The 115,343-nt window shown below is 34.7% G+C and carries 110 protein-coding genes and 1 tRNA gene (2 of these 111 cut by a window edge); 70 read left to right on the plus strand and 41 right to left on the minus strand.

Annotation, left to right across the window (positions count from 1 at the left end):
• Positions 1-425 carry the 5' end (the start) of an LTA synthase family protein gene (locus ACR1PN_RS09000; RefSeq protein ID WP_433979763.1) on the minus strand. 1,504 nt of this gene lie to the left of the window's left edge, so 425 of the gene's 1,929 nt are visible here — the first part of the coding sequence; it begins with the start codon at positions 423-425; the stop codon falls past the left edge of the window.
• A gap of 256 nt (positions 426-681) precedes the next feature.
• Between ACR1PN_RS09000 and ACR1PN_RS09005 the strand changes: the two genes are divergently transcribed.
• The 5 genes from ACR1PN_RS09005 to ACR1PN_RS09025 all read left to right on the plus strand — a co-directional run bounded on the left by ACR1PN_RS09005 (position 682) and on the right by ACR1PN_RS09025 (position 4,194).
• Entirely contained in the window at positions 682-1,422 is a 741-nt protein-coding gene (locus tag ACR1PN_RS09005) for a CDP-alcohol phosphatidyltransferase family protein (RefSeq protein WP_433979764.1), read from the plus strand.
• An 83-nt stretch (positions 1,423-1,505) separates the two neighbouring features.
• Entirely contained in the window at positions 1,506-2,270 is a 765-nt protein-coding gene (locus ACR1PN_RS09010) for an exonuclease domain-containing protein (protein ID WP_378182155.1), read from the plus strand.
• A gap of 157 nt (positions 2,271-2,427) precedes the next feature.
• Positions 2,428-2,829: a DUF2007 domain-containing protein gene (locus ACR1PN_RS09015; protein WP_433979765.1), complete on the plus strand. Its 402-nt coding sequence runs from the start codon at positions 2,428-2,430 to the stop codon at positions 2,827-2,829.
• Positions 2,830-3,090: 261 nt separating this feature from the next.
• Positions 3,091-3,696, plus strand: coding sequence for a fumarylacetoacetate hydrolase family protein (locus ACR1PN_RS09020; RefSeq protein ID WP_433979766.1), 606 nt, complete (start codon positions 3,091-3,093; stop codon positions 3,694-3,696).
• Between the two features lie 60 nt (positions 3,697-3,756).
• Positions 3,757-4,194 carry a universal stress protein gene (locus ACR1PN_RS09025; RefSeq protein ID WP_433979767.1) on the plus strand — a complete coding sequence of 146 codons (438 nt, stop codon included), beginning with the start codon at positions 3,757-3,759 and terminating at the stop codon, positions 4,192-4,194.
• A gap of 70 nt (positions 4,195-4,264) precedes the next feature.
• Here ACR1PN_RS09025 and ACR1PN_RS09030 read toward each other — a convergent pair whose 3' ends face one another.
• Complete coding sequence (locus tag ACR1PN_RS09030; RefSeq protein WP_378182167.1) at positions 4,265-4,498, minus strand: DUF6341 family protein; 234 nt, start codon at positions 4,496-4,498, stop codon at positions 4,265-4,267.
• A gap of 41 nt (positions 4,499-4,539) precedes the next feature.
• On the opposite strand from ACR1PN_RS09030, the gene ACR1PN_RS09035 reads away from it, so the two are divergent.
• Both ACR1PN_RS09035 and ACR1PN_RS09040 read left to right on the plus strand, forming a co-directional pair.
• A complete protein-coding gene (locus ACR1PN_RS09035; protein ID WP_433979768.1) occupies positions 4,540-5,445 on the plus strand; it encodes a DUF6427 family protein in 906 nt (301 codons plus the stop codon).
• 11 nt (positions 5,446-5,456) lie between these two features.
• Positions 5,457-6,041 (plus strand): DUF3109 family protein, encoded by a 585-nt coding sequence (locus ACR1PN_RS09040; RefSeq protein WP_433979769.1) that lies wholly within the window; start codon positions 5,457-5,459, stop codon positions 6,039-6,041.
• 221 nt (positions 6,042-6,262) lie between these two features.
• Here the strand turns inward: ACR1PN_RS09040 and ACR1PN_RS09045 are convergent, their stop codons facing one another.
• The 13 genes from ACR1PN_RS09045 to ACR1PN_RS09105 form a co-directional block, all read right to left on the minus strand.
• Positions 6,263-9,106, minus strand: a complete 2,844-nt coding sequence (locus tag ACR1PN_RS09045; RefSeq protein WP_433979770.1) for a M16 family metallopeptidase — start codon at positions 9,104-9,106, stop codon at positions 6,263-6,265.
• 156 nt (positions 9,107-9,262) lie between these two features.
• A complete protein-coding gene (locus ACR1PN_RS09050) occupies positions 9,263-9,943 on the minus strand; it encodes a hypothetical protein (protein WP_378182179.1) in 681 nt (226 codons plus the stop codon).
• A gap of 180 nt (positions 9,944-10,123) precedes the next feature.
• A complete protein-coding gene (locus ACR1PN_RS09055) occupies positions 10,124-11,095 on the minus strand; it encodes a T9SS type A sorting domain-containing protein (RefSeq protein WP_433979771.1) in 972 nt (323 codons plus the stop codon).
• A gap of 255 nt (positions 11,096-11,350) precedes the next feature.
• Positions 11,351-12,682, minus strand: a complete 1,332-nt coding sequence (locus ACR1PN_RS09060; RefSeq protein WP_433979772.1) for a trigger factor — start codon at positions 12,680-12,682, stop codon at positions 11,351-11,353.
• Between the two features lie 141 nt (positions 12,683-12,823).
• Positions 12,824-13,384 carry a hypothetical protein gene (locus tag ACR1PN_RS09065; RefSeq protein WP_433979773.1) on the minus strand — a complete coding sequence of 187 codons (561 nt, stop codon included), beginning with the start codon at positions 13,382-13,384 and terminating at the stop codon, positions 12,824-12,826.
• Positions 13,385-13,412: 28 nt separating this feature from the next.
• Positions 13,413-15,797 (minus strand): TonB-dependent receptor, encoded by a 2,385-nt coding sequence (locus ACR1PN_RS09070; protein ID WP_433979774.1) that lies wholly within the window; start codon positions 15,795-15,797, stop codon positions 13,413-13,415.
• Between the two features lie 340 nt (positions 15,798-16,137).
• Positions 16,138-16,494 carry a hypothetical protein gene (locus ACR1PN_RS09075; RefSeq protein ID WP_433979775.1) on the minus strand — a complete coding sequence of 119 codons (357 nt, stop codon included), beginning with the start codon at positions 16,492-16,494 and terminating at the stop codon, positions 16,138-16,140.
• Between the two features lie 389 nt (positions 16,495-16,883).
• Positions 16,884-18,821: an ATP-binding cassette domain-containing protein gene (locus ACR1PN_RS09080; protein WP_433979776.1), complete on the minus strand. Its 1,938-nt coding sequence runs from the start codon at positions 18,819-18,821 to the stop codon at positions 16,884-16,886.
• Positions 18,822-19,109: 288 nt separating this feature from the next.
• Entirely contained in the window at positions 19,110-19,781 is a 672-nt protein-coding gene (locus tag ACR1PN_RS09085) for a response regulator transcription factor (RefSeq protein WP_433979777.1), read from the minus strand.
• A complete protein-coding gene (locus tag ACR1PN_RS09090; RefSeq protein WP_433979778.1) occupies positions 19,778-20,488 on the minus strand; it encodes a sensor histidine kinase in 711 nt (236 codons plus the stop codon). Before ACR1PN_RS09090 ends, ACR1PN_RS09085 begins: the two co-directional genes overlap by 4 nt.
• A 35-nt stretch (positions 20,489-20,523) precedes the next feature.
• The gene (locus ACR1PN_RS09095) at positions 20,524-21,147 is read right to left on the minus strand and encodes a hypothetical protein (protein WP_433979779.1); all 624 of its coding nucleotides are present in this window, start codon (positions 21,145-21,147) and stop codon (positions 20,524-20,526) included.
• A 9-nt stretch (positions 21,148-21,156) separates the two neighbouring features.
• Complete coding sequence (locus tag ACR1PN_RS09100; protein ID WP_433979780.1) at positions 21,157-21,897, minus strand: hypothetical protein; 741 nt, start codon at positions 21,895-21,897, stop codon at positions 21,157-21,159.
• An 84-nt stretch (positions 21,898-21,981) separates the two neighbouring features.
• Positions 21,982-22,599, minus strand: a complete 618-nt coding sequence (locus ACR1PN_RS09105) for a DUF5715 family protein (protein WP_378183379.1) — start codon at positions 22,597-22,599, stop codon at positions 21,982-21,984.
• A gap of 220 nt (positions 22,600-22,819) precedes the next feature.
• Between ACR1PN_RS09105 and aqpZ the strand changes: the two genes are divergently transcribed.
• Complete coding sequence (gene aqpZ / locus ACR1PN_RS09110) at positions 22,820-23,551, plus strand: aquaporin Z (protein ID WP_433979869.1); 732 nt, start codon at positions 22,820-22,822, stop codon at positions 23,549-23,551.
• A 50-nt stretch (positions 23,552-23,601) separates the two neighbouring features.
• Here aqpZ and ACR1PN_RS09115 read toward each other — a convergent pair whose 3' ends face one another.
• From ACR1PN_RS09115 to ACR1PN_RS09130, 4 genes are all read right to left on the minus strand, one after another.
• Complete coding sequence (locus ACR1PN_RS09115; protein ID WP_433979781.1) at positions 23,602-24,147, minus strand: hypothetical protein; 546 nt, start codon at positions 24,145-24,147, stop codon at positions 23,602-23,604.
• A gap of 121 nt (positions 24,148-24,268) precedes the next feature.
• Positions 24,269-25,249: an acyl transferase gene (locus tag ACR1PN_RS09120; RefSeq protein ID WP_433979782.1), complete on the minus strand. Its 981-nt coding sequence runs from the start codon at positions 25,247-25,249 to the stop codon at positions 24,269-24,271.
• Positions 25,250-25,452: 203 nt separating this feature from the next.
• A complete protein-coding gene (locus ACR1PN_RS09125; RefSeq protein ID WP_433979783.1) occupies positions 25,453-26,223 on the minus strand; it encodes a UDP-2,3-diacylglucosamine diphosphatase in 771 nt (256 codons plus the stop codon).
• A 23-nt stretch (positions 26,224-26,246) separates the two neighbouring features.
• On the minus strand, positions 26,247-26,693 hold the full coding sequence (locus tag ACR1PN_RS09130) for a 6-pyruvoyl trahydropterin synthase family protein (RefSeq protein WP_378183367.1): 447 nt from the start codon (positions 26,691-26,693) through the stop codon (positions 26,247-26,249).
• Between the two features lie 91 nt (positions 26,694-26,784).
• Here ACR1PN_RS09130 and ACR1PN_RS09135 point away from each other — a divergent pair, with 91 nt between their 5' ends.
• The gene (locus ACR1PN_RS09135; protein WP_433979784.1) at positions 26,785-27,282 is read left to right on the plus strand and encodes a TlpA disulfide reductase family protein; all 498 of its coding nucleotides are present in this window, start codon (positions 26,785-26,787) and stop codon (positions 27,280-27,282) included.
• On the opposite strand, the gene ACR1PN_RS09140 is transcribed toward ACR1PN_RS09135, so the two are convergent.
• A complete protein-coding gene (locus ACR1PN_RS09140; protein WP_433979785.1) occupies positions 27,283-27,666 on the minus strand; it encodes an acyl-CoA thioesterase in 384 nt (127 codons plus the stop codon).
• A 76-nt stretch (positions 27,667-27,742) separates the two neighbouring features.
• Here ACR1PN_RS09140 and ACR1PN_RS09145 point away from each other — a divergent pair, with 76 nt between their 5' ends.
• Positions 27,743-28,396, plus strand: coding sequence for a ComF family protein (locus ACR1PN_RS09145; RefSeq protein ID WP_433979786.1), 654 nt, complete (start codon positions 27,743-27,745; stop codon positions 28,394-28,396).
• 123 nt (positions 28,397-28,519) lie between these two features.
• The gene (locus ACR1PN_RS09150) at positions 28,520-29,083 is read left to right on the plus strand and encodes a DUF3267 domain-containing protein (RefSeq protein WP_433979787.1); all 564 of its coding nucleotides are present in this window, start codon (positions 28,520-28,522) and stop codon (positions 29,081-29,083) included.
• A gap of 4 nt (positions 29,084-29,087) precedes the next feature.
• On the opposite strand, the gene upp is transcribed toward ACR1PN_RS09150, so the two are convergent.
• Positions 29,088-29,738: a uracil phosphoribosyltransferase gene (gene upp, locus ACR1PN_RS09155; protein ID WP_433979788.1), complete on the minus strand. Its 651-nt coding sequence runs from the start codon at positions 29,736-29,738 to the stop codon at positions 29,088-29,090.
• A 109-nt stretch (positions 29,739-29,847) separates the two neighbouring features.
• Positions 29,848-31,158: a ribosome biogenesis GTPase Der gene (gene der / locus ACR1PN_RS09160; protein WP_378183348.1), complete on the minus strand. Its 1,311-nt coding sequence runs from the start codon at positions 31,156-31,158 to the stop codon at positions 29,848-29,850.
• Between the two features lie 205 nt (positions 31,159-31,363).
• On the opposite strand from der, the gene ACR1PN_RS09165 reads away from it, so the two are divergent.
• The 4 genes from ACR1PN_RS09165 to murA all read left to right on the plus strand — a co-directional run bounded on the left by ACR1PN_RS09165 (position 31,364) and on the right by murA (position 34,323).
• On the plus strand, positions 31,364-31,822 hold the full coding sequence (locus ACR1PN_RS09165; RefSeq protein ID WP_433979789.1) for a heme-binding domain-containing protein: 459 nt from the start codon (positions 31,364-31,366) through the stop codon (positions 31,820-31,822).
• Between the two features lie 14 nt (positions 31,823-31,836).
• Entirely contained in the window at positions 31,837-32,250 is a 414-nt protein-coding gene (locus ACR1PN_RS09170; RefSeq protein WP_433979790.1) for a thiol-disulfide oxidoreductase DCC family protein, read from the plus strand.
• 115 nt (positions 32,251-32,365) lie between these two features.
• Positions 32,366-33,016 carry a DUF4290 domain-containing protein gene (locus tag ACR1PN_RS09175; RefSeq protein WP_378183339.1) on the plus strand — a complete coding sequence of 217 codons (651 nt, stop codon included), beginning with the start codon at positions 32,366-32,368 and terminating at the stop codon, positions 33,014-33,016.
• Positions 33,016-34,323 (plus strand): UDP-N-acetylglucosamine 1-carboxyvinyltransferase, encoded by a 1,308-nt coding sequence (gene murA, locus ACR1PN_RS09180; protein WP_433979791.1) that lies wholly within the window; start codon positions 33,016-33,018, stop codon positions 34,321-34,323. Before ACR1PN_RS09175 ends, murA begins: the two co-directional genes overlap by 1 nt.
• A gap of 139 nt (positions 34,324-34,462) precedes the next feature.
• Here the strand turns inward: murA and ACR1PN_RS09185 are convergent, their stop codons facing one another.
• From ACR1PN_RS09185 to ACR1PN_RS09215, 7 genes are all read right to left on the minus strand, one after another.
• Entirely contained in the window at positions 34,463-36,484 is a 2,022-nt protein-coding gene (locus ACR1PN_RS09185; protein ID WP_433979792.1) for a DUF2207 domain-containing protein, read from the minus strand.
• A gap of 10 nt (positions 36,485-36,494) precedes the next feature.
• On the minus strand, positions 36,495-38,450 hold the full coding sequence (locus ACR1PN_RS09190; protein ID WP_433979793.1) for a DUF2207 domain-containing protein: 1,956 nt from the start codon (positions 38,448-38,450) through the stop codon (positions 36,495-36,497).
• Between the two features lie 3 nt (positions 38,451-38,453).
• Positions 38,454-39,005: a LemA family protein gene (locus ACR1PN_RS09195; protein ID WP_433979794.1), complete on the minus strand. Its 552-nt coding sequence runs from the start codon at positions 39,003-39,005 to the stop codon at positions 38,454-38,456.
• 105 nt (positions 39,006-39,110) lie between these two features.
• Positions 39,111-39,416 (minus strand): cysteine methyltransferase, encoded by a 306-nt coding sequence (locus ACR1PN_RS09200; RefSeq protein WP_433979795.1) that lies wholly within the window; start codon positions 39,414-39,416, stop codon positions 39,111-39,113.
• 276 nt (positions 39,417-39,692) lie between these two features.
• Positions 39,693-40,364, minus strand: a complete 672-nt coding sequence (locus ACR1PN_RS09205; RefSeq protein ID WP_433979796.1) for a YiiX/YebB-like N1pC/P60 family cysteine hydrolase — start codon at positions 40,362-40,364, stop codon at positions 39,693-39,695.
• Positions 40,321-40,779 carry a DUF1801 domain-containing protein gene (locus tag ACR1PN_RS09210; protein WP_433979797.1) on the minus strand — a complete coding sequence of 153 codons (459 nt, stop codon included), beginning with the start codon at positions 40,777-40,779 and terminating at the stop codon, positions 40,321-40,323. Before ACR1PN_RS09210 ends, ACR1PN_RS09205 begins: the two co-directional genes overlap by 44 nt.
• Positions 40,780-40,861: 82 nt before the next feature.
• Entirely contained in the window at positions 40,862-43,423 is a 2,562-nt protein-coding gene (locus ACR1PN_RS09215; protein ID WP_433979798.1) for a fibronectin type III domain-containing protein, read from the minus strand.
• A gap of 262 nt (positions 43,424-43,685) precedes the next feature.
• Between ACR1PN_RS09215 and ACR1PN_RS09220 the strand changes: the two genes are divergently transcribed.
• The 9 genes from ACR1PN_RS09220 to ACR1PN_RS09260 all read left to right on the plus strand — a co-directional run bounded on the left by ACR1PN_RS09220 (position 43,686) and on the right by ACR1PN_RS09260 (position 54,444).
• Positions 43,686-44,891, plus strand: coding sequence for a pyridoxal phosphate-dependent aminotransferase (locus ACR1PN_RS09220; RefSeq protein WP_378183312.1), 1,206 nt, complete (start codon positions 43,686-43,688; stop codon positions 44,889-44,891).
• Between the two features lie 49 nt (positions 44,892-44,940).
• On the plus strand, positions 44,941-45,378 hold the full coding sequence (locus ACR1PN_RS09225; protein ID WP_433979799.1) for a hypothetical protein: 438 nt from the start codon (positions 44,941-44,943) through the stop codon (positions 45,376-45,378).
• Between the two features lie 41 nt (positions 45,379-45,419).
• Positions 45,420-46,433 (plus strand): UDP-N-acetylmuramate dehydrogenase, encoded by a 1,014-nt coding sequence (murB, locus tag ACR1PN_RS09230; RefSeq protein ID WP_433979800.1) that lies wholly within the window; start codon positions 45,420-45,422, stop codon positions 46,431-46,433.
• Positions 46,434-46,555: 122 nt separating this feature from the next.
• On the plus strand, positions 46,556-49,312 hold the full coding sequence (locus ACR1PN_RS09235) for a TonB-dependent receptor (protein ID WP_433979801.1): 2,757 nt from the start codon (positions 46,556-46,558) through the stop codon (positions 49,310-49,312).
• Between the two features lie 26 nt (positions 49,313-49,338).
• A complete protein-coding gene (locus ACR1PN_RS09240; protein WP_433979802.1) occupies positions 49,339-50,571 on the plus strand; it encodes a DUF4876 domain-containing protein in 1,233 nt (410 codons plus the stop codon).
• A 27-nt stretch (positions 50,572-50,598) separates the two neighbouring features.
• Positions 50,599-52,131: a DUF6850 family outer membrane beta-barrel protein gene (locus tag ACR1PN_RS09245; RefSeq protein WP_433979803.1), complete on the plus strand. Its 1,533-nt coding sequence runs from the start codon at positions 50,599-50,601 to the stop codon at positions 52,129-52,131.
• A 124-nt stretch (positions 52,132-52,255) separates the two neighbouring features.
• Complete coding sequence (locus ACR1PN_RS09250; RefSeq protein WP_433979804.1) at positions 52,256-53,404, plus strand: cytochrome-c peroxidase; 1,149 nt, start codon at positions 52,256-52,258, stop codon at positions 53,402-53,404.
• 237 nt (positions 53,405-53,641) lie between these two features.
• The gene (locus ACR1PN_RS09255; protein WP_433979805.1) at positions 53,642-54,304 is read left to right on the plus strand and encodes a pyrroline-5-carboxylate reductase family protein; all 663 of its coding nucleotides are present in this window, start codon (positions 53,642-53,644) and stop codon (positions 54,302-54,304) included.
• Positions 54,305-54,354: 50 nt separating this feature from the next.
• A complete protein-coding gene (locus ACR1PN_RS09260) occupies positions 54,355-54,444 on the plus strand; it encodes a hypothetical protein (RefSeq protein ID WP_433979870.1) in 90 nt (29 codons plus the stop codon).
• A gap of 126 nt (positions 54,445-54,570) precedes the next feature.
• Here the strand turns inward: ACR1PN_RS09260 and ACR1PN_RS09265 are convergent, their stop codons facing one another.
• Positions 54,571-54,996: a VanZ family protein gene (locus ACR1PN_RS09265; RefSeq protein WP_433979806.1), complete on the minus strand. Its 426-nt coding sequence runs from the start codon at positions 54,994-54,996 to the stop codon at positions 54,571-54,573.
• Between the two features lie 55 nt (positions 54,997-55,051).
• On the opposite strand from ACR1PN_RS09265, the gene lnt reads away from it, so the two are divergent.
• The 6 genes from lnt (at position 55,052) to ACR1PN_RS09295 (ending at position 58,852) form a co-directional block, all read left to right on the plus strand.
• Positions 55,052-56,692, plus strand: a complete 1,641-nt coding sequence (lnt, locus tag ACR1PN_RS09270; protein ID WP_433979807.1) for an apolipoprotein N-acyltransferase — start codon at positions 55,052-55,054, stop codon at positions 56,690-56,692.
• 122 nt (positions 56,693-56,814) lie between these two features.
• Positions 56,815-57,057 carry a 50S ribosomal protein L28 gene (gene rpmB, locus ACR1PN_RS09275; RefSeq protein ID WP_002976757.1) on the plus strand — a complete coding sequence of 81 codons (243 nt, stop codon included), beginning with the start codon at positions 56,815-56,817 and terminating at the stop codon, positions 57,055-57,057.
• 3 nt (positions 57,058-57,060) lie between these two features.
• Positions 57,061-57,243 carry a 50S ribosomal protein L33 gene (gene rpmG / locus ACR1PN_RS09280; protein ID WP_027379950.1) on the plus strand — a complete coding sequence of 61 codons (183 nt, stop codon included), beginning with the start codon at positions 57,061-57,063 and terminating at the stop codon, positions 57,241-57,243.
• Positions 57,244-57,263: 20 nt separating this feature from the next.
• A complete protein-coding gene (locus ACR1PN_RS09285; protein WP_065722020.1) occupies positions 57,264-57,413 on the plus strand; it encodes a DUF4295 family protein in 150 nt (49 codons plus the stop codon).
• A 176-nt stretch (positions 57,414-57,589) separates the two neighbouring features.
• A complete protein-coding gene (gene ftsY / locus ACR1PN_RS09290; RefSeq protein ID WP_378183278.1) occupies positions 57,590-58,543 on the plus strand; it encodes a signal recognition particle-docking protein FtsY in 954 nt (317 codons plus the stop codon).
• 51 nt (positions 58,544-58,594) lie between these two features.
• Positions 58,595-58,852, plus strand: coding sequence for a GlsB/YeaQ/YmgE family stress response membrane protein (locus tag ACR1PN_RS09295; RefSeq protein WP_378183275.1), 258 nt, complete (start codon positions 58,595-58,597; stop codon positions 58,850-58,852).
• 67 nt (positions 58,853-58,919) lie between these two features.
• On the opposite strand, the gene sppA is transcribed toward ACR1PN_RS09295, so the two are convergent.
• A complete protein-coding gene (sppA, locus tag ACR1PN_RS09300; protein WP_433979808.1) occupies positions 58,920-60,674 on the minus strand; it encodes a signal peptide peptidase SppA in 1,755 nt (584 codons plus the stop codon).
• 18 nt (positions 60,675-60,692) lie between these two features.
• On the opposite strand from sppA, the gene folK reads away from it, so the two are divergent.
• The 5 genes from folK to fmt all read left to right on the plus strand — a co-directional run bounded on the left by folK (position 60,693) and on the right by fmt (position 66,778).
• Positions 60,693-61,118, plus strand: coding sequence for a 2-amino-4-hydroxy-6-hydroxymethyldihydropteridine diphosphokinase (folK, locus tag ACR1PN_RS09305; RefSeq protein ID WP_378183268.1), 426 nt, complete (start codon positions 60,693-60,695; stop codon positions 61,116-61,118).
• 10 nt (positions 61,119-61,128) lie between these two features.
• Positions 61,129-62,238, plus strand: a complete 1,110-nt coding sequence (locus ACR1PN_RS09310) for an OmpA family protein (protein ID WP_433979809.1) — start codon at positions 61,129-61,131, stop codon at positions 62,236-62,238.
• 48 nt (positions 62,239-62,286) lie between these two features.
• On the plus strand, positions 62,287-63,738 hold the full coding sequence (locus ACR1PN_RS09315; RefSeq protein ID WP_433979810.1) for an OmpA family protein: 1,452 nt from the start codon (positions 62,287-62,289) through the stop codon (positions 63,736-63,738).
• 79 nt (positions 63,739-63,817) lie between these two features.
• On the plus strand, positions 63,818-65,719 hold the full coding sequence (locus tag ACR1PN_RS09320) for a RecQ family ATP-dependent DNA helicase (RefSeq protein WP_433979811.1): 1,902 nt from the start codon (positions 63,818-63,820) through the stop codon (positions 65,717-65,719).
• Between the two features lie 111 nt (positions 65,720-65,830).
• Positions 65,831-66,778, plus strand: a complete 948-nt coding sequence (gene fmt / locus ACR1PN_RS09325) for a methionyl-tRNA formyltransferase (RefSeq protein ID WP_433979812.1) — start codon at positions 65,831-65,833, stop codon at positions 66,776-66,778.
• 116 nt (positions 66,779-66,894) lie between these two features.
• Here the strand turns inward: fmt and ribB are convergent, their stop codons facing one another.
• Both ribB and ACR1PN_RS09335 read right to left on the minus strand, forming a co-directional pair.
• Complete coding sequence (ribB, locus tag ACR1PN_RS09330; RefSeq protein WP_433979813.1) at positions 66,895-68,016, minus strand: 3,4-dihydroxy-2-butanone-4-phosphate synthase; 1,122 nt, start codon at positions 68,014-68,016, stop codon at positions 66,895-66,897.
• A gap of 336 nt (positions 68,017-68,352) precedes the next feature.
• Entirely contained in the window at positions 68,353-69,354 is a 1,002-nt protein-coding gene (locus ACR1PN_RS09335) for an LLM class flavin-dependent oxidoreductase (protein WP_433979814.1), read from the minus strand.
• Positions 69,355-69,544: 190 nt separating this feature from the next.
• On the opposite strand from ACR1PN_RS09335, the gene ACR1PN_RS09340 reads away from it, so the two are divergent.
• On the plus strand, positions 69,545-69,991 hold the full coding sequence (locus ACR1PN_RS09340) for a hypothetical protein (RefSeq protein ID WP_433979815.1): 447 nt from the start codon (positions 69,545-69,547) through the stop codon (positions 69,989-69,991).
• 25 nt (positions 69,992-70,016) lie between these two features.
• On the opposite strand, the gene ACR1PN_RS09345 is transcribed toward ACR1PN_RS09340, so the two are convergent.
• On the minus strand, positions 70,017-72,143 hold the full coding sequence (locus ACR1PN_RS09345) for a helix-turn-helix domain-containing protein (RefSeq protein WP_433979816.1): 2,127 nt from the start codon (positions 72,141-72,143) through the stop codon (positions 70,017-70,019).
• A 66-nt stretch (positions 72,144-72,209) separates the two neighbouring features.
• Between ACR1PN_RS09345 and ACR1PN_RS09350 the strand changes: the two genes are divergently transcribed.
• Positions 72,210-72,653, plus strand: a complete 444-nt coding sequence (locus tag ACR1PN_RS09350) for a hypothetical protein (protein WP_378183240.1) — start codon at positions 72,210-72,212, stop codon at positions 72,651-72,653.
• Between the two features lie 239 nt (positions 72,654-72,892).
• Here the strand turns inward: ACR1PN_RS09350 and ACR1PN_RS09355 are convergent, their stop codons facing one another.
• Complete coding sequence (locus ACR1PN_RS09355; RefSeq protein ID WP_433979817.1) at positions 72,893-73,408, minus strand: gamma carbonic anhydrase family protein; 516 nt, start codon at positions 73,406-73,408, stop codon at positions 72,893-72,895.
• A gap of 155 nt (positions 73,409-73,563) precedes the next feature.
• Between ACR1PN_RS09355 and ACR1PN_RS09360 the strand changes: the two genes are divergently transcribed.
• From ACR1PN_RS09360 to ACR1PN_RS09375, 4 genes are all read left to right on the plus strand, one after another.
• A complete protein-coding gene (locus ACR1PN_RS09360; protein WP_433979818.1) occupies positions 73,564-74,442 on the plus strand; it encodes a NifU family protein in 879 nt (292 codons plus the stop codon).
• 56 nt (positions 74,443-74,498) lie between these two features.
• Entirely contained in the window at positions 74,499-75,527 is a 1,029-nt protein-coding gene (gene hemH / locus ACR1PN_RS09365) for a ferrochelatase (RefSeq protein ID WP_433979871.1), read from the plus strand.
• 208 nt (positions 75,528-75,735) lie between these two features.
• Positions 75,736-75,966, plus strand: a complete 231-nt coding sequence (locus ACR1PN_RS09370; RefSeq protein ID WP_433979819.1) for a hypothetical protein — start codon at positions 75,736-75,738, stop codon at positions 75,964-75,966.
• The gene (locus ACR1PN_RS09375; RefSeq protein ID WP_378183053.1) at positions 75,966-76,232 is read left to right on the plus strand and encodes a hypothetical protein; all 267 of its coding nucleotides are present in this window, start codon (positions 75,966-75,968) and stop codon (positions 76,230-76,232) included. Before ACR1PN_RS09370 ends, ACR1PN_RS09375 begins: the two co-directional genes overlap by 1 nt.
• A 129-nt stretch (positions 76,233-76,361) precedes the next feature.
• On the opposite strand, the gene ACR1PN_RS09380 is transcribed toward ACR1PN_RS09375, so the two are convergent.
• On the minus strand, positions 76,362-77,573 hold the full coding sequence (locus tag ACR1PN_RS09380; RefSeq protein WP_433979820.1) for a DUF5103 domain-containing protein: 1,212 nt from the start codon (positions 77,571-77,573) through the stop codon (positions 76,362-76,364).
• Positions 77,574-77,634: 61 nt separating this feature from the next.
• On the opposite strand from ACR1PN_RS09380, the gene ACR1PN_RS09385 reads away from it, so the two are divergent.
• On the plus strand, positions 77,635-78,273 hold the full coding sequence (locus ACR1PN_RS09385) for an MBL fold metallo-hydrolase (protein ID WP_433979821.1): 639 nt from the start codon (positions 77,635-77,637) through the stop codon (positions 78,271-78,273).
• Between the two features lie 18 nt (positions 78,274-78,291).
• On the plus strand, positions 78,292-78,855 hold the full coding sequence (locus ACR1PN_RS09390) for a leucine-rich repeat domain-containing protein (protein WP_433979822.1): 564 nt from the start codon (positions 78,292-78,294) through the stop codon (positions 78,853-78,855).
• 265 nt (positions 78,856-79,120) lie between these two features.
• On the opposite strand, the gene ACR1PN_RS09395 is transcribed toward ACR1PN_RS09390, so the two are convergent.
• The gene (locus ACR1PN_RS09395) at positions 79,121-79,675 is read right to left on the minus strand and encodes a thioredoxin family protein (RefSeq protein WP_433979823.1); all 555 of its coding nucleotides are present in this window, start codon (positions 79,673-79,675) and stop codon (positions 79,121-79,123) included.
• A 289-nt stretch (positions 79,676-79,964) separates the two neighbouring features.
• On the opposite strand from ACR1PN_RS09395, the gene ACR1PN_RS09400 reads away from it, so the two are divergent.
• The 4 genes from ACR1PN_RS09400 to ACR1PN_RS09415 all read left to right on the plus strand — a co-directional run bounded on the left by ACR1PN_RS09400 (position 79,965) and on the right by ACR1PN_RS09415 (position 87,297).
• Positions 79,965-80,561 carry a TetR/AcrR family transcriptional regulator gene (locus ACR1PN_RS09400; RefSeq protein WP_378183072.1) on the plus strand — a complete coding sequence of 199 codons (597 nt, stop codon included), beginning with the start codon at positions 79,965-79,967 and terminating at the stop codon, positions 80,559-80,561.
• Between the two features lie 476 nt (positions 80,562-81,037).
• Positions 81,038-82,198 carry an efflux RND transporter periplasmic adaptor subunit gene (locus tag ACR1PN_RS09405; RefSeq protein WP_433979824.1) on the plus strand — a complete coding sequence of 387 codons (1,161 nt, stop codon included), beginning with the start codon at positions 81,038-81,040 and terminating at the stop codon, positions 82,196-82,198.
• A 249-nt stretch (positions 82,199-82,447) separates the two neighbouring features.
• Positions 82,448-85,630, plus strand: coding sequence for an efflux RND transporter permease subunit (locus ACR1PN_RS09410; RefSeq protein ID WP_433979825.1), 3,183 nt, complete (start codon positions 82,448-82,450; stop codon positions 85,628-85,630).
• Positions 85,631-85,884: 254 nt separating this feature from the next.
• The gene (locus ACR1PN_RS09415; RefSeq protein ID WP_433979826.1) at positions 85,885-87,297 is read left to right on the plus strand and encodes an efflux transporter outer membrane subunit; all 1,413 of its coding nucleotides are present in this window, start codon (positions 85,885-85,887) and stop codon (positions 87,295-87,297) included.
• A 246-nt stretch (positions 87,298-87,543) separates the two neighbouring features.
• Here the strand turns inward: ACR1PN_RS09415 and miaA are convergent, their stop codons facing one another.
• Positions 87,544-88,458, minus strand: coding sequence for a tRNA (adenosine(37)-N6)-dimethylallyltransferase MiaA (gene miaA, locus ACR1PN_RS09420; protein ID WP_433979827.1), 915 nt, complete (start codon positions 88,456-88,458; stop codon positions 87,544-87,546).
• Positions 88,459-88,685: 227 nt separating this feature from the next.
• On the opposite strand from miaA, the gene ACR1PN_RS09425 reads away from it, so the two are divergent.
• The 20 genes from ACR1PN_RS09425 to ACR1PN_RS09520 all read left to right on the plus strand — a co-directional run bounded on the left by ACR1PN_RS09425 (position 88,686) and on the right by ACR1PN_RS09520 (position 106,126).
• Positions 88,686-89,543, plus strand: a complete 858-nt coding sequence (locus tag ACR1PN_RS09425; protein ID WP_433979828.1) for a YicC/YloC family endoribonuclease — start codon at positions 88,686-88,688, stop codon at positions 89,541-89,543.
• Between the two features lie 71 nt (positions 89,544-89,614).
• Positions 89,615-90,187, plus strand: coding sequence for a guanylate kinase (gene gmk, locus ACR1PN_RS09430; RefSeq protein WP_433979829.1), 573 nt, complete (start codon positions 89,615-89,617; stop codon positions 90,185-90,187).
• Positions 90,188-90,278: 91 nt separating this feature from the next.
• Positions 90,279-91,298, plus strand: coding sequence for a quinolinate synthase NadA (gene nadA, locus ACR1PN_RS09435; RefSeq protein WP_433979830.1), 1,020 nt, complete (start codon positions 90,279-90,281; stop codon positions 91,296-91,298).
• 296 nt (positions 91,299-91,594) lie between these two features.
• Positions 91,595-94,045, plus strand: a complete 2,451-nt coding sequence (gene thrA / locus ACR1PN_RS09440; protein ID WP_433979831.1) for a bifunctional aspartate kinase/homoserine dehydrogenase I — start codon at positions 91,595-91,597, stop codon at positions 94,043-94,045.
• Positions 94,046-94,055: 10 nt separating this feature from the next.
• Entirely contained in the window at positions 94,056-94,979 is a 924-nt protein-coding gene (locus tag ACR1PN_RS09445; protein WP_433979832.1) for a homoserine kinase, read from the plus strand.
• Positions 94,980-94,990: 11 nt separating this feature from the next.
• The gene (gene thrC, locus ACR1PN_RS09450; protein WP_433979833.1) at positions 94,991-96,304 is read left to right on the plus strand and encodes a threonine synthase; all 1,314 of its coding nucleotides are present in this window, start codon (positions 94,991-94,993) and stop codon (positions 96,302-96,304) included.
• Positions 96,298-96,684 carry a dihydroneopterin aldolase gene (gene folB / locus ACR1PN_RS09455; RefSeq protein ID WP_433979872.1) on the plus strand — a complete coding sequence of 129 codons (387 nt, stop codon included), beginning with the start codon at positions 96,298-96,300 and terminating at the stop codon, positions 96,682-96,684. The genes thrC and folB overlap by 7 nt, the downstream gene beginning before the upstream one ends.
• A 25-nt stretch (positions 96,685-96,709) precedes the next feature.
• The gene (locus ACR1PN_RS09460) at positions 96,710-98,068 is read left to right on the plus strand and encodes a DUF4403 family protein (RefSeq protein WP_433979834.1); all 1,359 of its coding nucleotides are present in this window, start codon (positions 96,710-96,712) and stop codon (positions 98,066-98,068) included.
• A 21-nt stretch (positions 98,069-98,089) separates the two neighbouring features.
• Positions 98,090-98,587: an RDD family protein gene (locus ACR1PN_RS09465; protein WP_433979835.1), complete on the plus strand. Its 498-nt coding sequence runs from the start codon at positions 98,090-98,092 to the stop codon at positions 98,585-98,587.
• A gap of 48 nt (positions 98,588-98,635) precedes the next feature.
• A tRNA-Cys gene (locus tag ACR1PN_RS09470) sits at positions 98,636-98,709 on the plus strand.
• Between the two features lie 66 nt (positions 98,710-98,775).
• Complete coding sequence (locus ACR1PN_RS09475; protein WP_433979836.1) at positions 98,776-99,081, plus strand: Crp/Fnr family transcriptional regulator; 306 nt, start codon at positions 98,776-98,778, stop codon at positions 99,079-99,081.
• Positions 99,057-99,347 carry a Crp/Fnr family transcriptional regulator gene (locus ACR1PN_RS09480; protein WP_433979837.1) on the plus strand — a complete coding sequence of 97 codons (291 nt, stop codon included), beginning with the start codon at positions 99,057-99,059 and terminating at the stop codon, positions 99,345-99,347. The genes ACR1PN_RS09475 and ACR1PN_RS09480 overlap by 25 nt, the downstream gene beginning before the upstream one ends.
• 74 nt (positions 99,348-99,421) lie before the next feature.
• Positions 99,422-100,231 (plus strand): alpha/beta hydrolase, encoded by an 810-nt coding sequence (locus ACR1PN_RS09485; protein ID WP_433979838.1) that lies wholly within the window; start codon positions 99,422-99,424, stop codon positions 100,229-100,231.
• Entirely contained in the window at positions 100,228-101,100 is an 873-nt protein-coding gene (locus tag ACR1PN_RS09490; protein ID WP_433979839.1) for an EamA family transporter, read from the plus strand. The genes ACR1PN_RS09485 and ACR1PN_RS09490 overlap by 4 nt, the downstream gene beginning before the upstream one ends.
• A gap of 119 nt (positions 101,101-101,219) precedes the next feature.
• Positions 101,220-101,759, plus strand: coding sequence for a glycine zipper domain-containing protein (locus tag ACR1PN_RS09495; RefSeq protein WP_433979840.1), 540 nt, complete (start codon positions 101,220-101,222; stop codon positions 101,757-101,759).
• 54 nt (positions 101,760-101,813) lie between these two features.
• Positions 101,814-103,448: an LIC_10190 family membrane protein gene (locus ACR1PN_RS09500; protein WP_433979841.1), complete on the plus strand. Its 1,635-nt coding sequence runs from the start codon at positions 101,814-101,816 to the stop codon at positions 103,446-103,448.
• A gap of 51 nt (positions 103,449-103,499) precedes the next feature.
• Positions 103,500-104,570, plus strand: a complete 1,071-nt coding sequence (gene aroC, locus ACR1PN_RS09505) for a chorismate synthase (protein ID WP_433979842.1) — start codon at positions 103,500-103,502, stop codon at positions 104,568-104,570.
• A 14-nt stretch (positions 104,571-104,584) separates the two neighbouring features.
• Positions 104,585-105,148, plus strand: a complete 564-nt coding sequence (locus tag ACR1PN_RS09510; protein WP_433979843.1) for a thioredoxin family protein — start codon at positions 104,585-104,587, stop codon at positions 105,146-105,148.
• A gap of 10 nt (positions 105,149-105,158) precedes the next feature.
• Positions 105,159-105,698, plus strand: coding sequence for a TlpA family protein disulfide reductase (locus tag ACR1PN_RS09515; protein WP_378183129.1), 540 nt, complete (start codon positions 105,159-105,161; stop codon positions 105,696-105,698).
• Between the two features lie 83 nt (positions 105,699-105,781).
• Positions 105,782-106,126, plus strand: coding sequence for a YkvA family protein (locus ACR1PN_RS09520; RefSeq protein ID WP_433979844.1), 345 nt, complete (start codon positions 105,782-105,784; stop codon positions 106,124-106,126).
• Positions 106,127-106,164: 38 nt separating this feature from the next.
• Here the strand turns inward: ACR1PN_RS09520 and ACR1PN_RS09525 are convergent, their stop codons facing one another.
• The gene (locus tag ACR1PN_RS09525; protein WP_433979845.1) at positions 106,165-106,800 is read right to left on the minus strand and encodes a hypothetical protein; all 636 of its coding nucleotides are present in this window, start codon (positions 106,798-106,800) and stop codon (positions 106,165-106,167) included.
• Positions 106,801-106,931: 131 nt separating this feature from the next.
• On the opposite strand from ACR1PN_RS09525, the gene pyrF reads away from it, so the two are divergent.
• Positions 106,932-108,290 (plus strand): orotidine-5'-phosphate decarboxylase, encoded by a 1,359-nt coding sequence (gene pyrF, locus ACR1PN_RS09530; protein WP_433979846.1) that lies wholly within the window; start codon positions 106,932-106,934, stop codon positions 108,288-108,290.
• Positions 108,291-108,448: 158 nt separating this feature from the next.
• Positions 108,449-111,268 carry an aminopeptidase gene (locus ACR1PN_RS09535; protein ID WP_433979847.1) on the plus strand — a complete coding sequence of 940 codons (2,820 nt, stop codon included), beginning with the start codon at positions 108,449-108,451 and terminating at the stop codon, positions 111,266-111,268.
• Positions 111,269-111,743: 475 nt separating this feature from the next.
• Here the strand turns inward: ACR1PN_RS09535 and ACR1PN_RS09540 are convergent, their stop codons facing one another.
• Both ACR1PN_RS09540 and ACR1PN_RS09545 read right to left on the minus strand, forming a co-directional pair.
• On the minus strand, positions 111,744-111,887 hold the full coding sequence (locus tag ACR1PN_RS09540) for an IS1/IS1595 family N-terminal zinc-binding domain-containing protein (RefSeq protein ID WP_433979873.1): 144 nt from the start codon (positions 111,885-111,887) through the stop codon (positions 111,744-111,746).
• Positions 111,888-112,112: 225 nt separating this feature from the next.
• The gene (locus ACR1PN_RS09545; protein ID WP_378183142.1) at positions 112,113-112,901 is read right to left on the minus strand and encodes a carbohydrate binding domain-containing protein; all 789 of its coding nucleotides are present in this window, start codon (positions 112,899-112,901) and stop codon (positions 112,113-112,115) included.
• 343 nt (positions 112,902-113,244) lie between these two features.
• On the opposite strand from ACR1PN_RS09545, the gene ACR1PN_RS09550 reads away from it, so the two are divergent.
• Positions 113,245-115,343, plus strand: partial view of a hypothetical protein gene (locus ACR1PN_RS09550; RefSeq protein ID WP_433979874.1) — the 5' portion only. Its footprint extends 973 nt past the window's final position; only the first 2,099 of its 3,072 coding nucleotides appear in the window; its start codon is at positions 113,245-113,247; its stop codon lies beyond the right edge, outside the window.

Genomic DNA, 115,343 nt, shown 5'->3' on the forward strand with positions numbered 1-115,343 from the left:
GTAGAAGCCGTAAAAACTTTCAAAATATTGGTTTCATGTTTCGCAACCTGAAAAGCTGCCGAAGTAAGTCTTGTCTGGGAAAATTTATAGTAAATAAAATCTCCGAAATTCATGGCATAAGCAATTCCGTTGGTAACAAAATACAGCCAGAACAGGAATTTCTGATAACCGCTTTTTGTATTGATAACAATCGGAATTAAGCTTAAAAAGATAAACAGAACGTTAACGTAAAGAATCGCCGTTAAATCAAACGCGATCCCATGAAAAGCAAGATTCAGATAATCTGAAACACTGTCTACTTTTATTAAATCTTTATTGAAAAACCAAAACAGAAGTCTTGCGATCTGATAAAACACAAAAGCCAAAAAAATCCTGTAGCACAAAACCAGAACTTCTTCTTTTCTGAATTCTTTAAAAAATTTCATTTGTCTGTATAATTGCTTTTAAAGATGTAATGTTATCAGACGTCACTTTACTTTAAATTTTTGACTGACAACAAATTTGCTGCGCAAATTTAAGCTAAATTCATATGTAGATATTTATTTTTTTTAATGGCCATATGCAATCGCCAATTTATATTGCCTTCATATTTCACTGTTAGTTACAGCGATTTCACAGGAATGTAATTTTTAGTTCATATTAATTAAGGTTAAAGTTTTTAAAAACTGTAATTTTGCTGCTATGAATTTCATAAAGAACAATCTCGCAAATGCAATCACATTGGGTAACCTTTTTTCGGGTTGTATAGGCGCCGTACATTTACTTTTAGGCGATTACCAGACGACTGCCATCTGCATTATTTTATCTTTGGTTTTAGATTTTTTCGACGGATTTGTAGCGAGAGCTTTAAAGGCAAACTCCAACTTGGGAACCCAGCTCGATTCTCTGGCAGATATGGTAAGTTTCGGATTGATTCCCGGATTAACAATTTTTGTTTCTCTTCTCGAAGTTGACAATAGCAATTCTTTAAATTTTATAGATTACGGATATTTACTTCTCAACGAACAGCGTTGGATTTCTTATTTTGGATTTATTATTACGCTTTTTTCTTGTTTAAGATTGGCAATTTTTAATCTGGATGAGGATCAGAAATATTATTTTAAAGGTTTAAACACCCCTTCAAATACCATCTTGATTTTTGGCTTATATGTAGCGCATAAAGAAGCTTCTGCTTTCAGTTTTTTATTTGAAAATGAAAGTTACTTATTGATTTTAACGGCAATTTCATCTTGGCTTTTAGTCAGCCCCATCAAAATGATTGCCATGAAATTTAAATCGATGAAACTGCAGGATAATTATCCGAAATTGGCTTTATTGATTGGTTCGATTCTTATTTTATGCATATTTAAAATTGTCGGAATTCCATTAGTCATTATTTATTATATCTTAATTTCTCTTATCTTTCAAAAACAACTTAAATAGTTATAAATTTTGAGTTCTAAGTGATAAATTAATCGATTTAAGTAACTCATATTTTATAACTTATAATTCAAACTTACAAAAAAATGAACTTAAAGCTCCATAAACCTCTTTGCATATTCGACCTTGAAACAACCGGAACGAATGTTGGTAAAGACAGAATTGTTGAAATCTGCATTTTAAAAGTAAATCCTGATGCTTCAAGAGAAAGCAAAACATGGAAAGTAAATCCGGGTGTTCCGATTCCTAAAGAATGTAGCGACATTCACGGGATTTATGACGAAGATGTAAAAGATGCACCGACTTTCAAGGAAATCGCTCCTAAAATTGTTGAAATGATTTCAGGCGCCGACTTGGGCGGCTTTAATTCTAACCGTTTCGATGTTCCCTTGTTGGCTGAAGAACTGCTTCGTGCCGATTTTGATTTTGATTTAAATAAATTCAAATTGGTTGATGCACAGACCATTTTCCATAAAAAAGAACCAAGAAACTTAAGTGCAGCTTACCAGTTTTATTGCGGAAAAACGTTGGAAAATGCGCATTCTGCAGAAGCAGATGTTCTGGCAACCTTTGAAGTTTTGGATGCACAGGTTGGAAAATACGATGACATTTCAAATGAAGTTGCAGAACTGAGTGAATTTTCGACTCAGAATAAATTTGCCGACTTAGCAGGAATGATTCATTACAACGCAAAAAATCAGGAAATTTTTGCATTTGGTAAATATAAAGGACAGGTTGTAAAAGAAGTCTTCCAGAAAGATTTAGGATATTACGGATGGCTGCAAAATGCTGATTTTCCTTTGTATACCAAGAAAGTTTTTACAAGAATTCAGCTTTCGAGTAAATTTTAGTTTTTTTTAACCGCAAAAGAAGCAAAAGACTTATTGAATCTTAAAGTTCTATAAAAGCAAACAAAACAGTCAATGATAATTTACTTTTTTGTAAACTTTTTAAAGTTTTATTTTCAGCACATTCTTTGCTTCTTTTGCGATAAATGAAATCATATAAATGAATAATTTAGTTAAGTTTAAATTCTATGAAACAGCGCTTGAAGCCAATCGAGACAAACAAATTCTGTCTGAAAATGGCATCAACAGTTTTATCGCCAACGAACAGCTGATTCAGTCGGATTGGTTGCTTTCACAGGCAGTTGGCGGAATACAGCTGCAGGTTTTTGAAGATGATTTTGAAAATGCCGAAAAAATTTTAACTGAATATCAGGAAAACGAACAATTTGCTCTTGAGGTAGAACATACGATTGAAAATCCTGATTTTGATTTTGTTTGCCCGAAATGCGGTTCAAATCACTTTTACAAAGATGACAGCTCGACAAGCTTCTTTGGGATTTCGATTTTATCGAATGAAAACTATGTTTGCTACTACTGTGGAAACAAGTTTAAACATGGATGAGATGGAAGCTGGATGATGGAAGCGGGAAGTTTATATGATTGAGAATATATTTTGAGATTGCTTCGTCGTTATGACAGAATGAAAAATTCACAATTGACTTACGAAGTAAAATTGACTATTGGCTTTTCGTAACTAGCCCCGATTGCAGCGGCATCCTTTTGTGGAGCAAAGCGGAACAAAAGATACAGCGGAAAGCGGGAAGCAGCTCCTGATAATTAGTAATAAGCAATAAATAATGAGTGATCATTAATCTAATACATTATGAAAATAATCTGCATAGGAAGAAATTACAGCGAACACGCAAAGGAACTGGGAAATGCAATTCCCGACAAACCAGTGATTTTTATGAAACCCGATACAGCGGTTTTGAAAGGAAACGATTTTTACATTCCTGAATTTTCAAACGATGTACATTACGAGCTTGAAATAGTCGTAAAAATTTCAAAAGGCGGAAAATACATTCAGAAAGAAACCGCTCACAAACATTACGAAGAAATCGGTTTGGGAATCGATTTTACAGCAAGAGATTTGCAGAGCGATTTAAAATCTAAAGGTCTTCCGTGGGAACTGGCGAAAGGTTTTGACGGTTCGGCTGTTGTGGGAAATTTCTTCAAAAAAGAGAATTACAATCTCGAATCTCTGAATTTTTCTTTATTAAAAAACAAGGATAAAGTTCAGGATGGAAACTCAAAAGATATGATTTTCAGTATTGATGATATTATTACTTTTGTATCACAGTATTTCACTTTGAGAGTTGGCGATCTTATTTTTACCGGAACTCCTGAAGGTGTAGGGAAAGTTTCTGAAAACGATATTCTGGAAGCTTATCTTGAAAATGAAAAAGTTTTAGACGTCAGAATCATGTAGAATATCATTTGATATTGGTCTGTTTTTTTCATATCTTTAAGAAGACTTAAATTACAAATTATGATAAACATTATCTTACCCGTCGATTTTGGAGAAAAAACAGATCAGCTCGTAGACGGAGCCGTAAAATTCGCCAAAGAAGTAAACGGAAAAATATGCCTGATTCACGTTGCGCCAACCGACATTGGTTTTGCAATCGGCGATATGGGATATCAGTATTTTCCGGAAGTTGAAGAAAATGAAATCAGAGAAGAATTGGTGCTTTTAAATAAGATCAATCAAATAATTCTGGCTCAGGATGTTGATTGTGAGCATATTCTAAAGCAGGGCATCGCAAAAGATATTATTTTGGAATATGCCGACCTGAAAAATGCAAGTTATATTGTAATGGGCTCTCACGGAAGAAGCGGCATTTACGATGTATTTGTAGGAAGCTTAACAAAAGGATTGACGAAAAGCTCTAAAATTCCGGTTTTGGTTCTTCCGATTCACGATTAAAAATATTTTAAGCATAATAAAAAAGACCGATCAAAAAATTTGACCGGTCTTTTTCTATATAACCAATTAATTAACCTTCTTTTTTGTAGATCGTTGGATCGTAGTAAGGATGCTTTCCTTCTGTCGGAGAATAATATTCTTTGTCTTTATCACCTCCCAATGTTGCTACCAATACATAGCACCAGTATGTGAACAATGCACAGCATACGATGAATAAGATCCAGTTTAATACATTTCCAAAAGTATCGAAAAAACCGAAAGACCATTTGAAAACACCGCTTAAGAATAGAAAGAAAGACGTCATTATTTCCTTTTTTAAATTAACTTTGCACAAATTTATAAAAAATGTTTAGATTACTTTCAAAAGAAAGCAATATTTTTTCAATTCCTGTTTATATTGGTTTTCTTCTTTTAATTGTAATATTGTTTAACATTCTGAATTTCAACACTTACGAAGCAATTATTGCTGGAATTACATTTCTGGGAATTGCTTTGGGATATTTCTGTTTTAATGCGATTGGGCTGAGTTACAATACGCATCTCTCTTTATTTCTGTATACATTCTTTATTTTCGGGCTTTACGACGGAGACCTTGACCTCGGAATTGCCGTTGCACTGCTTACCAATTCTTTCCTTCTTCTTCTTTTGACAAGTACAGATGAAGATCTGAGAAAGAAATCGTATGTTTTGGTAGGGTCTATTGTTGCATTAAATTTCATATTCCTTCCTACGACATGGCCGATGATGTGTTTCGTACTGATTCATTTGATTGTCACTTCCGAAAGAGTCGGTTTGAATATTTTCAGGTTTCTTTTAGGGATTGCAATGATTGCGCTGAGTTATTTTTCAGTCATGTTTTTCATACAGTTTAATTCGTGGGATCCTGCCTATATCCCTTTCGGGAAAATGAAAGTAATGACTGATTATACAGAACTGTTTCCGCTGTTTCCAGTCGTTTTAATGCTCATTTATGCAATTTACGACCATTTTAAACATTACAATAAAAAAAGCCCGGTAAGCAGATATAAATATACTTTTCTGCTGGTATTTTCACTGGCCCAATTGGTGAGTATTATACTTTATATGAATAAAAGCTACGAATATCTTTTACTTCTGGCTTTTCCGTCAACAATTATTCTGAGCAGGATGTTTAAGTTTTTGCCTAAATACTGGATGCAGGAAGCTTGCGTATGGCTCACCATCATCAGTATGATTACTTTCAAAGCCGGAGCTCATTTCAATTTATTTTAAGATTAAAGATTATGATTCAAATAGACGATAAATTAATTTCTGAAGATATTTTCTCCGAAGAATTTGTTTGCAACCTTACAAAATGTAAAGGTGCATGTTGCGTGGAAGGTGATGTGGGAGCTCCTCTCGACAAAGATGAGCTTGTGATTTTAGACAATATTTACGATAAAATAAAACCTTACCTTACTGAAGCCGGAATTAAAGCTTTAGACGAACAGGGAACCTGGACAACCGACCCGATGGACGGAATGTACGTAACTCCAATGGTGGAAAACGCCGAATGCGCCTACGTTACCTTTGATGAAAAAGGCATTACAAAATGCGGAATTGAAAAAGCATACGAAGACGGTGCAATAGACTGGCAAAAACCAATTTCCTGTCATTTATACCCTATCAGAATTACAGAATATTCTACATTTTCTGCATTAAATTATCACGAATGGAATGTCTGCAGCGATGCCTGTACTTTAGGAAAAGAATTGCAGGTTCCTGTTTATAAGTTCCTGAAAACTCCGCTTACAAGGAAGTATGGTGAAGATTTTTATGCAACTTTGAGTGATGTTGCGGAAGAGTGGAAAAAGGAATACGGCAAATAGTTTTATTTGAGATTTGAAATTCGAGATTCGAAATTTGAGATTCGAAATTTGAGATTTTGAAAATCCATTTGGCTCAAATTTATTAAGTTCCGAACGGACAACTTTCTAAAGGGACAGGACGACAATCCTATCAGATTTGGAATTCTACCAGTCAAAGCAGAAAAACAAACCACCGCAGAAAAAATCCTGCGGTGGTTTTCATTATATGTAATCGACTAAGATTATTTCGCTTTGACTGCGGCAGCTTCTTTTTTAGGAGCAGCAGCTTCCCATCCGTCTTCAGGCATTAAAGTAGCAATCACTCTGTTTTTCGTAAGATATTTCTTGGCAACATCCTGCAGATCTTTTACAGTTAGCGCTTTTACTTTTTCCTGATAGTTCAGGATCTCATACTTATCGCTTCCGTCCAATTGGTTTTTAGATAAAGCATTCATCCAGTAATTATTGTCTTTGATGTCCGTTTTATAATCGTTCATCTCTCCTTCTTTATACTTATCTAGATCTTTTTGTTCAGGGCCTTTGTCGATAAGCTTCTGAAGTTCAGTGATAGCACTTTTCGTTAATTTATCAGCATTTTCAGGTCCGCAAGGGAAACTTAGGCTGAATGAATAGCTTCCGTAAGGAACTTTCCCCATGTAGCCTCTTGCACCACCACCGTAGATTCCACTTTCGTCTTCTCTCAGTTTTTCAATAACTTTGATGGTAGCCACCTCACCTAAAGCTGAAAGAGCCAACGCTTCTTTTTCATTATAAGGGGTCTCTCCGGAGTAAACAATCTGCACCATACTCTTAGGATCTTTTCCTTTTTTGTACACTCTCGTGTGGTCTCCTGTAATTCCTCTGTATCCGGTATCTCTGAAATTCGTTGATTTTCCTGTTGTCGGTAAGCTTGCGATATACTGTAAAACTTCATTTTTAAATTTAGCTTCATCAATATTTCCTACAAAATAGAAATGGAAGTTTCCGGCGTTTGCAAATTTCTCTTTGTAAACATCATAAGCCTTTTTATAATCAGTAGCTGCCCAATCTTTTTCCAATGGAAGAATACCGATAAATCTTGGGTTTTTCTGATTCGTAAATTTAGCGTGCTCACTAGAGAAATAGGTCTGCGGATTAGACAATAAGTTATCCAGCATAGCAGACTGCTTAATTTTGTAAGCATTAAATGCTTCAGGGCTGTAATTTAAGCTTGTAAAATAAGCATACATTAATTCCATTGCCGTGCTCAGATCTTTTTGGTTTGTTCTACCAAAAACCCCTTCTAAAGTGCTGCTGATGTAAGGGTTTACCATCACCTGCTTTCCGGCCAAATAATTTGTAAGATCAGCTTTTGAAGCCCCTGCAACTCCAGCTTCCGTTAGAGCCTGATAGGCAAACTGTGTTTTGTTGTAATCAGCATCATTCAATAATGAATTTCCACCCAAACTTCTTGCTGAGAAAACAATTTCGTCATCTTTAAAGTCGGTCTTTTTGAATGTAACTTTTGCGCCGTTGCTTAAAGTCCATGTTGTAGTTCCTAATTTTGCATCGGTTTCAGTTTTAGTAATTTTACCATCAGATTTGAATGGTTTTACTAAATTTTTAATCGTTGCTTTTTCTTCGTAAGGTTTAAGATCAGCCAATTTTACATCATCGAAAGTTTTTAAAACCAAAGCTTCAGTAGGCATGGTGACATTGTCTTTTTTAGGACCCGTAATCACAATTACCCTACTGTCTTCTTTCACCATTTTTTTGATTACCTCGTTGGTCTGGGCTAAAGTTACGGTTGGTAAGAAAGACTTTGTATCTTCATATTCCCAAGCAATTCCCGGCATCGGTTCCTGCTCCAGAAAGTTTCTTACATACTCATCTACCAACATGTCGCTTTCTGTTTTGTCGCGGTTGTTGTAAGATCTTTCCATATTAGACATGATCTGAGATTTTGCCCTGTCTAATTCACTCTGCGTAAAGCCAAATCTCTTTGCTCTCTCCGTTTCTTCCAGAAGAACCTTCAATGCGCTCAGCTGGTTTCCTTCTTTTACCATCGCAAATCCCTGGAAAGCTTCCTTCGTTCTTGCGTAGGTTCCGCCATGATACACAGAACCGAATGTAAACGGAGGATTATTGGAATTTACCAACTCTCTCAATCTGTTGTTCAACATTGTTGTAGCAAGGTTTTCAACTAAACTCTGGTTGTATTGCTCAACAGTAACGTCCGGTGCATATGCTTCTTTATCTTTCATGATAAACTGAACCATAGAATTGGTTGCATCCGGATCAGTTTCAATAGCAACTAAAGTTTCATTGTGGTTTGGCAGGTCAAAAACTTTTCTTTCTCTTGGCTTAGAAGGGTTTTTGTATTTTCCGAAATTGGTTTTGATTTTTTTCTCAACCTCATCTACATTAATGTCTCCTACAACAACAATCGCCATCAAATCCGGTCTGTACCAATCTTTGTGGAACTGTCTGATTACATCAGGTTTAAAATTCTCTAAAACTTCTTTAGTTCCGATCGGTAATCTGTTTGCGTACTGAGATTTATAAAGCATTTTAGGAAGGTATTTATCAGACATTCTTTTGTCTGCTCCTAATCCTAATCTTAGCTCTTCCAATACAACTCCTCTTTCTTTGTTGATCTGCTCATCAGTAAGCGTTGCGTTGAACGCCCAGTCTTCCATTACTTTTAATCCGGAGTCAAGATTTTCCGGTTTGTCTAAAGGAACAGGAAGCATATAAACGGTTTCGTCAAAACTTGTGTAAGCATTAAGGTGTTGCCCAAATTTTACACCAATCGACTGTAAGAAATCTACAAGCTTATTATCCGGAAAGTTTTTGGTTCCGTTGAAGTTCATGTGCTCCATAAAATGGGCAAGACCTCTCTGGTTTTCATCTTCAAGGATAGAGCCTGCATTGATGGCCAGTCTGAAATCTACTTTTTTCTCTGGCAATGTATTTTTCTTGATGTAGTATTTCATTCCGTTTGGAAGAGTACCTGTTCTTACAGACGGATCCATCGGGATATTCTGTGCAAATGCCATTGACGACATCAAAACAACTGCCGCAACTGACGATAGAATTTTTTTCATATAATTTGATTATTTAACTCTTTTATCGGGGATAAAATTAAATATTTATCACAACGCCAAGAAATTTAATCACTATTATTTTAGTTAAACTTGCGTTAAAGTTTTAAAAATAAAAAAACCGGTTTAAAACCGGTTTAATTGTATATTTATTAATGATTACTGGAAATCTGCATCGGTTACCCCGGAATTAACGACTACTTTTGTAGTTTTGATAACCACTTTTTGTCCGCCGCCTTCAGCTTCGATCTGCTCAGGAAATTTGATGCCGTCAACGGTAATATAACTTTTTATGACAGCTCCGCTCATTGCATTTCCAGTTTTGTAAAGCAAGCCTGTAGAACTGTCAAAATATAATTTCACACCTTCAGAAACCAGAACATTATAGCTTTTACCCTCTAAAGTTTCAACGGCTGAAGTAAATTTAGAAGCATCTAATCCAAGCGCATCGATGGTTTTTCCTTTCTTCAGCTCGGTAATTCTGTCCGGAGTAAAATCAACTTTTGTCCCGGTCTGGTTAGAATGACCTTTCTCTCCGTTAAAAACACTTACAATTTCCTGTCCCATGATATTCTGTACAGATTTGAACTTGTTCCCCATCTTCTTGGTGACAGATTTTATTTCCATTCCCTGGGTAGAAATTACATCCTCACTTACAGACGATTTTACAGATTCCAGTTTTGCTTTTCCTCCAAGAGCTTCCAGATATTTATCGATGATCTGTTGTGGAGAAAGCTGTACTTTTACATTCGATTCAGAAGCCGTTGCGGTTGGTACGGTTGCATTGACGGAGGTACTTAGCAAAACAGCACAGAAAATTGGAATGATGATCTTTTTCATATTAAATATTTATTTGTTTAAAGTTTTGTGAAACCGTGTCTGCTTTTAAAAGCATTTCAGTTTCGTTGTTAAATTAAAGTGATAAAGATAATCATATTGAATGACATGAGTCGTTCCGCACATAAAAACCTTCGGCATTCCGAAGGTTTTCAATTTTTTTAACCCAATATTTTACAAGAACTATTCTTTTACAAACTTTGCAGAAGTAGAATTACCTTCTTTGTCAATCATCTGCAGAAAATAAACTCCTTTCGACAATGAGGATGTCCCCAGCTTCGGAACATTAGCCTTATTCTTTTGTGATAATATTTTCTGGCCTGCAGCGTTAAATACATTGATCTCTGTAATTTCTTTGTCCCCCTTTACATACAGGTAGTCTTTTACAGGATTCGGGTAGACAGAGAAGCCTTCATCAATCGTCACAGACTTTACGCCCAGACCTTCCAGACTTTGCACAGAATTGATTCTGATGAAAGGAAAATTAAACTTGGTAATCCCATTATCCTGCTGCCAACATGCTGAGAAATAGGTCGTATTCACCATAGTATTTGTATCTATTGTTCTTACAGGAATATCAACAGGATTATTATGCCCTGTATGACGTATTTCTATAACCAAATTTCCGCCCGTATAAAGATAAGGTGTATCGAATACAAGCGTATAAGCGTAAGGATTACTGCTGTTCCCGGCAGGAACTGAGCCTGCAGGAATCATAAGGCTTCCCGATTTTACCATCGTCTGAGTCCCGACAATATTAGCTGCAAAGTTCATTTGCATATTGGGAGGGGTCACTCCTTTGCTGAGGTAAATCTCATAGCTGCCGAATGTCGTATCAGTGAGTGGCCATGCATTGGTATAAGACCCCTGGAGACTGAAGGAGATCGAGGTAATGTATTTGTTGGTAAATAAAGAGATCGGTGCGTGAGCGATAAGGATCTGAAATTGTCTTGGAGCGTTTGAATATGGTCCCGGAAAGGCTGCGTCTTCATTAGTGACACCCGGCAAAATGCTAAAACTTCCTTGCGCTTTAAAGTTTGAAGGCAACATGAGTGCGAATAGCAATATAATAAGCCACAGTCTTCTGCTTCTCATTCCTTTAGGGATAACTGATGCATGTAAGAAATAACCAATAGAAAATAGAATTTTTTTCATAATAACCATTTTTGTGATTTTAAATATACGATTTCTTAATGATATCAAAATTAAGGTTTTACATTGTACATCGTCTTGGGTATTACAAAATTTTGTATGATGAAGCGGTTGACGCAGATAATTTATTTAGCATAATTTGCTTGATATTGAATAATATTATTCGCTGTATTTTATATGTTCTAAATCTGATGTGAGATCAAAACAAACCCCTCTCAATTTCTTGAAAGGGGTTTAAATATTTATATGAAAAATAAATTATTTCTTCAGTTCTTCTAAAAACTCGTCGTGAGAGATTTCAGTTTCCTTTTTAGTCGCTTTCTCAAGGATGACATCTTTCAACTTAGCCATTGCCACTTCAGAAGAAATTTGTCTTACCTGCTCCTGGTCTTTCAACATTTCAACTGCATATTTCTGAACTTCTTCGTCTCCTAAGTGGTGGATCCCGTAGATTGCCAATTGATTTTTTACCAATTGCTCAGCCTGTGCCAAAACGTCAGCATAATCTAACTGAATTTCGTTCTCGCTCATCAATTTACCTTCGATGATCTGATATTTCAACTGGTTTTTCTCAGCTTCAAGAATTTCTTTTGCCTGATCTTCAGACTGGATGTTCTGGTTTGAGAACATTAACCATTTTACTAAGAATGCTTCAGGAAGTTTTACTTCTTCTTTTTCAGAAACCTGCTCCAACACTTTGTTTACAAAGTGTACGTCTGCATTCTGCTGGAAGTACTCATCCAATTCAGATTTTACTTTTTCTTTCAATTCTTCTTCAGATTTGATGTTTCCTTCGCCATAAACTTTATCGAAAAGTTCCTGGTTTAGTTCAGCAAGATTCAAAGAATAGAAATCTTTTACTTTCACCTCAACTTCAGCGTGGTGTAAATGCTCAACTTCTTCTTTAGAGAACCCTAATTCTTTAGCCAAATCTTCGTCAGAAGCAAGAGTTTCTTTAGAAACTTTTACAGATTCATCCATTTTTAAAGATTTTACCAATTTGAAAGCCGCTTTGTTTTCAGCAGTAATCGTAGTATTCTTTGGATGGTGGTGGTGCTCTCCTTCTGCATCTTCAACTACCTGAGTAATTTCTAAAGCTACATAAGAATCTTTAGTGATCTTGTCTTGCGGAACTTGCTCAGCAAAACGTTTCTGCATATTTTCAATGCTCTTGTTGATTTCTTTTTCAGAAGCAGCTACTTTGTAGTGTGCAGCTTCATATTTAGAAAGATCGATAGAGAATTCAGGCTCGAAACCTACTTCGAAAGCTACTTCCAATTTCTCTGCGTTATGATTAAAATCATTTACAGGCTGTGGAACCGGCTGACCAACCAATCTCAATTTGTTTTCGTTGATATAGTTGTTTAAAGCATCAGAAACCTGCTTGTTGATTTCTTCAAATGCAATACCTGCTTCATACTGCTTTCTTACCATACTCAAAGGCACTTTTCCTTTTCTGAAACCAGGAACCTGTGCGTTTTTCGCATAGTTAATCAATTGCTTCTCTACTTTATCTTTGTAGTCAGATTTTTCTAATGTCACTGTAAGCAATGCACTTACATCATCATGATTTTGAGCTGTAACGTTCATTATCGATTAAAATTTTAGGTTGCAAAAATATGAATTTTTTATTAAAACAAGCCATTCGTTTTGTTATAATACGTTAAAATAAAAAAGACATTATCGAAATAATGCCTTTTTGTAATATTAAAAATTTGTCCGGATCAGATTTTAGTGTGCATCAACCGTAATATCAACATCTGTTTCACCACCTGTAGTTTGCCCAAGCTGATTAGTTGCAGAAGGATAATTCTGATTCACTGTTGCAGGGCCATGAATTAATTTAATATTCATTTTCCCTGTTGATTGTGTCGAATTAATTGTCCATTCGGTTCTCAATCCTAATTTCTGACCGTCTGTTCTTACAATATCATTTGAAGCTCTCAAGACAACAATATCTGCATTTGCAGGATTAAATGTAATGAAATGATGATCTTTTTCTTCTTCAATCTCGTCTGAAGAATGGTAATGATCATCATGTTTGATCTGGAAATCTAATTCAGCCAAATACGTATCACCTGCATGTAAATGTAAATGACCATCCGCGACACCTGAAATAACATTGACAGTCTGAATATCAGTTACATCAGCCTTATTTGTAAGTTTTAGAACTACTTTACCGATTTCGTCATGCTCGTGCACATCCTCAGGAATAGCATCATCGTCATTTCTACATGAAAAGACCAAAAGTGCAGCGAATAAAACTAATGTTAGGTTGAATATTTTTTTCATTTTAATTTTAAATTTTAAGTATTAATAATTAGAAATTGTATTTAAGAGTCACGACGAAATTCCTTCCGGGTTCGTACATATAATATCTGAGCCTGTTCAGATATTCGCGATACTCTACATTAAAAATGTTATTGATTCTGAAATTTAAATTCAGATTTTTGATTAAATCTGCTCCCACAGAAGCATTGAATAAGGTAAACGCAGAAGGCGTAGAACTGAAATCAACGATTTCATTTATTTCCTCTCCGTCTTTAATAAAAGTTACCGGTAAATTTCTTATCGGAAAACGGCTTTGCTTAAATGTACTCTCGTTTTCCAAGGTAACATAGAAATTTTTAGGCTTGTTTAGATTAAGCTCAACCGAATTTCTCAGTTTTGCAGGCATCATTAGAATCAGCGGTTCATTATTCGAGAGATCGTCACCTCTCAGAATACTGAATCCTGATTTCCATTTTAAGTTATTTAAAATGGATAGTTCTGCATCTGCATCCAAACCATAAATTCTTGCTTTAATCTGCTGATACGCCCAAACCGGAAAGACCCCTCTGTTTGTATTCAAAACACTTGTCGGAATCTGATTGACAAAATTATCCGACATCATCAAATAAGGATTAGCTTCAATATGAAGACCTTTCAAGACGTCAAACTGACCTGCCAATGAAAGATTAACATTATAAACTGTTTCTTTTTTGATATTTAAATTTCCCTCTTCCATTACCGCTGCAGAATGATGGAGTCCGTCTGAAAATAATTCAGCAGCGTTCGGGCTTCTGTCTACTCTGGATAAGTTCAGTTTAAATTCAAAACTCTGAGTCGGTTTATAATCTAATCCCACATTTGCAGAGAAATTATGATAATCAAGAATAGGTCTCGTTAAAATTCTGCTTCCTGATTCGCTTACAAAGAATTCCGGAAACTGATCTGCGTAATTATCATTCCATTTATCAGAATCATAATATTTATACGCATCATATCTGCTGAAATCATATCTTGCCGCAGCTTCAGCATTTAATTTTGAGCTAAACTTATATTTAAAAACAGAGAAAGCTCCACCATCATATCGGTAATAATCCGGAATCAAACGTCTTGCTTTCGTAGCCGGATCGGGAAAATTATCCTGAAAAGCAGCAGAAATTCCGCTTTCTAAGCTCCAATTACTACGCTCAATTAAATGAACCAGACTTGCAGAATGGGTGATCAATCTCAAATCCATTGAAGGAAGATTGCTCAACTCTCCTCTTCTGATGTCGAATTCTTTTCTACGGTTCAGCTGAAAACTGTATTGAAAAGTCAGCTTTCCGAAATCTTCAAAACGTCTGTACGCAGAAAGCTTTGCGATATGATGCTCAACTTGCTGTTTCGGATTATCGATATCATAAGTAAAATTATCAAGATAAAAAGGTTGTCCGAAATTTACGGCATTGTAAAAATCTTCAGGACTCGATAAATGTGCGCCTCTGTAAATCCCAAATTCCTGATTAATTCCGCTATACGAAACATCAAAGCCTTGTAAAAAACTGTGTTTTCCGAAAGAGAAATTAAAAGAATTAAATTCCTGACCCGTATTCTGCAATGTATGATGCGGAACGTACTGATCTCCCGTTTTTCTGTAACTTCCTCCCGTTTTTACAAACCATTGGCTTTCCCAGCTTTTGGCAACGTTTACAGCAATTTCACCTCCCCTTCCATTAGAAATCCCTGAAAGTTTCACACTTCCCATGATCGTATCTTTCTTTGGTGAAATGGCCGGTTCCAAAACGACAACTCCGCCTACTCCTTCATTTCCATATTTTAATGCGGATGCACCTTTGATAACATCAATGTGTTCAAAATCGTTCACATCAACATTCGGAGCGTGCTCAACTCCCCATTCCTGCTCTGCCATTTTCACTCCATTATTCAGAATAGAAATACGGCTTCCGTACAAACCACGAATCACAGGTTTTGAAATATTATTTCCTGTTTTCAAAGCGGTTACTCCTGAAATTCTTGTCAGTAAATTCCCTAGATTTTCCGTGGAATTTCGCTCGATTTCAGTTTTATCGAGTGTTCTCATAATCACAGAACCTTTTGTTTTGTGACTTCCGTGAATGGTAACGGTTTCGATATCGCCAATGTGATGCTCTAAAGTAATGGCTAAATGCAAATCTCTGTCGACTCCCACATTTTCAGTATAATCATCGCACAGAGGATGCTTTGCAATGAGCTGATATTTTCCTGCAGGAATATTATTAAATAAAAACTTACCTTTTTTATCTGTTTTTGCAGTATAATCTCCGATTTTCACCACTGCATTTTCAAGCATGGTTTTATCGTGAAAATCCTGAACAGTTCCTTCAACGGTATAAGTCTTCTGTGCGTTTGTCAATGCAAATCCGAAAAGGATAAGCAGTACACTATATATCAATTTCATTGTAAATAGATAGATTGCGTATGTTTCAGATTATTCATTATCACTAAATGAACAACATGAACATACTTTCGTTAAAATTTTGAATTGGATTTTTTAATTAAATTTTAAATCTTTACGCTCAATTTTGAACCATTAAGATTTATTTAAGCAGTTTAGAATAATTAAGTTGAGCTTTGCTTTTAAGATATAGCTTAAACTATATGTTCTTAATAAAACTTTACTCCTAAATTAACCTTAATAGTTAAAAAACAGAGCCAGTTTAATTAAAATACATCATGCATTTAAAATTATTCAAACTTTGAAAAATTTAAAGCAAAAAAATCCGAAAAGAATCTATAGATTATGAAATTGCGGGTGGACCGCGAAGTTGAAAAGAAAATTTAGTTTGTGACCAGATTTTTTCCTGTACAGTAATAATCTGCTCTACCTCATGAGTATGTTTGATCAAAGTGAAACTAAATTCCTCAGGTAAAAGTGTGTTTCCTGTAGCTAAGAAATGACAGGCTAAACAGTCGCCGGCTTTTTCTTTCGCTTCAGATTTTGAAATGTTATTCTCCGATTTTTTGAAGTGAAAACCTACAAAAACATCTGCAGAATCATGACTGTGAAAGCTTGAAGAAAACAATGCAAAAAAGTAAATCCCAAACATCAGTTTTGAGATAAAGCTTTTTAATTGTCGGCTTTCCTTGAAAATCATGACGCAAAATTATAAAAAATTATTGAAAAGGATTTCAATAAAGATTAAAATTTGAACAACAATACATTATTTATAGAGAAAATATTATTTTAAATTGATAAAAATTGATATTTTAAAGTTTCGCTCCTACGGAGCTCAAATTTCATCGTTGTCAATTATGCTACAAAGGTTTTGCACCTACGGAGCAATTTTTCAACTTATTTTTTAACAGGTCGCTCCTACGGAGCTCTCTAAACATTTTAATTGTACATTCTATTAACAGATTGCTCCTACGGAGCAAAGATTCATCACGAGATTTTCTGATTGAGAAAACTTCTTTTAGGTACATCACATATCTCACAAAAAAAGATGAACCAAAGTCCATCTTTCTAATATTTTAAATTCAGAAATTAATCTAATTGTGTTCCCAAATGTTCCCATTCCTGCAAAGCAAGATCGAGGTCTTCTTTGGTTTTGTTGTATTTTTCTAAAGTTTCTTCAGAAGGATTTTCTTTGGTGAAAGTAGCTTCAAATTCTTCAATTTTTAATTCAAGCTCAGAAATTTTTTCTTCTACTTTCTTTAATTTATTTTGAATACTTTTTTGTTCTTTACTGACGATGGTTGTTGGTTGCAGGTTGCTGTTTGTTGGTTTTTCTTCAACTTTTTTAGCCTTCACCTCAACCTTAGCTTCCTCGCCGTGGAGTTTTGCTTTTTCAGCAGAAATTTCTCTGATAGATTCTTTCTGTCTGAATTCAAGGTATTCGTTGATATCGCCTAAGAATTCTTTCATTTTACCGTCACGGAATTCGTAGATCTTATCACAAAGTCCCTGTAAGAATTCTCTGTCGTGCGAAATGACAATTAACGTACCTTCAAACTTCTGGAGCGCCAATTTAATAATTTCCTTAGACTGAATATCAAGGTGATTGGTAGGCTCATCCATAATCAACGTATTGAACGGACGTAACAACAGTTTACAAAGCGCCAGTCTATTTCTCTCTCCTCCGGAAAGCACTTTTGTTTTTTTATTCACCGCCTCACCCTGAAAAAGGAAAGATCCTAATAAATCTCTTACTCTTGGTCTTGTCTCTTCGGTTGCAGCATCTTCCGCTTCTTCCTGAACGGTTTTATTTGGAGTTAAAACTTCCTCCTGATTTTGTGCGAAATAACCAATGTTTACATTATGCCCTAAGTTCCAGCTTCCTGAATAATCTTTAATATCTCCGGCAAGAATTTTTGCTAAAGTTGTTTTTCCTTGTCCATTTTGTCCAAGAAGTGCAATTCGGTCACCTCTCTGAACGATGAAATCAACACCATCGAAAATCTGTTTTTCACCATAAGATTTCCCAAGATTTTCAGCTTCGAAAATAACCTTCCCGGGAACTTGTGACTGTACGAAACGGATATTGAATTTAGAAACATCTTCATTATCAACTTCAATACGCTCGATTTTATCTAATTTTTTGATCAAAGACTGCGCAAAAGAAGCTTTCGTTGCACTTGCACGGAATTTATTGATATTGTCTTCCATTTGCTTGATTTCCGCATCCTGATTCTTTTTAGCCTGAATCAGTTTTTCACGGCGATCTTCACGCATAATCAGGTATTTGGAATAATTGGCTTTATAATCATCAACTTTTTTGTTGTTGATATCAAAAGTACGGTTACAAACCGCTGTCATAAACTGCTTGTCGTGGCTGACCAAAACAATTGCTCCGGGATAATCTTTCAGGAAGTTTTCAAGCCAGATAATAGATTCCATATCTAAGTGGTTGGTAGGCTCATCGAGAAGCATAATGTCATTCTTCTGAAGAAGAAGCTTTGCCAATTCGATTCTCATCCTCCAGCCTCCGGAAAATTCGTCGGTAATTTTCTTAAAATCATCCGCTTTAAAACCGAGACCAAAAAGCACTTTCTCCATGTCACCTTCCAGATTATAGGCGTCATGATGCATCAGAAGATCATTAAGCTCGGTCATTTTATTGATCAGATCTGTATAAGAATCACTTTCATAATCCGTTCTTACGGTCATTTGATGATTGACTTCTTCCAGTTCGTTTTTCCAAGCATTAATCTGCTCAAAAGCCTGCATGGTTTCATCCCAAACGGTTCTTCCTTTTACAAAATCAAGATCCTGTTTCAGGAAACCGATGGTAATATTTCCTTCGGGAACTACATTTCCTTCGTAGAAGTTGATTTCTCCGGAAAGCATTTTTAAAAGTGTAGATTTCCCCGCTCCGTTTTTACCAACCAAGCCAATCTTATCATCTTTTTTGATGGTAAAATTTACGTTTTGAAACAAATAATTGCCCGAATGATGCAATCCTAAACCCTGAACCGAAAGCATTTGAAATGAATATTAAAAGTGAATATTGAATATGAATCTTTTTCGGGTGCAAAAATACGGAAAAGAAATGAATGATAGTAAAATAAAAAGAGCCGCCCAAAACGACAGCTCACTGCTAAATTTAAAAAAAACGTTTTCCTAGAATATAATTTCTGAATTCAGCAGAATTTCAATTCATCAGTTTTTCATGGAGACCATCAAAGAACAATACAAAAATAAGAGTAAATATTTGATTATGGGTGCGTATTTATTACCAAATAAGAATTGCGTATTTCTACGGAGTACACTTTAAGCAGGAGTATAAATATTATTGACAATGGCGTAAATTACAATTCCTACTGTATTTTTAGCGCCTATTTTCTCAATCGCACGCTGCCTGTGGCTTTCGACCGTTCGAGGGCTGATGAAAAGTTTTTCCGCAATTTCATGATTGGTGAATTCCTGGCAGATTAATTTTACCACTTCGCGCTCTCTTTCCGAAAGATCATCATTCATATCAAAGAGTGATTTCTTTTTCGAAGAATTGTTCATATAAGAAAGCAGCATTTCGTGATCTTCATTAGTGAAAAATATTCCGTTTTTGTAGACTTTAGCAATGGCCTCTATAAATGTTTTTTTACTTGAATTTTTTGGCAGAAATGCAGAAACCCCCAACTTCACCATATATCCCAAAACGGATGTCTTATAATGTGATGAAAGAATAATAACTTTAAGATCGGGATATCTGTTTTTCAATATTTCTACAAGCGCAAAACCGTTCATAGGCTCCATCTGAACATCCACAAGGGCAATATCCGGAAAATTTTCTTTGTCGATATTTTCAAGGTTTTCGAGAAAAACATTACCGTCATTTGCCATCATTGTTACTGAAAAGTTTTTTTCTTTTGACAACAGCATTTTCACTCCTTCAAGGATTAATTGCTCATCATCTACCAAAGCAATTTTTATCTGTTCGCTCATTGTTTGTTGATTTTAAAAATTAGTCGGCTTCCTTTATTTATCACACTTTTCCATTTAAATTCCGCACCCATCGATTTGATTCTGGATTCTATATTTTTGATACCCATTCCTTTTTTAACTTTTTCATACTCAAAACCCCGTCCGTTATCCGCAATAACAATCCCCGTAAAATGATCAAATTCTTTAATTAGGATATCGATCCTGTTTGCACCGGAATGTTTAATCACATTAGTTGTAAATTCCTGAATAATTCTATAAATCTGAACTTCCACAAATAAATCTTTTTTAAGATATTGAGAAGAAAGATATAATGAAATACTGATTTTTGCCGATAAATTAGTGATTAGCTCTTCAATATATAAAATTAGACCTAATTTTTCAAGATTGACGGGATAAAGCGAGTGTGAAATGCTTCTTGTATTATCAATCAATTGAGAAATCTGATTTGAAATTACTTCAGAAGCAGATGCATCTTCAATATCAAGATTATTCAGCCATAACGAAAGAATATTAAGTCTATTACCTATATCATCATGAACTGCAATTGCAATCCGTTTTCGTTCTTCTTCCTGCGCTTTTGTATTTTCTAAAACCAGTGCTTTCTGATGTTGGATTTCTATTAGATTCTGTAATTCTTTTTCTTTGATAATACGGTCTACAAAAGTTTTGTAAGCCAACAAAATAAAACATACGATAATCGCAAGCATTACAATTATCAGAATAAGCAGGTTGATATTTAAGGTTACTTCTTTAATTTAAAAAAAGTATAAACAATTGAACAATAAAGAAAAGTTGAGAAAACATTATTAACACCCATTATTAAATAAACACTTTCTGTAGACAAATTAACAAATTGTGCAAAAACAACAAAAACCATCACAGAAACCGAATAATAGAAAAAAATGCTTGCATCAACCAACATAAAACGATCTGTATTTTTTGCGCTTTTAATTTGCTGTATAAGAAAAATTGCAACAAGACCTATTATAATGATATTGGAAAATATTTTTGCCAAATCATAATTAAAGCTAACCTTTAAGCCATAAATTACAAATAAAAATCCTAATGAAGCAAGTGCTGACAGAAGTATAAAATTTTTATTCAGATTCAGCTTTCTTATAAAAATACCTGTTAAAAGAAAAAACTCGCCTGCAATAAAATAATGATATAAAAATGAAGTATCTGTAGATTCTAATATATAAGGCAATGCGAAACTGAGAAATTCAATAATAAAAAGAAAAACAATATAATAAGCATATTGTTTTTCTTTTTTACTCAGAATGGCAAATTTCCAAAATATAAGAAAAACTATGATTAAAAGTAATCCGTAATTTAAAAACAAAAATGTTTTGTAAAATTCTACCATTCTCAAAAATTAACCTCCAAAGTCCAGATCAGGTATTTTACAGATCGGCGGACATGGTTTTGCATAGTCGTAGGTATTAGATATCGTCTCTACACTTCCTCCCAAATTCTTTACAAAAGAAATAAAAATCAATGCAGGAAGCTGCTTCTGGTAAATTTCAGAATATTTCAATCCGAAAGAACAAACAAAACTCACTTCCAGTTCATATTTAGAGATTTTATCAAAAGGAACATAGAATTTATTGAAAATACTTTTTCCGCCGTTTTGCTTGTATTCAGCATAAAACCAGTCCTGCCCGTTTTCCTGCCAAGATTCAATACAGTCAATCGCTATATCCTGCTCCATGATTGGCTTGCCTGCCAAAGGAAAAAATGTATCAGAATCATTGTCAATTTTACGCATTTCTTTCGACAATACTGCATTTTTCACCACGGTGTAAGTTTGAATTTCCGTCAGTTTCAAATCTTCGTTTAAAGGTTCAAAAACAGAAAAAGGGACCTCGCCCACTTCCATCTTGTTACCTTTTTCATCAAGCGGACAAAGCATTACTGTTAATTTTCCTTCCATTACACCTACTTCAGCACAGAATTCTTTATTTGCATTGTTTTTTCTAAGCCAGTCTACCTGCTCTGGTGTAAAATTGAAAATATAGTTTTCAGGAAAAAGTTCGCTCAATCTTCTGGGATCAGTCTTTGCATAGATCCATCCTTGTACCGCTGTAGTGTACTGCTCCCTGTTTAAGTTTTGCATTATAAAAGTTTTTTTAAGTTTACGCTATAAATTTATTGAATCCCCTCAAGCTGGGCAAACATACGGTGAATAAATAAAAATAATTTAATAATTTCTCACCGTCACATGAAAACAACTCTGCTGCTTTTCTTTAATATAATAAATACGTCCTGCATCGTAATAATATTTAAGAACCTTCTCTAAAGCTAGTTCCAGTTTGGGATTTGGTCTGTGAATCCCATTGAATCTTACATAAGAAATATCAAAAGAATTTCCGTAATTATGGGAACTGATTCCCAGGCTTGCATTAGAATTAACTTTTCTTAATTTACACTGATCTTCAAGAGTACGGGTAATGGAAGTAACTGTAAAGTAAGCACCACCCGTATTTTTACTGAACCGGGAGCCAATTCTTTCTAAATTCAGGTACGCTTTTGAGACAAGCCATGCTCTGCTATAATCAAGTTTCTGCACTTTGTACCCTTTTCCTTTTTTGTTAACCGAATGAAATTTCCCACTATTAATATATTTCTGTACGGTACCTGTAGTTTTCAGGATTTTCACATTAAAACTTTTTGAAGCATCAAGATGAGGCTTGTAGAGCGGTGTTGGCTCAACTTTTAAAACCTCTGTAAGATCATAGCAAGACGAAGATTTTGCAGACTTCTGACCGTGAAAAGAGTGAGAGAAAATAACCGGAATTATCAACAGAAACTTTTTCATTAAAGAGACTTTAAAAATTTATAAACTAAAAATAATCATTTATGTTATAAAATTCAACTATAATATGTGTTTATACTAAATTTATTATCAATAAATCAAGGTACCATATTATTAAATTCACAAATAATAACCCCACAAGAATTAAATATATTTAAAAATTATCACCTTAATTTAAGATATTAATTTTAAATTTGAGATACATTTTAAAATAAACATTATGATAAAAAAACTTTTTGCTGAATTTTTCGGCACATTCTGGCTTGTTTTCGGCGGCTGTGGCAGTGCAATATTTGCTTCACAAATCGCTCCCTCTTCCAATGGGCAGCTTGGGATTCTTTTAATCGGAGTTGCGCTGGCTTTTGGTCTTACTGTTCTTACTATGGCCTATGCAGTCGGGCATATTTCAGGTGGACATTTTAATCCAGCTGTTTCTTTCGGTTTATTAGCCGGTGGAAGATTTTCAGCAAAGGAGCTTGTTCCGTATATCGTATCACAATGCGTAGGAGCTGTTGCAGCTGCAGGAGCTTTATACTATATTCTTTCAGGCTCCGGAACACCGGATTTTTCGGGACCGGGAGCTTTTGCCACCAACTTTTACGGTGATGCCGTTTATTTTGGAAAAGGATATTCTATGGGGGCAGCATTCTTAACAGAATTTTTATTAACTGCTTTCTTCCTGATCATCATCATGGGAGCCACTGACAAATTTGCCAACGGAAAATTCGCAGGAATTGCAATTGGTCTTGCTCTAACATTGATTCACTTGATTTCAATCCCGATTACCAATACGTCTGTAAATCCTGCAAGATCACTTTCTCAGGCTGTTTTCGTTGGTGGAAATGCCATTTCTCAACTTTGGCTATTCTGTGTAGCTCCGATTTTAGGTGGAATTGTAGGCGGTTTGATCTACAAATTTTTATTGCAGAATAATTCTGAAGCTGTTGCTGAATAAAATTCCTTTTTAGAATATATATGATAAAATCCCGTCTGTTGATGGGATTTTTATTTTGTTTTCTTAATGTCAAAAGGATTCTTAAAGATCAGCTCTTCATGTTTTCCTTTGATTTCCATTTTCCGCTGTAATAAGTTCAGCGCCATTTTTCTGATGAACAGATCTTTATCTGCTAATTTCCAGTAAGAATCTTCATGAATGGTTTTAGGTTTCCTGATTAAATAAAACTCAGTTTCCCAGGAATCTACATTATGATAAAACTCTATAATTCCGCAATGTTCGGGAATTACAGAATGTTCAATCATTCCCATTGGAAAAAGAAAACTGAAAGAATTACAAATATAATCACCACAGCAAATTTTGTCGTGTTTCAGAAATTTCTCTCCAGTAGAGGCATTGATATAAGACTTTTTAAAATCATTTTTAAAATCGCTTTTTGAAAGCTTGATTTCAATTTCATGACTGAAACCTTCCGCATTAATAATCAAAATATCAGCTTCCCAATCTGCCTGAAAGTGATTGGTCAACACAATTTCTTTCTCAAAATCACATTGAGAATGAATGTATGCATGAACAAGTTCTTCTATTTTTAACATGATTTTCTAAAACAAAATATATTTTTAACGCAAAGTCTGCTAAGATTTTTCTAAAATTGTTGTGAATATTTTCGTCCGCAAGGGCGTTTCACTCAGCAAGACAAAGAAATCCATATATAAACTAACTAACCAAAAGGCTACACCCACGAATATCAGAATGATCAATTCTTCCCAAAACCTGAAATTTATCACCAATTGTCTTCCCCAGATCCTGCGTTGCAATAAATGAACACGAATGAATATTTGCCAGATCAATGATGTTAATTGCTCCCGTTCTACCCTCTTTTTCGTAATTAAAAGGATCTTCAGCATTTCTTACCAAAATTCTCATCCAGTTCGGACACCGGTAAATATTTTCACCCAAAGAATACGCTTGAGAAAGTAATTCAGTCATCGAATATTCAGAATAAATTTTATCGGTTTTAAAGCCTTCCTGTAAGATTTTAAGCAGTTCATCTTTGGTCATCTCTTCTTTTCGGCCTTTCATTCCACCGGTTTCTATGACAGTTAAAGTGTCGGAGAGTTTGAGGGTTTGAGAGTTTGAGTTGCAGTAATCTAAGAAATCTAAAAGCGCAAAAGAAACTCCGAATAAAATCACCTTTTTGTCTTTTAGATCATTCAAAAGCTTGAACAGATCTTCGTGATTGTAGAGAAAATATCCGTTTTCAGGCTTATCTGATTTTTTCATTAAATAATCCACCATGTAGATAAGCGATGAATTCTGCTTTTCGAGATAACTTGGCAGCAGCCCTAAGAAAATAAAATCTTCAGGCTTTCCGATAAACTGTTCGAAACTTTTGTAAATACTTTCCTTATAAATATTTTCGTCTGCAATAAAATGTTTAGACAAATTCATCTGCGTAGTCCCGGAACTCTGAAAGTACAATTGTGTAGAAATATTTTTATTTAAAATCTGATGATTTTTAAACATTTCAATCGGCAAAAAGGGAATTTTTGCCAATTCATTTACATTTTGTGGATCAATATTCAGGTAATCCACAAACTTTCTGTAAATCTCAACATTTTCATATTGAAATCGAAAAGTTTCGAGACAGGCTCTCAAAAAATCTTCTTCGGTCTTTATGTTAAAAATATTTTTCAATTTATTCTCAGATTAAATTTCAAGCTTATTGATTCAAAATGAATCTTTTACAATTCCAGCTTACTAATATTACAAATAATTTACACAAAAAATTTAGTTTTGGTCGAGTTTTTGCAACAAGAAAATCGGAATATGGATTAGTAATAAAGAGTGTAGAACCTTTATTCATGAATTACCTCAAAAAATTGAGGTAATTTTTTTATTTAATGATCAAACTTTTTCAATTCAAAATCGCGTTCAAAAACGCCATAGGTAAAATAAGAAATCCAGTCTCCTAAATTGATGTATTTCGAATTTTTCCCTAAATCTAAAACCATTGGCAAATGCCTGTGTCCATAAATAAAATAATCGATATCCTGGGTTTGGAGCTTCTTTTTAGAATAAATAATCAGAAATTCTTTATCTTCTCCCAAAAAGGCTTTGTCTTCATCGCCCGAAATCAGTTTGTTTTTCTGGGACATATACAATGCTATTCTCATCGCAATATCAGGATGAAGCCATTTGAAAAACCATTGCGCAATTGGGTTTGTAAAGACTTTTTTCATTCTTTTGTAACCTTTATCTCCGGGACCCAATCCGTCTCCGTGAGCCAGCAAAAATTGCTTTCCTGAAATTTCAAAATATTGTTTTTTATAAAAAACAGTGCAGCCGATTTCTTCTTCCAGATAATCTTTCATCCATAAATCATGATTTCCGACAAAGAAATAAATCTGAATCCCATGATCTTTTAATTCAGCAATTTTACCAAGAACACGCACATATCCTTTTGGAATAACGTGATTCCACTCGTGCCAGAAATCAAATAAATCACCCATCAAAAACAGAACCTGCGCGTCATTTTTAATCTCATTCATCCAACGGATAAATTTCGCTTCACGCAGCTTGCTGTCTTTCGGATTCGGAGAACCAAAATGCTGATCTGAAGCAAAATATACTTTTTTTCCGGGCTGTAAATTGATGGTTGTTTTTAACACCGCTCTGAACTTTATTGAATAAATTACTGATTATCTTCCGCAAACCATTCTCCGTACGAGTTTTCGGTTTCGTGAAGTTTAAGATAGGCTAAAGAAATTCCTTCGGGAAGCTTCGACTTTATTTTTGCAGCAATGGCGTACAACATATTTTCGCAGGTTGGCTGAAAGGTGCAATAAATCACTTTATGACCTTTCTCTTCAAGATCTTCACCCAATTGTCTGTGTGGAGACAATCCGTTAATCAGCACTGCATGATCCCAGACATCAACAATTTCAGATTTCACAATACTTTTTATATCGCCGAAATCTACCACCATTCCGTTTTTGGGATTTTCAAGATCATTTACAGGTTTCCCTTTTACCGTAACGAAAAGTTTGTAGGAATGCCCATGCATATTTTTACATTTTCCGTCGTAATTGTATAAAACGTGAGCGGTTTCGAATGTAAAAATTTTTGTAATACGTATCATGGTGCAAAGATAAGGAATTTGGTTTGTTTCATTAAAAAGTTCCGCAACATCAACTTTTAAAATATTCGTTTAAATTTCTCGTTAATTGATTATGAAAACAATAACCTTATTTTTGGCAATACTGAGCTGCTTTATGAATGCTCAGCAAAGAATTTTCCCGACACATCCTTCTCTTGAAAATAAAATAGGAACACATTTCCCGATTGAACATTATAAAAATCAGGACGGAAAAAATTTCAGAACCAATCATTTACAGGATAAGCTGACATTTATTAATTTTTGGTCAACAAGTTGCGAACCTTGTATTGAAGAACTTCCTTATCTCAATAAACTAAAAGAAACATTTGGTGAAAAAGTAAATTTCATTGCAATTACTCACGACAGTAAAGAAAAGGTAACCCGTTTTTTAGTAAAGAAAAATTTTAATTTTCAGCATATTACCGATTCTTCGCAAGAACTGCAATCGTATTTTACCTTGGTAAGAAATCCCATGTCTTTTATTCTTGATAAAAGTGGAAATATTGAAGAAATCACAAGTTCGATTGATGAATCGAAATTTAATATGCTTTTGGAAATTTTAAATAAATAATTAAAGTTTATCCAGCCAATCACTTTCCAGCCTTTTAATTTTCTGAGTTTCTTTATCAATAAAAACCCAGAGCGTTAAAGAATCTACTACCAAAATATCATTGCAATAAAACTCAACTTTTCTGGGTTGGCGGATTCCTTCTGGAGCTTTTGGATAAGTTTTCACCGTAATGACATCATTTAAATAAACCTGCTTTTTGTACTGAATATGATGATCGAGAAGCATCCAAATATCATCTGGAAAATCGGTTGTATGCTTTACGAAATCCCAGTGTTCTCCTGCAATTTCTTCCACCCATTTTACATACTGAACATTATTGACGTGATTGTTTCCGTCAATATGCTCTTGTGTTACCTGTATTTGTTTTTCGAAAACTAAACTCATATTCAAAGATAAGATTTTCCATCTGAACAAACTTCTTTAGATATTTTTGATTAAATTAGTTACATAAAACACACAAATGATTTTAGATATTTTCTTTCCTAATCGTTGCATTCATTGCAATCGCATTATTGAAGCCAACTTGTTGGTTTGCAATCTTTGTTTTGAACAAATTCACTTTACGCATTACGATTATTTTGAAAATAATTTTGTTAAGGAAAAGTGTAAATTGCTTTTTCCGATTGAAAATGCTTTTGCGTTAATGCAGTTTGAAAAGGAAAATTTAAGCCGAAAAATCATTCACGAATTAAAATATAAAAGTCGGGAAAATGTCGGAAAAATTTTAGCTGATTGGACAACAGAACGATTAGATTTTAAAAATGAAAAACCCGACTTTTTGGTTTCCGTGCCGCTGCATCCGAAAAAATTAAAAGAAAGAGGTTATAATCAACTTCATTTGTTTACTGAAACTTTATCTAACTTTTATAAAATTCCTTTTAGCCATGATTTAATCAAAAGAAATCATTACTCAAAAGCTCAGGCTCTGAAAGATAAAAAACATCGTGTCGAAACTGAAAATATATTTTCAATCACACAGAAAATTTCAGGTAAACATATTTTACTGATTGATGACGTTTTTACAACGGGAAATACTTTATCGACTGTTGCCTGGGAAATTCTAAAGGCAGGAAACAACAAAGTGAGTGTTTTGGTTATGGCGATGGATGAATAATGTAGGAAGTTGGAAGCTGAGTAGTTTCGAAATAAATCATAAATTTTTAAATCTCAAAAAAAGGATTTAAATTTTTAAAACTGTAACTTTTTCATTTTAAAGGATACCAATACAAGAAAAACAATGAATTTTGAAGACTACTGTAAAGAAGAAAAGATTATTGATTTAGCTAAAGCGAATGGAATTTCACTTTTATATTTATTAGTATTTGCTGTTGTCTTTAGCGTTCCATATTATTTTATCTGGGGATTTAATATTTCTCTGAAGTCCATCGGAGAAAATATTTCTTTCGCATTCTTGCCTTTGATTGTTATCATTTTAGGAATTATTATTCATGAACTTATTCACGGAATATTTTTCGCAATCTACGCAAGTAAAGGGTTCAAATCGATAAAATTTGGTATTCTATGGAAAATGATTACACCTTATTGCCATTGTAAAGAACCTTTGAAAATCAAAAATTATATTGTGGCATTATTAGCGCCTTTTATTCTTTTAGGAATTATCCCCGCAATTATCAGCTTAGCTATTGGAAACATTGCGCTTCTCGCTTTTGGTATTTTCTTTTCGAGTGCGGCTGCGGGAGATTTATTGATTTATAGTTTAATCAAAAAAGAAAATCCTGAAGACTATGTTCAGGATCATCCGTCAGAAGCGGGATATTATATTTTCAGAAAAGAATATTAAGATTCTATCTCTGTAGTTTTTCACCATAACTTAAATCTCCGGCATCTCCTAATCCCGGAGTGATGTATCCTTTTGAGGTTAAGTTTTCATCAATGGCTCCTACCCAGATTTTGGCATTGGGATAAGCTTTTTCAATGGTTTCAACACCTTGCCTTGAAGCAATAGCTGCAACAATATGAAGCTGACTTGGATTTCCGTTGGTTAATAAATCTTTGATGGCTTCAATTAATGATGCTCCGGTTGCTAACATCGGGTCACCTACAATTAACGGTCTTCCTTCGATATTCGGACACGTTAAATAATCCTGTTTAATCGAGAAATAGTCATTAGCATCGTGTTTTCTATACGCAGCAACAAAACCGCAGTCTGCCTGATCAAAATAATTTAAAATTCCTTCAAACAAAGGAACTCCGGCTCTCAAAATCGTTGTAATGACAGGCTGAACTGCAATTTCTTTCACTCTGATTTTATCTAAAGGAGTCTGAATTTCAATTTCTTTCAATTCTAAACCTTTACTGATTTCGAATGCTGCGATTTCCCCAATTCTTTCCATATTTCTACGGAATCTCATTCGGTCGTGCTGAACATCGACATTCCTCAATTCGTTAATCCAAGAGTTTACTAAAGAAAATTGTTCTGAAAGGACTACTGTCATAGTTTTAATTTGAAAGTTTAAAAATTTGAAAATGAGATAATGAGTTTTATTTCATACAAAATAATGAAATTAATTTTCAAATTAACTCATTTCCAAATTTTCAAATTAATTATTTCTGTCTGAAATATACTTCAATCGGAACTCCGGTAAATCCGAATTCCTTTCTCAGTTGGTTTTCAGTAAATCTCTTATATGGTTCTTTCACGTACTGCGGCAGGTTACAGAAGAATACAAACTGTGGTGACGGTGTCGGAAGCTGTACGCAATATTTGATTTTAATGTATTTCCCTTTGTTTGCAGGAGGTGGAGTCGCTTCAAAAATAGGAAGCATTACTTCGTTCAATTTTGAAGTCTTGATTTTCTTTTTACGGTCTTCGTAAACAGTCATTGCCATTTCAACAGCCTTCAGAATTCTCTGCTTTGTCAACGCTGAAACAAACAAAATTGGAATATCACTGAATTGTCCGATTTTATCTCTGATCGATTTTTCGAAATCTCTTACCGTATTGGTAGTTTTGTCTTCTACCAAATCCCATTTATTAACAACAATTACAATTCCTTTTCTGTTTTTCTGAGCCAATCCGAAAATATTCATATCCTGAGATTCCCAACCTAAAGTTGCATCAACCATGATAATGACCACATCAGAATACTCGATAGAACGGATAGAACGCATCACAGAATAGAATTCCAAATCTTCATTTACTTTAGATTTTCTTCTCATTCCGGCTGTATCTACCAACACAAACTCATATCCGAATTTATTATACAACGTCTGAATACTGTCTCTTGTTGTTCCTGCAACATCTGTTACGATGTTTCTCTCAACATCAAGCAATGCATTAGTCATTGTAGATTTCCCTACATTTGGGCGACCTGCAATAGTAATTTTTGGCAATCCTTCAAACGGATCTTTATAATCGGTGGTAGGGAAATCTTTTACTACATCATCCAACAAATCTCCTGTTCCGGAACCTGTTGCGGAAGAAAGTGTGTAATATTTCTCGATTCCTAACTGATAAAATTCTGTAGCGGCAAGTTCTTCTTTCGAAGAATCTACTTTATTTACGACAATATATACAGGTTTGTTTGATCTTCTCAACATCTCATGAATTTCATAATCAGTATCGGTAAGACCTTCTTCTACATTCACCATAAAAATGATCGATGTAGCTTCATCAATTGCCAGCTGAACCTGTTTTGAGATTTCTCCCTGAAAAACGTCATCGTTATTTACATCATAACCTCCGGTATCAATTACGGTAAAGTCTACTCCGGTCCAGTCAGATTTTCCGTAGTGACGGTCTCTGGTTACCCCTGCAGTAGAGTCTACAATAGCTTCTCTCCTTTCTAATAAACGATTAAATAACGTGGATTTTCCTACGTTGGGACGCCCAACGATTGCGACAATATTCGACATAAAAATGTTTAATAATTTAATTATTAATGGGTTTCTCCAACTTTTGGAGCCCAATTTTTTGCAAAGATAAGCCTTTATTATTTAGCAAGGAAAAATGAAATTATAAATCTCTCTTTTACAATCTAATAGTTGATAAAATTTATTATATTTAATCTTTAGGCATTTGATTTGTTTTAAACATTAAATCTTTGTAAATCCCACATTTATGAAAAAAATACTCGTTATTATTCTGGTTGCTTTTGTGATCATTCAGTTTTTCCCGATTGATAAAACAAATCCTCCTGTTGATAAAGGAATGGATTTTATCAGTATTAAAAATATACAGCCTGAAATTGCCAATACAATCCGAACGTCTTGTTATGATTGTCATTCTAATGAAACGCAATACCCTTGGTATTCAAGTATTGCTCCGGCTTCATGGTGGTTGAAAAATCATATTAACGAAGGAAGAAGTCACCTGAACTTTTCTATTTTTGCAACATACGAACCCAAAAGACAGATTCATAAAATGGAAGAATGTGTAGAAATGCTTGAAAAACATGAAATGCCGCTGGAATCTTATTATTTAGGACATCAGGATGCCAAACTGACCGATGCTCAAAGACAGGATTTGATTAAGTATTTCAAAAAAGAGATTGAGGAAACGAAGTTTAAAATGAATTAACTAAACTAAAGATTATGCAGGCGAACTGGGAACAAAAGCATATTGTATTTTTTGACGGCGAATGTGGCGTCTGTAATTTCTGGGTACAATGGATTCTTGAAAGAGATAAAAAAGACCAATTCATGTTTGCTTCTTTACAATCAGATTTCGGACAAAAATTTTTGTCGGAAAGAAGCCTGGAAACAAAAGTTTTCAACACGATGTACCTTTGGAAACCGAACCAATATTATCTGATAAAATCAAAAGCCGTTCTGCAGATTGCCAATTTACTGGGTGGTGTTTTCAAACTTTCAGCTATAGGAAAATTTATCCCGGGATTTCTTAGTGATAAATTATACGATATCGTTTCAAAGAACAGAATGAAGCTTGCCAATCAGAAATGTTATTTGCCGACACCTCACCAAAGGAAAAAATTTATAGAAGTTTGACCTTACTCGATATGAAAGGCTTTTTATCCAATAAGTTTAAAATTTTTTATTAATTTTTTATAAAGAATTAAGTTTTTCAAAACATATTTTTTATTAATCCATATATTTGCAGACTATGGAATACAACACCCAAAAAACTCAGCTCAATATGCCGGAATATGGCAGAATCATACAACAGTTGGTTGAACGTTGCAAAGAAGTTTCAGACAAGGAAGAAAGAAACGAGATGGCAATGGCTATTATTGATTTTATGGGGCAGCGAAACCCGCAATTACGCGACGAAGAAAATTATAAACATAAACTTTGGGATCATCTATTTATTTTAGCAAACTATGATTTGGATGTAGATTCTCCCTACCCTTTTCCTACCCAAGAACAACTTCAGGAAAAACCTAAAAGAATGGAGTATCCTAAACTTCAGGGTGACTTTAAATTCTACGGAAAAAGCATTCTTCAACTCATCGAAAAAGCAATCGAACTTGAACCGGGTGACGAAAAAGAAGCCCTGATTGAGGTGATTGCCAACAATATGAAGAAGTCTTATAATGTTTATAATAAAGAGCATGTTACAGATGATGTGATTTTCCGTCATTTGAAAGAACTTTCAGAAAACAGATTAGACCTTACCGGTATCGAAAGCTTAGAGAAAAGTAAAATTTACTACGCTAACAATACCAACAGGAATAACAACAATAAGAACACAAATAACAAAAACCAATCCGCAAAAAGGAGATTTAATAACAATAATCATAAGAACAGAAGGTAATGAGTGGAACATTTCAAATAAGAGGAGGAAAAAGATTGCAAGGTGAAATTACACCACAAGGAGCAAAAAATGAAGCGCTCCAGATTTTGTGTGCAGTTTTGCTTACCGATGAGGAAGTAAGAATTAAAAATATTCCCGACATCCACGATGTAAACAGACTTATCGAAATATTGGGTGACTTTGGGGTGAAAGTGACTAAAAATGGTCATGGCGATTTCACGTTTAAAGCAGACAATGTTAATTTCGATTATATTAAATCTAACGAGTTTAAAAAAGACGGTGCTAAACTGAGAGGCTCAATTATGTTGATGGGACCAATGTTGGCCCGTTACGGTGAAGCCTATATGCCGACTCCGGGAGGTGACAAAATCGGAAGAAGGAGATTAGACACTCATTTTCAGGGATTGGTGGAGCTTGGAGCAGAATTTCATTATGATGAAGAAGAATATTTTTATTCATTAACTGCTAAAGAACTGAACGGAAAATTCATCCTTCTGGAAGAAGCTTCTGTAACAGGAACAGCAAACATTGTGATGGCGGCTGCTTTAGCAAAAGGAAAAACCAGAATTTATAATGCAGCGTGTGAGCCTTACCTTCAGCAATTGTGCAAAATGCTGAACAGAATGGGTGCTAATATTTCCGGTATTGGATCAAATTTATTGACAATCGAAGGAGTAACTCATTTAAGAGGAACAGAGCACACCATGCTTCCTGATATGGTAGAAATCGGCTCTTGGATTGGTCTTGCAGCGATGACAAAATCTGAAATCACCATCAAAAATGTAAACTGGAATCAATTAGGCGTTATTCCAAATACATTCAGAAAATTGGGAATTCAGCTTGAGCAAAGCGGTGATGACATTTACATCCCTTCTCAGGAGCATTATAAAATTCAGAAATTTATCGACGGTTCTATACTTACCGTTTCAGATGCGCCTTGGCCGGGTTTTACACCAGATTTGCTTTCGATTATTTTAGTGGTAGCAACTCAGGCAAAAGGCAGTCTTTTGGTACACCAAAAAATGTTTGAATCGAGATTATTTTTTGTTGATAAATTAATTGACATGGGAGCTCAGATCATTCTTTGTGATCCGCACAGAGCAACCGTTATCGGTTTGAATCAGGAAGCGCCTCTCCGTGGAACAACAATGGTTTCTCCGGACATCAGAGCCGGCAATGCGCTCCTTATTGCAGCACTTTCTGCAGAAGGAAAATCAATTATCCATAACATCGAACAAATCGATCGTGGTTACGAAAATATCGACGGAAGATTGAAAGCGATTGGAGCAGATATTGAGAGAATTTAATAATTAGCAATTAGCAATTAGCAATTAGCAATTAGCAATTAGCGAAATTACTTTTTACTAGAAAATATAAAAAGCGTTCAGATTTTTTCTGAACGCTTTTGTTTTTATTCAATTAAGTAAATTATTTTTTGTGGAATTTTTACCAGCCGCCTCCGCCGCCTCCGCCTCCACCGCCGCCGGATGAACCACTACCGGAAGAACCGCTGGAACTCGAACCTCCCGAATAGGAAGAGCTGCTTGAAGACCTTGAGGAAGAAGATGAACCGGATGATGACGATGATGAACCTGAGCTAAAGCTTCTCGGAGGCTCCACTGATGTTGCCGCCAAACTCTGCGAAAAGGATGTTGCAAAACTATAATTAAACTGATGAATCTGTATCATCTCAGGATCTTCAGCATCTAGAGTTTCTTTTAGTTTGTTTCGCATTTTCTTTCCCCAAATCCCATCTACGTCAAAGACAATAGCATAAGGAAGAAATTTTTCATACAGATCGGTCGTCATTTCAGGTGGATTATGAAACTGAAGCTGATTTTCTTCTGCAGTCCCAAGATACATTTTGAAACCGTCAATCTGAGCTTTCATATCCAATCGTTCAACGCTGGGTTTTCGCATAAAATACCGAAATGGAAGAAGAGAAATAACTCCAAAAATCAAAAATTTATAACAGTTTGATTCAAAATATGAAACATCATCTGATACAGAAAATGCTATCATAAATATGGGGATAAAAAAGGGAGCCGTAAAAACCAATATCCCCCAAAAAAGCTTCTTACTCTTGTCTTTCCAAAGAAAGACCAGCAATGCCACAAACAAACCATTAAACAAAACCAATGGTACAGCCATAATAAGAGCTTTAAAACTTGTGGTTACCAAAGCGCTGATAGTAAGTAAAACAAAGAAAGTCAACAAAATAATTTTCAACCCTTTATAAACCGTTTTAGCATTAGAAACCGTTTCAACATAAACCGCATTTTTCGCAGCAATATTTTCCTCAGAATCACTGATTGCCTTTTTCAATCTCGGGCTGTAATTTCCTGCTATTGAAACTTTCTTGTTTTTTCCAAACATTTTTTTCAACAATATGCTTTGATCTTCAGGTAAAGAATCACTGTCTCTATCGAGGATTTTTAAGTCGAAAATCTTTGAAAACCCTAAAAGTCGTTTTTCAGTTTTAACCTCATCAATATCCACAAAACCTTTTATCGCCAAATCAATCAGACTTGCAGTTACATGAGAAAGTTCAAATTTCGCTTTATCAATATATCCTAAAGCTGCCGGAGATAGATTTCCCGGAGGATTATATTGCGGGACAACCGTAGGTTTTTCCGGGTCTCTTCCATTTTTATTCCAGCTGTAATAATAAAACAACAGCAACAAAAGACTTATGGCAAATATTGGTAGGCTTGTTTTGTTTTTCCTTAACCATTTATTAAAAGCAGACGGTTCTTTTAAAACACCCGCTTTAAAACCAACTGCAACCGTTAGATTTTCTTTAGGTTCTAAATTTTTAGCTTTAAAAATAATTTCCGTTAAAGATAATTTCTCACTGGTACAATTGCGTTCCGTACTTCCATGAATTCCGGTGTAGCATGAATTCTGGAGAATATCTGCACCTTTTGGCAAATGAATTGTTGCCTGAATATCTTCGACAGGAAATGACCAGTCCGTTCCGTTGACGTTCCAGTAAAATTCATCATATCCTTTAAAGTGACCAATCTGATCCTGCGTTTTATATACAATTTTATAGGTATAAAAACCTTGACTCAGCTCAACATCTTTATTACCAATATAAAGATTAAAAACACCATTTTGAGTTTCTTTATGATATGATTCTGCTGTACCATCTTTTTCAACAGAAATAATTTCATAAGTTATGGGTACTTTTCCACCATTGATATTTCTCGTCAAAGGTAAAGCACGAAAAATCCCCCTTTTAATTTCATAGCCGGAAGCATACACTTTAATCGTCTCTGTTACGGTAACATGAGTATTTTCAGCAATATGAATATCCGAACTGAAAGATACAATTCTTTCGCGCTGAACATCTTCCTGAGTATTTTTTATACAATCTTCCGATTCTACAGGCAATGCTACAGTTACATCCTGTGCAAAAACAAAAATGCAGAAAAAAAGAGCAATGATATGTATAAAATTTTTCATCATTAAAATTTTACCAGCCGCCTCCGCCGCCGCCTCCGCCGCCACCGCCGGAAAATCCGCCGCCGCCAGATCCGGAACCCGAACTGCTTCCCGAACTTGAGGGTTGTGTAGCTGAAGACTGAATGGATTGTGTTAAACTCGAATTAAGCACACTTGCCATTGCATAATGATTCATTGTAGAACCTACATACCAATTTGACTGATAATCGGTAACAGACATTTTTTTGAGTAAATCGTCGAATTTTTTACCCCAAATTTCATCAACACCCAAAACCATTGCAAAAGGCAACAATTTCTCGAAAGACTGTGGTGTCATTTCCGGTGGATTATGAAATTTAATCTGTTGATTTTCGGCTGCACCCATGTACATTTTGAAACCGGCTATCAAAGATTTTTTTCTCAGTTTTTCTTCGGATGGTCTTCTGATCAGGAACTGATAAATGATTAACGAAGTAAATCCTAAAACAATGAATATATAACAGATATTAAAATTATCATTAATCGTAAAATCGTTGTGCGTAAATATGAGCCCGCCCAACGAAATGAGAAGCACCGCTGGAATAATTAGGAAAATTTTAAATAAAACCGAATACCGTTTAAACAAAAATCCTGTTATCAGGAAAGCAATCAAAAGAATTACATACAAAACCCCGCCAACAAAAACTTTTTCTATTTCCGGAAATATTTTAAAGCTCATCAATAATCCGATTCCATAAATAACCGTAATTAAAATAAGTGGTAAAAAGATCTTTCTGGTATTATTTCCTTCATTCAGAAGCTTATCATGCTGGAATTTCAATGCAGATTCAAAACTGCGAACAGCCTGCTCGATTTTAGAATCGTATTTCCCGTCGAACTCCACCTGATCCATACCGCCTGTAAATAAACTGTTCATCAAACTGATTTCTTCTTTTGGAAGATTATGATTCTGATTCTTCAGTTTTTTAACTGTAAATTTTTTCGATTTAAACAAACCAAAAACTCCTGAATCTTCACTTTCAATGATCTGAACATATCCTTTTACCGCCAAATTGACCAAAGCTGCCGTAAGATATTTATTTTTAAAAGTTTCGCTGCTGATAAATCCTAAAGAAGCTGGAGAAAGATTATCCGGAGAATTAAACTGGGGATAAACAGTCGGCATTTCTGGATCAACACCATATTTTTTCCAGGTGGTGTAATAATAAATCAATAATCCTAAAAAGATAATAATCCCCACAATCAGAATTCCGAATTTTTCAAGAAAAGTTGGCGGAGGCGGAGGAATCATAATTCCTTTTTTAAAGCCGACTGCAATGGTAAGACCTTCACCGGAACCTAAATCTTTTGCACTCCATTCAATAGAATTTCCGGAAAGAATTTTAGCCACACAATCCTGAGAAGTACTTCCATACCCCCCTTTATAACAAGAATTCTGAATAATTTCTGCGCCTTGAGGAAGATGTACCATTGCTGAAATATTTTCAACCGGAAAACTCCATTCAGTTCCGTTCACATTCCAGTACAATTCATCATATTTTTCAAAAAAACCGATTTGCTTTTCTGTGGTATATTGTATTTCGTAATCGTAATCTCCGATAGATAAAATCACATCTTTATTCCCTACATAGATTTTAAGAAAACCGTCTTCGATCTCTTCATGATAGTCTTCTTCTACTCCGTTCTTCTTTACAGAAATGACATTATACTTTACCTTTTGAGTTTTGTCATTAAGATTTCTTACCAATGGAAGAGTTCTGAAAATCCCTCGTTTAATTTGCTGCCCGAGACTGTGAACTTTTATTTTCTCGGTAATCTTTAATCCTGAATTTTTATCGACATCAATATCCGCATGAAAATTTATAATTCTTTCAATCCCCAAAGAATGTTCAACATCAGCGGTCTGAGTAAGCTCAGATTCTTCCGCATGCTGGGAAAAAGCAAGAGCAAAGAAAAGGAGAAAAAGAAATGCTGTAAGCTTTTTCATTCCTTAAAATTTTACGCTTGGAACTTCTCTGTCTGCGATATTTTCGAGCTCAAAGAATTTAGATTTTTCAAATTTGTACATATTGGCGATGATATTGCTTGGGAAAGATTCTACCAAAGTATTGTTTTCTCTCACTGTTCCGTTGTAATATCTTCTTGATTTTTCGATGTCGTTTTCTATTGAACTAAGCTCAGCCTGCAATTGTTGAAAATTAGCATTGGCTTTAAGATCAGGATATTGCTCTGCAACCGCAAATAAATTTACCATTGCCTGATTCAGGTTTTTCTCTGCTGCTTCTTTTGCCTCTACAGAATCTGCACCCACCGCAAGGTTTCTTGCTCTTGTCACGTTTTCTAAAGTTTCACGTTCGTGAGTGGCATACCCTTTTACCGTTTCTACCAAATTCGGAATCAGATCGTGACGTTTTTTAAGCATCACATCAATACTGCTCCAAGCTTCCTGAACGAGATTTCTCAGTTTCACCAAGCGATTGTAGATAGAAACTCCGTAAAGCAACACAATAGCCAAAACACCACCAATAATAAGTGCGATCATAATTTTGTAATTTAATTTAGATTAAAAATAATCTTTTTCTCGGATAATTGAATAAAAAAGCGCTCAATAAATTGAACGCTCCTCAAACTATATATGGACTTACAGTTATGAATACTTTCTGCAGGTATATTCAACAGTGGTATTCAAGAGTTTATTTTTATTCAGGAAAAACTCCAGCTGCTGAGACTCTTCCTGTGTTGCATTGATGTATAGCTGAAATGACCCAAAATTGCTTCCATTCATATACTCCACATTTGCACTGAGAACTTTGTAGCAAATTCCCATCTGCTGATAAATGATATTCAGAAGGTAATCAAACTTCATTTTCCCGTTGAGTTCTACTTCTAAAATAAGCTCTTTTTTAATCAGGTTTACATTTTTTGGCAATGTCTGCAAATTAGATGTCATCATTATTAAAACATTTTTGGGGTTCTACTTTACTTTTTGAATTGCATTTTGAAATATTTAATCATTAATACCTGACAAAAGTATAAAAAAATATTAGTCCACCAAATTAGTAGACTAATATTTTTTAATTTTAACATAAAAAGAGAAATTAAAATGCCCTTCCACTCTTCAAATGGTTAAATGACAATAAAAAATACCATGAATGCACGAATTTTATTATTAATTTAAATAACATATCGTGTATTCGTGGCTTATATAAAAACCATGCAAAAGCAAGCGTTATAATTCTTTGATACACTCAATTTTGTCTGAAGCTGCTAAACCATTCGGATTGCATCCTGGTTCTCCTTCGGGAACTTTCAGATTTTTTTTAGCATAAAATTCTTCCCAAAATGTATTGGTTTTCCCTGTTTTCGGATCAATAAAAGTCATAGGTTCTAATTTAAAAATATGATCCTTTCTGAAAGCTCTCTCGATATAATCTGAACAGTAATAAGAATTTTCGTCTAAAATATAATTGAAATTGTAAGGCTTACCCAACATTGAATTTGCTTTTTCAATCGCATCAGGAATATTTTTCTGAAACTGAGGCTTCAATCTATAAATTACAACTCTTTGCTCGTCATCGGACTGATCTTTCAGAAAACCTTTTAATTCCTGCTTTTGAGAGCCTCCTTTTGGAGCAGCATGAAGAACAAAAATTCCCTTTTTATCTTTCTGCAAAATTCCGATATGATCAAAAGAAGCATTTTTCTGCTTTTGGGTAACATTATTAATCGCACCCGACAAACCTGTTTCTTTTGCGGTAACAAAAAGTAAATCTCCGTTTTTCAAACCTAACGAAACCGAATTCTTACATCCTGAAATTATGATAAGAAAAGCGAGAACCGCAAATAACCTAAAAAAATTATTTCTTCTTAAAATTGCTTTCATAAATAGAAATCCATTCATCAACAGTGATTTTCTTACTCAGTTCTGCAATCAGATCAAAAGGAATATCATCCATTTTTTTGAAACGAACACAAGATTTGACCATATCTAATTTTCTTTTCGAATGCTTAGGAAATTCAGCAACGAACCAATCTAAAAGCTCAGGTTTTGCATACATTCCCATGTGATATAAAGCAATGAAGTTTTTCTGAGAAGCCATTCCCATGAACGGAAGCGCCGAACCCGGTGTACAATGATAACCTGCCGGATACGTTTCTAACGGAACATCCCAACCAACCATTCCGTAGCTCACTCCTTTTTTAAATCCGTTGGGTAGATTTTCGGTAACGGTATCAAACATTTTTTTGAAAACTTCCTGTCTTTCTTCAGGGATTTTTGAGATATACTCTTCTACTGATGTTGCCGGAATCTGCATTGTTGTAATTTTTTAACAAATTTAAAAAAAACAGCCTTACAAAAAGATGTAAGGCTGCTTAAAAAAATAATTCAAAAATAGTTTACTTTTTGATGGCTTTCACGGTATTTTGGGAACCGTCTTTGAAGTACATGGTAATCAAATACAGTCCAGCATTCAATGAGCTTAAATTGATTTCCTTGGTAGGGTTTTCAATTGTTTTAAGGGTTCTTCCATTTAAATCAAATACTTTTACAGTTTTCACCTCTTTAATATCAGAAATATTAACTATATCTCTGAAAGGATTTGGATAAACTTTAACTTCTTTATTTTTAGCATTTGCTTCGGAAGTACTCAAGTTAGCAGCTTCAACAGTAAAATTATCGATATGGAAATCATAATCCTCATTATCATCTGCTGTACCGTCCGTACCATATAAAGCGAAAATTGTATTTGCACTGTTATATCCTACTAAATCATAGCTAAAAGTTGTTGATGTATTAGAAGGGGCACTTGCAGCATTCCATGTTTTAAGAGAAGTCCACGTAGAACCACCGTCATTTGAAACCAATAATTGAACGTTATCATCAGAACCCATAGCTGAAGCTCCCGTAGCATTATACGCTGTTACACCATAATCAAATTTAACTCTGTATCCTCCGGCTGACAAATCAAAAGCAGCAGTTTTCAACCATCCTGTTCTGTTAACACTATAAAGATTTATTCTCATAGAGTTAGCGCTTCCAACATTTAAGAATCCGCCAGATACCCAAAGCGGGCTTGTTGTCGTCCCTGTTGGTCCCGTTGCTGGTGTACCACCTGTTTGATTATTTGTCCAGCAATTTCCAGGAGCAGTACTGAAATCATTAGTATAAGAAGGGGTGATTGCAGCACATAAAGTAGTAAATGTACCTACATAAGACCATGTACTCTTACTTGTTGTTCCGCAAGATGAACGAATCCACATAAAATATGTAGTTGCAGGATTCAATCCAGGAACAACCTTTGAAACGCTTCCAGCGGCAGAAGTACCAGAAATTGTTGCTGTAGCTGTAGGTGCAGTATTTGCTGTTGAATAATAATACTCATAGCCATTAGCAGGAGCGGAAGCCGGGGCCGTCCATGAAACTGTCACGGTATTGGCGGTAACAGCAGATGTACTTATAGCAGTAGGAGGAATACATGCAGGAACTGCTTCCCACACCACGTCATCCCAGTAATACCCTTTACCGTCTGCTGTATTACGTACAGCTAATCTCGCATTCGCAGGAACTGAAGACGGAACAATAACAGTATATTCGGAGTTAGCACTTGTGTAGTTTGTATTTGTAATGCTTAAAGCCTGAAGTAACACAAAAGTACTTGCATCAGTAGGATTGGTCACATACCCTACATTAAGCGTACCCGATGTGCTACTCACTCTTGCTTTAAATCTAAGCCAATGAGTTCCTGCATTTACATTACTGAATTCCGGTAAAACCACTGTACTTGGCGTTTGCGTCGTGCTTGTAGTCTGATAAATATTTCTGTTCCCCGATGCAGGTGTAGAGGAAGAAATAGACATTGTACCATTAACATAATTTCTTACCCAGCAATCAGGAACAATATTTCCTGTATTATAAGAATCAAAATTCTCAGACATGGAAGTCATTGGTCCGCACAAAGTTTTAAAATTTCCGGAGAAAGACCATGCGCTCTGAGATGTAGTAGTACAATTTGATCTTACCCAATAATAGTAAGTTGTATTTGAAGCTAAACTCGGAATGGTAGTAGATGTACCTGAAACTCCCGGTAAATTCGCTGTTGTAGAACTTGTTGGAGGGGTATTATTTGTATTGTAATAAACGTCATAAGTAACAGGAGTTGTTCCAGTTGCCGGCGACCAAGATATAGCGGCAGAATTGGCAGTAATTGTACCCACTGCGTTTAACGTTGGTGGAGGACAACTTGAATAGGCATCTACTGAAAAGGCGAAAATATTTGCATGACCTTGAGCTGTAGAAGTTTTGGTAATGGTTACACTTTGAATTAACTTAGACTGATTTGCAGGATCGATCGTCAATAAGCTTTGATAAAGTCTTGGATTTGTTCCACTACCCGTTTCCAAAGCATTTGTATTTCTGTTTATCCTTCCAAAACCCTGAATTGCAAAACCAGTATTATCATACCAGTCAGAAATACTTATTCCTGTAAAGGTCTGGGAAGTATTATCCGTAAACTTTACTACAACCGAAACCGTTGAAGCTCCACTTCCACTTGTTGCAAGCATATACAGTCTGAAAGCAGCTTTTGGGGTCGTAAAAACTATTGTTCCTGTATCATTCTGATTGGAAAGCTTAAGAGAGTTGTTAGAACTGTAATTCGCCATAACATAGCTCAATCCGGGTGTTGATGTTACAACACTGTTGATAATCCCGTTTGTCGGAAGACCGTACGTAAGAGCAGGACTCGTTGCCGTTGCTTGAAAATCCTGTGAAACGAAAGCATACGAAACACCATCTACATCTGTAGTCGTAGAAGTTGTTGCTGAACCTACTCCGTTAGCAATCACATCTGCAGTGAGACCCGATTGAATTGGCATAGTTTGAAAATTTTGTGCAAATGCAAGCGAACTGGTAAGAATTCCCAGTGCACCCAGCATAAGAGCTGGTTGATTTCTTTTCATAAATATTTTTTTATTAGTCGTGTAAAACTATGAATTAAATTCAAACCAACAACATTTATTTTTAATTATTTTTAATAATATCAAAATATTAACAAAATATACCCAACACAAACTCGATTACACAAATAAAATTTATCCTATTTTACATAAATTAACATTAATACAATAATTAAAATGCAATACATAGCAATTTCTTTCTTACCGCATATATTTTAGCAGAGCCGAAATATTTTGCTATTTTTGTGACACAAATTTTTAGATAATGCCAAATATATCAAACAGAGCGCAGCAGATGCCGCCTTCACCGGTAAGAAAACTTGTTCCTTTTGCCCTTCAGGCTAAACAAAGAGGTACAAAAGTATATCACTTAAACATCGGTCAGCCGGATATAGAAACTCCTGAAACCGCTCTTAATGCTTTAAAAAACATTGATTTAAAAGTTTTGGAATATGCTCTATCAGAAGGAAATATAGAATATAGAAAAGCATTAACAGAATATTACCATTCATTAGATTTCACAGATCTTACTCCGGATAACTTTATTGTTACAAACGGTGGATCTGAAGCACTGAATTTCGCCATTTCAACACTTTGTGATGATGATGACGAAGTAATTATTCCCGAGCCTTATTATGCCAACTACAACGGATTTACAAGCACTTTCAATGTAAAAGTTGTTGCTATTCCTTCATCAATTGATACAGGTTTTGCATTGCCCCCGATTGAAGAATTTGAGAAAAAGATCACCGCTAAAACAAGAGCAATCGTTATCTGTAATCCTGGAAATCCCACTGGTTATCTATACACTCGTGAAGAACTTCAGAAATTAGCTGAAATTGCTTTAAAATATGATATCGTTGTAATTTCTGATGAGGTATACAGAGAATATGTTTATGACGGAAAACAACAGGTTTCCATGCTTGCATTTCCTGAATTGGCAGAAAACTGTATCATTATCGATTCGGAATCGAAACGCTACTCAATGTGTGGGGTAAGAATCGGATGCATGATTACCCGTTCTAAAAAAATTCGTGATGCAGCCATGCTTTTCGCACAAGCAAGATTAAGCCCTGTTTTATTAGGACAAATTGCCGCAACGGCCGCTCATCAGAATGACGGTGCATACATCAGATCTGTAAGAGAAGAGTATACCCATAGAAGAAATGTTTTGGTTGATTTGCTGAACTCTATTCCGGGAGTAATTTGCCCTAAACCGAAAGGAGCATTTTATTGCGTTGCCGAACTTCCTGTAGACGACACCGAAAAATTTGCACAATGGCTCCTTGAAAAATACACTCTGAACAACGAAACCATTATGGTAGCTCCTGCCGGAGGATTTTACAGCAATCCTGAATTAGGAAAAAAACAGGTGAGAATTGCTTACGTTTTAAAAGAGGAAGATTTAAGAAAAAGTGCAGAAATTCTGAGAAATGCGCTTGAAAAATATAAATTGGAGTTTAATCTTTAATCATAAATAACCAGTAGTAAAAATGAACGGTTTGAAAATTTTCTTTTCAATGTTTTTACTGCTGGTTATCTTTTCGTGCAGCGAAAAAACAACAAACAGAAGTTCAGATTCAAGAAACGAAGAAATTACATTTATTGGTTTATCAGACGCCGGAGGACAATTAGGTTATTACAGAGTCATTAAAGTTTCCAAAGATTCCATTCATTTTGAAAGTGGACAAACCGCTAATAACAAGCACGAAGAATGGCATTCTGTCATAAAGCCGGAAACATGGAAAAAACTGGTTTTCTGTTTTAAAATAAAAAATTTAGACAGCATAGAAAGTTCACCGAGTATTCAGGCAATCGACGGAATTGACGAGAGTTTTCAAATCAAAACCAGTAAAAAGTCGCACGTTTACGTAAACGCACACAGTGATATTCATTACAATCAATTTAACTGTTTCAAACAAGAACTTTTAAAAATTATTCCTCAGAAATATCAATAGGAAGTTTTCATTTTCAATTAATTCAAACATTTACAAATCCAATGCAGGAAAATTTTTCACTAAAACCCTTTAATACTTTTGGTGTAGAGGCAAAAGCAAAATATTTTATTGAGGTAAATTCTATTGATGAATTAATTGAAGCTGTAAAATTTTCAAGTTCTAAAGCTCTACCTCTTCTTTTTCTTGGGGGTGGAAGTAATATTTTATTTACAAAAGATTTTGACGGATTAGCTATTAAATTAAATTTGAAAGGAATTTCTGAAGAAATCCTAAATGAAAATGAAGTTTTAGTAACCGCTAAAGCAGGTGAAAACTGGCATGAGTTGGTCCTATTTTGTCTTAATAAAAACTATGGCGGGCTGGAAAACCTCTCCCTGATTCCCGGAAATGTAGGAACTTCACCGATGCAGAATATCGGAGCGTACGGAACGGAAATCAAAGATGTTTTTGTTCAGTGTAAAGTTTTAAATCTTGGAACTCTCGAAGTTGAAACTTTCGATCTTGAAAAATGCAGATTCGGGTATAGAGATTCTATTTTTAAGCAGGAAGGAAAAGGAAAATATGTGATTCTGGAAGTCAGTTTTAAATTAACGACCAAAAACCATTCTATTAAAACAGAATATGGTGCGATCAAATCTGAGCTTGAAAATTTAGGAATTACCCATCCTACTATTCAGGATATTTCAAAAGCGGTTATCAATATCAGACAGAGCAAACTTCCTGATCCTAAAGAAATTGGCAACGCGGGAAGTTTTTTTAAAAACCCAACAATTCCTTTAACTCAGTTTGAAAATTTAAAAGAGCAATTCCCTAATATTCAAGGTTATCCGAACGGAAATTTTGTAAAAGTTCCTGCAGGATGGCTGATCGAACAATGTGGCTGGAAAGGAAAACAAATAGGAAATGTTGCCTCTCACAAACTTCAGTCTTTAGTGATCATCAATACCACCGGAAATGCAACCGGTAAAGAAATTTTTGATTTTTCAACATTAATAATAGATTCTGTACAAGAAAAATTCGGTATTGAACTGGAAAGGGAGGTAAATATTCTTTAAACGCTTACTATTTATCATCTGACATTTGTCATTTATTTTAATTTATTCTAAATAAGCTTTGTTTCGGCAGATATAATTGTTATTTTTGCGGTCGCTTTGCTTTTAGAATAACTAAAATAATGATGATCAGGCTATTAACTTTCGTAACACTATTTTTCTTCGGTTCCCAATTCTTATTTGCTCAAAATGAGAGATTGCAATTAAGCTTAAATATATCCGGAGAAAATCAGCAAAAACTAAAAAATGTATCTGTAAAAAGTTCTGAACAAACTACAGTTACAGACGATAACGGAAATGCTATACTTAATTTAAGTGAAGGAAAGCATCACCTAAAAATATCGCATTCTAATTATCAGGAAAAAGAGGTTGATGTCACGCTCAACAATTCTAAAAGCTTAAATATTCAGCTACAGCCCATTAATCAGCTTGAAGAATTGATCATGTTTTCGAAAGAAGACAAGGGCTTAACGACAAAATCGGTTATCGACAGAAAAGCAATGGAGCATTTGCAGCCATCAAGCTTAACCGATCTGATGGAACTATTACCCGGAGGATTGGCAAAAACACCCAATTTAAGTTTCAACAACAGACCTATGCTTCGTGAGAACAGAGGTGGATTTACATATAGTACCGATAAATATAATACTACTGCTTTAGGAACTCAATTTATGATTGACGGAAATATTATCAATTCTAATGCAGACATGCAGGTTTCTTTAGACAACAGGCAGTTCGGTGAAGGTCCGATGGCAAGAGAAACCGTAACGACAGGAGTTGACATGAGAACAATTTCTACAAACGACATCGAAAAAGTAGAAATCATCCGAGGGATTCCGTCGGCATCTTATGGTGATCTGACTTCCGGAGTGATAAAAATTGAAAGAAAAATTAACGAATCTCCTCTACAGGCAAGATTCAAAGCAGACGGCTTCAGCAAGCAATATTATGTTGGTAAAGGTTTTAAAATCAATGACAACTGGCAAATAAGCGCAGGCGCAGATTTTTTAGATTCAAAAGCAACTCCGACCGATGATTTTGAAAATTATCAAAGAGTAACTGCGTCCATACGCTCAAAAAAGAAAGGTAATTTATGGTCTAATCCAATAGAATGGCGCTCAACAATAGATTTTTCATCTAATATTGATTCTAAAAAATATGATCCGGATAACGGAACGCCGGATATTGACAAATACAAACAAAGCAAGACAAGAATTAACTTCACAAATAACTTCATTTATAGTTTAGATAAAAACTTATTTTTTGATAAAGTTATTTTAAACACCGCAATCAGGCAGGGATTTGAAAAAATAGATCAGACGAAATTAGTGCAGTTATCTGGTCCCAGAGCGTTTTCTTTAGCAACTGAGCAAGGTGAAAATGTGGGAATTTTTCCGGTTTTAAGATACATAAGCGATTTTTCCACAGAAGGGAAACCTTTAGATATTACCGCAATGCTTCAAGCAACAGGTACAAGAAATACTTTTGGAGTTTCGCATCAGTATGAAGCCGGTTTAGACTGGAGATATTCTAAAAACAACGGAAGAGGTTTAATTTACGATATGAACTCTCCTTATGCTGTCTCATTTACCAATTCCAGACCAAGACCTTTTAATGATATTCCGGCTTCCAATTTACTGGCTGCCTTTTTGGGAGACCAAATGAGCTATGAGATTAATCAGCATAAATTTACGTTATACACCGGCTTAAGATTTTCAAAGCAATTGGGAATTGACAATTCTTACGCCATCAGCAAAAAGGTTTTTGTAGAACCTAGACTAAATCTACAATATAATCTTCCGCACTTAATGATCAACAATTCTCCTTTAAAAACAGATATTACTTTAGGATACGGACAATTTTATAAACAACCTACTCTTTTAATGCTTTATCCTAACCGAGAATATTGGGATTATACACAGCTTAATTATTATCATAACGACGCACAATATCGTTATGTAAATTTCATGACGTATGTGCAAGATCTTACCAACAAAAATATTGAAGCAGCAAAAAGTGTTAAAAAAGAAATCAGACTGGATTTCTCCTATAAAAACCACAATCTATTCATTACCTATTTTAATGAAAATATGAGCAATGGTTTCCGTCAAATGCTACACACAGTATTGCACACTTATAAACAATATGACGCAACACAGGTCGACCTTTCACAATGGAATAACGGACCGAATCTGGTAGATGTTCCTTATACCGAAAAAAAAATAAATGCATCTTACAATTTAACCGAAAATGGAAGCGCCACATTAAAAAACGGTATCGAATTCGGCTACACTTCACCACGTTTTAAAGCGATTAACACAAGATTCACTCTAAGCGGTGCTTATTTTAAAACACAATACAGAAACTCAATTCCTGTAATTGAACGACCATCATCATCGGTTGGACCAGATGGATATCCTTACTATGGAATCTACCAAAACGATAACGGATATGTAAACTCCAACATGAATTATAATTTATTCATTGATACATATATCCCTAAAATGGATTTAACGATTTCTGCATCGTTTCAGGGAAGCTTTTTTGATTATCGAAGAAATGACCAGAGAATCGCAGAGCCAATCTCTTATTACGGAATTGACGGAATTATTCGCCCTTTCACAGAAGCAGACAAAACAGATACTTATAAACAATGGTTAGTAAGAAATGTTTCTGTAACTGATAATCTCCCCACAAAGCTAACTTTCACATTAGCAGCAAATTTAAAAGTTACTAAAAGTATTTATAAAGATATTAAAACATCCATGTTCGTCACAAGGATTTTTAATTACAGTGCACCTTATTATTTCAACAATATGCTGATTGAAAGACGGGGAAGCAATACCCCCTATTTCGGAATGGAATTAACCTACAATTTTTAATACAATTTAAACAAATAGAAAACGACATGAAAAAGAGAGTTTTATTATTAAGCCTAGCCGCGGCATTGGTAACAGGATTTACTGTAACATCTTGTTCAAGTGATGATGATTTTGGAGTAACCGCAAAACAAAACGGAAAACTAACTTTGAATTTCACAGGAGAAGGAATAACCTCATATAAAGGTATCAACGTAGAAATAATGGAGTTGAATACCGGTAACATTATAAAACAATCTTTAGAATCAGGTGTAACATCCTTTACATTTGATATCCCTTACGGTTCTTACAAAATTACAGCAAATGGTGTTGTCATTATGAGCAATGAAGAAACAAGAGCTGCAGGAGTTGGACAAACCGATTTATCCTCACCTTCACAGGCACTTACTATCCACTTACATGCACAAAAGTTCCATGAAGATTTTATTATTGAAGAAGTATTTTTCACGGGGGTAAGAACGCCGGATAATAAAAACTATAATTCGAGTCGTTATTTCAAAATTACCAACAATACCTCAAAAACTTTAGATGCAGCAAATTTAATTATTGGTCAATCAAACTTTTATACTACCTCAGATGATAATCCTACACCCTATAACACAAATTACTATTTTCCAGTCAAAGGAGTTATGATTCTAACCAGTAACACTCCTAAATTAGTACAACCAGGTGACTTCATTGTTGTTGCAGATAACGCAATAGATCATTCTCAAAATACTCCTACTGCCTATGACCTTCATAAAGCAGATTGGGAATTTCCATCTACTAATCCTGCTATGGGACAGGTAGACAATCCTAGTGTCCTAAATGCAGACATTATATTTTCCACAACAAATTTCAATATGTTCCTTTTACATAACAGAGGATTTGAAAGCTACGTGATTGCACGTTTTCCAGCGGGTGAAAACAAGGAGACATTTTTGCAAAATCAAAAATATGATTATACTTATGTGAATAGTGCAGGACAAGTTACGGCAAGAAGCAGATACAGCATTCCCAATTCTTGGATTATTGACGGGGTGAATAACAGCATTCCTACAAACTTTGTACATACATTAACCTCTGCAAGTATTGATTCAGGATGGACTTCTGTAGGAGCAACCGATAGCGACGCCAACCGTTACGGTAAATCGGTAAGACGTAAAGTAAGCGGACAAATGAGCAACGGTAGAAATATATACACCGATACAAACAATTCTTCAAACGATTTTACAAAAGATGCCGTACCAAGCTTAAAAGACGGTATTGTACATTTACATTAATAAAAGTATTACACAATACTCTAAATTATGATTAATATAAAACATTCATTACTTCTACTGGTTACAGCTTTTGCTACTATTTCCATAAAAGCGCAAGACAGTATCTCGCTTTACAAGAAAATCAATAATCAGTATAGTATTGAAAGAAATTTTATCAATCAGTTTTACTATAATCCGGCTGCGATGTCGGGTTATAGTTCTTCATCATTTTCTGAGTTCAAAGTTGGTTATCACGATGAAGATAAAAAAATCTTTCGCCAGCAATTGGGAGCCGGAGAAAAAGGCTTATCCATCAATGCAAACTCTTATTTAAAACTCAACTCCAAAACTGCAGTTTGGGGAAATGCCGGTTATCAGAATTTAAAGAAAAAAACATTCCGCTGGAACGAAAATTTAGATTACGAGAGAATTGCGCCTTATGTCACAGCAGATTCTGTTGGCGGAAACTTAAATTTAGAAAGATACTTCTTTGCAGGAGGTTTATCTCAAAAACTTAATGACCGATGGACTGTAGGAGGAGAAATAAATTATACAGCACAGCTTGGCTATCGTACACGAGATCCCCGATTAAGAAGTACCACTTCTGATTTAAATATCAATGCTGGAGCAAACTACAGAGTTTTCAGGCAATACGAAATCGGTTTGTTTGGAACATTCAATAAATACACACAAAACAGTTCGCTCAACTTTCAGAGCATCTTAGGAAAACCGTTCGTATACCAAATGGTAGGATTGGGAATTTCCAATTATTTTTTCAGCGGTGGCATAAATCCTTCACAAACGTTTGAAGAATTTGGTTATCGAGGGGGGATTCAAATTTCAAACAAGCAGGGGAAAGACTTTTATATTCAGCTTTCAGCAGGACGCTCCAACAATATTAAAAGTCACAGCGACACCGCAACATCAACCTCTTTTGAAATTTCGGAACTCGAAAATAAAAATCTGCAATTTGAGGGAGCCAAGTTTTTTAATCTTGGAGAAAAGCACAGAATCGGTTTATTAGGAAACTACATAGCCATTGTAAGAACCGGATCCGAGTACGGATATTCAGTAAATACCAATGCAACTGAGCTGATTTTTAAAAGACAATCTTATCGTTCTGAAAACTTTTCAGGTTCTATCAAAGGGCTTTATCAATACAGTGAAGAAAATTTCAACGTGAGTGTTTCGCCGTTTTTTGGATACGAAGAAATTAAAGAAAGAAATCTTTACCCGAATTCAGGACAAAAATTTGAGTATTCATATTTTGGATTAAACGCAAATTACCGTCAGCAAATTAACTCTTCACAAATGATTTCGATTGAACCCTATTTTTCAAAAAGAATGGTTAACAAATCAATCAATGCATTGTCTACATTAGGAAATGCCGCCATCAACAGCTGGATTTTAGATGATTTTAATTTTCAGGCAAGCGATATTAGTACTTTCGGTGCCAATTTAAGATATGACATCAAACTCGAGAAACTTCCTGCGTTCTTTGTCAGCGCACAATATCAGTCGCAAAAGATTCAGAAAAAAAACAATAATTTCGTCGGCGCAAGTTTAGGAATTACATTTTAATAAGACTCGGCTTAAAAATCTTAATCAAAACCAATTTATTGGTTCTTAAAATTAATAATAGTCAGTTCTAAAATTCTTAATGGTTAAAAAAAATCATCAAAAAAAAAGAATATTTATTTTAAAAATGAAAAAAGGAATTTATTTGAGTTTGGGATTAATTTTATTTATTCTTTGGAGTTTTACTTCTAAAGTAGGGAACGAATTATCAAACATTCCGGATCCAACCATTGAAGACATAGTAAAAAGCTACAAAAAAGCCATCACAGAATGGCCAAAACCCAATATTGACAAAGGGGTAAAATGGTCAGAATTTGCTCCTATTAAAAGTGATTCCGCCTATTTTACCGAACAGGAAAAAGACAATGTTATCTTAGGAAAAATGCTTTTTTTCGATCCTAAATTATCCCAATCCAATCAGATTTCCTGCAGCACGTGCCACGATCCGGAAATGGGTTGGTCAGACAGAAGACGTGTTGCTCTAGGAAACAATCATCTCTTAGGAAACAGAAATACCATTTCATTATACAACATCGCCGAAAGAACATCTTTTTTTTGGGACGGAAGAGCAAAAACTCTTGAAGAACAAGCTTCCGGTCCGCTTGGGGCCCATCACGAAATGGCAATGGATGTGAAAACGCTTCCAGCAAAAATTCAGAACATTAAAGGTTATCAGCAGCTTTTCAAAAATGCTTACGGAACAGAAAAAGTGACGTATGATAGAATTGTGAAAGCCATTGCCGATTTTCAGAAAACCATTAAAAGTCAGCCAAGCCGTTTCGACAGATTTTTAGAAGGAAAATACAGTTCTTTGACGGATGAAGAAATCTACGGAATGCATATTTTCCGTACCAAAGCTCGCTGTATGAATTGTCACAACGGTCAATATCTTACCGACGAATCTTTCCACAATATCGGTCTGACGTATTATAAAAGAAAATACGAAGATTTAGGCTTATACAACATTACCAAAAAAGCTGAAGACGTAGGAAAATTCAAAACGCCGCAGTTAAGAGACTTAACGCTTACTCAGCCGTGGATGCACAATGGACTTTTTGATAATCTTGAAGGTGTGGTCAATATGTACAACAGCGGAATGCACCAAATCGACCCGACTCCCGAAAAAAAATCGGCAGATCCGCTTTATCCTTCCACCGATCCTTTATTGCAGAAATTAAATTTAACAAAAGAAGAAACAAAGGCTTTAGTTTCTTTCTTGGAGTCACTATCCGGGACAAAATATAAAATGAGGAGACCTGAATTTCCGGTGGAGTAAAAATTTCAATAAACCATTGTGTTTTTTTTTAAAATTTTGTCTTTCGAAAATAAATGAAACAGCTTTGTTTATTCAGTATATTTTTTTTTAAAATTCCTTGTCTACCATTGCATTTTTTAATCACGATCAAATCCCAAGTTTTTAAATAGAATCCGTTTTAAGATAAAAATAGAATTTCATCCAAAAAGAGATTCATTTTAACTATCTTTAGGACAAAATTCCAAACAGTACACAAATATGAAAATCGCCATCATCGGAGCCGGAAATATGGGTTTATCTTTTTCAAAATCATTTTTGAAATATGAATTAATAAAACCTGAAAACCTTCATCTCATCACTAGAAATCAATCTAAAATTCAAAAAATTTCAGAAGAATTTCCAAAATCGAAAATTTCTTTATTTGAAAATTTAAATGCAATTGATGCAGATTTAATCATTATCGCTGTAAAACCACAGGATTTCCAAAATACCGCTGAAAACATACAATTTTCATTCAAGGAAAACCAGATGATTTTATCGATTATGGCAGGAATTAAAATTGAGAAAATTCAAGATTTATTAAATCATAAACTGGTTGTAAGAGCAATGCCCAACTCTCCTACCCTTCTCGGAATGGGAATCACGGGTTATACTTCTGCACAAGGAATTTCTTTTAATCAACTGATGAATATCGAAAGATTGCTCAACAGTACAGGAAGATCGGTTTATCTGGAAAACGAAGAACTTTTAGACGGCGTTACTGCACTTTCAGGGAGTGGACCAGCCTATTTCTATTACATTGTTGATGCGATGATTAAAGCCGGAACAGAAATGGGAATTGATGAAAATCTTTCCAAACTTTTTGTAAAGCAGACAATGTTGGGTGCGTATCATTTGATTAATAATTCACAAAAAATTTAGAAGAATTAATAAAAGATGTTGCCTCAAAAGGAGGAACAACCGAAGCTGCACTGAAAACTTTCGATGAAAATAATTTTAAACAAATTCTGCAAAACGGGATTTTAAATGCCGAGAAAAGAGCAAAAGAATTAAACGGATAAGTTTGTTTTCAGCTTAAAATAAAGTAAGTCTCTCGCAGATTTTACAGATTTTGTAGATTTAATATTGAAAGAATCTGCGTAATCAGCAAAATCTGCGAGAAAATAAAAAGGTCTTTATTTTTTTGACTATTCAACTACAAATTTGGTGAATTTAATTTCAAGCATTCTTTTAATTTGCCATCCAAGAAAAACGCCAAACGTATTCAGAATAATATCATCCACCTCAAAAATCCCTAATCGCGTAAAATATTGAAGCGCTTCTACTATTACAATTGCCGAAATAAAAAACAGAATATTTTCTCTTAAACCCTGAAGACGCGGAAAAACCCACCCTAAAAAACCGAAAGGCATAAACATAACGACATTTCCCACAACGATTTTGATGATTTCAAACCAGCTGATTGTATTTTCAATAAAGCCTAATGTTGCAAAAAGTGGCTCTACCCTGATTACATGATCTTCATACTGCGTTCTTCCCATTCCGAAAAACATCAGATAGAGCAAAAAAACAGTGAAAGGGAGAATGGTAATTTTATAAAATTTCTTTAACATCAATTGCAAATTTATTCATTTCAAAAACATTAAATTTGTATGTTAAACCAATTTAATGAAATACGTTTTACTTACGCTCATTTCAGCGATGCTGCTTTCGGTTTCCTGGCCGACTTACGGAGTTCCGTTTTTTTTATTTTTTGCCTTAGTTCCTCTTTTGATGATGGAACATGATGTTTCTAAGTTTTCAAAATACAAAAGAAAAAGCTGGGTGATATTTGGGCTTTCCTATTTATGCTTCGTTATATGGAATGTAGTGACAACAGGCTGGTTGTACGGTTCGAAAAATCCGGACGGTAGCCATTCGATGATGGCGGTTTTATTTCCTGTTTTGGTTAATTCCTTTTTATATTCATTGGTTTTTCAGTGTTATCATTGGTATAAAAATGCTCAGGGAACATATTGGGGAATGGCTTTTTTTGTAGCCATATGGATGAGTTTTGAAAAATTCCACCTCAATTGGGAACTTACGTGGCCTTGGCTGAATCTGGGAAATGCTTTTTCAGATTATCCTAAACTGATTCAGTGGTACGATACTTTAGGAGCAACGGGCGGAAGTTTCTGGATTTTAATCATCAATTTACTGATATTTTATACGGTAAGAATCTGGCAGGCAGGAAGAAAAAGAAAAGATTTAATCATCAATATTTCAGCAACAGTAATTTTGATAGGTGTTCCGATGATTATCTCGTTGATAAAATTTAATCAGTTTAATGAAAAACCAATTGGTGAAGTGAATGTGCTCATGCTTCAGCCTGAACTTGACCCTTATAATGAAAAGTACCAAAAAGACAGCATCACGATTCAGAACGATCTTTTGTCTTTGGCAGAAAACAATACTAAAGGTAAAATTGATTATTATATCGCACCCGAAACAGCGATTCCGGGAAGCGGTTCTATTTCCGAAACTGCGTTTGAAAAAAGCTATTTACTGAACAATGTTAAAGGTTTTCTTGCCAAACATCCGGGTTCGGTTTTTGCAACAGGTATTTCTTCACACCGTTATTTTTTTGGTGAAAACAATCTGCCCAAAGACGCCTACCAAATCAATAACGGCGTTTGGGTAGAACGTTACAATACAGCCGTTCAGATTATCCCTAATCAGAAAGTAGAGGTTTACCACAAAGGAAAACTGGTTCCGGGCGTTGAAATTTTTCCGTACATGAATGTTTTAAAGCCTCTTTTAGGCGATGCAATGATTAATCTGGGTGGAACTGTCGCCTCTTTAGGAACAGACAAAGAACGGGTAGCATTTTCCAATCCTTTTAATAAAGGAAAAATTGCCCCGATTATCTGCTATGAAAGTATTTATGGTGAATTTGTAACCGACTATGTAAAAAAGGGCGCCAATTTTCTAGGAATTATGACCAATGATTCATGGTGGGGTGTTACAGAAGGTCACAAACAGCTGCTTTCTTACGCAAAACTGAGAGCCATCGAAACCCGTCGGGAAATTGCGCGTTCTGCAAATAGTGGCATTTCTGCACATATTAATGCAAAAGGGGAAATTTTAGAAGACACATTTTATGGTGATAAAACTGCCTTATTTGCAAAGATAAAACTTTACGAAGGTGAAACATTTTATGTAAGAGCCGGTGATTTCCTTTCGAGGGTTTCTATTTTCGCCTTAGGATTTTTGCTGTTTTACTATTTAATCAAAAGATTTCAGAATAAGATGGCTTCCAAAAAGGCTTAGCTTTCATTTTCAAAATTATAGGAAGAAGAAATAAAGAAATAATTTTGCAATACACTTGTCTATTAAAAAAATTATTCGTTATTTTGCAACCTCAAATATTATACAAATAAGAACATCGAGATATGTCAAGAATTTGCCAGATAACAGGAAAGCGTGCAATGGTTGGTAACAACGTTTCTCACGCTAATAACAAAACGAAGCGTCGTTTTGAAATTAACTTATTGGAGAAGAAATTTTACCTTCCAGAGCAAGATAAGCACGTTACTTTAAAAGTTTCAGCTCATGGATTGAGAGTAATTAACAAGATTGGAATCGAAGAAGCTATCGAAAGAGCTACTAGAAACGGATTGATTAAAAAGAACTAAATCATGGCAAAAAAAGGAAATAGAGTTCAAGTAATCCTTGAATGTACTGAGCATAAAGAAAGCGGTATGCCGGGAATGTCTAGATACATTTCTACAAAAAATAAAAAGAACACAACTGAAAGATTGGAATTGAAAAAATACAATCCTGTTCTTAAGAAAGTAACCGTACACAAAGAAATCAAGTAATTTATAAAATATAATTTACCATGGCAAAGAAAGTAGTAGCAACTCTACAAACCGGGTCTAAAAAAATGACTAAAGTGGTGAAAATGGTGAAGTCTTCTAAATCAGGAGCTTACGTTTTCGAAGAAAAAGTAATGAATGCAGACGAAGTTGACGGTTATTTGAAAAAATAATCTGGTACTTTATTTACAATATAAAAACTACTCATTTTTTGGGTAGTTTTTTTGTTATCTTTGCTTTTAATCTTGTTGGATGTTGGATGTCTGATGCCAGATGTTACATTATGATTGTTAACATCTAACTTCCAACATCCAGCATCCGACATTAACTAAATTCCGAAAATTCATACATGAGTTGGTTTAAAAATATTTTTAAAAAAGAAGAAAAAGAAACATTAGACAAAGGTCTGGAAAAATCAAACCAGGGTTTCTTTGAAAAAATGACAAAGGCCGTAGTCGGCAAAAGCAAAGTAGACGATGAGGTTCTGGACGATCTGGAAGAAATCCTCATCGCTTCAGACGTGGGCGCTTCTACAACCATCAAAATCATTGAAAGAATTGAAGAACGTGTAGCGAGAGACAAATATGTTGGTGTAAACGAGCTTGATAAAATTCTTCGTGAAGAAATTTCAGGTCTTTTACTGGAAAACCCACACAGAGGAACAGGAAATATCGACACTTCGAAGAAGCCATATGTCATCATGGTTGTTGGCGTAAATGGTGTTGGGAAAACTACAACGATCGGAAAATTGGCTCATCAGTTTAAATCTGAAGGGAAAAAAGTTGTTTTGGGAGCAGCAGATACGTTCAGAGCAGCAGCTGTTGACCAGCTCGTGATCTGGAGTGAAAGAGTTGGCGTTCCGATCGTAAAACAGGAAATGGGCTCAGATCCGGCTTCCGTTGCTTTTGATACAGTTCAAAGTGCAGTAGCTCAAAACGCTGATGTTGTAATCATCGATACAGCAGGAAGGCTCCATAATAAAATCAATCTGATGAATGAGCTTTCTAAAATCAAGAGAGTGATGCAAAAAGTAATTCCTGATGCCCCCCATGAGATTTTATTGGTTCTTGACGGTTCTACGGGGCAGAACGCTTTTGAACAGGCAAAACAGTTTACAGCAGCAACTGAAGTAAATGCTCTAGCGGTAACAAAATTAGACGGGACCGCAAAAGGCGGTGTCGTTATCGGAATTTCAGACCAATTCCAGATTCCGGTGAAATATATTGGTGTAGGTGAAAAGATGCAGGACCTCCAGCTTTTTAATGGTACAGAGTTTGTAGATTCATTTTTCAAAAAGAGGTAAGAATTACCTTTCGAAAATAAACACAATACTAACTTTAAAAAAATTTAAACTATGGGAATTTTAACATGGATTATTTTTGGTCTTTTAGCAGGTGCTATTGCTAAAATGATTATGCCCGGAAAGCAAGGTGGCGGATGGCTAATCACCATTATTTTAGGTATCGTAGGAGCATTTATTGGCGGATTAATCGGAGTTTACGTTCTTCATTGGGGAGATGTAGATTCTTTCTGGAATTTCAGAAGCTGGGCTCTTGCCATTGGAGGCGCATTGATTGTTCTTTGGCTTTACGGAATGGCTACAAGGAAGTAAAATTATTAGATAAAAAATAAAATCCCGATCTGAAAATTCAGATCGGGATTTTTATGAACAATATAATTTAGTTGATTTTGATTCTGTAAGGCATTTCCATTTTCACCTCAGATTTTAGTTTCTTATCGGTAAGCTGTTCCAAAATTTCATAGTTTGCTTTACCAATTTTATTTTTGATCACTCTTGCAGAAATATCGTCTTCATTCATATCACTGAAAATCTGCTCAAAAGCTGTCATTCTCTTTGGATAAGATGCAACATTATAAGATTTAAGATTTGCTTTCTGAGCCGCAAATTTCACAGCATCATTCAAAGTCCCCAATTCATCAACCAATCCTATTTCCTTAGCTCGAACTCCGCTCCAAACTCTTCCACCTCCAACATTATCAATCTGCTCGAAAGTTTTCTTTCTGTTCTGAATTACAAAATGAACAAATCTTTTATAAGTTCCTTCTACGCTTCTTGTCATCAGATTCACTCCATAAGGTGTAAGACCATGCAAAGAAGAATAATAAGCTGAGTTTGCGTTTGTAGCTACGATATCAGAACGCACACCGTTTTTGTTGGCAATATCTTTAAAATAAGGCAACACTCCGAAAACTCCAATCGATCCGGTAAGTGTATTCGGCTCAGAATAAATTTTATCTGCACCCATTGCGATATAATATCCACCCGAAGCAGCATAATCACCAAAAGAAACGACAAGAGGTTTTGTTTTTTTCAACTGCTGAAGCTCAAATAAAATTTCGTCAGAAGCGTTTGCACTTCCACCAGGAGAATTAATTCTCAGAACAACTGCCTTTACTTTTTTATCTTCCTGAAGATCTTTGATATATTTAATATATTTTTCTGAATAAATCTCACTATATTCATCACCACTGTTGATAGAGCCTGAAGCATATAAAACGGCTACCTTTTCACCAGAACTGTCTTTATCCGTAAAAGAATCTATATATTTCTGAAGTGAAATTTTATTAAGCTTGTCTTTATCACCAAGTTTAAGTTTTGTTTTAATTATTTGATCATACTCAGTTTTCTGAATAAGTTTATCCGCAAGTTTGTATTTTACACTCAGGTCAGGTATCATTCCGTATAAGCTGTCGACAACAGTTTTAAAATCATCAGCGCTCATTTTTCTGGAAGCAGCCATCTTTGCTGAAGTATTTCCCCAAATATCATTCAACAATGTACTAAGCTGTTCCTTATTTTCAGGGGAAATATCATTTCTTAAAAATGGTTCAACCGCAGATTTGAATTTACCGTGACGAATTACCTCAATTCCAATTCCATATTTTTCGGCAAAATCTTTAAAGAAGGTAACTTCAGTCGCTAAACCTTTCAGTTCGATTCCTCCAGATGGATTTAAATAATATTGATCTGCAACAGATCCTAAGTAGTAAGACGCTTGAGAAACTGCATTACCATACGCATAGACAAATTTTCCACTTTTCTTGAAATCTTCAATAGCGTTTCTTAAATCATCAATTTGGGTAGTTCCTGCATTAAGATTATCAGCTTCAATACTTATTCCTTTAATATTATCATCATCCTTTGCTTTATGAATCGCTTCTACAGCATCATAAACAAGGATATTGATGTTCTTATCTTTAATATTAAAAATATTCTGCTGCTCTTCTGTAGGACTATCTATAATGGATGTCTTAAGATTAATCGTTAAAACAGAATTCTTCTTTACAGATACCGATTTTTCGCCCCCCATAGATCCCACTGCAATCATAATAATAAAAAAGAAAAAAAACACAAAGCATAATATGACAATAGCCACTATATTTGCCAAAACATTTTTAAAGAAACTCTTCATAAACAATCATTTTCCGATATGTCGCAACATAAGGTAGTTTTGTTACTCGGAAGTAACATGGGTGATCAAAAAAAAAATATAGATACGGCTTTAGACAAAATAAATGAAGTCTGTTTAATATTAAAAAAAAGTAAATATTTGACTTCTGACCCCGTAGAGTTTGCCAGTTCTAATATTTTTTGTAATATTGCATCAATAATATCTACTCACCTGTCACCTATTCAATTGCTTGATTATGTGAAAAAAATAGAGATTGAAATGGGTCGCACAACAGACTCTACGATCTCAAAAGTGTATACAGACAGAATCATTGACATTGATATCGTGAAGTATGGTGAGCTGAAATTCACATCAGAAAGGTTAAAAATCCCTCATGAAAAACATCTTTTTGAAAGGGAGTTTTCCAAGATATTATTAGAAGATTTAATTAAAAACAACAAATAAAACATATTGTATGAAATTAGGTTTATTATTATTGGCCGCTTTGCCCATTGCTACTTATGCTCAGGACAGTATTTCTGTAAATTCCACAAACGAATATCCTAATACTTTTTCTTCCGGATCTTCAAACGTTCAAAAATTTGACAATAAAGCGAGAAGATTCAGAGACTGGTCTATTTCAGTTGGTGGTGGTGCTGCATTTATGGCTAACTCGGATCTTACCTCTTTTTATGATAAAAAGGTAAATTGGGGTTACAATGCTTATGTCAGCATAGATAAGCAGATTTCGCATACTTTTGGACTAAGTATTGCATACCAAAGAGGAGAAACTAATCAAAAAGGAATGCAAGATGGAATTCGTGGACAGCTTGCAGGCGTAGGAGTCGCAAAGACAAAATATAACCAGATCGCAGTATTAGGGGATATTAACTTCTCAAATCTTTTAAGGAGAGTTGACAATTATTCTACATACAGATGGGCGCTCCACGGTTATGGTGGTTTAGGTCTAATGAATTACAATACATCTTTACATGATAATGATGAGTTCAGATGGAGCACATCGCCTAAGCGTGCCCCATTATTCATTGACCAGAAGCTGGATATAAATTCTATTTTTTATCAGTTTGGGGCTGGTGTAAAATTCAATGTTTCAAAACTTATTGATGTAGAAGCCAGAGCAATGTATATCATCAGTGGTGATGATGAATTTGATGGTGGCGGATGGGCTGATCCTGCAGATTACAATGCAGGGAGCGCTAATTCCAAATATAATATGATCAATGATAAGAGATCAGATAATATGTTTACAGTAAATTTAGGTGTATCATTTAAATTAGGGAAACATATGTCTCACCTTGCTTGGCATGATCCTCTACAGGAAGTTTATTACAGAACGAATGTATTGGATAGCAAAACCAACGAGCTTGTTGTATGCGAGAAGGGAGATAATGACAACGACGGTGTTTGCGATGACTGGGACAGAGAGCTTAATACTCCTGCAGGTGCAAGAGTTGACGGTGCCGGTGTAGCTTTAGATATGGATCTTGATGGTGTAATTGACTTGTACGACAAGTGCGTTACAGTACCAGGTTCTCCTGATAACAATGGTTGCCCGAATAATTAATCTGCGAACACAAAATATTCATTTAATTAACAAATAAAAAAATACACTATGAAATTAAGTTTAGCAATTGTTGCCTTAGCATTGGCTGTACCTACAGTGAGCTATGCACAAGATTCAATAGCCGTAGCTTCTACAGACGAATATCCAAATACATTTTCATCCGGTTCTGCTAATATTTCACCCTTCACTCAAAAATCTAAGAGATTCAATGACTGGGCAATATCAGCTGGGGTTGGTGTACCACTGGTACAGTCTGCAGATTTAACATCTATAAAAAATGGTAACGGTAAAAACTTATTTGGTTATTCTGCATATGTAAGTATCGATAAAGCCATTACTCATGCATTCGGTATTAACTTACAATATGACAGAGGTGAAACCAGACAAGGTTGGTTTAATACAAAAGATGCAGCGCCTGCAGATCTAAGCCAGGTAGGTGCAAGAACTCAATATGATGCAATCTCTTTATTAGGAGATATTAACTTCTCTAATCTTTTAAGAAGAGTTGATAATAAATCTACATACAGATGGGCATTGCATGGTTATGGTGGTATCGGTACAATAGCATACAGAGCATATCAAAAAGATGCAAACGGACAGAGATTAATGACTGAAATAAAACCTTTTAAATTGGGTTCTTTCTTCGGTCAGGCTGGTGCAGGTCTTAAATTTAAAGTAAACAGAAGAATTGATCTTGAAACAAGACTAATGTACGTCTTCACCGGTGATGATGAATTCGATGGTGGAGGTGCACAATACAGTGCGATCAACCAACGTGAAGAGCAGGTTTCTGATAACTTCTTCAATGCAACACTTGGGGTATCTTTAAAATTAGGAAAACACGAATCTCATTTAATGTGGCATGACCCATTGCAGGAAATCTATTACAAATTGGATGTTTTGGCTAACAAAAATCAGGATATCGAAGTTTGTAAGAAAGGAGATGCTGATAATGATGGAGTATGCGATGATTGGGACAGACAGCTTGATACTCCTGCAGGTGCAAGAGTTGACGGTGCCGGTGTAGCTTTAGATACAGATTTAGACGGAGTAATCGATCTTTACGATAAATGCGTAACTGTTCCTGGTCCTGTTGAGAACCAAGGATGTCCATTAACTCCGACTGAACCGACTGGTCCAGTTAAAGAAACAGTAAGTAATATGGAAGGAATTGAGTTTGATCTAAATTCAGACAGAATTTTGCCATCAAACACTCCAATTCTTAACAACGCTGTAAATTACATCAACTCTTCAAATGGTACTTATACTGTAATCGGAGCAACTGATACAAGAGCTTCAGATGAGTATAACCAAAAACTATCTGAAAGAAGAGCAAACAGTGTGAAAAATTACCTGATCAAGAACGGTGTAGATGCTTCTAAACTGAACGCTGTAGGTAGAGGTGAAAAAGACCTTAAGTATCCTGAGTGTGATCCTGCTACTAAGTGTCCTGAGTGGAAAAACAGAGCAAACAGAAGAGTTTACTTCGAAGCTAAATAATAATTTTTATTATTACATAAATATAAAGTCACGCAATGCGTGGCTTTTTTTGTTTCAATACTTTCCTTACATTTACCTTATGATTTCTCCACAAGATTTTAATGATCTCAAAAATAAAACCCTAAAACATTTTTGGGGTTACGATCATTTCAGAGATGCGCAGGAACAAATTATAGATTCTGTAATCAACCGAAAAGACACATTGGTTCTGCTTCCTACCGGAGCAGGAAAATCTTTATGCTACCAGCTTCCAGCTTTGTTGCAGGAAGGAACCTGTCTTGTGGTTTCACCACTTTTAGCTTTAATGAAAGATCAGGTGAATCAATTAAAATTCAGAGGGATCGAGGCTGAATATCTAAGCTCAGAATTAGATGAATTTGATGCAGAAGTTATTTACAACCGTTGTAAAGATGGCTTAACCAAATTATTGTACGTTTCTCCGGAAAGGCTTACCAATAAATTGTTTATTCAGCAGATGGAAGAAATACAATTATCATTTATTGCAGTAGATGAAGCGCACTGTATTTCAGAATGGGGACAGGATTTCAGACCAAGTTATCAGAATATCAAAGACTTCAGAAAAAATAATCCCGAAATCACCTGTCTTGCATTGACGGCAACAGCAACCCCAAAAGTTCTGGATGAAATTAAGAATAAACTCGAGCTGAAAAATCCACAAATATTTCAGAAAAGCTTCAAGAGAGATAACATCAAAATATTTTCAGAAGAAGTTTCAGACAAATATCAGAAGATTTTCAATATTCTCAAATATGCAAAAGAATCGGGGATTATCTATGTAAGAACCCGAAAAGAGGCCGAACTACTCACTGAATTTCTTCACCGACATAATATTCAGAATGTAGATTATTTTCATGCAGGACTGTCAACCAAAGAGAAAAACGAAAGGCAAAATTTCTGGAACAGCAGCGATCAGAATGTTTTAATTTCTACAAATGCTTTCGGGATGGGAATTGATAAAGATAATGTACGATTCGTCATTCACTTCTCTCCTTCCCAATCGATCGAAAATTATTATCAGGAAATCGGTCGTGCAGGAAGAGATGGTAAAAAAAGTTATGCATTCATGTTGTGGAATCAACAGGAAATTTCAAATTTTGATCAGATTCTAAAAAATCAGATTCCCAATAAAGCGGAATTTTTAAAAATAATAACTTATTTGTACTCTAAATTTCAGATTGCAGAATTTGAACTCCCTGAAAAAGTTTTTCAGCTGAATACTTCCGGAATTCAAAGTTTCACGAAACTTTCGACAGCCAAAATTAAAAACGTCCTGAACTTCCTTCACACTCAGGAAATTATTTTTTATAACAGCAATAAAAGTCTATCATCACTCGAGCTTTTAATCAAGCCTGAAGAAATTGATCAGCTGGCTTCAAAAGATGCTTACTTTATTGAGCTTCTTTTGCGTACCGTTTCAGGAATTACAACCCACAAAGTAATGTTCAGCGAGCAAAAAGTCAGTGATAAAATCGGAGTAAGTGTTCACCTGATCAAAGAACGGTTAAAGGAACTTCAGCAGAAAAATTATCTTGAATATATTGATGGAGCTTTAGCTTCTGTAAAGTTTCTAAAACCCCGTGATGAAAGATCAAATAGCGGGATTTACTGGAAGCTTTTTGAACATATTCAGAAAAACAAAATCCAGAAATGGGAAGAAATGAAATTTTATATTGAGGATCATCAATACTGTAAAATGAAACTTATTCTTTCTTATTTTGGTGAAAAAAACTCTAAAAACTGTGGACAATGTACAGTTTGCGAGAAAAACAAACAATCGCTTTTCGGGAAGAATGTTTCTGATGAAATCATAAAAGTATTACACAAAAAACCTGCAACGATTGAAGAGATATCTGTGCAGTTACAATTTCAGACTAAAGAGAATATTTTAGAAAATCTCATATTTTTATTGGATTCCGGAAAAGTAAAAATGCTGAATTTTAGAACATACGCTTTAACATAGGTAATAAGTAATTTGTAATAAGTGATTGAAAATTCATAATTCATAATTCATAATTCATAATTCATAACTCTTAATTTCTAACTTATAACTGAAGAGTTTTATCTTTGCACCATGAAATCATTGAAAGTCGTTTTTTTAGGTACTCCGGAGTTTGCAAAGACTTCTTTGGAAGCCATTCATCAATCACATCACGAAGTTGTTGGCGTTGTAACCGTTGCAGATAAAGCAAGCGGGCGCGGGCAAAAAATCAATCAGTCTCCTGTAAAAATTTTCGCTGTAGAAAATAATCTTCCGGTTTTTCAGCCTGAAAAATTGAGAAATCCTGAATTTTTGGAAGAATTGAGAAAATTAAATGCAGATGTTTTCGTGGTTGTCGCTTTCAGAATGATGCCTAAAGTATTGTTTGAAATGCCTAAAATGGGAACTTTCAATCTTCACGCTTCTTTACTTCCGGATTACAGAGGTGCTGCTCCAATTAATTATGCGGTAATTAATGGCGAGAAAAAAACCGGTGCCACTACATTTTTCATCAATGAAAAAATTGACGAAGGAAATATTTTATTGCAGGAAGAAATTCCTGTTCTGAAAGACGAAAATGCAGGCCATCTTCATGGCAGACTGATGGAAATGGGAGCAAAATTAGTCGTAAGAACCCTGAATGGTTTAGCAGAAAATTCAATTACAGAAAGGCCTCAACCGCAAGTTGAACATCCAAAAAATGCTTATAAAATCTTCAAAGAAGATACAAGAATCGACTGGACGAAATCTTCAAAAGAAGTTCACCAGTTTATTTTGGGAATGTCACCTTATCCTGCCGCTTTTACCACTTTAAAAATCGGAGAAGAAGAAAAAGGATTAAAAATATTCGGTGGAAAATTTGAAATTTCAAATCACCAAAAGCCTGTCGGAGGTTTAGAAATTTCCAAAAATGATTTTAAAATCTATACCAAAGACGGAATATATTTCCCTTTAGAATTACAACTGGAAGGTAAGAAAAGAATGAACGTGAAAGATTTTCTGAACGGTTTTAGAAATTTTGACGAAATAAAAATGGCTTGATTTCTCAAGCCATTTTTTGTGTAATGCCAATAAGTCAATTTTGCTTTGCAAGTGAATTCTAAAAGTTTTAAAAAAAAATTGACAGCGAAGTTAATTCACAATTGACCATTCACATTTTATAGTTGCACCATCTCTGTCACCTCAACATCATAGCCTCCAACCTGAGGTTTTACGTTTGGATTCTGAGTGATTACTTTAAATTTATTGATTCCAAGATTTTTAAGAATTTGCGTTCCGATTCCGTAATCTCTGTAATTGAATGCTAAAGTTGGATGTTGTTGCTGTCCGTCCTGATAATTTAAGAACTGCTGCAGTTTTCTTAATGTATTTTCAGAATTTGACACATTGTTGATGAAAATAATTGCACCTTTTCCGGCTTCATTTACCATATTGGTTACTTTTTCCAGCAAAGGTTTTTCACCATTATTTAATCTCGTTAATACATCAAAATATGAGTCTGACGACTGAACTCTTACCAAAACTGGCTCATCAACCGTCCATGAACCTTTCGTTAAGGCGAAATGAATCTGCTCATTCGAAGTTTCTCTGAAAGCAAAAAAATCATAATCTCCATAAGCTGTTTTTACTTTTCTTTCCTCGATTCTTTCGATCAGGTTTCCTTTTTTAAGCTGATAATGAATCAGGTCTTCGATAGAAACGATTTTCATATCATGTTTCTGAGCAAACGCATAAAGTTCCGGCAAACGTGACATCGAACCATCTTCGTTCATAATTTCGCAGATAACGCCACCCTCTTTTAAGCCTGCAAGGCAGGTAAGATCGATTGCAGCTTCAGTATGTCCTGCTCTTTTCAAAACACCACCTTTTCTTGCTCGAAGCGGGAAAATATGGCCAGGACGCATAAAATCTGTCGGTTTAGATTTTTCGTCCATTAGCGCAAGAATTGTTTTCGCTCTGTCACTTGCAGAAATTCCGGTAGATGTCCCGTTGCCCAATAGATCAACAGAAACTGTAAAAGCGGTTTCTTTAGGATCGCTGCTTCGACTAACCATTACTTCCAATCCCAACTCATCACATCTTTTTTCAGGAAGCGGCATGCAAATCAACCCTCTTCCGTGTAATGCCATAAAATTGATGATTTCAGGCGTTGTTAATTCGGCTGCACACAGAAAATCTCCCTCATTTTCTCGGTCTTCATCGTCTACAACTATGATTATTTTACCATTTTTAAGGTCTTCAATCGCCTCGGGAATAGTATTTAATTTAATATCAGACATTTTTACTTTAAATTTTCGCAAAGATACTTAATAAAATAAGCATCGACAATTAATATAAGTGGTTTATTGTTTTCATCAATTTAACCACAAGATTTTAAGCAAAAATCACATTAGTTTATTTTAAAATATTGAAAACATTTTAGAACACATCAGTTTTGAAAATCAAAGATTTTCATTAATTCTCGATAAAATTACCAATTTAATATGAAGGGAAATCAGTACATTTTTGAAATCTCACAATCGACTTTATACATTCCACTAAAAAATCTTTGCTTTTTTCCTCTAATGTGCTCTAAAATATTTTCAAAGCTGAAAAAATACTCTGTGACTAATGTGTTATCCAACCAAAGAATCTGTCGCTTTTTTGATAATTTCGTAAGATTCCAATCTTTTTTGATGATCGTAAATATGAGAGTTTATCATCAGTTCATTCACCTGATATTTTTCCTGGAAGTTTTTAAGCTGTTCTGCAATTTCACTTTGATTCCCGATAAAACTAAACTTCAGTTTCTGCAAAACCATTGACTTTTCCATCGCTGACCAAATGGCATCCATATCTTCAACTGGTGCAGGAAAGGGTTTTCTGTCGTTTCGGATGATATTGATAAACGCCTGAAACAATGTGGTGGAAAGAAAATGAGCTTCTTCAGAAGTTTCGGCAGCAATTCCGTTCACACAAGCCAGAACAAAAGGTTTATCCAAATATTTGGAAGGTTCAAAATGTTCTCTGTAAATTTTAAAAGCCATATCCATTTGTTCCGGAGCAAAATGCCCTGCAAAAGCGTAAGGAAGTCCCAATTCTGCAGCCAGCCAAGCACTGTCTGTACTCGAACCAAGAATATACATCGGAATATCCAATCCTTCTCCGGGAATTGCACGAACCAGCGCATTCGAATTTTCCTTAGAAAAATATTTCTGCAATTCTAAGATTTGTCTTGGAAACTGCTCGTTGATTGCTGCAGGATTTCTTCCTAAAGCTTGAGCTGTCAGGCCATCGGTTCCGGGAGCTCTTCCTAAACCGAGATCAATTCTTCCGGGGAAAAGAGATTCTAAAGTCCCGAATTGTTCAGCGATCACAAGGGAACTGTGATTGGGAAGCATAATTCCACCTGAGCCGACTCTGATTTTCTTTGTTCCGTTGGCAATAAAGCCAATCAGAACGGATGTTGCAGAACTGGCAATGCTTTCCATATTGTGATGTTCGGCAAGCCAGAATCTTTTATAATCTAAATGTTCAGCATGATTTGCTAAAGACAAACTGTCCTGAAAAGTATCGTGAATGGTCTTGCCCTGCTTTACGGGAGCAAGATCAAGCACGGATATATCAAAATTTTTCATTCTAAATAATTTGAAAGGACAAAGTTAAAACTAATAAACTGCATTAGTTACTTTTTGTAATTGATGGAATTGATTGGGATGTTGTGGAAAAAACTATTGGAAATATTTTTGTTCTATTACTCATACAGATTAAGAACATTCCTTATATTTGATGAATATATAATTTTTAATATATTTTTTTCACTTAGATATGAAAATCTTCAGATCGATTTTAAACAATTTAAAAATAATTTCCACTAATTCGAATATCGAAGAAATCACTCAGAAGTTTATTGCTAAACAAATAAGAATTGATGCTTTACATGAACAACTTATTTTATTAAACCAAAATAAAACCGAGTTTGATTTTATTGGAATTACTTCAAACGGAGATGATTGCATTTACTTCGGAAAAGAAGGAAAAAATTTCAATATTCAATTTGAAGCTGTTGAAAAAACTCAACTTCCATATTTTGAAAAAATCAAAAACTTTGCTTCGAGAAATAATTATAAATACTTTGAAGAAATTAATGATGAAATTCCTTATTTAATCATCCAAACGAATACAAAAGCAGATCAAACTATAAAACTTGCAAAACAAGTTCAGAGTGAAATATTTGGAAATGATGAAAGTACATTATATAATATCGTTCCCTAATTAAAATAGGAAAAAACTGATCTTATTATTTTCCTTTCTCCTTCTGATATGTAAAATGATTAATTAAAATCCTGATTTCATTAAATTCAAAATTGCTTGGCAAAGCATTTTTCCATTCTGTAAGATTTTCTTTTGGATTTTTGTGAAAAATTTCTTCGAAAACTTTAATTTTATCAGATGTAATGACTCTTGAAATATCCAATAACCCCTGTTCTGCAAATTTTGCCAGATGACCAATCACCGTTTCTTTTACCAATCCTCTTTCCAGCGCGATCTCTGAAATGGTTTTTCCCTGTTCAAACAATTGGAATGTCAAAACTTGGGACGGAACTTTTGCAATTTTCATACTGACTTCCTTATCATTTTTCTCATCAAGAAGCTTTGTTTCCAGCAGATGAATTTCTTTTAAACTGTTCAGATATTCTTCAATATCTTCGAGCCAGTTTTTGAGCTCTTCATTATACTGTTTTAAGCCTTTCGCCCCCTTGATTTCAGCATAGAATTCTTTTAAAGGATTAAAAACCTTGTCCCGGATTTCGGAGAAAAAGAAATTAACGGCTCCTTTTGACTTACTTTCAATCTCAGTCCATTGCTCTTTATTCTCAATAAACAGGTTTACTTTTTGGAAAATAACTCTTTCCAGCTTTTCAAAAATCTTCCCTAAATTTAAAACATCACGTTTCAACTGAAGATACAGTTGATTAGATTTTGAACGGTCGATACTTTTCGTAACAATCGAAAGATTATTCCATTGCTCCACTTCTTTTAAAAACCATTGACAATCAAGCGTTCGAAGCAGTTTTCTGATGCTGTAATCGTATTTTTCCTGATTTAAAATACTTTCAACATGGTCATTTGCCTGAGTTTCTCCCTGAAATTTAAGAATTCGGTTATCCTTAAAAATAACATCAGGTGTAATTTTTGATTTTAAAACAATTCCTTCCAAAGTACGACAACGTGACAAGGCAACATAAACCTGCCCCGCCGTAAAACTTTTTCCGGCATCAATAATCACTTTATCAAACGTCAAGCCCTGGCTTTTATGAATTGTAACCGCCCAAGCCAACTTTATCGGAAACTGCTCGAAACTTCCCAAAACTTCTTCCTGAATATTTTTTTCGGTATCCAGCGAATATTTTTTCTGTTCCCAGACTTCTCTTTTTACTGTAATTTCCCGTTCACTTCCTTCAAGAATAACTTTAATTTCGTTCTCATCTAATGATGAAACTTCACCCAGTTTTCCATTGAAATATTTCTTTTCACCGGTAATATCATTTCTGATAAACATGATCTGAGCACCAATTTTTAGTTCTAAAAACTGCTCGTTGGGAAACTGATTTTCTTTAAAATCTCCAAAAAGCTTTGCTTCATAGGTTTTAGGGCTGACTTTAATTTCTTTCAATTTTTCCTGATTGATATCGTCTGCCATTTTATTGTGCGAGCAGAGATAAACATAAGGCTCGTCCCCTGCTTCAAAATCAGGGTCATATCTTTCATTAAGATGATTAAAATCGATATTGGCAACATCTCCATCACGGATTGCATTCAGAATTTCTAAAAATTCCTGGTCGGTCTGTCGGTAGACTTTCGTTAATTCAATCGTAATTAAAGGAATATCTTTTATCGCCAGACTATCGAAAAAGAAAGGTGAATTGTAAAACATTTTTAAAACATGCTCATCTCTCACCACCGGCGGAAGCTGATACAAATCTCCGATAAACAACATCTGAACACCACCAAAACGCTGATTATTTCGTCGGATAAATCTTAGTGAAAAATCCATCATATCTAAAACATCGGCACGAAGCATCGAAACCTCATCAATGATCAGAACCTCAACTTCTCTTAAAAGTTTAAGCTTATCTTTTCGGTATTTGAAATGCTGCTGAAGATCGATAATATTATTGGCAATACTGCTGTCGATACGGTCTGTCGTCGGCAAAAATGTACGCAAAGGCAATCCAAACATCGAATGAATGGTAACTCCGCCTGCATTGATTGCCGCAATTCCCGTGGGTGCAACAACAATGTGCTTTTTTTTCGTTTTCTTTACAAACTCGTTAAGAAATGTTGTCTTACCAGTTCCCGCTTTTCCTGTAAGAAAAACGCTACGGTTGGTATACTCAATTAAGTCAAAAAAATGATTGTTCATCGTTTGCAAATTTACGGAAAATGTAACTAGGGCATAAACTTTGATGCCTTTTAGAAAAAATAAATTATGAAAAACCTGCTTATTAAATCACCAGCAATCGCATTAATTACCGCATTTACAATAAGTTCGTGTAGATCTTCAAATATAAACGACCCTTCTACTCTTCCAAAAGATATTTCAGAACGACCAGCAGACGAAAACAACCAAAAATACGAAGGTGCTGCTTTAGACAAAATGAAAAGCGCCATAGAATCTGAAATTGCAAAAGAAAAATGTACTAAAAATGCTGACTGGACTTTTGCACCGATCGGTTCAAAAGCTTGTGGCGGGCCAACTGGCTATATTGCTTATCCTAAAAAAATAGAAACTACAATTCTTCCTAAAATAGAAAGCTACACTCAAAAAATGTCAGATTATAATAAGAAATATAATATTACTTCAGACTGTATGATGGCTCCGGAACCGACTTCTGTGAGGTGTGAAAACGGAAAAGGAGTTTTAGTGTTTTAATAAGAGCCAAAGGAAAAGTTAAAAGTTCTGATCTAAACCAATCAGAACTTTTTTTTGTTTAAATCTCTCGCTGATTTTGCAGATAACGCAAATAATCGTTTTAAAATAATCTGCGAAATTTGCTTAATCTGCGAGAAAAAAAATTAAGTTTTGGTTAAAGCCGTTGAAATTTTTTCACACAAAAAACGGGCTAAAGCCCGTTTGTATTGATAATTTCTTTTTTTTAAAAAGAAATATTTTCAGTCTTTATACCAAGATGAATACTTTACATAATTGTCCGCAATTCTGTTGACTTCACCTTCCAAAAGTGCTGCAGAAATATCTTTAATTTTTCTTGCAGGAACTCCGCCCCAAACTTCACCCGATTTTATATGTGTTCCCTGCGTCACGACAGAACCCGCTCCAACAATCGAATTTTCTTCAATCGTACAGTCATCCATTACAATAGAACCCATCCCGATCAAAACATTATCGTGAATTCTGCAACCGTGAACAATCGCATTATGACCGATAGAAACATTATTTCCTATTTCTAAAGGAAATTTTTCGTAAGTACAGTGAAGCATTGCATTGTCCTGTACATTCACTTTATTTCCCATTGTGATGTAATGTACATCGCCTCTGATTACGGCATTATACCAAATACTGCAGTCTTTTCCCATCGTCACATTTCCGATAATCGTTGCCGTTTCTGCTAAAAATGTATTTTCACCAATTTGCGGTGCTTTTCCTAAAAGTTCTTTTATAAGTGCCATTTAAATTAATTTGAAATTTTTATAATGAGCTAATTTGAAAATGTAAATTATTGAAATCACAAATTGCAAATTACAGTGATAGCAAAAATCTAACTCCCAATACCCAGCTTCTAAGTTCTTATCCGTATTTTTGTACTCTCAAATTTAACGAAAAAATGCGTACGATACTTATAGAGCCAACAGAAAACCCGAAAGTGATGAAATTTGTAGCCGATTACAATTTGATTCCTGGGTCACTGGAGTTGGACAGAGATTCAGATATATCAGAAATTCCTATGGCACAGGAACTTTTCAACTATCCTTTTGTAGAAAGAATTTTCATTACCGCGAATTTTGTGGCGGTTGCAAAACAGGATACTGTGGAATGGGAGCACGTTGCAGAAAGTTTGAAAAATGTAATTGAAGACGAACTTCTAGCTAACCCAAGAGTTTATTTGCAGAAGAAAAAAGAGATGATTCAGATTTATGCTGAAATGACGCCTAATCCGAATGTAATGAAATTTGTTTCAAGCAAAATGTTAATGGATGGTTTTGTAGAAGTAAAATCGAGAAACGAAGCTCATGGAGTTCCTTTAGCTCAGGCGATTTTCACTGAATTTCATTTTGCGAACGAAGTTTTTATTTCTGATAATTTCGTAGCGGTTACAAGAGACAATTCCGTAGAATGGCATCAGGTAATGATGGCTGTTCGTGGCTATATTGCAGAATACCTTCAAAGCGGTGGCGAAATCTCAAATATTGAAGCTCAGAAACACGAAAATCCTGTAGAAAAAATCATCAACAGAGATTATACCGATGACGAACAAAAAATTTCAGATATTCTCAATGAATACGTTGCTCCTGCGGTAGAAAACGACGGTGGAAAAATTTCTTTAATGGAATATGACGCTACCAACAAAACGGCAAAGATGTTGCTACAAGGTGCTTGTTCAGGCTGCCCAAGCTCTACCGCTACCTTAAAAGGCGGAATCGAAAATATTTTAAAACAATTTGTTCCCGATTTAGTAGAAAGAGTGGAAGCCGTAAACGGATAAAAATATAAACAATGAGTAATAGGTAATAATTGCCTATTATTCATTACCCATTACTTATAAATATGAAAGGAATATTATTAGTCAATCTAGGTTCACCCAGATCTACTTCAGTACCCGACGTAAGGGAATATCTTGATGAATTTTTGATGGACGAAAAAGTGATTGATTACCGATGGTTTTTCCGTGCACTTTTGGTTCAGGGAATTATTTTAAATACAAGACCCGCAAAATCTGCCGAAGCTTATAAAACCGTTTGGACAGATGAAGGTTCGCCTTTAATTGTCATCACTCAGAAAATTCAGAAAAAACTTCAGAAATTAGTTGATGTCCCTGTAGAAATCGGGATGAGATACGCTCAACCGAGTATTGAAGCAGGAATTCAGAAATTGGTTAATCAAGGTGTAAGCGACATTGTTCTCTTTCCATTGTATCCGCAGTATGCGATGAGCACAACCGAAACTGTGATTGAAAAAGCTGAGGAAGTAAGAAAAAAGAAGTTTCCGGGTATTAAAATTAATTACGTACAGCCTTTCTACAACCGGGAAATTTACATCGACTGTTTAGCCGAAAGCATTAGAGAAAAACTTCCTGAGAATTTCGATGCTTTACAATTTTCTTATCACGGTGTTCCTGAAAGACATATTTTCAAGACAGATCCTACCAATACCTGTAATCTGAACGATTGCTGTACCCGTGAAAACAATCCAAGTCATCAGTTTTGTTATCGTCATCAGTGCTTTGACGTGACCAATTCTGTAATTAAAAAATTAGGATTGCCAAAAGAAAAGGTAATGGTAACTTTCCAATCGAGATTAGGGAAAGATAAATGGATGGAACCTTACACCGATGAAACACTGGAAACTATTGGTAAAAAAGGAGTAAAAAACCTTGCGATTGTTTGTCCTGCTTTTGTTTCTGATTGCCTGGAAACTTTAGAAGAAATTTCAGTGGAAGGAAAACATCAGTTTGAGCATGGTGGCGGAGAAAACTTTCATTACATTCCTTGTTTGAATGATGAAGACCGATGGATTGAAGTTGTGAAAACGCTTTGCGAAGAAAAATTAAATGAATTTTATTTAGTTTAGAATAATTTCATTTTAATAGATATGAGACATTTAATTTCAATTAAATGTCTTTTTTTTGATCGACACCCTACAAAAAACCAGGGTACATATTTAAATTATACGTTTTTTAAAAAAAAATTCAATTTTCAATGGGGTTATTTTTATAATTTAATATTTTTACATACCTTTACCCTATTAAAAAATAGGGCTTAGCTTTAAAATTTTAAAAATGATGAATACAAACGTAGAAATCTTAAAAAGAAAGATAGAGAGTTTCACTCCCGAGCTTATCGATGCATTTACAAAGATTGTAGATAATCTGGAAACTGTTCAGCAATCCGCAATTCCGCAGTTTCACCTTGATGAAGTTTTGTACCGATTGGAATTTCATTCTGAAAACCCGAAAACAAAGCTTGATTTTTTCGAGAACTTGAACGAGCTTGAGAAAAACTGTGCATAATGAAGGTTTTATTGTCATCTATTGCAAAAAATGACATCAAAATGCTGATGCGGGTTTTCAATGCAGAAGAGCGAAATAAGGACAAATATTTTTTAGATAGTTTAAAAGAAGCTATTTATAAAATTCTGAACGATTCTGAAAACACAGATATTAAAAGCAAGGAATTACAGGTTTTCAAAACAGAAAACTTTCCTGTGCACATACATTATTTATTTGAAGACAATGATTGTCTTTTTATAACGGCGATATTCAAAAACAACAATTGATAAAGCCTTTAGAAAGAACTTTTTTGACGTTATTATATAGTTTAATTTTTCTGTTGTGTCTTTCTGAAAGACATAAAAACACTTTTTCACAGAACCTTACAAATGTGCAAGTTTGTAAGGTTTTGTATTTTATCTCACCGGAGTTCTGAACTCTCCGTATCCCGCCAAACCATCGTAATTTCTGCCGAAAGGCCTGTAATACAAAAATGCCTGATACAGATTTTCGGTTTGCCAGAAATTACCGTTGATTTCACCTAAATTCAAAGTTCCGTTCGCTTCTTTTGTTGCCAAAATATAATTATAAAACCCCTGTTTCATATAAATTTTAGCAATATATTTTTTGGCAGCATCGTCATATTGCATCTGGAATTCTTTAGTTGCTTTAAAATCATTAAAACCTCCTACAATATAAAGCTCTTTGTCCATCGGATCAGAATCTAAAGAAAAATGTACCCAGGAATAATCTCCTTCTCGATTCGCATCTCTTTCCAGTCCCAAATCGTTTCTTCGATAATACCATGCTCCGTTTACATCAGGTTGATACTGGTAATTTAGCGGATATGCCCAAACCGGATGAAGAAAGGTTTGATTTACTCCGTCTATAACACCTGTTTCACGAACCATGTCTGCAGCCATTCTCATATTTTTGTTATCAAAATAATAGAATTCATTATTCCCCGGAAAAGCAAGATTAAGCTGCTGGAAAAGCAATTTATTTCCCATCGTCGAGCTTGGCTTCTGGTTGGTAATTTTCATATTCTGATTATTATTCTGCATGACGGTAAGCGTCATAGAATTTACATTCGAAGTAAGATCTCCTACTTTTGAAACCGCCTGTACTTCTACCCTCTGATTGATATTGGGCATTTTGGCATCGGCAAATCTCGAAATATTTAAAGCTAAATTGACGTTATCTTCATAAATTGAAAATCTCTTTTTAATAAGCGGCTGATCTGCAGAACTTTTATAAACAACCAATTCAAAATTCCCGGAAATCTTTGGCTGAATTTTATCGTTGGGAAAGGTTAATTTATAGTGTGTGTAAGCCTGAAGCGTGTTAAAAGAATACTGAAACTGATCCAGCATGGCATTCATCTGTCCGTTTGCAATTTCGCTAAAAAAAAGATTATCATCTTCCCAGTTTCTGTCGAAATGTTTAATGGTATAGCGATAAACCTCGCTAGAATTCGTCAAATCATCAAAACTCAGAATCAATTGCTGATTCATACTGATGACCGGCGTTTCGTCGTTGGTTTGAGGATTAAACAACTGTACACTCTGAATATTTTGCCCGAAAGCAAATGCACCTAAACTTAGTAAAAATATCTGCAACGTTTTCATTCTTACGAAGATAACAAATCTATAAAGAATATCGTATTTTTGATGAAAAATTAATGTTAATATGTTTCAGATAAAGCCTTTTATATTCAATTTCGCAAGTGAAAATACTTATCTTCTTTTTAACGAAAATAAAAATGCATGGCTCATCGATCCCGGAAATATGAATGAGAACGAAACTCATACAATTTTAAATTTCATCACTGAAAATGATTTAAAAATTCAGAAAATTTTGTTAACTCATGCCCATATAGACCATGTTTTGGGACTACAATGGGCTTTCGACACGTATAAGGTTCCTGTAACGATGCATCAGGATGACAAGGAAGTTTTGGATATGTTTCAGGCAAGTGGAATGAGGTTTGGTTTTGAATTGGATCATATACATGTCGACATCAAATTTGTAAACGAAGGTGACGAAATTGATTTTGACGGAGAAAAGTTTAAGATTTATCACGTTCCGGGACACTCTCCGGGAAGTATCCTTTACCACAACGAGAATCAGAAATTCATGATTTCAGGTGATGTCTTATTTGAAGGAAGTATCGGAAGAACCGATTTGTACAAAGGAAATTATGAACAATTAATTGAAGGAATTAAAACCAAACTTTTTGTGCTGGACGACGAAACCCAGGTTTTCTCAGGACATGGAAATCCTACGACGATTGGGTTTGAAAAACGACATAATCCGTTTTTTAAGTAAAAACATTAATCCAAAAAGATGTATTTCTTTAAAAAAACTAAATTTTCATCATTAAGTGAGGCAATTCAAAATCCAGAGAATTGCAAAAAACTAAGTCTTTTATTTATTGAATACAATCTGAAAGATAAAGGTGCCATCTTTTCACAATTCATCAATTTAAAAGTATTGGAAATTCAAGTTGATCCAAGTATTTATGATTTGGATGATTTTGAACTTCCAAAAGAAATTGCCGGATTAAAGAAATTAAAAACGATTTGGCTTCTGAATCTTCCATTCAAAACTTTTCCTGAATGGATAACCGGGATAAAATCATTAAAATATTTGATGATTAGAGGAAATGATATAGATACAATTCCAGATTCAATATGTGAATTAGATAATTTAAAAACACTCCGTATTGAAAATTGCAACCTAAATAAATTACCTGCAACATTAAAGAAAATGCAAAATTTAAGAAGCTTAGGACTTTGTGATACAAAACTTACAGACCTGAGCCCTAATTTATTTCCTAAGAATTTAAAAGAGATAAATTTATCCGGCTCAAGACTAAAAGATGATAACTTTGAAAGTTTAAAAAAGTAATGAAGAAAACAAGAAATATAGATTGTATTCAAAATGAATATTTCAGCAGATCCTTTTGAAATATTTTATGTCTTTTGTGCTTAAAATATGTTTTGACTAAAGCCAATTTGAATTATTCATTTAATTGAACGGACTCAAGTCCGTTACAATTTTATAAAAAACTCCGGAAAAATGATTCCCGGAGTTTATATTTTAAAATAATTGATAATTTCAGAGTTACCCAATTGAAGTACCATCAACCAACAACTAAAAAACACCAATCAAACTATTTCCATTTAATATTGCACCCCATGCTCGGTCTCTGGATTTCTTCCTGTGGCTCACCCAATAAAAGATTTTCAAAAGCAATAATTAAGTCTTCTCCTGTAACATCTTTATTATTTCCAGGTCTTGAATCATCCATTTGACCTCTGTAGATAAGGTCTAATTTCTCATCAAAGAAGAAGAAATCCGGCGTGCAAGCTGCATCGTATGCTTTTGCGATGGCTTGACTTTCATCATATAAATAAGGAAAATCGAATTTTCTTTCAATCTGGAATTCGATCATTTTTTCCGGAGAATCTGCAGGATATTTTTCTACGTCATTTGAATTTACAGCAATAAATTCAATCCCTCTTTCATTATAATCTTCATACAATTCGTTTAACTTATCAATGACGTGAAGAACAAACGGACAATGGTTGCACATAAAGATCACCAACGTCCCTTTTTCTCCTTTCAGATCATCCAACGATTGGATTTCGTTACTTTTTGAGGGGTTCGGAAGCTCAAAAAAAGGTGCCTTTGTACCCAAATCAATCATATTGGAGGGAGTATTCATAACTTTTTTATTTTAACCACAAAGATAAAGATTTTCCTGATTATTTCTGTAAAGAAGATGGATACGGAAAGGATGAAAGTTATTCATTGAGCTTGGCTATAAACTTCATTAATTTTTACAATAATTAAAAATTAAAAATCTAAAATCTGTTGTAGCTCCCATTCTTCCAGCATCTAGCCAAATTTCAAATTCTTTAAAAATCTTCCGTTAAAAGTTAAACTCTGAAATTTGTTTGGAAGTTATATTAAAAAGTTTGTAGTTTTGCTAACACTGTTAGTAATTAAAAATCATGGGTCTACATGAACGTCGACAAAGAGAAAAAGAAAATATACGCACCAGTATTCTGGACGCGGCTTTCTCTTTGGCAAAAACCGAAGGGTGGGCTTCACTTTCCATGAGAAAAATTGCCGATGCTATTGAATACAGTGCACCGGTAGTTTACGATCACTTTGAAAACAAAGAAGCTATTTTATATGAAATCTCGTTGAATGGTTTCCATTGTTTACACATCGAATTGTTGAAAGCTCAGAGAGAACACGACAATCCGGAAGACCAGTTGAAAGCTATTGTGGATGCCTACTGGAAATTTGCATTCAAAAACAAAGAGTACTACCAACTGATGTTCGGATTGGGAATGCAATGTAGCGGAAAAGGAATGATGAAAGAAGAATTTTCGTCGTTTCAGGACATGCTATATGATTGCACGTATGAAATTATTAAGAAAAAAGGATCGAATCCTGAGAATGCCTGCCATTCATCACATGCCTTATTTTCGGCGGTGCACGGTTTGATTTCGATTATGATGATGCGTAACGACGATATTCCTTCTACAATGAACAAGACGACTTTGGATGAAACTGTTGCAGCTTTCATTAAGTCTTTGTAGAATTTTTTTTGAATTTAAAATTAACACCGTTAGGAATGTTAACACTGAATTAATGTAAGTTATTCATTTAAAATTAAATTTAAAAATCATCTTATGTAAGATTAAAATTAATCGTAAAAATTATTTTTTTACCAAAACAATTAACACCGTTAGTAAAAATAACACAATTTAGACCTCATCTTAATTATCCTTTCAACCAACTTTAAAACAATTCTCTATTATGAAATATGATTTTTTCACAATGCTTTTTGCGATTTTCTTTCCTTATCATTAACACTGTTAAGAAAGATAACACACTAAACCACTCACATCTAAAAATTTAAAGATTGTAATCATGAAAACAACAATTTAAGCCACATTAAGAATTCTGAATTTTTTTTTGACTAAATCATTAACACTGTTAGGAAATATAACGGAATTCAAATTAACAAACAACATTATTTAATTTAACACTTCATTAAAAATTTAAACTCAAAATGAAAATATTTGGAAAAACGAGGATCATCGTACTTATCGCAAGTATTATCCTTTTACAAAATTGCACAAAAGCAGCAGAAGGATCAAACGCTGTTCCACCTGCTCCAGAGTTGCCAGTTTATACCGTAATCACCTCTCCTGCTACTGTTTACCAAGAATTTCCGACAGCTTTGGAAGGGAAAAACAATGTAGAAATCAGATCTCAGGTGGATGGATATTTAGATAAAATTTATGTAGAAGAAGGAGCTTATGTAAGAGCGGGACAGCCTTTATTTAAAATAGATTCAAGAAGTTACGGCGAACAAATGAATATGGCAAGTGCCAATTTACAAGTTGCCAACGCCAACATTCAAAAAGCAAAAGTTGAGGTAGACAGATTAGAACCTCTTGTTGCTGCAAAAGTAGTTTCAGACGTACAGTTGAGAACTGCAAAAGCAAATTACGCAGCCGCAGTGGCAGCCGCTTCACAGGCAAAAGCATCCGTTGGAAGCGCAAAAATCAATGTAGGATTTACAACCATTACAGCGCCGGTAAGCGGATACATCGGAAGAATTCCTTACAAAAAAGGAAGCCTGATTTCAAGAACCGATCCTAGTCCATTGACTTTATTATCTGATATCAGCGAGATTTACGCCTACTTTTCTTTAAGTGAACTGGATTTTATTGCTTTCCAAAATAAATATCCGGGAGCAACTTTAAATGAAAAACTGAAAAATATGCCAATGGTAGATTTGGTTATTGCAGACAACAGCACGTATCCTGAAAAAGGAAAAATGAGTATTGTTGACGGGCAATTCGACAAAACTACCGGAGCAATAAGTGTTCGCGCAGTATTTCCAAATGCGAACGGAGTTCTGAGAACAGGAAATACGGGAAGAGTTCGTATGCCTCAGTTATTCGATAAAACGTTGGTCATTCCACAGGAATCTACTTTCGAAATTCAGGATAAAACTTACGTTTACGTCGTTGGAAAGGATAAAAAAGTAACCGGAAAACCTGTAAAAATCTCAGGAAAAACAGACGGCTATTACTTCATTTCTGAAGGACTTTCTGTAGGAGATAAAATCGTATTCACAGGAATCGGTGCATTGAAAGACGGGGTTGCTATTCAGCCGAAAGCTATTTCTTCTGATAGTTTGTTGAAAGCAAAACCTTTGTAAACTCCTTTATCAGAACTGTTTAAACTTTTCTTTTTTTCACCACAAAAGTCACAAAAGCTTTTTCTCTGTTTTAAAAAGTTAAAATGCTAATATTTTAAAGTTCACAAAAACGAAAATCGAAGATTTTCAAAACTAATGTGTTCTTTTTAAAAGCAATAATTAAAACTTAATGTGACTAATGTATTTAAAAGCTTTTGTGCCTTTTGTGGTAAGAACATAGTTTAAACAACATTAAAAAATAAACTTCTTATGTTAAAACAATTTATAGAAAGACCGGTACTTTCAACGGTCATCTCCATAATACTTTTATTATTGGGGGCATTGTCCCTCTTTAATTTACCCATCGCCCTCTTTCCGGATATTGCGCCGCCAAGTGTTCAGGTGACGGCTTTCTATCCGGGTGCGAATGCGGAAGTTGTAGCCCGTTCGGTTGCAACCCCAATCGAAGAAGCGGTGAACGGAGTGGAAAACATGACGTACATGACTTCCAACTCAAGTAATGACGGTACCATGACGCTGAGCGTATTTTTCAAACAGGGATCTGATCCTGATAATGCTGCCGTAAACGTTCAGAACCGTGTATCGAAAGCGATGAGCCAGCTTCCGCAGGAGGTTGTACAGGCGGGAATTTCGACGCAGAAAGTTCAGAACAGTATGATTATGTTCATGGGATTAACAAGTGATGATCCTAAACAATACGACGAACTTTTCTTACAAAATTATTTGAAAATCAACATCATTCCACAGATCCAGCGTATCCCCGGGGTTGCTCAGGCGCAGGTTTTCGGAACGAGAGATTATTCAATGAGACTTTGGCTGAAACCGGACAGATTAGCAGCCAACGGACTTTCGCCACAGGAAGTTTTAAATGCCGTAAAAGATCACAACTTAGAGGCTGCTCCGGGACGTCTGGGACAGGGAAGCAAGGAAACTTACGAATATATTTTAAAGTATAAAGGTAAATTAAATAAGAACGAAGACTACGAAAATATTGCCATTAAAGCGAATAGCGATGGTTCTTTCTTAAGACTGAAAGACGTGGCAAGAGTGGAATTCGGTTCCTATACATATACAGCAGCTAACAGAGTGGATGGCAAACCGGTTTCAGGTTTTGCAATTATGCAGACGGCAGGATCTAATGCCAACGAAATTTTGACTGAAATTGAAAAACAGGTTGATCAGTTTAAGACTACCCTTCCAAAAGGAGTTGAACCCATCATCATGTACAATTCCAAAGACTTTTTGGATGCTTCAATTCATCAGGTTGTTGAGACATTAGTAATTGCATTTATCCTGGTATTTATTGTAGTATATATTTTCCTTCAGGATTTCAGATCTACATTAATCCCAGCCATTGCAGTTCCGGTGGCGATTATCGGTACCTTCTTTTTCCTTCAGTTATTCGGCTTCAGTATCAACATGTTGACATTGTTTGCTTTGGTACTCGCCATTGGTATTGTGGTGGATGACGCGATCGTTGTGGTAGAAGCCGTTCACTCCAAAATGGAACATACGGGAATGCCTGTAGAACACGCAACAATGAGTTCGATGAGCGAAATTTCCGGTGCGATTATTTCCATTACCTTGGTGATGTGCGCCGTGTTTATTCCGGTTGGTTTCATGCAGGGTCCTGCGGGAGTTTTCTACAGACAGTTTGCTTTCACATTGGCAATTGCGATCATGATTTCTGCGATTAATGCATTAACATTAAGTCCAGCTTTATGTGCAATGTTCTTAAATGATCCTCAAGGTGAACACGGAGAACACGGTAAAAAAACAGGTTTTGGAGCAAGATTTTTCAATGCTTTCAATGCAAGTTTTAATAACATGACTAAAAAATATATCTACAGTCTTAAATTTTTAATTAAAAATAAATGGGTTGCAGTCGGAGGATTAGTATTAATTACAGCTGCAAGTGTTTTCTTAATTAAAAAAGCACCATCAGGATTTATTCCTACGGAAGACCAGGGATTTATTTTGTATGCGGTGAACACTCCTCCGGGAAGTTCATTGGACAGAACACACAGAGCGACTGAGCAAATTGATAAAATCATCAACGGTGAAAAAGCGAAAAATCACCTTTGGGTTGCAGACGGTTTGAACTTTATTAGTAACGCAAACGCTTCACCGTATTCTGCAGGTTTCATTAAATTAAAAGATCACGATCAACGTGGTGAAATCACCGATCCGGATCAGATTGCAGCAGGATTGACAGGGAAAGTATCCCAAGTGAAAGATGCGAGTGCATTCTTCTTCAACTTCCCAACTGTTCAGGGATTTGGTAACGTTTCCGGTTTCGAATTTATGCTTCAGGATAAAACAAACGGTTCATTAGAAAATTTAGGAACAACAACTCAAGCCTTCATTGGAGAATTGATGAAACGTCCGGAAATTGCATTTGCATTCACAACGTATGCAGCAGGAAACCCACAATATACAATCGAAGTGGATAATGATAAAGCCAATCAGCTTGGAGTTTCAATCACAGAATTGATGCAGACAATGCAGATCTATTACGGAAGTAGCTTCGTTTCAGATTTCAACAGATTCGGAAAATACTACAGAGTAATGGCTCAGGCGGATATTCCGTACAGAACTGATGCGAATTCTTTGGAAGGAATTTATGTTAAAAATAAATCAGGCGAAATGGTTCCTGTAAAAACATTAGTAACCTTAAAAAGAGCTTTCGGACCTGAAACAGTGACAAGAAACAACCTATTCAACGCGGTTACAATCAACGGAACACCAAAACCTGGGTACAGTACCGGAGACGCAATTAAAGCAGTTGAAGAAGTTGCAGAAAAATCACTTCCAAGAGGTTTCGGATACGAATGGACGGGGATTACTCGTGAAGAGATCAAAACAAGTGGACAAACAGCATTTATTTTTGCTTTAAGTATTTTGTTTGTTTATTTCTTATTGGCAGCTCAGTACGAAAGTTATATTCTTCCGTTTGCCGTTATTTTAACGATTCCAACAGGTATTTTCGGAGTATTTGCCTTCACAGGACTGGCTGGAATTGATAATAATATCTACGTTCAGGTTGGATTAATCATGCTCGTCGGATTGTTAGCTAAAAACGCGATCCTGATTGTAGAATTTGCCGTTCAAAGAAGAAATGCAGGAAGATCTTTATTAGAATCTGCGCTTCAGGCTTCAAGATTACGTTTAAGACCGATCTTAATGACATCTTTTGCGTTTATTGTTGGGATGTTGCCACTTGTATTTACGCAGGGTGCTTCTGCAAAAGGAAACCACTCCATCGGATTCAGTACAGTTGGCGGAATGTTGACAGGAGTTGTATTCGGAATTTTCATTATCCCGGTAATGTTCGTAATCTTCCAGTATTTACATGAAAAAATGCCAAGCAGAAAAAAGAAAAGACTTCAAAGACAAAAATTAGAAGAGGAACTTTTAGCTGCGGCTCATTAATAAAATGAATAACAAACTTTGAGAGATTTTATTTAACCACAAAAGTCACAAAAGACTTTACACTTAAGATATTTGAAGTTTAAAGATTTGAAATAATCATCTGTGAAAATCCGTGAAATCTGTGGGCAAACAAAAAAATAGAGAAGAAACTATTCAAACTAATATCATAAAAAAAGCAAAGCATTTTCTCCTACTAAAGACAACTTTGCCAAACAAAACCTCTCAAAGTTTTGTATTCAATTAAAAATTAAATTATGAAAAGAGTAAAAAATATAATCATCGCTTTCGGAATCGCTATAGGTTCGGTTTCCTGTGTGCCCAAACTGGCATTAAGTGAACCTGAAGTTGATCTTCCCGAAACGTTTAAATATACAGCAACCGCTGATACAGCAAGCGTTGCGAACTTAGAATGGAAACAATTTTTCAGCGATCCGATGTTGCAAACATTGATTGAAAAAGGAATTAAAAACAACTACGATTTACAGATTGCTTTAAAACAAGTTGCTTCATCACAGGAAAAACTAAAACAAGCAAAATATCTTCAATATCCCGATGTTGGTTTCGGAGTTACGGCACAGATTTCAAAGCCTTCAAAAAACAGTATGAACGGACAAAGCTTGAACCTATTTTTAGGAAAAAGCTATGTTGAGGATTACAATGCAGCTTTCAATTTGTCTTGGGAAGCTGATATTTGGGGAAAAATTAAAAATCAGCAGGAAGTTTCAAAAATGCAGTATCTGCAGACTTACGAAGCGACAAAAGCAATTCAAACACAAGTTGTTGCAGCGATTGCTCAAGGGTATTACAATTTATTGATGCTTGATAAACAATTGCAAATTGCCAACTCAAATTTAGAATTAAGCACAAACACCCTTTCTTTAACAGAAAAATTATGGAAAAGTGGTGATACAACATCTTTGGGAGTTCAACAGGCAACTGCACAGAAGCAGTCAACAGAACTTTTGATTACTCAATTAGAACAAAATATCGCCATTCAGGAAAATGCTTTGAGTATTTTGGTGGGTGAAAATCCAAACAAAATCACAAGAACAATTGAAATGTCTGATACGTCTTTACCGCAAGATATTTCTGCGGGGCTTCCGGCTGCAATGGTAAGCCGTCGTCCGGATGTTCGTCAGCAGGAATTGGTTTTATTGGAATCCAATTCAATGGTGGGAATTGCTCAGGCCAATATGTATCCTTCATTGAAAATTACAGCAAACGGAGGGGTAAATTCATTTAAAATTGATAACTGGTTCCAGATTCCGGCTTCATTGTTCGGTTCTGTTTTAGGAGGTTTGACTCAACCTATCTTCCAGAAAAGGCAATTGAAAACGGATCTTAATGTTGCTAAAATTCAGAGAGAGAAAAACGTTTTGGCGTTCCGTCAATCTGTTTTGAATGCAGTGGGTGAAGTTTCTGATGCTTTGGTTTCTAACGAAAGTTTAAAAGTTCAGGAACAAAAAGCAACCGAACAAGTTGCAACCTTAAAAAATGGAATTAAAAGTGCCGAAATGCTTTACAAAGGCGGAATGGCAAACTATTTAGAAGTAATAACAGCTCAGGGAAATTCTCTACAGGCAGAACTTAATCTGGCATCCGTAAAAAGACAGAGATTGAGCAGTATTGTAGACTTATACCGAGCGTTAGGAGGCGGTTGGAAGTAGTAAATTAAAATTATATTGTTAATGGAATGCGGTCTTTCGGGGCTGCATTTTTTTATTCTTTCTTGTTGGAAAAACGCAAAGGCGCAAAGATTTTACAATAGCAGAATGCTTTAGGGCGCAAGAAAATCAAAGATTTTCAGCAAACGTCATACAATTTTATCGAAGATAAAATCCTTGCGTCTTAAAGCACTACAAAATATAGAAAAAACCTTTGCGCCTTTGCGTTTTTCCAATAATTGAACTATTTCAAAGTCTGCTCTCAATATACCCAATCAACCCATCAAAATCCTCCTGCGAATATCCTAAAGTCAAATAATGAATATCATCCGCTTTTCGATACCAGGTCAATTGGCGTTTTGCATATCTCCGGCTGTTTTTCTTAATTTCAGAAATCGCAAAATCCAAATCCCATTCGCCATCAAAATATTTGAATAATTCGGCATAACCAACCGTATTCAAAGCCGTCAAATGTTTAAATTTTTCTAAACCTTTAGCTTCATCCAACAAACCTTTCTCCATCATTATATCCACTCTCCTATTGATTCGGTCGTACAACTCTTCTCTCGGAGCTTCAATTCCTATTCGGATCGTATTAAAATCTCGTGAGTCTTGAGAAACAGCAATTAATTCAGAATATTTTGTGTTTGTCTGCCAAATCACATCAATCGCTCGCAAAAGCCTTCTGTGATTGTGAAAATCTACCACTGCAAAATATTCGGGGTCGAGTTCTTTTAAAATTTCCTGAAGTTTATCAATTCCTTCATTTTCGAAAATTTCATTTAATTTTTTCTGATTGTCTTCATCGGCTTCCGGCAGATCATTTAAACCTTCAATCACAGCTTTTTCATACATCATACTTCCGCCAACCAAAATGACGGTATCGTGATTTTCAAAAAGTTCATTAAGTTTTTTTAAAGCATCTTCTTCGTATTGCCCGATAGAATAATATTCTTCAACCGAAAGATTTCCAATAAAATGATGAGGTGCTTCTGCCAACTCCTTTTCTGAAGGCGACGCGGTTCCGATTTTCATCTCCTTAAAAAACTGGCGGGAATCACAGGAAATAATTTCTGTGTTGAAATGTTTAGCCAGGTCTATTGCCAGTCTTGTTTTTCCAATTCCGGTGGGTCCTACAACAGAAATCAAATTTTTCTTTTTCACAGTGCTAATTTACGAAAATTGATTTTTTTGTTTTAACCGCAAAAGCTATAAAAGAAAATCTTGAAAATATTTAGTTTTTTCAAAAGTTCAAAAAAGCAGAAAGAAAAATTTTATAAGCTTTTAAATATCTAAAGCACAATGAAAATCTTTTGTCACTTTTGCGGTAAAAACGGAATTTAGTTAATACATAGACTTAAATGATTATCTTTGTACGACAATAAAAAACTATGATTTTATCAATGACCGGCTTTGGTAGAGCCGAAGACGTTTTTGAAGGAAAAAAAATTTCAATCGATATCAAATCGCTGAACTCAAAGAGTTTTGATTTGAATATCAAAGTACCTTTACGTTACAAGGAAAAAGAATTCGAAATTAGAAAAATTCTGAATGATAGAATTATCCGCGGGAAAGTAGATTGCTACATCAATCTTGAAAACCTTGAAGAAAGCAACGACGTAAAAATCAACAAAGGTTTGATTGATTCTTACATTTCCGAACTTAAAAATATAGCTTCAGACGGGCCGGATTTTGAATACCTGAAAATGGCCGTAAGACTTCCTGATGCCATTACTTCAAGACCTGATGAGCTTGGTGAAGGTGAATGGGAAGCTTTAGCAAAAATCGTTAATGAAGCATTAGATAAATTCTTAGAATTCAGAAAAACAGAAGGAAAAATCCTTCACGAAGAGCTGGAAAGAAACATCAAAAATATCGACCAATATCTGTCTGAGGTTTTACCTTTTGAAGAAGTAAGAATTAATGCAGTAAAAGAACGTTACCAAAAAACCTTAAAGGAGTTCGAAAATGTAGACGAAACCCGTTTTTATCAGGAAATGGCTTATTTTACAGAAAAACTGGATATTTCAGAGGAAAAGGTTAGACTTGCCCAACATTTGAAATATTATAGTGAAGTAATGGATAATGAGGATTTTAACGGTAAGAAACTTGGTTTTATTTCTCAGGAAATAGGTCGTGAAATCAATACTTTAGGTTCAAAAGCCAATCATGCTGAAATTCAGAAATTGGTGGTGATGATGAAGGATGATTTGGAGAAAATTAAAGAGCAAACGTTAAACGTTTTGTAAGAATCAAGTAAAAAGAGCCAAGTAAAAATTAAACGCATAGTCAATCAATCATCATTTATCTCTTATCATTTATGAATAAGGTTATCATATTTTCAGCGCCTTCAGGAAGTGGAAAAACTACATTAGTAAAGCATTCTTTGGAGGTTTTTAATGAATTGCAGTTCTCGATTTCGTGTACAACGAGACAACCGAGAGGTACTGAAATTCATGCTGTAGATTATCATTTTATTTCGCCTGATGAATTCAGACAGAAAATTGCTGAGGATGCTTTTGTGGAATTTGAGGAAGTGTACACCGACAAATATTACGGAACCTTAAAATCTGAGGTTGAAAAGATCTGGAATCAGGGAAAAGTTGTTATTTTTGATGTAGACGTAAAAGGCGGAATTTCATTAAAAAAATATTTTGGTGAAAAAGCATTGTCCATTTTCATAGAACCTCCATCCATTGAAGAGTTGGAACGAAGATTGATTTCAAGAAACACGGATGATGCAGAAACTATCAAAACACGTGTAGAAAAAGCAGAAGAAGAAATGTCTTATGCGAAAGAATTTGATAAAATCGTGATTAATTCCGATTTAGATATAGCAAAAGAAGAAATAGAAAGTTTAATAAAAAATTTTATAGCAGAAGTTAGAGATTAGAAATTAGTAAAAACATTCATAAATTTTGAATTAAAACTAACTTCTAATTTCTAAAATCTAACCTCTATAAAAGAAAAACCTTGAGGCTAAAATGAGCACCGAAACATTAGAAAAAGCCAAATCTACACTTCCCGTAAAAGGATTTTTAGATATAAAAGACATCGATATTCCGCAAGGAGAAGAATTGGTAAAAGCGATTCTTCAACTTAAAGAAGAAAAAAATGCCGTCATTCTTGCGCATTATTATCAACCCGGAGAAATTCAGGATATTGCCGATTTCCTCGGAGATTCTTTACAATTAGCAAGACAGGCAAAGGAAACCAACGCCGATATGATTGTATTCTGTGGAGTACATTTCATGGCAGAAGCTGCAAAAATTTTAAATCCGACCAAAAAAGTGGTTCTTCCTGATACAATGGCGGGATGCTCTTTGGCAGACGGATGCAGCGGTGAAGGTCTTAGAAAAATGCGTGAACAGCATCCGAATGCTTTAATCGCAACCTACATCAACTGTAACGCAGAAACAAAAGCAGAAAGCGACATCATCGTAACCAGCTCGAATGCTGAAACGGTAATTGAAGCCCTTCCAACTGACAGACCGATTATTTTTGCTCCTGATAAAAACCTGGGAAGATATTTATCACAGAAAACCGGCCGTGATATGATTCTTTGGGACGGAAGCTGCATCGTACACGAAGCTTTCTCGATGGAAAGAATTGCAAAACAACTGGCAGAAAATCCGGATGCAAAACTTATTGCTCATCCAGAAAGTGAAGAAGCAGTTTTAAAGCTTGCTCATTTTATAGGATCTACTTCAGCCCTTCTTAATTTTGTTGAAAAAGACGATTGCCAGAAATTCATCATCGCTACAGAAGAAGGAATTTTGCACGAAATGAAAAAACGTGCCCCCCATAAAGAACTGATTCCTGCCTTGGTTTTTGACGAAAGCTGCAACTGTTCGGAATGTTTTTACATGAAGAGAAATACAATGGAAAAACTGTATTTATGCATGAAATATGAACTTCCTGAGATTATCATCGAAGAAGAACTTCGACTGAGAGCATTGAAGCCCATTGAAGCAATGCTTGATCTTTCGAAAAATATTAAATAAATCAAAAGCACTGTTTTCACAGTGCTTTTTTCTTTTTCAAAATTTTAGCACAAAAACTTTAGTATTATAAAATAATTTGTACATTTGTTCAAGTAATAATGAATTTTTCAAGAAACATATCTGATATTTCTACTCCGAATTTTTCTATTTCGGAAGGAAATTTTGTTTCTATTATTGCTACAACAACTACAACTACGACTACCCCATAACGGGGTAAATTTTCACATATCATTCACATCCGTGTACTCTTTTTTCTAAAGAGTAAAGTTCATTTCCATAACTTAAAATAAAGCATAATGAAAGTTTTAAAATTTGGCGGAACTTCTGTCGCCAATGCCAAAAATATAGTAAAGGTAGAAGATATTATAAAGAAAGAATCACTTAAAAACAGAGTCGTTGTCGTAGTTTCAGCCCTTCATGGAGTAACAGATCAATTGATAAAAGCAGCGGAATTAGCTTCTCAAAACGATGAAAACTATTTTCAAATTGTTAAAAATCTTGAAAATAAACATTTGGATTTAGTCAAAGAATTAATTCCAATTTTAGATCAAAGCTCATGGTTGAGTTTTGTGAAAAAACATTTTAATGATATCGAAGATATCTGCAACGGAATTTTAGTATTGGGAGAATTTACTGATAGAATTAAAGATAAAATTACTTCTTACGGCGAATTTCTTTCCTCAAATATTATTGCTGCAAGATTACAATTCGAAGGACTTCATGTCATTTGGATGAACACTGCCGAAAATATTGTAACCAATAGTAATTACACTAACGCAAAAGTAAATTTTGAAACCACAGAAAATAATTTGATAAAATTTTTAAGTGAAAATAAAAATAAAATTACAATTGCTCCCGGATTTATCGCTAAAGATGAAAAAGGTAATTCCACTACATTAGGACGAGGTGGTTCAGATTACACGGCTTCAATTATTGCTTCTGCCATCAATGCCGATGAACTTCAGATCTGGACAGATGTGAGTGGGATGATGACTTCCGATCCGCGGTTAGTTTCTAACGCAAAACCGATTCCTGAAATTTCATACTCTGAAGCGATGGAGCTTTCTCATTTTGGTGCAAAAGTTTTATATCCTCCTACCATTCAACCTGTAATGGCAAAAAATATTGATTTAAGAATTAAAAATACTTTTGAGCCAGAAGAATTCGGAACATTAATTTCTCATCAATTAGAAAAACCAAACTTTGAAAATCAACAGATTGCAGTTGGAATTTCCAATATGAGCAATATCGCTTTATTGACTTTAGAAGGAAGTGGAATGATTGGGATTCCGGGATTTTCGGCAAAATTATTTCAATGTTTAAGCAATGAAAAGGTGAATGTTATTCTCATTACACAAAGTTCGTCAGAACATTCCATTACGGTTGCTATTGATAAAAAAGATGTTTTTAATGCAAAAAATGCCATTAATTTCGCTTTTGAAGATGATTTAAAACTAAAAAGAGTCGAACCCGTAAAAATTGAATCCGATCTTGCTATTGTCGCTTTGGTCGGTGAAAACATGAAAAGCAGAAGCGGTGTTAGTGCAAAAATGTTTGGTTGTTTAGGCAATAACGGAATCAATATTCGTGCGATAGCCCAAGGTTCTTCAGAGAAAAATATCAGCATTGTTATTTCGGAAAAAGACATCAAAAAAGCAGTAAATGTTTTGCATGAAGAGTTTTTTGAATCGGAAATAAAGCAGGTTCATCTTTATATATGCGGAACAGGAAATGTCGGAATGAAATTAATTCAGCAAATCTATGATCAGAACGAATATCTTAAAGAAAACCTTTTGATTAATTTAAGAATTTCAGGACTTTCCAACAGCCGCACAATGATTTTCTCAGACAAAGGAATTTCAAAAAATGAATTCGAAAATTTTAATAAAAACAGAGAAGAAGCTTCTATCGAAAAATTTACTCAGGAAATTATTTCAAGGAATTTAAGAAACTCCATTTTTGTTGATGTAACAGCAAGTTCAACCATTCCCAATATTTATGAAAAATTGCTAAAAAAGAGTGTAAATATTGTCGCTTGTAACAAAATTGCCGCTTCATCAGATTTTGAAAATTATAAAAATTTAAAAAATATTGCCCGAAATCACAGTTGTAAATTTTTCTTTGAAACCAATGTTGGAGCCGGACTTCCCATCATCGGAACAATTAACGATCTTATAAGAAGTGGTGATAAAATTACTTCTATTGAAGCAGTTTTGAGTGGAACTTTAAATTTCGTTTTTAATAACTACGATGGAAATAAACCCTTTTCTGAAATCGTTGCTCAAGCTCAAAAAGAAGGTTACACAGAACCCGACCCGAGATTGGATTTGGCCGGAACAGATGTTGCCCGAAAAATTTTAATTCTGGCAAGAGAAGCTGGTTATTCTTTGGAATTTAATGAAATTAAAAATGAAAGTTTTCTTCCAGAAGAATGTATGGAAGGCAGTGTCGAAGATTTTTATCAGGCTTTATTTAAATATGAAACTCATTTTAAAAATTTATTTGAAAAAGCTAAAAATCATGGAGAAATTTTAAAATACGTTGCTGAATTTAAAGACGGAAAAGCAAAAGTTGGATTACAGCACATCGCTCCAGAAAGTGACCTTTTTCATTTGTATGGAAAAGATAATATTGTGATTTTTAAAACATTGAGATATTCTAAACAGCCTTTGGTTGTGAAAGGTGCAGGAGCTGGTGCGGAAGTGACTGCAAGTGGAGTTTTCTCTGATATTGTTCGTTCCGTTTAACATTTTAATTATGAAAAAAGTAAAATTACAAGTTCCTGCAACAGTTGCCAATTTGGTTTGCGGGTTCGACATTTTGGGAATGGCTATCCATGAACCGTTTGATGAAATGGAATTAAAATTATTAGAAACTCCTGAAATTATCATTAAACATAAAGACAATTTCGGATTGCCGGAAGAACCCTCAAAAAACGTTGCCGGAGTTGTTTTATTGAAAATTCAAGAGCATTTAAATTTGAAAAATGGTTTTGAAGTGATCATTAATAAAAAGATAAAACCGGGAAGCGGATTGGGTTCTAGTGCGGCAAGTGCGGCTGGAGCCGCTGTTGGAGCGAATGAATTATTAGGAAACATTTTCACTAAAGAAGAACTCGTTCATTTTGCCATGTTTGGGGAAGAACTGGCTTCCGGAGTGAAACATGCAGATAATATTGCACCTTGCATTTTTAGCGGAATAACTTTAGTTAAATCTTCAAATCCGATTGATATTATTCCATTGAATACTCCTGATTTATTTGTTACGGCAGTTCATCCACAAGTTGAAGTAAAAACTTCCGATGCAAGACAAATTTTGAAGAAAAATATTCTTTTGAAAGATGCGATTGAACAATGGGGAAATATTGCAGGATTGGTTGCCGGAATTCAAAAAAATGATTTTGGCTTAATTAGTAGAAGTTTAAATGATGTTATTGTAGAGCCTGTAAGAAGTATTTTAATACCGAGATTTAACGAAATAAAAGAAAAAAGTTTGGAATTGGGAGCTTTGGGTGGAGGAATTTCAGGTTCTGGGCCTTCGATTTTTATGCTTTCTGAAAAAGAAAAGATTTCAAACAAAATCGCAGAAATGATGAAATATATTTATAATGAAATCGATATTGAGAGTTTTGTATACGTTTCAAAAATAAATCCGTTGGGAATCAGAATTATTGAAGATTAAAAATCAAACAAATGAAGTATTATAATTTAAAAGATAAAGAAGAAGTTGTTGATTTTAAAACAGCTACTATAAAAGGACAAGGAAAAGAAAAAGGTTTATTTTTCCCTGAAAATATTCCGCGATTTGATCCAGAATTTATTAAAAATTTACAACAATATTCCAATGAAGAAATTGCTTTTCAATGCATGATAGATTTTGTCGGGGATGACACTCCGTCAGATGTTTTAAAACAAATTGTTTCTGAAACAATCAACTTTGAAATTCCATTGAAAAAAATTAATGAAAATATCTATTCCTTAGAACTTTTTCATGGACCAACTTTAGCTTTTAAAGATGTAGGTGCAAGATTTATGAGTCGCTGTCTTTCTTATTTTTTGAAGGATAAAAATAAAAAAGTTACAGTTTTGGTAGCGACTTCCGGCGATACAGGAGGCGCGGTTGCTAATGGGTTTTATAAAACAGAAAACGTTAATGTTGTTATATTGTATCCTAAAAATCGGGTAAGTGAAGTTCAGGAAAAACAATTGACTGCTTTGGGTGAAAATATTTCAGCTTTAGAAGTTGACGGCAGTTTTGATGATTGTCAAAATTTAGTAAAACAAGCATTTGCAGATGACGACATAAATTCAACATTTTTTCTGACTTCGGCGAATTCCATTAACATAGCAAGATGGCTTCCTCAACAGATTTATTATTTGTTAGCTTTAAAACAATGGCAGAAATTGGAAAAAGAAAATCCTGTTATTTGTGCTCCAAGTGGAAACTTCGGGAATCTTTGTGCAGGAATTTTAACCGATTTCAGAGGACTTCCTGTTGAACATTTTATTGCGGCTTGTAATGAAAATGATGTCGTTCCTCAATATTTGAGGACGGAAAAACTTGAATTAAAAGAGACGATTGCAACTCTTTCTAATGCAATGGATGTTGGAAATCCGAGTAATTTTGTGAGAATTCTTGAGCTTTTCGGAAATCAGTTCAATGAATTAAAAAACAAAATTTCAGGCTATTCCATCAATGATAAAGAAACTTTACAGACCATTACAAAAGTTTATGAAAAATATAATTATTTACTCGAACCTCACAGCGCAGTTGCTTACGCAGCAATGGAACAGTATTTGAAAGAAAATCCGGGTAAAAAAGGTTTTATTTTAGGAACAGCCCATCCTATAAAATTTCCGGATGCAGTGAAAAAGGCTACTCAAATTACAATTAATCTTCCTGTGTCTTTAGAAAAATTAATGAAAAAGGAGAAAAAAAGCATCGAAATACAACCGGATTTTGCAGAATTAAAACGATTTTTGCTTAATAAAATTAGCAAATTATGAGCAAAATATATCTTGAAGACGTAAAAATTTACGCTTATCACGGTGTCTTACCGGAAGAAAACATTATCGGGACATATTATATTTTAAATGCAGAAATTCATACAGATTTGTGGAATGCCGCTGAATCTGACAATTTGAACGACACCATCAGTTATGCAGACATCAACGATATTATTCATAACGAAATGAAAATCAATTCTAAACTTCTGGAGCATGTTGCCGGAAGAATTATTGCTAAAATCCATGAAAGTTTTGAGCAGATTTCTTACATCAGATTAAAAATTACCAAAACCAGCCCGCCTATGAAGGGCGAAATGAAAGGTGCAAGTATTGAACTTGAAAAAAGTTTTTTGTTGGGTGGTTCAGCAGAAAATAACTAATTTCACTTTTCAAAAAAACATTCATGTGAGAATTTTAAGTTTTCTATTCGTATTTCTTTCATTCAATATTTTTGCTCAAACCGAAAATAGCCTACCGGTTTATAACTTTCCTAAAATAAAATCGAGCATTACAATGCCGGTGACAATTCCGTTATCGGAAATCAGCAATCTGGTGAATTCTTCTGTGAAATATCTTGTTTTTCAGGATGATTCTTATACCGATAATGATAATGATCAGTTTAAAGTAAAAGTCTGGAAAACCCGTCCGATACGTTTAGTGGGAGATGCTAATCAAAATATCCTCATTGAAGTTCCGCTAAAAATCTGGGCTGAAAAAGGAATCGGAACGCTTGGTTTGTACACGTATCAGGAAACCACCTTTGAAACGGTGATGTATTTCAAAACGGCTTTAAGTTTTAAAAATAACTGGTCTGTAAGTACTTTTACACAGCCAATGGGTTTTAAATGGGTAACTAAGCCTGTTTTGGATTTCGGTAAAATAAAAATTCCGATCACATCACTTGTCGAATCAAGTTTAAAAGACCAACAATATAAATTCTGCAAGACCATTGATGAGCAAATGGCTTCACAGCTCAACTTTCAGCAATACGCCGTTTTAGCGTGGAATGCATTTTCACAGCCGTTCAATATTTCGGAAGAGTACAATACCTGGCTGAAAATTACGCCCATGAACGTTAATATCACCCCGCTAAAATTCTACGGAAATCAAATCGATACCAACATCGGAATCGATATTTTCTCTGAAACATTTACAGGGACAAAACCCGAAGCGTCACAACCTGTAAAAACGGTGATGAATTTCAATTTTATTCCGCTTCTGGCTGATAAATTTCTTTTACAGACCACAGCAAATATTCCTTTTTCTGAAGCAACAAACATTGCAAAGAAAACATTTTTAAATAAGGAATTTGATATCAGAAATTCAAAGGTAAAAATCACGGACATTAAAGTCTACGGAGAAACAAACCGCATCATGATTGAAGCAGATACAGAAGGTTACGTAAATGGAACGGCATTTATTTCGGGAATTCCTGTTTATGATGAGACAAAGAAAAAGATTGTGCTTTCAGATACAAAATTCAAGCTTAAAACTTCCAATATTCTTCAAAAACTGGCAACTTCACTTTTCAAAGGAAAAATAGTAAAGATGATTGAAGATGAATATGGCATTCCGACAAACGAACTGGAAACTTCTTCTAAAAAAAGTGTTGAAGAAGCTTTTAATAAAGAATATTATAAAGGTTTAAAAATATCCGGAAAAGTATTTAATTTAAAACCATCAAAAATACTTTTAAATGATTTTGGAATTACCGCTGTAATCGATACTAATGCCAATTTGAAACTTACCTTAAAAGGCTTTTAATAAAAACTAAAAAACATAACCATGAGAAAATATTTAAAGATTGTCGACAGGCATAAAGCCTCTTTGGCATTGAGATTCGTCAATAATCTAATAGATATGATAATTCTTGCAATCATTCATATCATTTTAGCAATAATATCAACTATAATCTACAACCTTACTTACAATAACTTCTTTTTCTTTTTTAATAATGGTGGGTTTCTTTGGGATATTTTTGTAGGTGCAATTATTGCATTTATTTACTTTTATCTCTGGGAATATTATTCAGACGGAAAAACTCCGGGCAAATATATTACCGGTACAAAAGTAATCAGTATAGACGGAACTAGACCAACGAGAAAACAATATCTATCAAGAAGTCTTTACAGAATAATTCCGTTTGAATCTTTTACATTTTTTGGAACTGACGGATGGCATGACAGCATGACAGATACAAGGGTGATTAATTACAAAAACTATCAAGCTGAAAAACAGACCAAAAGCGAAATCGACAACATCGGAATTAAAGAAATTGCCTGAAAAATTTGGTGAAAATAGAAATTTCAGTATATTTGCACCACTCTAAACGGTGCTTTGGCCGAGCGGCTAGGCAGTGGTCTGCAACACCATCTACAGCGGTTCGAATCCGCTAGGCACCTCCAAGCTTTCCTTTTTCAGGAAAGCTTTTTTTATTTTAATTTTGATCTATTATTTAATGTCAATTTTAAATGGACGAACTTATCAATCAAATAAATATTTATCATCATCTATCTCTTAAAACAACTGCAGCTTTGCGCGAAATTTTCTCTGTGAAATTTTTCAAAAAAAATGAGATTATTTTAAGATCCGGAGATGTTGCGCGATATTATTACTTCGTCAAATCAGGATTGCTAGGTTATTATACGATTGATGAAAACGGTAATATTATTTATAAATTATTTTTCGAAGAAAATAGTTTTTGCGCTTCAACCTCCTCCATTATTCAGCAAAGCCCTAGTGCATTTCTATTGTGGCGCTGGAAGATTCGGAAGTGATTGTTTATTCTGCGAGTGCATTCCGAAAACTGGTTGCTGAGCATCACGATTTGGCGCTGTTTCAAATTGCTTATCTGGAGAAAAATTGGGTGGTAAAAAAAGAACCTTTAGAAATCAATCTCAAATCAGAATCCGCAAAGCAGCGCTATATAGAACTTTATGAGAATCAGAAGCTTTTCTATCGATTAAAACAACATCAGATTGCATCTTACCTCGGAATCACTCCAACACAATTAAGCAGAATCCGTAAAGAATTAAATTTTTAATTTCCATCAACATATGTAAATGTTTTTCATCTTTTTACAGGCGAGTTTTGCTTTGTAATTTTAAATCAATCAAGATGAAAACAACATTCATAATCATTCTCACATTCATTTCGCTGTCTTTTTCTGCCCAGAAAATTGTGTCTCAAAAAATTTACAGCCCGAAAATGAAAAAAGACATCGAAACCATTATTATCACTCCGGAAATTAAAAAAGGAAAACACTACAAAACGGTCTACATTCTTCACGGTTATAGCGGAAATCCAGCTAGAACTTACAAGCAGGATATTCCGGATTTGATTAAAAAATCGGAACAGTTTCAGACCATTTATATTTTACCTGACGGAAGTTTCAATAGTTGGTATGTTGATAGTCCTGTGAATGAAAAACATCAGTATTCAACATTCATCGGAAAAGAATTGGTCGATTATATCGATTCTCATTTCCCAACCATCAAAGACAGAAAAAGCCGTGGAATTCTTGGATGGAGTATGGGAGGATTTGGCGCATTAAATATAGGATTAAATTTTATCCAAAACTTTTCAATTGTCGGAAGTACTTGTGGAGCTTTGGATTTCACTTATTTCGGAGAAAACTATAAAAGCTATCAGGTCGAAGATGCTCTCGGGAAATTTGAAAACTTATCTCCTGAATATTTTGTCAATAATAGAGCTGATAAAATGAAAAGCGCTGGTCAATATTACATTTTCGACTGTGGTACAGAAGATGACCAGATGATTGAAATGAACCAAAATTTCCACAAAATACTGACTGACAAAAAAGTTGAGCATTATTACACCGAATCTTCAGGAGAACACGACACGGAATACTGGGGCAAAGCTTTATCTCATCAATTGGCCCTTTTCGAAAATTATTTCCAGAAATGAAAGACTTTAAATCAATTTTATATGTTGCAATAGGTGCGTGTAGCTACGGAGTTTTAGCAACCATTGTAAAGTATGCCAATGACTTAGGAATTAAAACCAGCGCACTTACATTTCTGCAGTTTTTTGTGGGCTTTCTGTTTTTATTTTTATTGAATCTTTTGAAAAAGAATTCCGAGACAACAGAAAAAATCAAAACCTCATCAAAAATCAAATTGATAATCTGGGGAATTGCTTTAGGATTGACAACAACATTATATTATCTGTCAATTCAATATATTCCGGTTTCTTTAGGGATTATTTTACTAATGCAATCGATCTGGATAAGCTTAATTATTGAAATTTTTGTTACTAAAACGAAACCTTCATTTTTGAAAATCATCAGCGTTATTATAGCTTTGATTGGAACATTTTTGGCGACCGACCTCTTTAACCAGGCTGTTACCCTCGATTTCCGTGGAATTTTGTTAGGTTTCAGCGCCGGTGTGTCTTACAGTATTGCAATTTTCGCTTCCAGCAATATTGAATCTCAGATTAAAAGCTCTGTAAGAAGCCAGTATCTTGTTTTAGGCGGATTAATTCTGATTACATTATTCTGGAACTTCAATATTATTAGAGATATCAGTCTAGAAGCTTTACCCTGGGGAATCTTGATTGCCGTTTTCGGAACCATTCTGCCACCGCTTCTTTTCACTAAAGGAATTCCGAAGACAGGAATTGCACTGGCAAATATTATTGCAAGCCTGGAAATTCCCGTTTCAATATTATCAGCAATTATCATTCTGAATGAATCGATTAACCTAATTCAATGGATTGGTGTTGCAATTATTCTATTTGCTGTTGTTACTATTAATAAAAACCTGGGTATTTAAAGCCTTTATTCATAGTCATTTGAGGATTTTAACATTCTTTTAACTAAAACTTGGCTTCATAATTGAAAGTGAATTATCATAAGCGCTATACTGCTGTAATAATTAGAAAAATTTGAGTTATGAAAAATATAGTTTTAGCAGGTTTAATTTCAGTATTTACGCTGAGCGCCTGTAAGAAGGATGACAATAAGGTTGCAGAGAAAACATTAGAACAACAAAAAATGGAATTTCAGGTGAGACAGCTTGAAATTGAAAAGCAAAAATTAGCGATAGAGCGAGAAAGATTTGCCTACGAAGCGCAGAAGAAAGCCGACAGTATCGCTGAGGTAGAAAAAGAAAAAGCAAAAACCGCAGCTGTTGCAAAACCTCAGGTTATTAGAGAAACAAAAACTATTTATAGAGATGCACCAGCTTCCAACAGCGGAGGATCTTCTTCATCAGGTAGTTCTTCGCAAGGTACAACTGCTCAGAAAAAAGGAATTAGTGAAGCAGCAAAAGGTACGGCGATTGGTGTAGTGAGTGGTGCAGCTTTAGGAGCGATTGTTAATAAGAAAAACCGTGGTGGTGGTGCCGTTGTAGGTGGTATCATTGGTGGTGCAACAGGATATACTTTAGGTAGAGCGCAGGATAGAAAAAGCGGTCGTGTACAGCCTAAATAAATTAAATATTTTCAAAAACATGAAAGATTGCTTATTTTTAGGCAATCTTTTTTTATGCTGTTAATTTTATTTTCCTCCGCGCTTTTGATTTCGACTTTACTCGGTTGGGGGAAATTGCTGGAAAATATTTGGGGGCACAATTTAAAAGGACTTTCAGGAAAAATATTGACAGGAATATTTTCCTTAGGAATAATTTTTACTTTGTTATCGTTCTTTACTCCTCTTAATCTGTACGTTGAAATTCCGACAGTGTTAATTGGACTATTTTATTTTTTCAAAAATAAGCTCTATTTAGATTTTTATAAGCTTTCAAAAAAAGATTCTGTTCTTTTTGTGATTTCAGTAGTCGTCATCGCATTTTGTGGTTCTTTTTACCCCTTTATTTTAGACCATTTCGGATATTATATTCCTACTATAAAATGGCTTACGGAATACGGCTTGGTAAAAGGCATTTCGAACCTTGATCTGATTTTGGGGCAAATGTCGGTGTGGCATATTTTCCAGGCAGGGTTTACTAATTTTTCAGACCCGTTTTTTAAGCTAAATTCAATATTACTGATCGTTTATGCACTTTATATCATCGAAAACAAAAGCTGGATTCAGTTAATATTCCTTCCGGTTTTATTAGTTTTTGTGCAATCTCCAAGTCCTGACTTACCGGTCATTGTATTTTCTTTAATTATTTTGAATGAAATTTTATCGGGGAACAAACACCTTTCTTTTTTATTGGCACTTTCAGTATTTACTTTTGCTATAAAACCAACGGTCATCTGGTTACCGATTTTTATTCTGCTCTACTCTATCTTCATTTCTAAATTTGATTATAAAAAATTAGTTTTTGGCGCTCTGGTTTTTCTTTTATTCATCACAAAAAATCTTTGGACATTCGGTTATCCTGTTTTTCCAATTGCTGTTTTTGACTTAGGGATTCCATGGATAGCCAATCCCGAACATTTAAAGGCTTCTTCAGAATTTGCATTGGTAAAAATGTATGATGAGCAATATACTTATGAGGAAATTTTAAAGTTTTCGTGGTTTGATCATATTAAAAACTGGCTATTTTTAAAAGGAATAAAATCAATTATCAACATTTTATTTATTGTAAGTTTAATCGGCTTCATTGTATTTTCGATCATTAAAAGAAATAAAACCATCAGCTTAATTTGTATTTCTATTTTAATTAAAAGTGTTTTAATACTTCTTTTTTCTGCGCAATACCGATTTTTCATCGATGTTTTTTTCGTGATATTTTTTGTTGCGCTTTATAAACATTTAAAAAAGAAAAATTCAATTCTATTTTCTTCATTGATGATAGTGGGTGCCGTTATAATTTTCTCTTTTCCAAATCTTCTCCAGCAGTTTATTCCAAGTTTTAATGTAGGAAAATTTATGAGCCAATTTGAAAAGAAACAGCTTTTAAAACCATCCAACTATGAATACAACCAGTATAAATCTTATAAAGTAGGTGATTTGAATTTTAATATTTCAAAACAGTACCCTTTTAGTTTTGACACGCCTCTTCCTGCAATTTCCGAAAGCTATGTTTTGGATTATCAAAAACTGGGAATATTTCCTCAACCTGTTGACAAAAACGATTTAAAAAAAGGCTTTATCTGGAAAAAACTTAATGCAACAGAGAAAAAAGAATTAGATAAAACCATCGAATTCATCAAAAAGAACTATCAATAAAGCCATTTCCAAAGACTTTATTATCTGAATAAAAAACGGTAATTTTGTACTATGTTCAATACTTTAGGTAATCTTCTCAGCCTTACAACTTTTGGCGAGAGTCATGGCGTAGCGTACGGCGGAATCATCAATAATTTTCCGGCAGGTCTGGAGGTAGACTTTGAAAAAATTCAATACGAACTAGACCGTAGAAAACCAGGTCAGTCTGCAATCGTTACACAGAGAAAAGAAGGCGATACAGTAAAATTTCTTTCAGGAATTTTCGAGGGAAAAACCACGGGAACACCGATTGGTTTTATGATTGAAAATGAAAATCAGAAGTCAAAAGACTACGATCATATTGCCAATTCTTATCGTCCGAGTCATGCAGATTTTACATACGACCAAAAATTTGGCATCAGAGATTATCGTGGCGGCGGAAAATCTTCCGCAAGAGAAACCATCAATTGGGTTGTTGCGGGAGCTTTAGCAAAACAATTTTTAAAAGATATTGAAATCAACGCTTACGTTTCTTCTGTTGGCGAAATTTTCTGTGTAAAACCTTATCAGGATTTAGATTTTTCTAAAACAGAAAGCAATGAAGTCCGTTGTCCAGATGCTGAAACTGCCGGAAAAATGATTTCTAAAATTAAAGAAATTAAAAAAGAAGGAAACACAATCGGCGGAACAATCACTTGCGTCATCAAAAATGTTCCTGTAGGAATTGGCGAACCTGTTTTTTCTAAACTTCAGGCTGAATTAGCGAAAGCAATGCTCAACATTAATGCCTGCAAAGGTTTTGAATATGGAAGCGGATTTTGCGGTGCAAAAATGACAGGAAGTGAACATAACGACCAATTCAATACCGATTTTTCTACAAAATCTAACCTTTCAGGTGGAATTCAGGGCGGAATTTCTAACGGAATGGATATTTACTTTCGGGTGGCCTTCAAACCTGTTGCTACTATTCTAAGACCTCAGGAAAGTGTAGACAAAGATGGAAACGCAGTAACTGTGGAAGGAAAAGGAAGACACGATCCTTGTGTAGTTCCCAGAGCCGTTCCTGTGGTAGAGAGTTTGGCGGCATTTGTTTTGGCAGATTTATTTCTGATTAATAAAACGAGAAATATTAATAATTTTTAATAAAAATATTGGTAATGAAAAATTACTGGGATAAAGCAATTTCATTTGAAGAATATCTTCAGATTGCGCATGAAAGACTTGAAAATCCTGCGACTCCGCATGATGCTGAATATAAAATGTATTACGAACTAGGAATTCAGAGAATGGATCGAACTCTGAAAAAATTTGTAATCGACGAAGAACAGCTTAGTGAACTTAAATCTAAAAACTTCAGCGGGAAAATATTAATAATTTCTGAAGCTTGGTGTGGTGATGCAAGTGCCACTGTTCCGGCCTTAGTGAAATTTTTTGAAGGTCAAAACGAAGTGAAAATTTTTCTGAGAGACAGTGATAAAAGCCTGATCAATCAGTTTTTAACAAACGGAACCGAATCTATTCCTAAAGTAATTATCTTGGATGAAAACTTTAATGTAAAGCATTCCTGGGGACCCCGTCCGAAATTCGGTCATGAATTATTATTAAAATTTAAAGCAAATCCTGAAGAATATCCACGAGAAAGTTTTTACAACGACTTGCAGGTATATTACTCAAGAAACAGAGGGAGAGATGCTATTCAGGAGATTTTAGAATTATTGTAAAATAGTGAATATGAAAAAACTGGTTACACCGATTATTATTCTTATCGTTTTAGGATGTGTTTTTTTAGTACCGGGAATAAGAAACTTTCTAAAAGATCAATTTTTCCCTGTTGCAACGATAGAAAATGCAGTACACATCAGCCAGGATGATTATGATGTAGACTTACAGGGAATCAACGTGCCAAGTACCAATCTGAAAAACTTTAAAAACAAACCTGTTTTTCTGAATTTTTGGGGAACATGGTGTCCTCCGTGCCGAAAAGAATGGCCATCTATTCAAAGATTGTATGAAAGAAGAAAAGGTCACATTGATTTTGTTCTGATTGCCATGAAAGATGAGGAGGAAAAAGTAAGAGCCTTTTTGAAGGAAAACAATTATACGGTTCCTGTATATATTGCACAAAGCCCAATCTCCGAAAAAATACTTCCGAAAGCGTTCCCCACAACGTTTCTTTTAGACCAGAACGGAAGAATCTTAATTAAGGAGGATGCTGCAACTGACTGGGACGCAGAATCTATCCATCAGTTCATTGATAATATTGTTAAATAAACTTTAACTAAAATTTAGATTGAGTTGGTATAAATTTTGCGAAATTTACAGAGTTGAAAATTATTTTAAAAACAAACACAAAAATGAAATATTCAAAACTCAATCTTGCCAAAGAGGCAATTGCCCACAAAGGCTTCGTAAAAAAAATCCCCGATATTTTCAGAATGGTAAATATGTGGAGAAAAGGTGCTTATCCTGTAAAATCTGTGGATCTTATTTTGCCTTTAGTTGGTCTTCTCTACGTCATTTCGCCAATCGATATTATTCCGGACTTTATTGTGGTTGCGGGAGTATTAGATGATTTGGCCGTTTTATCATTAGCCATTCCGAAGCTGATCAGGGAAGTTGATAAATTCCTGCTTTGGGAAGCTGAACGAAAATACAGTTCAGAAACTACAAAAATTATAGACGCAGATATTGTTAAATAGCATAAACATCCTTTCGGGGATGTTTTTTTATGAACAAACTAAGGCATTAAAATCTGTCCTAATAATTCCAACCAAATAATGTAGCCTAATATTCCTCCTACAAACCCTGAAACAATAAATGTAAATCTCTGATTGATTGGAATATATTTAAAAATTACTAAAAGTGTTACAGCAAATCCTATAACACCGCTTAATGACATAAAAAACCATAAAGGCATTTTAAGATAAACTGCCAATTTTACTTCATCCGAATTTGTGGAGATACGATTCTTTAAGAGATATCCAATCATCCACATTACAAAATTAGCACTCTGTCTCAGCCAAAAAAGAGACATAAAAACATAAATCCAAGATTTAAAATTTAAAACTTGAGTCTCAGAATTTCTTTTTGATATATGTAATAAAATCAATCCTAAAATTCCGGTAAAAATGGTTTGTAATGGACCTCCAACTGTAATTAAAAATCGATCCCATTTAGAAAGATTTCTATAATTCTCGTCAATTACGAAACTTGTAAAACCATAATGTATTTTGGCACTTATTCCTAAAAATTCAGCAGCAATGAAGTGACCATACTCGTGCAAAACAGTTCCCAAAGCTGTTGTAAAAATAAATGCAATTGCTAAATACATAAAAAGTTTAAAATCAACTCTAAAAACAATCAGGTTTTTCATGCAGAAATTTTATAACCAATTTTAATGAAATTAAAAATAAATAAAATATTCTTCCACATAATCATGTATTTTGGCATTAAATTTCCAAGCCTGAAGACAAATCCTTAAATTTGCACATCTAATAAAAAATAATGGAAAGTAAGAAAGAATTCTTTTTGGAGTGTTACAAACTGGGCATCATCAAATTCGGAAGATTTACATTAAAAAGCGGGATTGAAAGTCCGTTTTACGTAGATTTAAGACCTTTAGCGTCAGATCCTAAAATCTTAAAAAATCTTGCCAACTATTTGCTGGAAATGCTTCCTTTAGATAATTTTGATCTGATCTGCGGAGTTCCTTATGCTGCACTTCCGATGGCAACTGCAATGTCTTTGGAAAGCTATATTCCATTAATTATCAAAAGAAAAGAGGCAAAAGAATACGGCACTAAAAAAATGATCGAAGGAATTTACCAGAAAGGCCAAAACTGTCTTTTGGTAGAAGATGTGATTACTTCCGGCAAATCGCTGATCGAAACCATCGCTGAAGTGGAACAGGAAGATCTGAAAGTTGCCGATATTGTTGTCGTTCTGGATAGAGAACAGGGCGGAAAACAGCTTTTGGAAAGTAAAGGTTTCAGAGTTCACACTTTATTTAATATTTCAGAAGTTTGTACTATTCTGCAGGAAGAAGGAGAATTGAGCAATGAAGAAGTAAAGAGAATTCAGGATTTTTTACAGGGAAATCATATCCAGTTTGAAGAAAAGAAAAGACTTTCTTACCAGGAAAAATTTGAGAATGCACAACATTCTGTTTCAAAAAAATTATTAGAGATTGCTTTGGCGAAAGAATCTAATCTCATTGCTTCTGCTGATGTAACGACAACTCAGGAATTGCTGAATCTGGCAGAAAAAGTAGGTCCACATATTATTGCTTTAAAAACACATATCGATATTATTTCAGATTTCGATTACCAGAAAACGATTATTCCATTAAAAGAAATAGCTTCAAAACATAAGTTTTTATTAATGGAAGACCGGAAATTCGCAGACATCGGAAACACCCAGGAATTACAGTTCACAAGCGGAATTTTCAAAATTACAGAGTGGGCAGATTTTGTGACCTCTCAGGTGATTGGCGGTTTTGAATCTTTAGACTGCTTCACAAATGTAGGTGTTGTTGCCATTATCGGAATGTCTTCTAAAGGAACTTTAACGACAAACTCTTACAGAGAAGAGGCCTTAAAAATAGCTTTATCTCACCCGAACGTAATCGGTGGGGTTTCTCAAAATGCGCTTCCAGAAGAAGTATTATTATTTACGCCTGGAGTAAACTTAGCAGATTCTGGTGACGGAAAAGGTCAGCAATACAATACTCCGGAACATGTTTTCAAAACACTTCACACCGATTTTATTATTGTCGGAAGGGGAATTTACAAATCTGAAAATCCTGGAGAAGCTGCTATCAATTATAAAAATGAAGGCTGGAATGCTTATCTGGCTTCTCTTTAAAACAGAATGAAATTTATACTTAATATATTGCTCTCGTTCATCGGGAGCAATTTTTATTTAAAAACAGTGGAAATATTATTGTTTTTTGATAAATCTTAACTAAAAAATCATAATAATTAAACCCAAAATAAGTTATATTTGAAGCTTTTATAGGTATTTTGAAAAAGTTTTGCATCGGTATTTTTTTGATATGGGGAGTTGTACAGGTTTCTGCACAAAAAGATAGTATTTCTATTAAAGCTAAATTATCCCAGGATAATAAAATTCTTGAAGTAAGTCAGGAAATTGTGTACCATAATCATTCTGATAAAGATTTAAACACCATCAAGCTTCTCAACTGGATTTCTGCTTACAATAAAAGAGGAACTTCTTTGGTGTACAGAAAACTTGAAGACCGCAACAACAGTCTCCATTTTGCAAAGCAAAATGAGCTGGGGAAAGTATTAGAATTGAATATTAAAAACTCTCAAGACAAAAAAATTCCTGTCAATAATATTTCTGATGAAAACCTATATCTTAATTTAAGCGAAAGTTTAGCACCCGGAAAAAGCGTTACGCTGCAGCTATACTACAAAATACAGCTTCCTGCCAAAAAGTTTACAGGTTATGGCACTTCCGTACAAGAAGCAACTTTAAAATATTTCTTCATCGTTCCGGATCATTTCGATCCTGACAACAATCATGGCAGAGAGTATCTCGACACTGAAGAATCTGTTAATTTCAACACCTATTGGTCGGTAGATTTTGAAACTTCAGGTAACTCTTTTGTACAAAGTAATCTGCAGCAGATTCAGACTAACTCATTTAAAGGATATTCAGATTCTGATCCTGAATTTATTATTTCTAAAAATAGTTTCCCGACAATAACTATTAATTCGGATGATATTAAAACTGAAATAAAATTTGGTTACCACATCACGCCACAGGAAATTCAGAACCTAGAGTTTTATCTTCCTTTACAGCTAAGATTCATCAAAGACAGATTGGGTTCTATACCTGAAAGAATGTTTATTTCCGAAAAATTTAAGGCTAAAGAAGATTTTTTCGGCAATAACGATATCAGATTCTGGAAATTCAGGTTTAAATTGTTTTCCGATGCAGAAAATACGGATCTTGATTATTTCGGAATTATATCAAAAAAGATTCTTGACGAAAGCATTATCACAGATAAAGAAGATAATCACTGGTTTAAAAACGGGCTGAAATCTTATCTCGAAATTCAATATCTGAAAAAATTCTACAACGATAAAAAACTGTTGGGCAGCCTTCCCGAAACCAATATTTTAGGGCTAAAACCTTTGAAATGGTTTCATGCTTCGAGAGTAAAATTACTGGACCGATATGGTTTAGCGTATCAATACATCATGTCTCAGAATCTTGATCAGAAGATTGACGAACCTTTTTCGCGCCTTAGCAATTTCAACGATATGGCGATCAGCAGCTTTGAGACAGGAACTCTTTTCAGCTATTCTGCCGATGAAATAGGCGAAGAGAAATTCAATAACATATTGAAAAGTTATATTGCTGAAAATAACGATAAGCAAATGACACCTGAAGATTTTTTGAATCGGCTTAACAAAGAAGATGCTTCGACTTCATATTTAAATGGATTTTTAAGACAGAAAAACAGAATCAACTTTAAGCTTAAAAACTTCAGAATCAAAAACGATTCCCTCAATATTAAAATTGTAAAAAATACAGACAAGGCCATTCCCGTAAAACTGGAAACAGAAACCAAAGAAGGTGCAAAAACTTCTTACTGGATAGAAACCGACGCAAACGAGAAATTAAAAACGGTAAGTCTTCCATCAGAAGATGTTTACAAAATCACATTAAACAACGGTTATATTTTCCCGGAATCTAATTACAGAGATAATTTTCTTTACACAAAAGGGCTTTTTTCAAATGCCAAAAAAATCAGGTTTAAACTTATTAAAGACATTCCTAATCCTGAATTCAATGAAATTTATCTGAACCCGAGAATACGTTTCTCAAATACGTATGATAAATTCCTGATCGGGATGAATTTTAAGAACCAATCGCTTTTTGACCAGAAATTCCTGTATTCATTAACGCCATATTACAGCACAGGAACGCAGAAAATGACAGGCTCCGGAGCAGTCTCCTACTCTTTTTTGCCTGCTGAAAGTATTATTCAGAGGTTGATGTTCGGTGTTTCAGGATCTTATTTTCACTACGATTACGATTTATCGTATCAGAAAACATCTCTTGCGGTAAGTATCAGCTTCAGAAAAAACCCGAGAAGTACGGTAAGCAGAGGTTTGAGTTTTACATACAGCTATTTCGAACGAGACCTGAGCCAAAAAATGATTCTTGCCAACGATTATGGCAAATACAATATCTGGACAGCCGGTTACGGATATTCTGACAATCAGATGATTCACGAAAAAAGCTTCAGTCTGAGCACACAGGGAATGGAGGATTATAATAAAATTACGGCTGAAGGTTTTTACAGATGGGAATTTGCCCCAAGACAAAAACTTAGCTTAAGGCTTTTTGCAGGGTATTTTGCCAGAAACGAAACAAGAAACAACACTTTCGACTACGGAATTTCGAGAGTTTCCGATTATTCTTTCTCGTATAATCTTTTAGGGCAGAGTGCAACCAGCGGTGTTTTGTCTCAACAATATGTTTTAGCTGATGGTGGTTTTAAATCTTTTATTCCGGGAACAGCCAACCAATGGATCACTTCTTTTAACGTAGATTCAAGTGTTTGGAAAATTTTCCATGTTTATGCTGATGCCGGTTTGTATAAGAACAAAAACAATCCCACGCAGTTTATCTGGGACAGCGGTGTAAAAGTTCGTGTGATTCCTGATTTTCTTGAAATTTTCCTTCCCGTTCAGTCATCGTTAGGATTTGAGCCTGGCTTTAAAGATTACGGAAAAAGGATAAGATATACTTTGGTGTTGAATCTGAGTACGATTATAAATGCAGCGAGAAGGGGGTGGTATTAGAATATGTTTAATCTTCAAAAATAGTTTTGAAATTTCGTTTAAAATACATTACTATTGATAATAATATAATTTAATTGACATTAATTTTAATTAATTGGAAGATTTTTAGACTTTCTTAACCATTCATCCATTGAGGTAATTATCTAAAATCATTAATAATTTTAAAGGTAATGTGGTCAAAAATAGTTGGTGTTTTTCACAAAAATAATTCGTAATATTTGGCGACTGATTGGAAGAGGAAGCAAGCAATGCTGAGGAGCAACTTGCCAGCAATACAGTCAGTGCTGTACACAATAGTTTAAAGGATGGTAAAAACCATCCTTTTTTGTGTAAATTATTGAAACAGCTTTATGGCTAAAAAAACCTTTAAACCTCCTTGTTCTGGCTGTAACTTAGCCTTGGAGCTTTCCCAAGCATCACGTTAAAATACCGCTGAAGAGTACTAACCGAATATCCGGATTCTGTTAAAATCTGCTCATAAGTCTGTTTTTCGACAATCCATTTTTTGAACCAAATTTCTTTGTTTTTTAAGCTTACAGATATTTTCGGAAGTAAAATAAATACCACAATTTTTACATTTAAATCTGCGTTTTCCATTTTGCTTTCCCCATGAAATCACATCCAGACTTCTGCAACTCCAACAACGATTTTTTTTGAATTTCCAGCCATAAAAAAAGTTTATTGAAACAAAGTTCAATAAACTTTCTATATCATCAGTAGCAATCAGCAATACAAAGACTTTTACCAACTATTTTTGACTATTAAACCATTTTAAAGCACATTATCCAAAATAAAAAAACAGCTGTCTTTCGACAGCTGCTTCTATTTGTATCCTAATAAGAAATTAGTTTTTCAAGATTTTCTGAGAAACTGCCTGATTGTTTACAGTTCCTGTAACGATGTAGTTACCTTCAGCCAAATCAGCAACATTTAAAGTTCCGTTAGCTTTTACAGAAGCAGTTTTTACCAACTGACCTGTCAAAGTATAAATTTTTACATCCTTAGCATCAGCACCGAAAGTGATTTCGTCATTTTTAACGAAAGTGTTTTTAATTATTCTATATTTTGAAGGTAATACTTCTCCAACTGCCAATGTTCCTGTAGTTACAGAAAAATCGTCAAACGCAACAACAGCAGCATTATTATAGGCTCTAACCTGTAATTTCAATGAAACAACATTTGCAGGAGCAACTACAGTCACAGAATGTTGTGTCCAAGCTGTACTTGTTGGTAAATAACCATTATTTGGTCCTCTCAATGGATCAGAAGCCGTATTAGTATTTTGATACACTGCAGCACCTGCAGAATCTAAGTAATTTGCCCAAATTCTCGCATCAGTATTATCACCACTAGCTTTATACCAAAAAGATATTGTATAAGTAGCACCTGCAGTTACTGGTATATTTTGTTCAAATCCTGTAGTAGCAGTTGGAGCAGTATATTCTACCGAATTTGTTCCACTGTGTGGAGCAGTCGTTGTCAGCGTTGGTAAATAGTATGCAGTGCCACTACCAGGATTAGTTGCAGTCCAACTAGTAAGACCATTTTCAAAACCAGGGTTGGTAATCAAATTCTGCGCATTCGCAGAAGCTGCAACTGCAACAATTCCTAAAACTGTAAAGATCTTTTTCATAACTTAATTTTTTAATTATTAATAATTTACATTGCAAAAATAAGGCTAATTTTCCATTTGGGACAATATTCAGGTTAATTTTCTGTTAATAATGCTAAAAACCCTACCGTTCACATTTTTTAGCTATTTTTACCAATTATTTTTTAAACATTTGCGGAATTCTATTCTGATATTCTTCCTATTTTTCCTGGGCTTATCTTTGAATAACGCTCAAATTTTCACGTGGAAGAACCCCAACATTCCGAAAGATTCTGCATCAACAAAGAATGACAGTATTTTAGCGATAAAAAAAGACAGCATTCTCGCTTTCAGATTCGGACAGGATATTTTTGCAAAAGATACCATGGATTTTGTGAAAACCCAAAATCGTATCATTGTAGACGAAGCTGTTCTGGCAAAAAATAACACCAAAAGATTTTTAGGAGAGCTCAATTCAAAAGGTTCTATCATTCGTGGGATTACTTTTGGTAACAATCAGGGACAATCGGTTCAGAGCTCGATGGATCTTCAGATTTCGGGCAGACTTTCGAAAGACGTGACTGTTTTAGCAAGTATTTCCGATCACAATTTACCGATTCAGGCAGACGGTTATACGCAAACCTTGGAGGAATTCGACAAAATTTACATGCAGCTTAATATTAAGGATAAATCAATTCTTAGAGCAGGGCATCTGGATTTGGTAGATTCCAAAACTTATTTCGCAAAATATCAGCGTCGAAGCATGGGTCTGCAGTTTCAGACGCAATTCGGAACGGATAATAAAACGTTCGTAGATATTTCCGCAGGTGTTGCACGAAGTGAATTCCACAGAATCCGTTTTCAGGGGATTGAAGGAAATCAGGGACCTTATCGTTTAACCGGGAAAAACGGCGAACAGTTTATCACACTAATTTCTGGCTCTGAGCAGGTCTTTATCGACGGTATTTTAATGAAGCGTGGAGAAAACCAGGATTATATAATTAATTATAATACGGGAGAAGTTACCTTTACCAGCTTCCGACCGATATTTCAGCAAAATTTCATTACGATTTCCTTTAATTATGCCAACAGAAATTATTCCAGATATTTATTTACCGGAAAGCTTGAACATCAGAGAGAAAAATTCAGAGTCGGCCTCAACTGGTTTATGGAGAATGATAATAAAAATGCTCCGTTAGCTTTAAATTTGTCCAAAGAAGACGAGCAGATTTTAGCCGATGCCGGAAATGATGCCAATTTGATGTATGCCCCATCGGGAGTAGTTGCAGAATATGATGTCAACAAAATTCTGTATAGCCTTGTTCCTGGACCAAACGGAAATTATTACCAGTTTTCTACGGATGCTACTCAAACCTTATATCAGGTTTCGTTTACCTATTTCGGGGCAAACTTAGGTGATTATAAGTTGAGTCAGACAACAAACAACGGGCGTGTTTTTGAATATGTTGGCCCGAATCTTGGTGATTATCGCGCCGTAAGAAAGCTTCCTTCCCCTCAAAAAGCTCAAGTGTATACTGTAAATTCTGAATACTCTTTAAAAGACGGAAAAATTGGTGCAGACATTTCATTAAGTAATTATGATATCAATTTGTTTTCTTCAAAAGATTCAGATCAGAATTTAGGATATGCCGCAAGAATTTTTGGAAATAAAACCTTTACCAAAAACAACTGGAAAGGTACTCCAAGTTTTGAATATCAATATATCGACAGACAATTCCATATTTTAGACCGAATCAATGATGTGGAATTTTCCCGGGATTTCAACTTAGCCCAGGAATTTAATGGCTTAACACAAAACCGCTTCATCTTCAGTTTTCAAAACAAATGGAATAACAAATCGACTCTAAATTACCGTATTAATTATCTCGACGAAAGAGATTCTTATAAGGGAATAAAGAACGATCTTGATTTTGGCTGGATTAAAGGAAAATTCAATACCAAAGGAAACTTTTCTTACCTGAATACGAACGCTCTTCTTCAGGACACCAAATTCATCCGTGGAGGAGCAGGAACTGAATACACCGGCAAAAAAGGCAGCTGGGCAGTCGGCGGAAGCATGGAACACAACGAAAAAAAATACAATGACACAGGCTTAATGGATGTCACGAGTTTCAGCTGGAAAGAATTGTTTGTTCAGAAAAAAATCGGAGACAGCACAAGAACGAAACTTTTGTCTAAAATCTATGTAAGAGACAACGACTCTGTTCGCAACAACAGTCTTCAGAATATGAACAGGATCTTAGGTTTCATGGCGGAAAGTCAGATCATTAAAACTGAAAAAACAACGTTAAACGCACTTCTTCATTATAGAAAATTCTTTTATAAAAACGATGATGTAGACGTTAATCAGAATAAAGATTTCGTGGTCGGAAACATTCTGTATAACCAGCAATTATTTAAAAACGGAATGCGTCTCCAAGCTTTTTATGAATTAGGAAACGGACAGGAAGCACAGAGAGAATT

Source organism: Chryseobacterium sp. RLHN22, from assembly GCF_051011795.1.
In the GTDB taxonomy this organism is placed as follows: domain Bacteria; phylum Bacteroidota; class Bacteroidia; order Flavobacteriales; family Weeksellaceae; genus Chryseobacterium; species Chryseobacterium zhengzhouense.

Bases quoted from the DNA above. Each gene is read 5' to 3' on its own strand.
- ACR1PN_RS09020 (WP_433979766.1), top strand. From the start codon at position 3,091: ATGAAAATAATCTGCATAGGAAGAAATTACAGCGAACACGCAAAGGAA.
- sppA (WP_433979808.1), bottom strand. From the start codon at position 60,674: ATGAAGAGTTTCTTTAAAAATGTTTTGGCAAATATAGTGGCTATTGTC.
- ACR1PN_RS09085 (WP_433979777.1), bottom strand. From the start codon at position 19,781: ATGAGCGAACAGATAAAAATTGCTTTGGTAGATGATGAGCAATTAATC.
- der (WP_378183348.1), bottom strand. From the start codon at position 31,158: ATGTCGAATATTGTCGCAATCGTTGGGCGTCCCAACGTAGGAAAATCC.
- ACR1PN_RS09395 (WP_433979823.1), bottom strand. From the start codon at position 79,675: ATGAATACTCCCTCCAATATGATTGATTTGGGTACAAAGGCACCTTTT.
- ACR1PN_RS09510 (WP_433979843.1), top strand. From the start codon at position 104,585: ATGAAAAATTACTGGGATAAAGCAATTTCATTTGAAGAATATCTTCAG.
- ACR1PN_RS09400 (WP_378183072.1), top strand. From the start codon at position 79,965: ATGGGTCTACATGAACGTCGACAAAGAGAAAAAGAAAATATACGCACC.
- ACR1PN_RS09445 (WP_433979832.1), top strand. From the start codon at position 94,056: ATGAAAAAAGTAAAATTACAAGTTCCTGCAACAGTTGCCAATTTGGTT.
- ACR1PN_RS09175 (WP_378183339.1), top strand. From the start codon at position 32,366: ATGGAATACAACACCCAAAAAACTCAGCTCAATATGCCGGAATATGGC.
- ACR1PN_RS09410 (WP_433979825.1), top strand. From the start codon at position 82,448: ATGTTAAAACAATTTATAGAAAGACCGGTACTTTCAACGGTCATCTCC.
- ACR1PN_RS09320 (WP_433979811.1), top strand. From the start codon at position 63,818: ATGATTTCTCCACAAGATTTTAATGATCTCAAAAATAAAACCCTAAAA.
- ACR1PN_RS09045 (WP_433979770.1), bottom strand. From the start codon at position 9,106: ATGAAAAAAATTCTATCGTCAGTTGCGGCAGTTGTTTTGATGTCGTCA.
- ACR1PN_RS09265 (WP_433979806.1), bottom strand. From the start codon at position 54,996: ATGTTAAAGAAATTTTATAAAATTACCATTCTCCCTTTCACTGTTTTT.
- ACR1PN_RS09015 (WP_433979765.1), top strand. From the start codon at position 2,428: ATGAATAATTTAGTTAAGTTTAAATTCTATGAAACAGCGCTTGAAGCC.
- ACR1PN_RS09115 (WP_433979781.1), bottom strand. From the start codon at position 24,147: ATGTTAAAAATAGAAGAACTTGTTCATGCATACATTCATTCTCAATGT.
- ACR1PN_RS09375 (WP_378183053.1), top strand. From the start codon at position 75,966: ATGAAGGTTTTATTGTCATCTATTGCAAAAAATGACATCAAAATGCTG.
- ACR1PN_RS09255 (WP_433979805.1), top strand. From the start codon at position 53,642: ATGAAAATCGCCATCATCGGAGCCGGAAATATGGGTTTATCTTTTTCA.
- ACR1PN_RS09315 (WP_433979810.1), top strand. From the start codon at position 62,287: ATGAAATTAAGTTTAGCAATTGTTGCCTTAGCATTGGCTGTACCTACA.
- ftsY (WP_378183278.1), top strand. From the start codon at position 57,590: ATGAGTTGGTTTAAAAATATTTTTAAAAAAGAAGAAAAAGAAACATTA.
- ACR1PN_RS09135 (WP_433979784.1), top strand. From the start codon at position 26,785: ATGAAAACAATAACCTTATTTTTGGCAATACTGAGCTGCTTTATGAAT.
- thrA (WP_433979831.1), top strand. From the start codon at position 91,595: ATGAAAGTTTTAAAATTTGGCGGAACTTCTGTCGCCAATGCCAAAAAT.
- aroC (WP_433979842.1), top strand. From the start codon at position 103,500: ATGTTCAATACTTTAGGTAATCTTCTCAGCCTTACAACTTTTGGCGAG.
- ACR1PN_RS09520 (WP_433979844.1), top strand. From the start codon at position 105,782: ATGAAATATTCAAAACTCAATCTTGCCAAAGAGGCAATTGCCCACAAA.
- ACR1PN_RS09415 (WP_433979826.1), top strand. From the start codon at position 85,885: ATGAAAAGAGTAAAAAATATAATCATCGCTTTCGGAATCGCTATAGGT.
- ACR1PN_RS09050 (WP_378182179.1), bottom strand. From the start codon at position 9,943: ATGAAAAAGATCATCATTCCAATTTTCTGTGCTGTTTTGCTAAGTACC.
- ACR1PN_RS09525 (WP_433979845.1), bottom strand. From the start codon at position 106,800: ATGAAAAACCTGATTGTTTTTAGAGTTGATTTTAAACTTTTTATGTAT.
- gmk (WP_433979829.1), top strand. From the start codon at position 89,615: ATGAATAAGGTTATCATATTTTCAGCGCCTTCAGGAAGTGGAAAAACT.
- ACR1PN_RS09295 (WP_378183275.1), top strand. From the start codon at position 58,595: ATGGGAATTTTAACATGGATTATTTTTGGTCTTTTAGCAGGTGCTATT.
- ACR1PN_RS09150 (WP_433979787.1), top strand. From the start codon at position 28,520: ATGAATTTTGAAGACTACTGTAAAGAAGAAAAGATTATTGATTTAGCT.
- ACR1PN_RS09425 (WP_433979828.1), top strand. From the start codon at position 88,686: ATGATTTTATCAATGACCGGCTTTGGTAGAGCCGAAGACGTTTTTGAA.
- ACR1PN_RS09465 (WP_433979835.1), top strand. From the start codon at position 98,090: ATGAGAAAATATTTAAAGATTGTCGACAGGCATAAAGCCTCTTTGGCA.
- ACR1PN_RS09170 (WP_433979790.1), top strand. From the start codon at position 31,837: ATGCAGGCGAACTGGGAACAAAAGCATATTGTATTTTTTGACGGCGAA.
- ACR1PN_RS09035 (WP_433979768.1), top strand. From the start codon at position 4,540: ATGTTTAGATTACTTTCAAAAGAAAGCAATATTTTTTCAATTCCTGTT.
- ACR1PN_RS09200 (WP_433979795.1), bottom strand. From the start codon at position 39,416: ATGATGACATCTAATTTGCAGACATTGCCAAAAAATGTAAACCTGATT.
- ACR1PN_RS09025 (WP_433979767.1), top strand. From the start codon at position 3,757: ATGATAAACATTATCTTACCCGTCGATTTTGGAGAAAAAACAGATCAG.
- ACR1PN_RS09285 (WP_065722020.1), top strand. From the start codon at position 57,264: ATGGCAAAGAAAGTAGTAGCAACTCTACAAACCGGGTCTAAAAAAATG.
- ACR1PN_RS09100 (WP_433979780.1), bottom strand. From the start codon at position 21,897: ATGCAAAACTTAAACAGGGAGCAGTACACTACAGCGGTACAAGGATGG.
- ACR1PN_RS09245 (WP_433979803.1), top strand. From the start codon at position 50,599: ATGATTAATATAAAACATTCATTACTTCTACTGGTTACAGCTTTTGCT.
- ACR1PN_RS09390 (WP_433979822.1), top strand. From the start codon at position 78,292: ATGTATTTCTTTAAAAAAACTAAATTTTCATCATTAAGTGAGGCAATT.
- ACR1PN_RS09490 (WP_433979839.1), top strand. From the start codon at position 100,228: ATGAAAGACTTTAAATCAATTTTATATGTTGCAATAGGTGCGTGTAGC.
- murB (WP_433979800.1), top strand. From the start codon at position 45,420: ATGCAGGAAAATTTTTCACTAAAACCCTTTAATACTTTTGGTGTAGAG.
- ACR1PN_RS09500 (WP_433979841.1), top strand. From the start codon at position 101,814: ATGCTGTTAATTTTATTTTCCTCCGCGCTTTTGATTTCGACTTTACTC.
- murA (WP_433979791.1), top strand. From the start codon at position 33,016: ATGAGTGGAACATTTCAAATAAGAGGAGGAAAAAGATTGCAAGGTGAA.
- ACR1PN_RS09165 (WP_433979789.1), top strand. From the start codon at position 31,364: ATGAAAAAAATACTCGTTATTATTCTGGTTGCTTTTGTGATCATTCAG.
- ACR1PN_RS09040 (WP_433979769.1), top strand. From the start codon at position 5,457: ATGATTCAAATAGACGATAAATTAATTTCTGAAGATATTTTCTCCGAA.
- ribB (WP_433979813.1), bottom strand. From the start codon at position 68,016: ATGTCTGATATTAAATTAAATACTATTCCCGAGGCGATTGAAGACCTT.
- ACR1PN_RS09190 (WP_433979793.1), bottom strand. From the start codon at position 38,450: ATGAAAAAGCTTACAGCATTTCTTTTTCTCCTTTTCTTTGCTCTTGCT.
- ACR1PN_RS09065 (WP_433979773.1), bottom strand. From the start codon at position 13,384: ATGAAAAAAATATTCAACCTAACATTAGTTTTATTCGCTGCACTTTTG.
- thrC (WP_433979833.1), top strand. From the start codon at position 94,991: ATGAAGTATTATAATTTAAAAGATAAAGAAGAAGTTGTTGATTTTAAA.
- ACR1PN_RS09335 (WP_433979814.1), bottom strand. From the start codon at position 69,354: ATGAAAAATTTTGATATATCCGTGCTTGATCTTGCTCCCGTAAAGCAG.
- ACR1PN_RS09495 (WP_433979840.1), top strand. From the start codon at position 101,220: ATGAAAAATATAGTTTTAGCAGGTTTAATTTCAGTATTTACGCTGAGC.
- ACR1PN_RS09385 (WP_433979821.1), top strand. From the start codon at position 77,635: ATGTTTCAGATAAAGCCTTTTATATTCAATTTCGCAAGTGAAAATACT.
- ACR1PN_RS09310 (WP_433979809.1), top strand. From the start codon at position 61,129: ATGAAATTAGGTTTATTATTATTGGCCGCTTTGCCCATTGCTACTTAT.
- upp (WP_433979788.1), bottom strand. From the start codon at position 29,738: ATGACAGTAGTCCTTTCAGAACAATTTTCTTTAGTAAACTCTTGGATT.
- ACR1PN_RS09130 (WP_378183367.1), bottom strand. From the start codon at position 26,693: ATGATACGTATTACAAAAATTTTTACATTCGAAACCGCTCACGTTTTA.
- fmt (WP_433979812.1), top strand. From the start codon at position 65,831: ATGAAATCATTGAAAGTCGTTTTTTTAGGTACTCCGGAGTTTGCAAAG.
- ACR1PN_RS09090 (WP_433979778.1), bottom strand. From the start codon at position 20,488: ATGCTTGCGATTATCGTATGTTTTATTTTGTTGGCTTACAAAACTTTT.
- ACR1PN_RS09235 (WP_433979801.1), top strand. From the start codon at position 46,556: ATGATCAGGCTATTAACTTTCGTAACACTATTTTTCTTCGGTTCCCAA.
- ACR1PN_RS09345 (WP_433979816.1), bottom strand. From the start codon at position 72,143: ATGAACAATCATTTTTTTGACTTAATTGAGTATACCAACCGTAGCGTT.
- ACR1PN_RS09145 (WP_433979786.1), top strand. From the start codon at position 27,743: ATGATTTTAGATATTTTCTTTCCTAATCGTTGCATTCATTGCAATCGC.
- ACR1PN_RS09055 (WP_433979771.1), bottom strand. From the start codon at position 11,095: ATGAAAAAAATTCTATTTTCTATTGGTTATTTCTTACATGCATCAGTT.
- ACR1PN_RS09475 (WP_433979836.1), top strand. From the start codon at position 98,776: ATGGACGAACTTATCAATCAAATAAATATTTATCATCATCTATCTCTT.
- ACR1PN_RS09250 (WP_433979804.1), top strand. From the start codon at position 52,256: ATGAAAAAAGGAATTTATTTGAGTTTGGGATTAATTTTATTTATTCTT.
- ACR1PN_RS09210 (WP_433979797.1), bottom strand. From the start codon at position 40,779: ATGCAGATTCCGGCAACATCAGTAGAAGAGTATATCTCAAAAATCCCT.
- ACR1PN_RS09095 (WP_433979779.1), bottom strand. From the start codon at position 21,147: ATGGTAGAATTTTACAAAACATTTTTGTTTTTAAATTACGGATTACTT.
- lnt (WP_433979807.1), top strand. From the start codon at position 55,052: ATGAAATACGTTTTACTTACGCTCATTTCAGCGATGCTGCTTTCGGTT.
- ACR1PN_RS09360 (WP_433979818.1), top strand. From the start codon at position 73,564: ATGCGTACGATACTTATAGAGCCAACAGAAAACCCGAAAGTGATGAAA.
- ACR1PN_RS09215 (WP_433979798.1), bottom strand. From the start codon at position 43,423: ATGAAAAGAAATCAACCAGCTCTTATGCTGGGTGCACTGGGAATTCTT.
- ACR1PN_RS09515 (WP_378183129.1), top strand. From the start codon at position 105,159: ATGAAAAAACTGGTTACACCGATTATTATTCTTATCGTTTTAGGATGT.
- folK (WP_378183268.1), top strand. From the start codon at position 60,693: ATGTCGCAACATAAGGTAGTTTTGTTACTCGGAAGTAACATGGGTGAT.
- ACR1PN_RS09485 (WP_433979838.1), top strand. From the start codon at position 99,422: ATGAAAACAACATTCATAATCATTCTCACATTCATTTCGCTGTCTTTT.
- ACR1PN_RS09380 (WP_433979820.1), bottom strand. From the start codon at position 77,573: ATGAAAACGTTGCAGATATTTTTACTAAGTTTAGGTGCATTTGCTTTC.
- rpmB (WP_002976757.1), top strand. From the start codon at position 56,815: ATGTCAAGAATTTGCCAGATAACAGGAAAGCGTGCAATGGTTGGTAAC.
- ACR1PN_RS09355 (WP_433979817.1), bottom strand. From the start codon at position 73,408: ATGGCACTTATAAAAGAACTTTTAGGAAAAGCACCGCAAATTGGTGAA.
- ACR1PN_RS09545 (WP_378183142.1), bottom strand. From the start codon at position 112,901: ATGAAAAAGATCTTTACAGTTTTAGGAATTGTTGCAGTTGCAGCTTCT.
- pyrF (WP_433979846.1), top strand. From the start codon at position 106,932: ATGGAAAGTAAGAAAGAATTCTTTTTGGAGTGTTACAAACTGGGCATC.
- rpmG (WP_027379950.1), top strand. From the start codon at position 57,061: ATGGCAAAAAAAGGAAATAGAGTTCAAGTAATCCTTGAATGTACTGAG.
- ACR1PN_RS09340 (WP_433979815.1), top strand. From the start codon at position 69,545: ATGAAAATCTTCAGATCGATTTTAAACAATTTAAAAATAATTTCCACT.
- ACR1PN_RS09225 (WP_433979799.1), top strand. From the start codon at position 44,941: ATGTTTTTACTGCTGGTTATCTTTTCGTGCAGCGAAAAAACAACAAAC.
- ACR1PN_RS09010 (WP_378182155.1), top strand. From the start codon at position 1,506: ATGAACTTAAAGCTCCATAAACCTCTTTGCATATTCGACCTTGAAACA.
- ACR1PN_RS09005 (WP_433979764.1), top strand. From the start codon at position 682: ATGAATTTCATAAAGAACAATCTCGCAAATGCAATCACATTGGGTAAC.
- ACR1PN_RS09185 (WP_433979792.1), bottom strand. From the start codon at position 36,484: ATGAAAAATTTTATACATATCATTGCTCTTTTTTTCTGCATTTTTGTT.
- ACR1PN_RS09140 (WP_433979785.1), bottom strand. From the start codon at position 27,666: ATGAGTTTAGTTTTCGAAAAACAAATACAGGTAACACAAGAGCATATT.
- ACR1PN_RS09030 (WP_378182167.1), bottom strand. From the start codon at position 4,498: ATGACGTCTTTCTTTCTATTCTTAAGCGGTGTTTTCAAATGGTCTTTC.
- ACR1PN_RS09205 (WP_433979796.1), bottom strand. From the start codon at position 40,364: ATGAATGGATTTCTATTTATGAAAGCAATTTTAAGAAGAAATAATTTT.
- nadA (WP_433979830.1), top strand. From the start codon at position 90,279: ATGAGCACCGAAACATTAGAAAAAGCCAAATCTACACTTCCCGTAAAA.
- ACR1PN_RS09075 (WP_433979775.1), bottom strand. From the start codon at position 16,494: ATGATTTTCAAGGAAAGCCGACAATTAAAAAGCTTTATCTCAAAACTG.
- ACR1PN_RS09070 (WP_433979774.1), bottom strand. From the start codon at position 15,797: ATGAAATTGATATATAGTGTACTGCTTATCCTTTTCGGATTTGCATTG.
- ACR1PN_RS09240 (WP_433979802.1), top strand. From the start codon at position 49,339: ATGAAAAAGAGAGTTTTATTATTAAGCCTAGCCGCGGCATTGGTAACA.
- ACR1PN_RS09195 (WP_433979794.1), bottom strand. From the start codon at position 39,005: ATGATCGCACTTATTATTGGTGGTGTTTTGGCTATTGTGTTGCTTTAC.
- ACR1PN_RS09405 (WP_433979824.1), top strand. From the start codon at position 81,038: ATGAAAATATTTGGAAAAACGAGGATCATCGTACTTATCGCAAGTATT.
- ACR1PN_RS09350 (WP_378183240.1), top strand. From the start codon at position 72,210: ATGAAAAACCTGCTTATTAAATCACCAGCAATCGCATTAATTACCGCA.
- ACR1PN_RS09370 (WP_433979819.1), top strand. From the start codon at position 75,736: ATGATGAATACAAACGTAGAAATCTTAAAAAGAAAGATAGAGAGTTTC.
- ACR1PN_RS09220 (WP_378183312.1), top strand. From the start codon at position 43,686: ATGCCAAATATATCAAACAGAGCGCAGCAGATGCCGCCTTCACCGGTA.
- ACR1PN_RS09060 (WP_433979772.1), bottom strand. From the start codon at position 12,682: ATGAACGTTACAGCTCAAAATCATGATGATGTAAGTGCATTGCTTACA.
- ACR1PN_RS09105 (WP_378183379.1), bottom strand. From the start codon at position 22,599: ATGAAAAAGTTTCTGTTGATAATTCCGGTTATTTTCTCTCACTCTTTT.
- ACR1PN_RS09080 (WP_433979776.1), bottom strand. From the start codon at position 18,821: ATGCTTTCGGTTCAGGGTTTAGGATTGCATCATTCGGGCAATTATTTG.